The organism is Nodularia sp. LEGE 04288, assembly GCF_963896525.1.
GTDB lineage: Bacteria > Cyanobacteriota > Cyanobacteriia > Cyanobacteriales > Nostocaceae > Nodularia.
Map to the genome: position 1 here is coordinate 1 of NZ_CAWQOY010000105.1, position 115,343 is coordinate 115,343.

General features: G+C 41.9%; 73 protein-coding genes and 3 pseudogenes (1 of these 76 running past the window's edge). 43 read left to right on the top strand and 33 right to left on the bottom strand.

Annotated elements, in window-relative coordinates:
* Window positions 1-537 precede the first annotated feature (537 nt).
* Both AACX33_RS11070 and AACX33_RS11075 read left to right on the top strand, forming a co-directional pair.
* Window positions 538-762: a hypothetical protein gene (locus AACX33_RS11070; protein WP_194000670.1), complete on the top strand. Its 225-nt coding sequence runs from the start codon at window positions 538-540 to the stop codon at window positions 760-762.
* 64 nt (window positions 763-826) lie between these two features.
* On the top strand, window positions 827-1,747 hold the full coding sequence (locus AACX33_RS11075; RefSeq protein WP_194000673.1) for a histone deacetylase family protein: 921 nt from the start codon (window positions 827-829) through the stop codon (window positions 1,745-1,747).
* A 165-nt stretch (window positions 1,748-1,912) separates the two neighbouring features.
* On the opposite strand, the gene AACX33_RS11080 is transcribed toward AACX33_RS11075, so the two are convergent.
* Window positions 1,913-3,388, bottom strand: coding sequence for a catalase (locus AACX33_RS11080; protein WP_194000675.1), 1,476 nt, complete (start codon window positions 3,386-3,388; stop codon window positions 1,913-1,915).
* 762 nt (window positions 3,389-4,150) lie between these two features.
* On the opposite strand from AACX33_RS11080, the gene AACX33_RS11085 reads away from it, so the two are divergent.
* Window positions 4,151-4,288 carry a hypothetical protein gene (locus AACX33_RS11085; protein WP_194000676.1) on the top strand — a complete coding sequence of 46 codons (138 nt, stop codon included), beginning with the start codon at window positions 4,151-4,153 and terminating at the stop codon, window positions 4,286-4,288.
* Between the two features lie 308 nt (window positions 4,289-4,596).
* On the opposite strand, the gene recR is transcribed toward AACX33_RS11085, so the two are convergent.
* The 4 genes from recR to AACX33_RS11105 all read right to left on the bottom strand — a co-directional run bounded on the left by recR (window position 4,597) and on the right by AACX33_RS11105 (window position 7,611).
* Complete coding sequence (gene recR / locus AACX33_RS11090; protein WP_228049004.1) at window positions 4,597-5,154, bottom strand: recombination mediator RecR; 558 nt, start codon at window positions 5,152-5,154, stop codon at window positions 4,597-4,599.
* Between the two features lie 113 nt (window positions 5,155-5,267).
* Window positions 5,268-5,846, bottom strand: coding sequence for a S6 family peptidase (locus tag AACX33_RS11095; RefSeq protein ID WP_227788674.1), 579 nt, complete (start codon window positions 5,844-5,846; stop codon window positions 5,268-5,270).
* Between the two features lie 156 nt (window positions 5,847-6,002).
* Complete coding sequence (gene psbA, locus AACX33_RS11100) at window positions 6,003-7,085, bottom strand: photosystem II q(b) protein (RefSeq protein WP_089090755.1); 1,083 nt, start codon at window positions 7,083-7,085, stop codon at window positions 6,003-6,005.
* A 175-nt stretch (window positions 7,086-7,260) separates the two neighbouring features.
* Entirely contained in the window at window positions 7,261-7,611 is a 351-nt protein-coding gene (locus AACX33_RS11105) for a histidine triad nucleotide-binding protein (protein WP_194000678.1), read from the bottom strand.
* A 315-nt stretch (window positions 7,612-7,926) separates the two neighbouring features.
* Here AACX33_RS11105 and AACX33_RS11110 point away from each other — a divergent pair, with 315 nt between their 5' ends.
* The 4 genes from AACX33_RS11110 to AACX33_RS11125 all read left to right on the top strand — a co-directional run bounded on the left by AACX33_RS11110 (window position 7,927) and on the right by AACX33_RS11125 (window position 14,848).
* Window positions 7,927-8,520 carry a DUF3611 family protein gene (locus tag AACX33_RS11110; RefSeq protein ID WP_194000680.1) on the top strand — a complete coding sequence of 198 codons (594 nt, stop codon included), beginning with the start codon at window positions 7,927-7,929 and terminating at the stop codon, window positions 8,518-8,520.
* A 48-nt stretch (window positions 8,521-8,568) separates the two neighbouring features.
* Window positions 8,569-12,339: a CAAX protease gene (locus tag AACX33_RS11115; RefSeq protein WP_194000682.1), complete on the top strand. Its 3,771-nt coding sequence runs from the start codon at window positions 8,569-8,571 to the stop codon at window positions 12,337-12,339.
* 58 nt (window positions 12,340-12,397) lie between these two features.
* A complete protein-coding gene (locus AACX33_RS11120; RefSeq protein WP_194000684.1) occupies window positions 12,398-13,330 on the top strand; it encodes a YihY/virulence factor BrkB family protein in 933 nt (310 codons plus the stop codon).
* 228 nt (window positions 13,331-13,558) lie between these two features.
* Window positions 13,559-14,848, top strand: a complete 1,290-nt coding sequence (locus AACX33_RS11125) for a cation:proton antiporter (protein ID WP_194000686.1) — start codon at window positions 13,559-13,561, stop codon at window positions 14,846-14,848.
* A gap of 157 nt (window positions 14,849-15,005) precedes the next feature.
* Here the strand turns inward: AACX33_RS11125 and AACX33_RS11130 are convergent, their stop codons facing one another.
* Entirely contained in the window at window positions 15,006-15,569 is a 564-nt protein-coding gene (locus AACX33_RS11130) for a Uma2 family endonuclease (RefSeq protein WP_194000688.1), read from the bottom strand.
* Window positions 15,570-15,648: 79 nt separating this feature from the next.
* Window positions 15,649-15,783, bottom strand: a complete 135-nt coding sequence (locus AACX33_RS11135) for a hypothetical protein (protein ID WP_265338613.1) — start codon at window positions 15,781-15,783, stop codon at window positions 15,649-15,651.
* Between the two features lie 58 nt (window positions 15,784-15,841).
* Between AACX33_RS11135 and AACX33_RS11140 the strand changes: the two genes are divergently transcribed.
* Window positions 15,842-17,371 (top strand): YifB family Mg chelatase-like AAA ATPase, encoded by a 1,530-nt coding sequence (locus AACX33_RS11140; protein WP_194000690.1) that lies wholly within the window; start codon window positions 15,842-15,844, stop codon window positions 17,369-17,371.
* A 63-nt stretch (window positions 17,372-17,434) separates the two neighbouring features.
* Here the strand turns inward: AACX33_RS11140 and AACX33_RS11145 are convergent, their stop codons facing one another.
* The 9 genes from AACX33_RS11145 to AACX33_RS11185 form a co-directional block, all read right to left on the bottom strand.
* On the bottom strand, window positions 17,435-20,296 hold the full coding sequence (locus AACX33_RS11145; protein ID WP_194000692.1) for a two-partner secretion domain-containing protein: 2,862 nt from the start codon (window positions 20,294-20,296) through the stop codon (window positions 17,435-17,437).
* A 95-nt stretch (window positions 20,297-20,391) separates the two neighbouring features.
* Window positions 20,392-22,881: a two-partner secretion domain-containing protein gene (locus AACX33_RS11150; RefSeq protein ID WP_194000694.1), complete on the bottom strand. Its 2,490-nt coding sequence runs from the start codon at window positions 22,879-22,881 to the stop codon at window positions 20,392-20,394.
* 80 nt (window positions 22,882-22,961) lie between these two features.
* A complete protein-coding gene (locus tag AACX33_RS11155) occupies window positions 22,962-26,006 on the bottom strand; it encodes a two-partner secretion domain-containing protein (protein ID WP_194000696.1) in 3,045 nt (1,014 codons plus the stop codon).
* Between the two features lie 81 nt (window positions 26,007-26,087).
* Window positions 26,088-28,826: a beta strand repeat-containing protein gene (locus tag AACX33_RS11160; RefSeq protein WP_194000698.1), complete on the bottom strand. Its 2,739-nt coding sequence runs from the start codon at window positions 28,824-28,826 to the stop codon at window positions 26,088-26,090.
* Window positions 28,827-28,900: 74 nt separating this feature from the next.
* Window positions 28,901-31,528: a two-partner secretion domain-containing protein gene (locus AACX33_RS11165; protein WP_194000700.1), complete on the bottom strand. Its 2,628-nt coding sequence runs from the start codon at window positions 31,526-31,528 to the stop codon at window positions 28,901-28,903.
* A gap of 178 nt (window positions 31,529-31,706) precedes the next feature.
* Window positions 31,707-34,163, bottom strand: coding sequence for a two-partner secretion domain-containing protein (locus tag AACX33_RS11170; protein ID WP_194000702.1), 2,457 nt, complete (start codon window positions 34,161-34,163; stop codon window positions 31,707-31,709).
* A gap of 80 nt (window positions 34,164-34,243) precedes the next feature.
* Window positions 34,244-36,580 (bottom strand): two-partner secretion domain-containing protein, encoded by a 2,337-nt coding sequence (locus AACX33_RS11175; RefSeq protein ID WP_194000704.1) that lies wholly within the window; start codon window positions 36,578-36,580, stop codon window positions 34,244-34,246.
* Window positions 36,581-36,753: 173 nt separating this feature from the next.
* On the bottom strand, window positions 36,754-39,210 hold the full coding sequence (locus AACX33_RS11180) for a two-partner secretion domain-containing protein (protein ID WP_194000706.1): 2,457 nt from the start codon (window positions 39,208-39,210) through the stop codon (window positions 36,754-36,756).
* A gap of 49 nt (window positions 39,211-39,259) precedes the next feature.
* On the bottom strand, window positions 39,260-40,966 hold the full coding sequence (locus AACX33_RS11185; RefSeq protein WP_227788684.1) for a ShlB/FhaC/HecB family hemolysin secretion/activation protein: 1,707 nt from the start codon (window positions 40,964-40,966) through the stop codon (window positions 39,260-39,262).
* A 728-nt stretch (window positions 40,967-41,694) separates the two neighbouring features.
* Here AACX33_RS11185 and AACX33_RS11190 point away from each other — a divergent pair.
* The 5 genes and pseudogenes from AACX33_RS11190 to AACX33_RS11210 all read left to right on the top strand — a co-directional run.
* Window positions 41,695-44,241: a CHAT domain-containing protein gene (locus AACX33_RS11190; RefSeq protein WP_194000708.1), complete on the top strand. Its 2,547-nt coding sequence runs from the start codon at window positions 41,695-41,697 to the stop codon at window positions 44,239-44,241.
* A gap of 188 nt (window positions 44,242-44,429) precedes the next feature.
* The gene (locus AACX33_RS11195) at window positions 44,430-45,350 is read left to right on the top strand and encodes a DUF928 domain-containing protein (protein ID WP_194000709.1); all 921 of its coding nucleotides are present in this window, start codon (window positions 44,430-44,432) and stop codon (window positions 45,348-45,350) included.
* A 98-nt stretch (window positions 45,351-45,448) separates the two neighbouring features.
* Window positions 45,449-48,226 (top strand): CHASE2 domain-containing protein, encoded by a 2,778-nt coding sequence (locus tag AACX33_RS11200; protein WP_194000711.1) that lies wholly within the window; start codon window positions 45,449-45,451, stop codon window positions 48,224-48,226.
* The gene (locus AACX33_RS11205) at window positions 48,223-49,527 is read left to right on the top strand and encodes a hybrid sensor histidine kinase/response regulator (RefSeq protein WP_194000713.1); all 1,305 of its coding nucleotides are present in this window, start codon (window positions 48,223-48,225) and stop codon (window positions 49,525-49,527) included. The genes AACX33_RS11200 and AACX33_RS11205 overlap by 4 nt, the downstream gene beginning before the upstream one ends.
* A gap of 193 nt (window positions 49,528-49,720) precedes the next feature.
* Window positions 49,721-50,018, top strand: a pseudogene (locus AACX33_RS11210) (YifB family Mg chelatase-like AAA ATPase); the annotation flags it as partial.
* Window positions 50,019-50,060: 42 nt separating this feature from the next.
* Here the strand turns inward: AACX33_RS11210 and AACX33_RS11215 are convergent.
* On the bottom strand, window positions 50,061-50,855 hold the full coding sequence (locus tag AACX33_RS11215) for a hypothetical protein (protein ID WP_227788675.1): 795 nt from the start codon (window positions 50,853-50,855) through the stop codon (window positions 50,061-50,063).
* A 609-nt stretch (window positions 50,856-51,464) separates the two neighbouring features.
* Here AACX33_RS11215 and AACX33_RS11220 point away from each other — a divergent pair.
* The 3 genes from AACX33_RS11220 to purB all read left to right on the top strand — a co-directional run bounded on the left by AACX33_RS11220 (window position 51,465) and on the right by purB (window position 56,401).
* Complete coding sequence (locus AACX33_RS11220) at window positions 51,465-53,750, top strand: patatin-like phospholipase family protein (protein WP_194000715.1); 2,286 nt, start codon at window positions 51,465-51,467, stop codon at window positions 53,748-53,750.
* A 257-nt stretch (window positions 53,751-54,007) separates the two neighbouring features.
* A complete protein-coding gene (locus tag AACX33_RS11225) occupies window positions 54,008-55,030 on the top strand; it encodes a YihY/virulence factor BrkB family protein (protein ID WP_194000717.1) in 1,023 nt (340 codons plus the stop codon).
* Between the two features lie 75 nt (window positions 55,031-55,105).
* Entirely contained in the window at window positions 55,106-56,401 is a 1,296-nt protein-coding gene (gene purB, locus AACX33_RS11230) for an adenylosuccinate lyase (protein ID WP_194000719.1), read from the top strand.
* Window positions 56,402-56,814: 413 nt separating this feature from the next.
* Here the strand turns inward: purB and hemH are convergent, their stop codons facing one another.
* Window positions 56,815-57,981 (bottom strand): ferrochelatase, encoded by a 1,167-nt coding sequence (gene hemH / locus AACX33_RS11235; RefSeq protein ID WP_194000721.1) that lies wholly within the window; start codon window positions 57,979-57,981, stop codon window positions 56,815-56,817.
* 116 nt (window positions 57,982-58,097) lie between these two features.
* Here hemH and AACX33_RS11240 point away from each other — a divergent pair, with 116 nt between their 5' ends.
* Window positions 58,098-58,220 carry a hypothetical protein gene (locus AACX33_RS11240; protein WP_265338614.1) on the top strand — a complete coding sequence of 41 codons (123 nt, stop codon included), beginning with the start codon at window positions 58,098-58,100 and terminating at the stop codon, window positions 58,218-58,220.
* Between the two features lie 69 nt (window positions 58,221-58,289).
* Here the strand turns inward: AACX33_RS11240 and AACX33_RS11245 are convergent, their stop codons facing one another.
* Complete coding sequence (locus AACX33_RS11245) at window positions 58,290-59,180, bottom strand: alpha/beta fold hydrolase (protein ID WP_194000723.1); 891 nt, start codon at window positions 59,178-59,180, stop codon at window positions 58,290-58,292.
* 3 nt (window positions 59,181-59,183) lie between these two features.
* Window positions 59,184-59,678 (bottom strand): HugZ family pyridoxamine 5'-phosphate oxidase, encoded by a 495-nt coding sequence (locus tag AACX33_RS11250; RefSeq protein WP_194000725.1) that lies wholly within the window; start codon window positions 59,676-59,678, stop codon window positions 59,184-59,186.
* 248 nt (window positions 59,679-59,926) lie between these two features.
* Between AACX33_RS11250 and AACX33_RS11255 the strand changes: the two genes are divergently transcribed.
* Window positions 59,927-61,411 (top strand): CIA30 family protein, encoded by a 1,485-nt coding sequence (locus tag AACX33_RS11255; RefSeq protein ID WP_194000727.1) that lies wholly within the window; start codon window positions 59,927-59,929, stop codon window positions 61,409-61,411.
* Between the two features lie 94 nt (window positions 61,412-61,505).
* Window positions 61,506-61,853, top strand: a complete 348-nt coding sequence (locus tag AACX33_RS11260) for a hypothetical protein (RefSeq protein ID WP_194000749.1) — start codon at window positions 61,506-61,508, stop codon at window positions 61,851-61,853.
* A gap of 67 nt (window positions 61,854-61,920) precedes the next feature.
* On the opposite strand, the gene AACX33_RS11265 is transcribed toward AACX33_RS11260, so the two are convergent.
* The gene (locus tag AACX33_RS11265; RefSeq protein ID WP_194000729.1) at window positions 61,921-62,799 is read right to left on the bottom strand and encodes an alpha/beta fold hydrolase; all 879 of its coding nucleotides are present in this window, start codon (window positions 62,797-62,799) and stop codon (window positions 61,921-61,923) included.
* A 112-nt stretch (window positions 62,800-62,911) separates the two neighbouring features.
* Window positions 62,912-64,120: an RNA-guided endonuclease InsQ/TnpB family protein gene (locus tag AACX33_RS11270; protein WP_227788676.1), complete on the bottom strand. Its 1,209-nt coding sequence runs from the start codon at window positions 64,118-64,120 to the stop codon at window positions 62,912-62,914.
* Between the two features lie 593 nt (window positions 64,121-64,713).
* Here AACX33_RS11270 and AACX33_RS11275 point away from each other — a divergent pair.
* Window positions 64,714-65,118 carry a hypothetical protein gene (locus AACX33_RS11275; protein ID WP_194003109.1) on the top strand — a complete coding sequence of 135 codons (405 nt, stop codon included), beginning with the start codon at window positions 64,714-64,716 and terminating at the stop codon, window positions 65,116-65,118.
* Window positions 65,119-65,179: 61 nt separating this feature from the next.
* On the opposite strand, the gene AACX33_RS11280 is transcribed toward AACX33_RS11275, so the two are convergent.
* The 10 genes from AACX33_RS11280 to AACX33_RS11330 all read right to left on the bottom strand — a co-directional run bounded on the left by AACX33_RS11280 (window position 65,180) and on the right by AACX33_RS11330 (window position 89,357).
* Complete coding sequence (locus AACX33_RS11280; RefSeq protein WP_194003107.1) at window positions 65,180-66,412, bottom strand: SGNH/GDSL hydrolase family protein; 1,233 nt, start codon at window positions 66,410-66,412, stop codon at window positions 65,180-65,182.
* A 395-nt stretch (window positions 66,413-66,807) separates the two neighbouring features.
* Window positions 66,808-68,598 carry an ABC1 kinase family protein gene (locus AACX33_RS11290; protein ID WP_194003105.1) on the bottom strand — a complete coding sequence of 597 codons (1,791 nt, stop codon included), beginning with the start codon at window positions 68,596-68,598 and terminating at the stop codon, window positions 66,808-66,810.
* 258 nt (window positions 68,599-68,856) lie between these two features.
* Window positions 68,857-72,363 (bottom strand): LamG-like jellyroll fold domain-containing protein, encoded by a 3,507-nt coding sequence (locus AACX33_RS11295; RefSeq protein ID WP_194003103.1) that lies wholly within the window; start codon window positions 72,361-72,363, stop codon window positions 68,857-68,859.
* A 361-nt stretch (window positions 72,364-72,724) separates the two neighbouring features.
* Entirely contained in the window at window positions 72,725-74,041 is a 1,317-nt protein-coding gene (locus AACX33_RS11300) for a lipase family protein (RefSeq protein WP_194003101.1), read from the bottom strand.
* A 69-nt stretch (window positions 74,042-74,110) separates the two neighbouring features.
* Window positions 74,111-81,064 carry a condensation domain-containing protein gene (locus AACX33_RS11305; RefSeq protein ID WP_194003099.1) on the bottom strand — a complete coding sequence of 2,318 codons (6,954 nt, stop codon included), beginning with the start codon at window positions 81,062-81,064 and terminating at the stop codon, window positions 74,111-74,113.
* The gene (locus AACX33_RS11310; RefSeq protein WP_194003097.1) at window positions 81,061-83,910 is read right to left on the bottom strand and encodes a type I polyketide synthase; all 2,850 of its coding nucleotides are present in this window, start codon (window positions 83,908-83,910) and stop codon (window positions 81,061-81,063) included. Before AACX33_RS11310 ends, AACX33_RS11305 begins: the two co-directional genes overlap by 4 nt.
* 3 nt (window positions 83,911-83,913) lie before the next feature.
* Window positions 83,914-85,218, bottom strand: coding sequence for a hypothetical protein (locus AACX33_RS11315; RefSeq protein ID WP_194003095.1), 1,305 nt, complete (start codon window positions 85,216-85,218; stop codon window positions 83,914-83,916).
* A gap of 191 nt (window positions 85,219-85,409) precedes the next feature.
* Window positions 85,410-85,694 (bottom strand): acyl carrier protein, encoded by a 285-nt coding sequence (locus AACX33_RS11320; protein ID WP_194003093.1) that lies wholly within the window; start codon window positions 85,692-85,694, stop codon window positions 85,410-85,412.
* Between the two features lie 140 nt (window positions 85,695-85,834).
* Window positions 85,835-87,442 carry an acyl-CoA dehydrogenase family protein gene (locus AACX33_RS11325; RefSeq protein WP_194003091.1) on the bottom strand — a complete coding sequence of 536 codons (1,608 nt, stop codon included), beginning with the start codon at window positions 87,440-87,442 and terminating at the stop codon, window positions 85,835-85,837.
* Window positions 87,429-89,357, bottom strand: a complete 1,929-nt coding sequence (locus AACX33_RS11330) for a fatty acyl-AMP ligase (protein WP_194003089.1) — start codon at window positions 89,355-89,357, stop codon at window positions 87,429-87,431. Before AACX33_RS11330 ends, AACX33_RS11325 begins: the two co-directional genes overlap by 14 nt.
* A gap of 531 nt (window positions 89,358-89,888) precedes the next feature.
* On the opposite strand from AACX33_RS11330, the gene AACX33_RS11335 reads away from it, so the two are divergent.
* The 16 genes and pseudogenes from AACX33_RS11335 (at window position 89,889) to AACX33_RS11410 (ending at window position 106,460) form a co-directional block, all read left to right on the top strand.
* Window positions 89,889-90,110 carry a hypothetical protein gene (locus tag AACX33_RS11335; protein ID WP_194003087.1) on the top strand — a complete coding sequence of 74 codons (222 nt, stop codon included), beginning with the start codon at window positions 89,889-89,891 and terminating at the stop codon, window positions 90,108-90,110.
* Window positions 90,111-90,172: 62 nt separating this feature from the next.
* Entirely contained in the window at window positions 90,173-91,306 is a 1,134-nt protein-coding gene (locus AACX33_RS11340; RefSeq protein WP_194003085.1) for a DUF3419 family protein, read from the top strand.
* 44 nt (window positions 91,307-91,350) lie between these two features.
* Window positions 91,351-92,328: a Rieske 2Fe-2S domain-containing protein gene (locus tag AACX33_RS11345; protein ID WP_194003083.1), complete on the top strand. Its 978-nt coding sequence runs from the start codon at window positions 91,351-91,353 to the stop codon at window positions 92,326-92,328.
* Window positions 92,329-92,382: 54 nt separating this feature from the next.
* A complete protein-coding gene (locus AACX33_RS11350; RefSeq protein WP_194003081.1) occupies window positions 92,383-93,504 on the top strand; it encodes an acyl-CoA dehydrogenase family protein in 1,122 nt (373 codons plus the stop codon).
* A 113-nt stretch (window positions 93,505-93,617) separates the two neighbouring features.
* A complete protein-coding gene (locus AACX33_RS11355) occupies window positions 93,618-95,711 on the top strand; it encodes an AMP-binding protein (protein ID WP_194003079.1) in 2,094 nt (697 codons plus the stop codon).
* Between the two features lie 112 nt (window positions 95,712-95,823).
* Complete coding sequence (locus AACX33_RS11360; RefSeq protein ID WP_194003077.1) at window positions 95,824-96,867, top strand: 3-oxoacyl-[acyl-carrier-protein] synthase III C-terminal domain-containing protein; 1,044 nt, start codon at window positions 95,824-95,826, stop codon at window positions 96,865-96,867.
* 93 nt (window positions 96,868-96,960) lie between these two features.
* Window positions 96,961-99,579, top strand: a complete 2,619-nt coding sequence (locus AACX33_RS11365) for an aminotransferase class III-fold pyridoxal phosphate-dependent enzyme (protein ID WP_194003075.1) — start codon at window positions 96,961-96,963, stop codon at window positions 99,577-99,579.
* A gap of 98 nt (window positions 99,580-99,677) precedes the next feature.
* The gene (locus AACX33_RS11370; RefSeq protein ID WP_194003073.1) at window positions 99,678-101,138 is read left to right on the top strand and encodes an NAD(P)-binding domain-containing protein; all 1,461 of its coding nucleotides are present in this window, start codon (window positions 99,678-99,680) and stop codon (window positions 101,136-101,138) included.
* 153 nt (window positions 101,139-101,291) lie between these two features.
* Window positions 101,292-101,990, top strand: a complete 699-nt coding sequence (locus AACX33_RS11375; RefSeq protein WP_194003071.1) for a methyltransferase family protein — start codon at window positions 101,292-101,294, stop codon at window positions 101,988-101,990.
* A gap of 136 nt (window positions 101,991-102,126) precedes the next feature.
* Window positions 102,127-102,681, top strand: coding sequence for a 1,2-dihydroxy-3-keto-5-methylthiopentene dioxygenase (locus tag AACX33_RS11380; RefSeq protein ID WP_194003069.1), 555 nt, complete (start codon window positions 102,127-102,129; stop codon window positions 102,679-102,681).
* A gap of 59 nt (window positions 102,682-102,740) precedes the next feature.
* Window positions 102,741-102,959 (top strand): annotated as a pseudogene (locus tag AACX33_RS11385) (2-hydroxy-3-keto-5-methylthiopentenyl-1-phosphate phosphatase); the annotation flags it as partial.
* A gap of 4 nt (window positions 102,960-102,963) precedes the next feature.
* The gene (gene mtnB, locus AACX33_RS11390) at window positions 102,964-103,602 is read left to right on the top strand and encodes a methylthioribulose 1-phosphate dehydratase (RefSeq protein WP_194003067.1); all 639 of its coding nucleotides are present in this window, start codon (window positions 102,964-102,966) and stop codon (window positions 103,600-103,602) included.
* A 270-nt stretch (window positions 103,603-103,872) separates the two neighbouring features.
* Window positions 103,873-104,172 carry a putative quinol monooxygenase gene (locus AACX33_RS11395; protein ID WP_194003065.1) on the top strand — a complete coding sequence of 100 codons (300 nt, stop codon included), beginning with the start codon at window positions 103,873-103,875 and terminating at the stop codon, window positions 104,170-104,172.
* A 132-nt stretch (window positions 104,173-104,304) separates the two neighbouring features.
* Window positions 104,305-104,535, top strand: coding sequence for a hypothetical protein (locus AACX33_RS11400; RefSeq protein WP_194003063.1), 231 nt, complete (start codon window positions 104,305-104,307; stop codon window positions 104,533-104,535).
* Between the two features lie 290 nt (window positions 104,536-104,825).
* Entirely contained in the window at window positions 104,826-105,560 is a 735-nt protein-coding gene (locus AACX33_RS11405) for a Coq4 family protein (protein WP_194003061.1), read from the top strand.
* Between the two features lie 423 nt (window positions 105,561-105,983).
* The gene (locus tag AACX33_RS11410; protein WP_194003059.1) at window positions 105,984-106,460 is read left to right on the top strand and encodes a DUF3237 domain-containing protein; all 477 of its coding nucleotides are present in this window, start codon (window positions 105,984-105,986) and stop codon (window positions 106,458-106,460) included.
* A gap of 120 nt (window positions 106,461-106,580) precedes the next feature.
* Here AACX33_RS11410 and AACX33_RS26500 read toward each other — a convergent pair.
* A pseudogene (locus AACX33_RS26500) lies at window positions 106,581-106,673 on the bottom strand (penicillin acylase family protein); the annotation flags it as partial.
* A 190-nt stretch (window positions 106,674-106,863) separates the two neighbouring features.
* Here AACX33_RS26500 and AACX33_RS11415 point away from each other — a divergent pair.
* The 7 genes from AACX33_RS11415 to AACX33_RS11445 all read left to right on the top strand — a co-directional run.
* The gene (locus tag AACX33_RS11415; RefSeq protein WP_194003057.1) at window positions 106,864-107,811 is read left to right on the top strand and encodes an ATP-binding cassette domain-containing protein; all 948 of its coding nucleotides are present in this window, start codon (window positions 106,864-106,866) and stop codon (window positions 107,809-107,811) included.
* Between the two features lie 22 nt (window positions 107,812-107,833).
* A complete protein-coding gene (locus AACX33_RS11420; protein ID WP_194003055.1) occupies window positions 107,834-108,658 on the top strand; it encodes an ABC transporter permease in 825 nt (274 codons plus the stop codon).
* Window positions 108,655-109,479, top strand: coding sequence for an ABC transporter permease (locus AACX33_RS11425; protein ID WP_194003053.1), 825 nt, complete (start codon window positions 108,655-108,657; stop codon window positions 109,477-109,479). Before AACX33_RS11420 ends, AACX33_RS11425 begins: the two co-directional genes overlap by 4 nt.
* A gap of 77 nt (window positions 109,480-109,556) precedes the next feature.
* The gene (locus tag AACX33_RS11430; protein WP_194003051.1) at window positions 109,557-110,612 is read left to right on the top strand and encodes a helix-turn-helix transcriptional regulator; all 1,056 of its coding nucleotides are present in this window, start codon (window positions 109,557-109,559) and stop codon (window positions 110,610-110,612) included.
* Window positions 110,613-110,792: 180 nt separating this feature from the next.
* On the top strand, window positions 110,793-113,429 hold the full coding sequence (locus AACX33_RS11435) for a TonB-dependent siderophore receptor (RefSeq protein ID WP_194003049.1): 2,637 nt from the start codon (window positions 110,793-110,795) through the stop codon (window positions 113,427-113,429).
* A gap of 26 nt (window positions 113,430-113,455) precedes the next feature.
* Window positions 113,456-114,520 (top strand): ABC transporter substrate-binding protein, encoded by a 1,065-nt coding sequence (locus tag AACX33_RS11440; protein ID WP_227788678.1) that lies wholly within the window; start codon window positions 113,456-113,458, stop codon window positions 114,518-114,520.
* Between the two features lie 45 nt (window positions 114,521-114,565).
* On the top strand, window positions 114,566-115,343 hold the 5' portion of the coding sequence (locus AACX33_RS11445) for a sucrase ferredoxin (protein ID WP_194003047.1). 215 nt of this gene lie beyond the right edge of the window; 778 of the gene's 993 nt are visible here — the first part of the coding sequence; the start codon lies at window positions 114,566-114,568; its stop codon lies beyond the right edge, outside the window.

Consider the following 115,343-nt stretch of genomic DNA (forward strand, 5'->3'; position numbering starts at 1 on the left):
ACAGACACGTAGGGTGTGTTAGCGGTAGCGTAACGCACCAAAGCCTTAATAATGGTGCGTTACGGACTTCATCCTAACGCACCCTACAATACTTAATTTTTTCATAAATCAAACCGGATTCCTATATCAATTTGTCTGGCTACCCTCCGCTGCGCTCACACGCACAGGGCGAAACTCTAGCACTAAATACGTGTTAGCACATACCGCAAGTGGAACCAGCATGGTAGGTATTCAGAAAAAGAAAGGTACTTTTGGCATTTCATACTCTGATCCAGTAATTCTTAAACAAAACTTGTCTATGGAGCTAAGTAGCTAGGCATAGCTTCATAAAAAAGCAGTTTATTTCTCCTAAACTAATACATTTTTTAGTCTTATATCTAGAGGGTGTTTACAAATTAGCATTTTAGTGCAACTCACCATATCTACTTATTAAACGCTGCCTAAAAATGGCAATTTTAAGTCCCAAGATAGTGTTCGCCTCGCTACAAGATATCTTAAGCTGAAGACCAGCAGTTACAGGAAATTTCCATAAATCCCATGAATCAGGCAAAAGTTCCCAACCCAGAGGAAAAAACTCATCCAGAAGATGCTGCATCTCAATTAAGTCCAGAGGTGCTGGACATGATCAAACATCCTCCCAAAATGGATGATGTCATCCGAGGACAATCGCCAGCTGAACGTAGGGGTAATCCAGCTTTAGTGCCAGAAATGCTTGAGCAACCAATTGATGAAACACTTGAGGATGATCAAGGTAGGTCATAAGTCTTGATCTTTAGCAGTAAGGATAAAATGATGTCAGTATTTTACTGCTGATATTTTTTTCTTTATGCTATCAGTCATTTATTCTCACGAGTTTCTAGATCACAAAACTGGAAGATACCATCCAGAATGCCCAGAACGCTTAACAGTCATCGTTAATGCCCTGAAGTCAGCCGCTTTTGCCGAAAAAATTACTTGGCGATCGCCTACCGCAGCATCAGAAAAGCGATCGCTCATGTCTACACTATTAAAAGCGCACACTCCAACCTATATCAATAAAGTTAAAGAAATTGCGGCAACTGGTGGCGGTTATTTAGACGGTGATACACCAATTTCCCCCCGCAGTTATGATGTAGCGTTGTTAGCCGTAAGTGCTTGGATGGATGGAGTTGATACTGTAATCGCCACAAAAAACCCGGCTTTTGTTTTAGCACGTCCACCAGGACACCATGCTGAAAGTAATACGGGGATGGGATTTTGCTTATTTTCCAATGCAGCGATCGCCGCTTTATATGCCCTAGAACAACCAGGAATTAGGCGTGTCGCCATTCTAGATTGGGATGTACATCATGGCAATGGTACACAGGCGATCGTTGAAACTCATCCCCAAATTGCCTACTGTTCTTTACATCAATATCCGTCTTATCCCGGAACTGGGAAATCGACTGAACCTGGATTTTATGACAATGTTTTAAACCTACCTGCACCTCCTGGTAGTGATATCACTGCATATCAGCCACTACTAGAGAACAAAGCCATACCGTTTTTAGCTAACTTTCAGGCAGATTTGCTGATTGTCAGCGCTGGTTATGATGGTAATCGGGCAGATCCTTTAGCTAGTACAAATTTACAACCAGAAAATTATGCTTTATTTACAGACGCTTGTCTGGGAGTAACTCGTAAAATTATTTTTGGCTTAGAAGGTGGTTATGATTTTCCATCACTTTCCCAATCTGTCGTAGCCACAATTGAACGCTGCTTAATTTGAAAGGGACAATTCATGAATTGTCCCTAATATTCCAATACAGTTCAGTTAATCAATTTTTCCTACTCTTTCTTCTCTCTCTGTGTCCTCTGCGCCTCTGCGGTTCGTTAAAACCCACATTCTGCACCCTTAACTGAACCGTATTGCCTAATATTCTGGAAAAATCTGTTAATTCGATTTTGGCAACATCGATGGATCAATGGAAATCCCCAAACCTTCTGCCACACGCTGACCGTAATTCATATCTGCCCGGAAAAAATGGCAGAGTTGGCGCATCTGAATATCGCTGCGTGCCTGACTTAAACTGCCGACAATGTTTTGGATGAGACGTTCTTGTTGGTCAGGTTTGAGCAGCCGATAAAGTTCTCCCGCTTGGGTGTAGTCGTCGTTTCCTATACGGTGGTCATAACGATCAGCTTTAACATGGCCTAAATTCAAAGCTGGCTCTGCATAAACACAATTTTCTTTCGGTGTATCCTCATAGCTGTTGGGTTCGTAGTTAGGTGTATTGCCGCCATTGTTACCCAATGCCATCGCACCATCACGCTGGTAGTGCATCACCGGACATTTCGGTTGATTAACAGGCAATTGCTGGTAGTTCGCACCGATCCGATAGCGTTGAGCATCGGGATAGGATATGATCCGAGCTTGCAAGACTTTATCTGGAGAAAAACTGATCCCAGGAACGATATTAGAAGGAGAAAAAGCTGCTTGCTCAACTTCAGCAAAGTAGTTTTGCGGGTTCCGGTTGAGTTCCAGAATACCGACATCAATCAAGGGATATTGGGAATGTTTCCAAACCTTGGTCAAGTCAAAGGGATTATCTTCATGGCTTGCGGCTTGTTCCTCGGTCATTACCTGAATACAGACTCGCCACTTCGGATAGTCGCCATTAGCGATCGCTTCAAATAAGTCACGGGTTGCATGGTCGGAGTCTTCGCCCTTAATCCGACTGGCCTCTTCTGCTGTGAAATTTTCAATGCCCTGAATGGTTTTGAACTGAAACTTACACCATACTCTTTCTCCTTGAGCATTAATCAGGCTGAATGTATGGCTACCATAGCCGTTCATGTGTCGGTAGGTTTTGGGAGTACCGCGATCGCTAAATAGAATTGTCACCTGATGCAGAGACTCTGGGCTAAGTGACCAGAAATTCCACATAGCATTGGCATCTTTGCAATTAGTTTGCGGATTGCGCTTTTGCGTGTGGACGAAATCAGGAAACTTCAGCGGATCGCGGATAAAGAAGACTGGTGTATTATTGCCTGCCAAATCCCAGTTACCTTCTTCCGTATAAAATTTGATAGCAAAGCCTCTAGGATCACGTTCAGCATCAGCTGAACCTTTTTCGCCACCTACTGTCGAAAACCGCAGCAGAACCTGAGTTTCCTGACCAATTTCGCCAAAAACTTTAGCTTTACTGTAACGAGTGATGTCTTGTGTAACGGTGAACGTGCCAAATGCTGCTGCTCCTTTTGCATGAACAACACGCTCAGGAATACGTTCTCGGTTGAAGTGAGCCAGTTTCTCCATCAAGTGAAAATCTTGCATCAGCACAGGGCCACGCTCACCTGCGGTCAAAGAATTCTGGTTGTCTCCCACCGGAATGCCATCAGCCGTTGTCAATGTTTTGGGGTCTGCCATAGTAGGTGATTTTTCTATTGATTTACTGGGATATTGCCATATTTGTTGAGTAGGTCAACTTTGAACTGATCAACAGGCTTTTAAGTAAAGTCATTATGACTTTACTTTTTTTAGCGTAATCGAAATTACTAGGAGATAGCAATTAACTATAATATTTGCTTCATTTTTGAAAATGAACTAGGGGGTATTATTACTGATATCTTCTACCTAGCAGGAGAAACCGGAATACGTCAATTAGGAATCCCCCGTCCTTTCCTCTTCTTTAACACTTCCTTGCCTAAAGTCCGAAAAGTTAAACTACGTTGCTGTCTCTTAGAGGTGGTCATAATTTTTTATAAATAATTCAACTTCATCAAAAGTTTATGTAAACTTAAAAACAAATAAATAAAGTTTTGTTCAGTAAATCTCTCAAAATATTTTCTTTCACTGACAGCAATATTAGACCTATCAATCAACGTTTCGTAAATATTTATAAATTTGATAGTTCCATCATATTTAGTTTTTTGATGTATTTTAATTACTTGCTTAAATAAAGTATTTACTTAAAAAATGCTAGTTATAATTATTACAATTAATCTTTTTCGGTATTGTCTTTGACAAAAAGTTGCGGAAATTCATCTAATCTTCAAAAAAAAACTGCGAGTGGTTTCGTGAATTAGCTAAAGTTTTGTTAAGATACTAATAGAAACTTTTCCAAGAGAACTACTAAGTCATCTGGAAAAACAAAAACTACTAGCACCACAGAGTTGAAAAGGTGAAGCAATGACCACCTATATGTTTTTTGAAGATGCCCTCCAAATGTTTACCAATATGTATTTGCTATCAGCAGTCATGCTAATAGCTGCTTCTGGTATTGGTTTAGCAGTCATAGAAACGATTGAAAAAACAGGAGAACGCTAAATTAGACCCTGGTGGAATGCTTCGTGTCAATAGATATTGGATAAAAGTGTTTGCCTTGAAAAAATTCTGGTCAAACTCAACCCCGCAAATTGCATCGCCCTACAGGATTACCTGAAATCAACGCCTCCATAGGTAAATAACTGTAAACCGACTGAAACCCAGTTGCTTCATTTGCCCTCAGCAATCAACACTGTCGTCACCGATGTGACTACGGCTATATATAGAATTTATCTTAGTAGCGATCGCCTGGAAAGATGTCACCTAGTAAGAACGCAAGGCCTGTTACTGAGCTAACTTTCTCATAAAAATTAATCTAACTCTCTGCGACCTTCCAAAGCTCTTGCCAGCGTCACTTCATCGGCATATTCCAAATCGCCACCCACCGGTAGGCCAAAAGCGATACGTGTCACCTTGGTAAATGGTTTAAGTAGCTGACCGATATACAGAGTTGTTGTCTCCCCTTCGATAGTCGGACTAATCGCCATAATGACTTCTTGGGTTTTTTGTTGACTCACCCGCCGCACCAAAGCTTGGATAGTTAGCTGTTCTGGGCCAATACCATCCATCGGGGAAATCACCCCACCCAAGACGTGATACTTGCCTTTATATTCGCGGGTTTTTTCCAACGCAATCAAATCACGAGAATCCGCTACCACACAGATAGAGGTATTGTCACGGTTAGGATGACGACAAATTTCACAAACAGGATCAGCAGATAGGTGAAAGCAAACAGAACACAAGCCTATCTGCTTTTTTGCATCAATTAAGGCTTGTGCTAAAGCTTCTACTTCTGATTCTGAGCGTTTAAGAATGTGCAAAGCCAGTCTCTGGGCGGACTTGGGACCAACTCCCGGTAGGCGTTGCAACTGCTCAATTAATCGTGCTAAAGGACGTGCGTAAACCGTAGTCTTATCTCCCGAATGTTTTCACCATTCCTATGATGACATTTTTCGCGTACTTTCATCCGGTTGAGATCACCCTATAACCGGGAGCATTGATCCTCTTTATTACCTCTGACAATGTTTCCTCCTCCAGTCGGAACAGGACGGTTTTCTTTACATTGCAAATTACCATCAATTTTATTGTTATTGATCGTAAGTCCTCCGGTGTTCTTAAAAGCCTGCAAGTTACCACCGATTGTGTTACCACTGGCAACTAGTTGATTTTTATTTGTATCAAATTGTAAATCTTGTTTGATTTGTGTATTGCTAATACCTGCCGCCCCTGATTGTTTGATTTGGATACTACCGCCAATGACTGAATTGGAATTAACAACTACATTTTTGGCATTCTCAGCCTGAATATTACCGATTACGTTGACCTTGCTAGCTCTCAGGGTTGCATTAGATTCTACCTTCACAGTACCCTTAACTTTCGTAGCAGACAAAGTACACGTAGCACCATCAGGTACTCGCACGTTATCAACTGTAACAGCCCCTAATGTACCCCGACAGGTAACCTCATCAGCCAAAGCCACCAAGGAATAAGACATTATTCCCGCAGCACTCAAAACAGTGGCACTCAAAACAGCTTGTGAGAAAAAACGGCTCTTGTTCACAGGGTAACCTCTTCAAAAATTTAATGAAATACCAGAATTTTTGGGAAAAAGACATCTAAAAATGCCGGTCTATGATCGTCTGTAAAAACTTATACTAGCATACAAAAAACGCCCCCCATTTCTGAGAGGCGTTTCTTATTCAGCTAAACTTGATGATTAACCGTTGATTGCAGGTGCAGTTAAAGCAACTGGAGCAACATCAGCAGCAGCCAAGTCTAGGGGGAAGTTGTGAGCGTTACGCTCGTGCATTACTTCCATACCCAAGTTAGCGCGGTTGATTACGTCAGCCCAGGTAGCGATAACGCGACCTTGAGAATCAATTACTGATTGGTTGAAGTTGAAACCGTTCAAGTTGAAAGCCATTGTGCTGATACCCAAAGCGGTAAACCAGATACCGATTACAGGCCATGCAGCTAGGAAGAAGTGAAGTGAACGGCTGTTGTTGAAGGACGCGTATTGGAAGATTAACCGACCGAAGTAGCCGTGGGCTGCAACGATGTTGTAGGTTTCTTCTTCTTGTCCGAACTTGTAACCGTAGTTTTGTGATTCGGTTTCGGTTGTTTCACGTACCAAGGAGGAAGTTACCAAGGAACCGTGCATTGCGGAGAACAAAGAACCACCGAAGACACCAGCTACACCCAACATATGGAAGGGGTGCATCAAGATGTTGTGTTCTGCTTGGAACACAATCATGAAGTTGAAGGTTCCGGAGATACCCAAAGGCATACCGTCGGAGAATGAACCTTGACCAATTGGGTAGATCAAGAATACTGCGGTAGCAGAAGCCAAAGGCGCAGAGTAAGCTACACAGATCCAAGGACGCATACCCAAGCGGTAAGATAGTTCCCACTGACGACCAAGGTAGCAAGCGCAACCGATCAAGAAGTGGAAAATTACCAATTGGTAAGGACCGCCGTTGTACAACCACTCATCTAAGGAAGCTGCTTCCCAGATTGGGTAGAAGTGCAAGCCGATAGCGTTGGAGGAAGGAACAACTGCACCTGAGATGATGTTGTTTCCGTAAATCAAGGAACCAGCTACGGGTTCACGGATACCGTCGATGTCTACGGGAGGTGCTGCAACAAAGGCGATGATGAAGCAGGTGGTAGCGGCTAGTAGGGTTGGGATCATTAGAACGCCGAACCAACCGATGTAAATGCGGTTGTCGGTGCTGGTGATCCACTCGCAGAAGCGATCCCATACGTTAGCGCTTTGGCGCTGTTGTAAGGTTGTGGTCATTTTTTTATGATTGCTTTTTTTGGATGAATTAAGTAAGTAGGTAAACTTGCTTACTTGAATACTACCTTAGAGGATAAGTTTTGTTTTGTAAAGGGATTTTAATAAATTTTTACTTATACAAATTATTGGTTTTACTTATGAATCGCATCTCAAGACACGATTCATTCAGGTTTGATCAACCAGGAGGCCAGTCCATCTGCCGTCCTCCCAGGATATGCAAATGTAAATGGTAGACACTTTGACCGCCATCAGCACCATTGTTGATCACAACACGATAACCGTTGTTTAATCCAGCTTCTGCGGCTACGCGTTGAGCAGTTAATAATAGATGTCCTAAAAGAGCTTGATCTTGAGATTCAGCATCAGCTAATTTGACAATGGGTTTTTTGGGAATGACGAGGATATGAACTGGGGCTTGTGGGTTAACGTCTTTGAATGCTAGGGCTAATTCATCCTCATAAACAATGTCTACCGGAATTTCCCGGCGAATAATTTTGCTGAAAATTGTCTCTGTGGTTTCACTCATGCCGATTTACCTAAACATCTGTTACAGATTTTAGGCGATCGCCTCCGGCACTGGCGAAGCCAATCGCCTGGCGTTATTTTTTAATGATCCTATTGAGTTAACCAAATTAAGCTCTGGTTAAAATTTTGTGACATTTTGATAAAATGTGCCGCCGACTCACTTACTTGCTTTATAAGAGAGTTATTTGGATGTGTCCATTGTTGTGCTTGTTCCTACCGCCAGGTTTGTAGTTTATCCAAATCAATGATTTATGGAATTGCATCAGATTTTGGAGTATCGGCTATCTGATGCCCTCTTTTCCCGCAATCTATATTTATGTTTAATTTCCTCAATCCTGAAGCGGCTAGTCCAACTCCCCGGCAGATTGCCCATTCTTTGCGCTGGCTGGGTTGGATTGGCTTCTGGTTGCAAGCTCTACTGGGTTTCATTCCCATCCTAGTGGTAGTTGCATCTGTTCTGTTTAGTCCTGGACGGCAGAGGAGTGGACTTTCCTTTGGTCTGGGGTTGGCGATCGCCTGTTTGGTAATTCTGCTGTTCAGTATTTACTGGTGTTTCCGCTACACACAATTGGCAAACAAATTAGAAAGTCCGAATCTGCGTCCCGCCAAGTCTCAGGTGAGCCAAAATCTCAAGCTGGGGCTGCTAGCCAATATCGGCATAATGGCGATCGCAGTATTAATTGCCTTGTCCCAAGTAGGTACATTGACATTTAAAATGTTGATGATGCCTCAAGGTTCCACCATGATTACTCCGAATCAAACGGCGACAATGGTGACTCAGGGAGCAATCATCACTCCATCCAATATGATTGCCATTCAAGCAATGGTGAATGCGATCGCTGCCGGATTAGTGGGAGCCATTGTCGCATTGCTGTTGCTCTATCAGGTTGGGCAACATCGCCATCCCTAAGATGGAGGCTGATTTGAATAGTTCTATTGCCTACCGAGAACAGAGTCGATGACATCTACTGTAATGGATCGCGTTTGGGAAATTCTAGGCTGGGTCTTTGTCCTCAACGGCGAAGCATTCCGCAAAGTTACCACCTTACCAAGAGGCTTAATACTAGCAATTGCCGTGGTCTTGCTGGCGCAATTATCACTGGCCATTGGTCAAAGCATCATTTTATTTCTTAACCGTGTCCAACCAATTCGCTTCATCTGGAGTCTATTAGTCAGCACGATTTTATCGCTGTTTGAGTTTCTATTCCTGGTATTTAGCACCTGGCTGATTTGTTTGCTTCCCTGGTCAATTCATATCCCGTTTACCACTCTATTAACAGTTCTAGGGCTGGGCTATGCGCCATTGCTGTTCAGCTTTCTCGGAGCATTACCTTACCTGGGTTTACCACTTTTAAGAATCTTGTCAATCTGGAACTTGTTAGCAATGGTAGTGGGCTTTGATGCTGTTGCTAACATCGGTGCAGGATTTTCCTTTGGCTATGTGGCATTTGGCTGGTTTGTCAAAGAAATGTTAGAAAAAACTATCGGTCAGCCCATTGCCCAGTTGGGTAAAATTATTGCAGATCGCGTGGCTGGGGTAAACCTGTCGGCAAATCGTGAAGAACTGGCGGCAACAAGGGGGTCTGCCTTGGGAACAGTTCCTTTCCCATTGGTGGGGACTTTTCAAACTACTCTCCCAAAAAAGCAACATTTGATTCAAACGAGCGGTCATCGCTCCCATTCTCAAACTCTTCAAGCAGTTACTCTTTCACCCACACCCTCGGCGACAGTCACTCTCACTCCACGTACTCATGGGACAGGTAGCTTTGTTCATCTAACTCACCAAGCCAATAGCATTGCCCAACCCATTCACCTGCTGTTGAGTTTATTGGGTTTATTTGTGCTGTTTTTCATAGTTGGTATTCTGCTGCGACCCATTCGCAGTGGTGTATTTGGTTGGTATGAAGCACTACCTACATTCTCACGATTAATATTTGATCTGGGATGGATTGGCGTAATTGCCTTGGTTTTTTCAGGATTGTTGGCTCCCTTTGAAACTTTAGGGTGGTGGGCAGGATGGTTTGGTGAACAAGTAGACAAGACCCAAATAACTTCTACTCTTGCTGACTCTCAGCAGCCAAGCCAGTTTTCTCGCTATCTCATCTATCTAGATGGCGTTGGACAATCAGGTGAAGAATATACCCCCGATGTCGAAGATTTCCTGACAGTGTTAACAGCTTCATTGCCCCAGGATATCAAACTGGTACGGGGATTGATGATGTATTCCGTCTTGAATAAGCCCCTGCATGAAGACCGTCCCTTGGCATTTCTCTGGAAACTAGCAGACAAGTTGCGTTGGGATAATCCTACGGCACTGCTGGGTATTTTAGTCAACCTGCGGAATGTTTTAATTGTGGCCGTGTCTGCTGATCAGCGCTATGGCCCCATCTACAACCGAGGTATTGCTCAGGTGCTGTACAACGGCTTAGTTGCACAAGACTATCAGTTGGGGAGCGCCACACCAATTACTCTGCTTGGCTACAGCGGCGGTGGACAAATGGCTGTGGCTTCTGCACCTTACTTGAGACAAGCACTGAGAGCGCCCATTGATGTGGTATCCCTGGGTGGTGTGATGAGTGCTAACAACAATTTTCTCCAGATAGAACATCTCTATCATTTGATTGGTGATCAGGATGTGGTGCAGAGATTAGGTCTGATCATGTTTCCCGGACGCTGGAAAATCCTGCCTTTGTCTTACTGGAACCGGGCAGAACGCAAGGGTAAAATTTCAATTCTGTCAGTGGGATCTGTGGGGCATCAGGTTCCAGGTGGGTACATGGACCCGGAAGAATTTTTGCCAAATGGACGCAGTAATCTGCAACAAACTGTGGAAACCATCTTGCGAATTTTGACGGGAAACCTACTGCAAGCAGGACAAAACTTTCCTGTGAAGCTGAGTAATTACGCACACTATAAACAGGCTGCTTTTAATGATCCAGCCTATTACCCCCTGAATCAGACAGTTAATTTGCACGAGTATCAGGCGATCGCACCTTGGATGGGTCGTTTGATTTTACCCCATCGGGAAGCTCGGCAAATTATCAAAGGTGTGTTGTTTGAAGTGCATCATACTCCTGCCAACTATGAGCATTTAGTCGGAAAAATTGTGAAACTGCGTTGGGTCGATACTCCATTTGTCAAATATTTGAAGCAAGCCGCAACTCACGATGTTCACTTTAGTGCCGATGCCGATTACTCCAGCAAATACGACGGACTCATTCATCCTGAACGTCTCAACCATTGGCAACAAGTTGATCCTCTAGAATCGCTGGCAGGTTCTCATCCCACAGATGACATAGTTGTGTCGCTGAATGAACCTGTGGAAGTGGAGGAAAGCGGCAGTGAAAGCCTGGAAACGTGGACATCTTCTGATGCTGCCACCACTTTATCTTATTTCCCCATTTCCCTTCGGATTCACAGCCAGCCAGTGCAAATTACTGGGCGCTTTTATGCACTGGTGAAGTTTGTCCAGCCTATTCCTTACACCGACCAATTCCGTGTGGTTCACTTTAACTCTCAGACTCGTGAGTTTAATGGATCAGAAGAGGTTATACGGTTGCCAGAAGTAGTCATGGCAGCAACTCAAGACAGTTCCCCGTCAACTACCCGTGATTTGGAAAAGTCTGCATTGAATGAGACAGGCTGGTATATCTATGGCGCGAAGGATACTCAGGGTCGATTCGTAGTGCAGTCTTTGCAACCACGGGACTTATTTCGCTTGCAACCAGGTGAAGTGGTGTTCGGCAAAAAACCATCCTACCGTTACATCCGCAACCGCTCTTGGGCAGATATTAAGGCGCAGAAAGGGCGAATCTCTTCTGTATTATGCACAGCGCAGAAACACAGTTCATCTCCAGCAATCCACAATGCCATCAATGATTGGCAAGAAGGCGATCGCGCGCTGTTGATTCACGTTTATGGCGGCATTGGCGGTAAAAAAGCCGAACCTGGTGCCTCTACGCCCATATACTTTGGACACTTTGCCTTGGGTTTAGCGCAAGTGATTCGTGAACCGTTGAGTGATGAACTACGCTTTGATCTACGCTATCATCAGGTCTACACTCATAATACCGATGGGCTAATTGCCGGCACACTTCATTGGTCGCGCTATATGGGCGATCGCCAATTTGGTTGGCTCGGTAATCGCCCAGTCTGTGACCTTCTGATCAAACACGATGCTTTGAGTGGTTACTATAACTTGGCATCAGGGCAGCTCTCGCCATTGGATTCGGTCATGTTGCAACTAGAAGTGATGACAGCTCGTTATCGCATCGGAGACGGCACCGGAGGCACTTACGTTGGACTTGTCAATAACTGCACACAGGATTCCAATCAGGCTTTATTCACTAGTTTGAACCAGATGCAGCGACAGGTGCGCGCCAATGTAGATTATCTGCATCGATGGAGTGAACACCATCCCGAACAGGAACAACGATTCAAAGAACTTCTTCAGCTTGGCAAAAAACTCAAACTGGAGTTGCAACCCATAGGTGGTTCCCAATCAAATTGGGAACAAAACGACTACGACCTGGGCAGCACTCTGGAAGATGAACCGATCCGCAATTTGATCATGGGTTTGGGCAGTTGGCGGACAATTTTACCCCGTCTTGCTAGTGATACCTTAGTCAAAATCTTCCTGGATCACGGTGCAACTGTTTGGGTATTGCGAACTAATCAAATTGGCGGATATGACCCTGACATTGAACCAATCGCCCCGATCACACTGTGAGCAGGCTTGCCCTGAGCGCAGTCGAAGGGGAGCAGGGAGCAGGGGAGAGTAAGAAAAAATGATTCGATTTATTCGAGATACAATTCTGCCTTCAAAGGCGACTCAACTCCTGCTCCAGACAGGGCAGAAGTGGAACCAAGACAATTGTTCTGGGATGGCGGCGGCTCTATCCTACCATGCCCTTTTTTCACTGTTTCCCATACTATTAGTCATTTTGAGCATTATTGGTTCGCTGATTGAACCTAATACTGAAGCGTTCCAAAACATGACAGCAGTGATAGAGCGATATCTGCCTCCAGAAGTTCACGATCTGGTGAAAGGAACTATCATATCCCTCAATCAAAGTAGTGCTGGAGCCGGAATTGTGGGATTTGGCTTGCTCTTATTTACCGCCAGTACAGTTTTTTCGGTTCTGAGTAGTTCAGTCAATAGAATTTGGCGATCGCCTAATCCAGCTCACACATCAATTAGAAAAACGGTGCTTTCCTTTGTTGTGGAAAAAATCTGGGCTTTTCTGTTAGTCCTTGGCACAGGTTTATTGCTGCTGAGTTCATTAATCTCAAATATTGTGATCAAAACTATCCTAGGGCTAGTGGCAAACTTTCGTCAGACCTTCTCTTTCATCCAAGTTGACGAACTACAATTAGCCAAAGGTCTTCAGGGAGGCTCATCTTTTTTAATTCTGGCTGTAACTGCCTGCATTTTGTTCAAGATTTTGCCGTCTGTTTATGTCCGTTGGGTTGATGTCTGGTTAGGTGCTGTAATTACCGCCTTGCTGCTGGCAGGATTGCAACAATTAGTTAGTAACAGTGTGATTACCATCGGCAGCCATTTCCTTTCCTATGGCGTGATTGGTAGCGTCATGATTCTGTTAACTTGGATTTATTTAGCGTGCTGCATTTTCCTCTTTGGCTGTGAGTTTTCCTACGTTTATGCTCATCTTTTTGGTAGTCGTAGCGCCGTGAAACAATTAAATACCCAAAATTATTAAAGAACTCAGTTTGTCTGTGTGGTTTCACTCATGCCAATTTAGCAGCTAGAGATTTTAGGCGATCATCGCTCTTACCATATTCAGACGCATTGATGAGCCTAGATCCTAATCTAGCGGAGTAGAAATCCCAGAAAAACTTCTTCACAAAATCTATCTATAGATATTTCATATAAATAGGCTATCTCCATTAAGATGCTCAGAATATGTTTGACTTTTACACATATTTATATGATCAACATTTACATTCTTGAACTACTGATTATTGGTCTACTGTTACTAGTAGTTACACTAGGGTCAGGTTGGATTAAGCGCTTACCACTTTCTTTTGCACTAATATATCTATTAATGGGTATATTTTTAGGTTCTGAAGGCATAGGAATTATCCAACTAAGAGAAAATAATGTATTTAATGCCAAAATACTCGAAAGACTCACAGAATTTGTCGTGATTGTTTCTGTATTTAGCTGTGGGTTAAAAATTATCCATCCTCGACGCTGGAAAATATGGAATATTACAGCACGGTTGATTGGGTTATTAATGCCGATTTCTATCTTTGCCTTGGCAATAGTCGGGAGGTTCATTTTAGGAATGAATTGGGGAGAAGCAATCTTATTAGGAGCAATTCTTGCACCCACTGACCCAGTATTAGCTTCAGAAGTACAACTAACAGATATTAAGGATAGAGATGAGTTACGCTTTGGTTTAACCTCTGAAGGAGGGTTAAATGATGCTTTAGCTTTTCCTTTTGTTTATTTTGGCATTTATGCCATAAAAGATAATAATTGGAACAACTGGTTAAAGGATTGGTTAATAGTTGATGTGATTTGGGCGATTACATCTGGTATTGTGATGGGTTTTTTGGTAGCTAAACTAATCGTTTGGTTTGATCAAAAGATTCAAAAAAATCGTTCTGCTGATGTTATCATGGAAGATTTTATTGCTATTAGTGCGATTCTAATTACCTATTCTTTAACAGAAATTATCAATGGCTATGGATTTTTGGCAGTATTTGTGGCTGGTTTGATCACCCAAGACAGTTACAGAAATCCTCACAAGCCAATGGGACAATTAGAATTTATTGAACGACTAGAAAAATTATTGGAGATCGGGATAATTTTATTATTGGGAACAATATTATTATGGCAACCAATGGTTCATTATGCCTTTTCTTCTTTCATAGTCATCATTTTATTATTTTTAGTAATTCGACCTGTAGGAGCTTGGATCAGTACAATTGGTCAACGTCCCTTAAACTCCCCACGTCGTAATTTTCATCCTGCAACCCGTTGGTTATTTGGCTGGTTTGGTATTCGTGGCGTAGGCTCTTTATATTATCTTGCCTATGCGTTTAGTCATGGCTTAAAAGGAGAGGTTGGTGAACAGATATCTTGGATAGTATACACTACTGTTGTCGTTTCTGTAATTTTACATGGCATTTCTGCTACACCCTTAATGAACTGGTATGAACATCAGGTGGCGACAAAAAAATCTCTTGCTCGCACTACTATGAGCGATTAGAAGATAATTCTAGAAATTAGACATCTCTAGCATCAGCAGTTAAGGCGATCGCTAGCATCTGTGCAAGATCCCCTGAATTTTCCGATGGCTGAAAATCGTCTCTGTGGTTTCACCCATGCCAATTTCAGCGATCGCCTAGTGTTTTTTTTCGATGATGCTATTCTGTTAACCAACTAAAAAGTTTACCCACAGTCAGGTTGAATGATTCTGCAAAGGGTGGAACAGGTAAGCGATCGCTTGCTAATTCAAACACTGCAAGGGTGCGATTAGCAAAATAGGCAAATACCACTTCTTCTTCTGGATCAATCAACCAGCCCATCTGAGTCCCGTGATTGAGACAGTGAAGAATATTACGGACGACTTTGGTTTGACTCTGGTCTGGGGAAAGGATTTCAATTGTCCAGTCTGGTGCGATTGCAAAGGTGTTGGAGACTTTACCATTATCGTCGCGGGGGATGCGTTCCCATCTAAAAACTGCGATATCAGGAACAATGGATCTACCCCCAAAGGTACAGCGTAATTCTGAATAAGCACGGGCGATATGCTGGGGTTTCAGCGTTAGATTGATATCAGCACCAAGATCCACTTGAAGCGTGCTATGTTTTCCTTGGGGCATAGGTTTTTGAATAATCTGACCATCTATAAATTCGCTAGCCGGTTTGGTTTCCGGTTGTTGGAGAAATTCTTCTAGGGTTAAGGATTTTGTGGGGGTTTGAACCATAATTCACCTGCATCTCTAGGAACTATTATTTTAGCCATAGCATGAATTTTTCGGCGTTGCAGAATGGAAATATGGATTTTTATCGCGCAAAGGCGCATTCGTTGAAAACGTTCCCGTAGGGTAGGCGCAAAGGTACAAAGAAAAAGCAAGGTAATTTTGGCATTTCACCTTCAAATTGAGCAATGCTGAAAATTGTCTCTGTGGTTTCACTCATGCAATTTACCTACTGATCTGCTAAAGCTTTTAAAGCTTTACTTATATATATAGAAGAAATGCTTGCTAGAGTTTGGAGTGCATCTATTGTAGGCATCGATGCCGTGAAGGTCGGTGTTGAAGTCGATATTTCAGGGGGTTTACCAGGAATTGTGGTGTTGGGTCTTCCTGATTCGGCGGTGCAAGAATCTAAGGAGAGGGTAAAAGCGACGCTGAAAAATGCTGGTTTTGCTTTCCCTATGCGGAAAATTGTGATTAACTTGACTCCGGCTGATTTACGCAAGGAAGGGCCATGTTTCGATTTACCGATTAGTGTGGGGATTTTGGCGGCTTCTGAACAAGTGAGCGCTGATTTGTTGGGAGATTACCTTTTCTTGGGGGAGGTTTCCTTAGATGGTAGTTTACGTCCTGTGGCTGGGGTTTTACCTATTGCAGCTACAGCCGAGAAAATGGGGATTGCAGGTTTAGTTGTTCCAGTAGATAATGCTCAAGAAGCTTCGGTAGTTGAAGGATTGGCGGTTTACGGTTGCAAAAATATCGCTGAAGTGGTGGATTTGTTGAATAATCCAGGGCGTTACAAACCTGTACAGCCAGATAATTCACAACCGTTACCTAAAACGGCTTATCCTGGTGCAGACTTAAAAGATGTCAAAGGTCAAGCTCATGCTCGTCGGGCTTTGGAAATTGCAGCAGCTGGCGGTCATAATCTTATTTTTGTCGGACCTCCTGGAAGTGGGAAAACGATGTTAGCTCGACGTTTACCGGGAATTTTACCTCCTTTGGAGTTTGCGGAATCTTTAGAAGTGACTCGGATTCACTCGGTGGCTGGGTTGTTGAAAAATCGCGGTTCCTTAGTACGCGATCGCCCTTTTCGCAGTCCTCACCATTCAGCATCAGGTCCTTCTCTAGTTGGTGGTGGTAGCTTTCCCCGTCCTGGAGAGATATCTTTATCACATTTTGGGATCTTATTTCTGGATGAGTTGACAGAATTCAAAAGAGATGTATTAGAATTTCTCCGCCAACCTTTAGAAGATGGTTATGTGACCATTTCCCGCACCAGACAATCTGTAATGTTTCCGGCGCAGTTTACTTTAGTCGCCAGTACAAATCCCTGTCCTTGCGGTTACTATGGCGATACTATTCAACAGTGTACCTGTTCACCCAGACAACGGGAAAATTATTGGGCAAAGCTTTCGGGGCCTTTGATGGATCGCATTGATTTACAAGTTGCAGTTAATCGTTTAAAGCCAGAGGAAATTACCCAACAACCCACGGGAGAAGCTTCAACTTCGGTTTTAGAGAGAGTTACAAAGGCACGCGATCGCGCTGTTAAACGTTTTCAAGGAGAACCAAATCTGCGTTGCAATGCCCAAATGCAAAGTCATCATCTCCAGAAATGGTGCAAGTTAGATGATACTAGCCGCAATTTATTGGAAGCAGCAATTAGAAAATTAGGGTTATCTGCTAGGGCGAGCGATCGCATTCTCAAAGTTGGGCGGACTATTGCAGATTTAGCTGGGGAAGATGAATTAAAAGCCAATCATATAGCCGAAGCAATTCAATACCGCACAATCGATAGGATGCAATAATCTAGCACCCTATTTAAGTGATTGATCGTAGATGAGATGATATCGCGGTAAAATAAAGTCATGCTAACCTTTGGGCGTTGCTGCACAGGTCAAGGGTAGTTGTGTCTGAGTAGAAGCTTTATTTGCAACTAACTCAATTTTTCCTTCCGGATTCATGCGCCAAGATGTAGCTTGCTTCAGCACTTCTGACCCTGAAGGTATTTGTGCGGTCACGGAGCTATTTTGCCGATATGTAGAGAGATCACGAATATCAGACCAAGTGCGATCGCTCCAAACTTGTTGATTGGGATTTTGCGGTACTCCACCTCTACCAGTGGCGACAAAACTACTGCCTTGATTATCAGTACAACCTGTAGCAATTTGCTGGGATGAGTCGTTAATATTGTCTGGTAATTCTACTAAACCTGAATTGGGGTCAATACCAAAATTATTAATATTTACCGTACCTTTGACACCAAATTGAGAACTAGCAGTGATATCACTTTCTGGGGTGAGTTGGTCGCGGAATTTTAGTCCAAATAAACCCTGAGTACTAATTTGAATATTGCCACCATCACCATTCAAAGCGTTGGCAATAATATCGCTGTTTTCTAACCCAACAATCACCGGAGCATTGATGTTAATGTTGCCACCATCACCATTACGACCTGCTTCGACATTAATTTGACTGCCATTACGACTAAAAAATGTATTTGTTGATACTAGATTGATGTTACCGCCTTTTCCAGATGCCGTAGTTGCAGCAATTGCCCCAGCATTTAAAGAAACTCGATTGGCTTGGATGTTTAATTCACCTGCATCACCTATACCTTGATGAGTGACGGTAATAAAACCTCGATTACGGAGGGTTAATTGCTGAGTATTTATGTGGATAACACCTGTGTTACCTGTGGGAGAGTCTGGAAGCTTAAACAAATTACGAGTGATTGCATCCACAAGAGAGGCATTAGCAACGATCGCTGCAAAATTATTTTCACCATCTATCAGAATGTCATTGGCTTGGATTCTTAAAGTCCCAGCATCACCAGTTCCCACAGTCGAGTTACTGATGATCCCACCATCAAGAACGAGCAATTGATTGGTTGTGATTGTGACCTCTCCAGGTTTGGCACTGCTATAGTTGATGCTATTTAAAACACTACTGCTGCCATTTATAGGATTGATACCGCTAATGATGAAGCGATCGCTTACATTTAAAGTAACAGAGCCATTGCTTCCCAGATTAGTGAACTGGTTGGGGTCTCCAAGTCCACCAATCACTGGTACAGTAAGCACTCCCAAGGTAGCACCATCTTGGATAGATAATATGGGTGTCGTTATTAACACATTGCCAGTATTACCAAAGCCAGTGCTGAGACTGCCAATAAAGCTGTTTTGAGAGGAAGAAATGGGTGATACTCCGACTAAATTGCTAGATTCCCCCACAACTAACGTAATATCGCCAGCGTTGCCAATTCCCGTACCAGGGACACCTGCCAAGCGAGAAGTAATTGTGCTAATTGTTCCCCCATCAATGAGATTTAATTTACCTGAAGAAACCCTGATATTTCCACCATTACCAATCCCAAATGTGAGAGCATTAATACCACTGGGCTGAGAGCCAATGGAATTCAATCTTAAGGCATCAATCTCATCTGCAACATCAAGCGAAACATTTCCACCTTGTCCAGTGGCTCCAGGAAATACGGTTGTTCTGACTGAAGCACCATCTTCCAGGATGAGTTTTCGCGCTACCACGGAAACATCTCCCCCATTTCCCGCTCTATAGACTTGACTGGCGATCCGGCTATTAACATTAGTAGAGAAGAAGAAAGGAGTTTGCAGAGCAACGACACCACTAGCCGCAATGGTATCTGCTACCACTTCCACCTTACCTGCGGCTCCTGCACCTAAACTGAGGGTTTCAATGGCTGCACCATCTTGTAAAGTCAAATCACCAGCTTGAATTTTTACTGCTCCCCCGTTTCCAGTTGCGCCAGGAGTCACCTGATTGACAATCCAGGCACTGGGAGCTTGAGCCGAAGGATTTACACCACCCAAAAAGAGCGATCGCTCTGCATTCACAGTAATATTACCACCCTGCCCAGTTCCTACTGTGGCGGCGGCAATTTGGGATTGATCTAAGGTAATATCTCGCCCTACGACCTGAATTCCACCAAAAGGATTGCCTAGAGGATCGGGATTCCACAGAGAAGAACTCTGCGTAAATTTGATATCTCGAAAATTTTCAACTTGTGCATAACCTAATTGCCATCCTGCGGGTGTTGGTGTCAAATTCACAGTCCCACTACCCACTGCACCGACTTCAATTCGACCCGCCAAACCAGTAATCACACCACCCGTAAATGTAATATCTCCTCCCACTAAGGCGATAGTTTTTCCGGGACTGGCAACTATTCCCAAGTTGCTACTAGGCACAATGCTATCATTGCCATACCCCTGCACCTGAATTTGACTTGTAGAATTACCCAATTGCAAACCAACGGGTACGCTCATCGTCAATAATGGTGAATCATTCCCATTGACTGCACTAAATTCTGTTCCATCAGCAAACTTAATACTATTTGCTGTCGTCCCCACAAAGGAACCACCAATATCTAATTTGGCATCTCTACCAAACATGATGCCGTTGGGATTCATCAAAAACAAATCCACCGGATTATTACTGTTGAGGGTTTGAATTAATCCATCAATATGGGAAATATTTTCACCCGTCACCCGACTAAAGATAGTAGTAATATTGGGCGTATTTGTTAAATTAAAAATCGCTGACCCACCTGTGGGTACAGAGAAATTACTAAAGCTATGAAATAAGTTATTACCTTTTTCGATACCATTAATAATTGTGAAATTATTACCATTATGGTTGACAATAGTGTTGTTAGTATCATCTGATATTACTTGAGCGAGCGCGGCTCGCATCATAATTGATGTTAAAAAACCATTTATTAATATGAATAGAAAAACTACGGATTTCATCAGCAAGCAACTTCCTTTATTTGAATTAAATTTATCATGACCTAAGTTGGTTTATTCGTAACAACAGCACAAGTTGATGGTTGCGGTAACTGAACCGGAGATGAAGCTGCAATTAATTCAACTTCGCCGTGGACATTACGATGCCAACTAGTCGCTTGGACGAGAGTTGCTGAAGATTCTGGGATTTGGGCAGTGTTATTGCCTGTTGTCTGGAACGCAGAAATATTACGGACATCCGACCAAGTGCGATCGCTCCAAACTTGTTGATTGGGATTTTGGGGTATACCACCTCTACCAATGGCGACAAAACTACTACCTTCGTTAACCGTACAACCTGTAGCAATTTGTTGGGATGGATCGCTGACGTTGGCAGGTAGTTCGACTAAACCGGAATTGGGGTCAACGCCTACAGTATTGATTTGCACTGTACCATTAACATTGAATTCGGAACTGGCAGTGATGTCATTGGTGAGGTTGGTTCTGGGGGTGAGGGTATTGCGAAACGCTAGACCAATAATGCCTTGAGTGGTGATATTAATGTTACCGCCACGACCTTGGACAGCATTGGCGATGATGTCGCTGTTTTCTAACCCAATTATTACTGGTGCGTTAATCAACAGGTTGCCACCATTACCGTTGCCCGCAGCAGTGGCGGAAATCAGGCTATCATGACGCATCAGCAGATAATCTTGTAAGTTTAATCTGACATCGCCCCCGTTCCCAGAGGCGGTTGATGCGGTGATAGCACCTTGGTTGTCAAGGAAAATAGAGTTGGCATTAAGGAGCAAATCTCCTGCTCTACCTGGCCCATCATTTCTGACAGTCACAAATGCCCCATCTGTGATGCGTAATGATGGTGTGCTAATAGTGAGGGAAGCAGCGTTCCCCGTGGGAATGGCCGGAAGTCCAAAGGCAGCTTGAGTAGCTGGGTCGAGAATCTCCGCAGTTGAAACGATGCGGCTAGGTGTGATTGAACCAGCCCCTCTACCCTGAATATCTACAGACTTAGAAGCATTAATTATGACATTGCCTGCTGAACCCGTAGCAACGGTGGTAGACCCTAGAAATCCACCGTCTCGAATCACTAATCTGGATGTGTTGACAAAGGTGTTATTGGCATTTCCAGAACTGAGAGTCGCTGAACTCAAGAGACTTGGTGACAATATAATTGAGTTGTTACCAGCAATTTCAATTAAGTCTGCCGCATTAACTCGTACCGTTCCAGCTTGTCCTGAGCCTATGGTTCCAGAAGACAATGCACCACCATTCAGAAGCCGCAGATTACCACTTGAGACTGTAACATTGCCAGCATTTGCAGAGTTAAGTGTAATTGTTCTGAACGAGGACAACCTGACTGGATTGCTAGGGACAAAGCCACTGATATTAATCGAACCTGCGACATTGGCTGTAAGATTGCCACCGGATGCTTGGGTAAACGTCCGAGTAGAGATTATTGCGCCATTTTGCATGGATAGCTCCCCAACAGAGATGCTAATATCACCCCCTTGACCGGCTCCTAAATTGTCACTTTCAAGCGAACTTGCAATGCTTCCATCGGTGGAATTTCCTGTGAGGTTAAGGGACTCAGATGCCTTGACTGTAATCCCCCCTGACGTTTGTGCGCCAAGGTTCTGGATCAAAATAGCTGAACCCTCACTCAAGTTGATATTTCGCCCTTGTAATTGAATCGAGCCGTTGCTACCGTTGGTATCTAGCAGCGATTGCTCTGCCAGATAGATATCATTGAATTCTTGTACCTTTGAGTAATCCCCCACCCACCCCTGCATTGTGGAATTGAGTCCGACTTGCCCATCCCTAATACTGCCCACTTCCAAATGCCCACCTCCATTAACGGCTGCAATGCCACCGGAAAACTTTACCTCACCGCCAATGAGTGCCAGCGTATTGCCTGCACTGACTTGTAACCCAATGGGATTTTTGCTGCGATCTGTGGGGGTAAAAATTCCGCCGCTCAGGCGGTGTCCACTCCCTTGCACGGTAATATCTCCCGGATTTTGCCCCATTTGTAACCCAATTGGCACACTCATTGTTAACAACGGCTGTGTTGTTGGATTTAAGGCACTAAATTCTGTCCCATCGGCAAACTTAATACTGTTCGCCGTCGTCCCCACAAACGAGCCGCCAATATTCAACGAAGCATTTTGCCCAAACATAATCCCGTTGGGATTCATCAAAAACAAACTCACAGGATTATTACTGTTGAGAGTTTGAATTAACCCATCAATGTTAGAAACATTCCCACCTGTAACCCGACTAAATATAGTTGTTGCATTTGGTGTGTTTGTTAAATCGAAAGTTGCCGAACCACCTGTAGGGATGGAAAAATTACTAAAGCTATGAAATAAATTATTACCTTGATTGATACCATTAAGAATATCAAAATTATTGCCGTTGGAGTTGACAATGGTGTTAGTTGTCGCGTCAGATGTCACCTGAGCCATTGCAGGTAGCAAAATTCCACCTACTAAGATCCCACAGGCTACACCCCAGCACACAGAAGTTACTTTCATTACCCTATCTCCATGACCAACATATACTGAGGATGCCCACAATATTTTTTTACTAACACTTCCAATGAACTATATGAAACTTAATTTTGAGTCACCGCAGCACAGGTTAATGGTTGCTGCACTTGAGCAGAAGATTTATCGGTAATTAATTGAACTTGTCCTTGGGTGTTACGTCGCCAAGATGTAGCTTGGACAAGTGATTCTGGAGATTTTGGTATTGGGGCTTTTAAAGCCTGTGTTTGCTGGTATGTAGAAAGATCACGAATATCAGACCAAGTGCGATCGCTCCAAACTTGTTGATTGGGATTTTGGGGTATACCACCTCTACCAGTGGCGACAAAACTACTACCTTGATTATCAGTACAACCTGTAGTAATTTGTTGGGATGGATCAGTAACATTTTTAGGTAATTCCACTAAACCGGAATTGGGGTCAATGCCAAAATTATTAATATCAACCGTACCGCTAACACCAAATTGAGAACTCGCAGTGATATCACTTTTTTCTGTGATTTGGGGACGAAACTGAAGTCCGAAGATACCCTCAGTTGTGATTTGGATATTACCGCCTTTACCTTTGAATGCACTCGCCGCGATATCACTATTTTCCCAGCCCAGAATGATCGGCGCATCAATTGTGATGTTGCCTCCATTCGCGTCTTCCTTAGCGTTGGCTGTAATTTGGCTGCCTTGAAGCATCAAGAGCAGGTCGGAGAGAATGAGAATATTGCCTTGGCTGCCTGCAACCGCTTCTGCTTGCAAACTGCTCTGCTTGAGTTGCAACTGGTTGGTCTGAATATCTAAGTTTCCCGCAGTCCCTTGCCCACTACTACTCACAGACAATTGAGCATTACCGTTAATTGAAACCGAATCAGTGGACTTAATGGTGATATTCCCGCCATTACCGTTTGCTGTCGCCAGGCTAAACGCACCACTGGGAAAATTTGGGTTTGGATCATTGTTGAGGAGAGGCGATCGCCCAACCCCCGCAAATGTCACAGCATCAGAGGTAATCTCAATATTGCCTGCATTACCTTGGCCAGTGGAACTAGAACTAATGTAAGCGCCGTTGCTAACAATTAACACAGGCGTTTGAATTTGGACATTGCCACCATTACCAGTGGCGTTAACTCCCTGAACTTCGCTGCGAATAAAACTGGGTACACGACCCTCTGAAATATTGCGTTGTCCAGAGATAAAGAAGGCGGGATCGGTCTTTTCTACGTTATCTAATAATACAAATTCGCTGGTTTGAATAGTTACATCGCCGGCATCTCCAGAATTTAAAGTATTGGTATCCAGACGCGCACCATTCAAGAGCGAAAATGTTCGACTCGTCAGTGTGATCTGACCGCCAGCATTGGCGCTGCGAGTGGAAGTATTTATCGTTGTGGGAAATCCTTCGGCGGGTAGTACGCCGTCTAAGGTGATCGAGTCGGCTTGAATATTGATATTTCCTGCTTTACCAAAAGTGCTGGCGCGGGTATTAATCAGGGTATTGTTGTTGGCATAGAGCGCACTTCCCACCCGAATATCAATATTGCCGCCCACTCCTTTGCCATTTCCATCTACGAGGGCGCGAATTCTAGCACCACTGAGAGAAATAGAGTCACGTACATTGAGGGTGATGTTGCCACCGTTACCTTCACCCAATACAGATGAGAAAATGTTGGGGACTTTAGTGAAGTCAATAAATTCTGCGGTAAGAGAGCCTGCTTTCAAACTAACTCCAGCACTATTGCCGATCGCACCGCTTTCCACATTGGAGAAAATATTGACACGTCCATACAAGGAAATTAAATCGTCTGTCTGAACGTCAATATAACCGGCATTTCCCATTCCAAAGGTGTTAGTTGATAACAGGCTCACATCTTTCATCGTCAACGACCCAGCCGTGATTTGAATGTTGTTAGCGTTACCGATCGCGCCCCGATCCACCACTGCCGAAAATCCTGAACGAGTCCCTCCTTCTTTCCCTGCGATCAAAATCAGATCGGCAGCTTGTACCGTAATTTTTCCCGCATTACCTTGGCCTCTGGTATCGGTGAAGACCGTGCCGTATTGACTCAGCGATCGCGTCACAATGTTAACGCTACCACTATTCCCAACACCCTGATTCCGGCTATTGCGGGTCTCAATAGTCGCGCTGTCTTGGACGAGAAGATGACCGTTACTTTGCAAACTGATGTCCCCACCGTTGCCATTGGTGTTGTTGCTACCAGACCTCTCTCCGACAGAAGCATTGATAGATTGAATGGTGAGGTCGCCACCAGAGGATAAGGAGACATTACCAGCGTTGCCGATGGCGGCAGTAGTAGCTGTATTAATGGTGTCATTTACGGTTATTGCTCGACCAGCTTGAATATTAACCAGTCCACCGCTATCGATTGAGCTATTCGTGTTGATTGCGCCAACGTTGACATTGCCTTGGGCGGTGATGTCCACACTGCGAGCAGCGATCGCTTGTAACTGAGCATCTCCAGTGGTGGCTTGAATCTGCACTGCACCATTGGGAGATGTAAGCATAGCGGTACTCAGGACTGCATTAGAGGCTAAGGTTAAACCCTGATTTGCAGAAAGATCAGCACGGTTAGTGATGGTGGCTGCACCTTGCCCGAATTGTAAGCCAATGGGGATACTCATCGTCAGTAGCGGTGGAATTGTAGAATCGGTTGTCCCAAACTGAATACCATCGGCAAACTTAATACTATTCGCTGTCGTCCCCACAAACGAGCCACTAATATTCAAGCTGGCATTTTGCCCAAACACAATTCCATTGGGATTCATCAAAAACAAACTGACTGGGTTACTACCATGAAGTGTGCGAATTAACCCATCAATATGAGAAATATTTTCACCTGTAACGCGACTAAATATAGTTGTTGTATTTGGTGTGTTTGTTAAATCGAAAGTTGCCGAACCACCTGTAGGTATGGAAAAATTACTAAAGCTGTGAAATAAATTATTACCTTGATTGATACCATTAAGAATATCAAAATTATTGCCGTTGGAGTTGACAATGGTGTTAGTTGTCGCGTCAGATGTCACCTGAGCCATTGCAGGTAGCAAATTTCCACCTACTAAAATACCATAGGCTACACCCCAGCACACAGAAGTTACTTTCATTACCCTATCTCTATGACCAACATATACTGAGGATGCCCACAATATTTTTTTTACTAACACCTCCAATGAACTGTATGAAACTTAATTTTGAGTCACCGCAGCACAGGTTAATGGTTGTTGCACTTGAGCAGAAGATTTATTGGCCATTAATTCAACTTGTCCTTGGGTGTTACGTCGCCAAGATGTAGCTTGGACAAGTGATTCTGGAGATTTTGGTATTGGGGCTTTTAAAGCCTGTGTTTGCTGGTATGTAGAAAGATCACGGATATCAGACCAAGTGCGATCGCTCCAAACTTGTTGATTGGGATTTTGGGGTATACCACCTCTACCTATGGCGACAAATCTACTGCCTTCACTACCCATACAACCTGTAACAATTTGTTGGGATGGGTCACTGACATTGGCAGGGAGTTCGACTAAACCGGAATTGGGGTCAACGCCTACAGTATTGATTTGCACAGTACCATTAATGCCAAATTCCGAACTGGCGGTAATGTCGCTTTCCGGTGTGAGTTGTTCTCGAAACTGTAAGCCAAACAAACCTTGAGTGGTGATTTGAATGTTACCACCGCTGCCCACGACAGCATTAGCGGAAATGTCACTGTTTTCTTTGGGGACAGCAACAATCAAATCAGCATTGATATTAATGTTTCCCCCTGTAGAAGCACCATCAGCATTGGTAATAATTTTACTGCCATTGCGGAGGAGGAGAAAATCACTAGCTAGGAGTCGGATATTGCCACGACCCCCGCCATTCAGTTCTGCTTTGAGACTGGCTGCATTGTCAAGGAAGATATGATGAGCAACAATATTTAAGTTACCTGCATTACCTGTACCAGAATTGCTGACGCTAATTTCTGCCTGATCGCGGACACGCAAACTATCAGCAATGATATTAACTGACTGAGCAGTAAAAGCATTATCTGAGGCGGCTGTGATGGTACTGGGTAGCTGACGACCATCAAATAAAGATGGCGAAATGCCTTGCACGTCTATATCGTTAACTTGTAAATTCACACTGCCAGCTGCACCTTGCCCCAAACTAGATGAAGTGATTTGTCCGCCGTTAAACACACGCAAGCGATCGCCTCGAATATTAATATTTCCACCTGAACCAACCGCATTTTCACTGACGGCAACGGTGATTCCGCTGACTGTTTGGCTAATAATATCAATCACTGGGTCGCTGACTTGTATATCTTGGGCGTGAATATCTATATTGCCAGCTGTGCCAGCACCTGATAAAGCACTAGATACAGTCCCACCTTCCCATAACTGCAAACCTCCAGTGTTGATAGTAATATTTCCGCCTGAACCATCTGCAAAAGGTTGAATGGCACTAATCACAGCACTAACCATTCCCCCTGGTGTCACTCCTTGAATTTCCAGACTTTCAGCAGCTTGAATAGAAATATCCCCAGATGTACCAGTGGTCATCAACTCAAAACCAGGAAAACTGGAACCAACGAGATCGGTACTAATGCGCCCTCCATTCAGTAAACGAACTCGATCGGCTTCAATAGTGATGCTGCCGCTATTATTTCTTTCACCACCAGTGACCAAGGTAGTAATCGCACTCGGCTGAAAATTAGCCATACCAGTAAAAGAATCGGCAAATGGATTGTAACCACTCACTTCTATATCTTTGGCACGAACTGTAATATTGCCGGTACTAGCATCGGTGATGGGTGTAGGTGTGAAAGTCAAGAAGTCAAAAGCAAAGCCATAGTTGATGGACTGTAACCAAGCGCCATTGGCAATTCGTAGCCTTTCAGTCTCAATGGTAATGTCTCCCGCCTTTGCGCCAGTGCCAAATACACTGGTGAAGATTCCCGGAGTGGAGTAATTTTCTGGGCTAGATACACCCAACAAATCGACAAATTCTGTAGTTTTGACAGTAATATCTTGTCCTGTTCCCCAGGCTGTGGTAGCAGAAGAAATTCCCGAACCCTCCTGAATAGTCAAACCTCGTCCCTGGATGTTAATTGCTCCCCCATTAATGCCAGAAGTATCGATGAGTGAGGATTGTCTGAGGGAAATCATGCCCCAGTCAGCAGTTACCGGACTAATAAATTGCCATCCGTCTAGATGATGCAATCCCACTTCCGCATTTTTTAATGCCCATAATTCCACTCTGCCGTCTGGATTGGTAAGGCTAGTTTGATTGATATTAATTTCACTCCCCACTAATGCTAAAGTTTGCGCTTGGAAGGTTTGCGAGGGGCGGAGAAAGAAGTTAGATGCTGGTGTTCCTTGAGTGCGAATTGCTCCCGCATTGGCTCCGAGTTGCAATCCCACAGGCGTACTCATGGTTAATAGTGGGGGTGTTGTCGTGTCGCTGGCATTAAATTTGAATCCATCAGCAAAGACTACACTCTCAGCAGTTGTACCAACAAAAGAACCACTGACATTCACGCTGGCATTTTCCCCAAAGACGATTCCTGTGGGATTGATTAAAAACAAGCTGACAGGGTTATTGTGATTGATCGTCTGTATCATCCCATCAATATGAGATACATTCCCAGCCGTCACGCGATTAAATATAGTAGAAATATTAGATGTATTTATTAAATCAAAAGTGGCTGAACCACCACTAGGGACAGAAAAATTACTGAAACTGTGAAATAAATTCTTGCCTGAAGCACTACCATTGGTAATTGTGAAGTGATTCCCATTTTGAGAGACAGTACTATTGAGACTGGCATCTGAGTTAATTTGAGCATTGGCAAAGTCGATGCCGAGGAAAATTCCTAATGGCAGTAGTATGACACTTGCTAAGATTCGATTGCCTACATCCCAGCCCACCGCAAGCAGTTTCATTACACAATTTCCTTTGATAGTAGTTTTCTTAAAATAGTCACCAGAGATGATCACCAGGACAGGTACAATCGACTTTAAGATTTATGATTCGGCATGGCAGAACAGGTCAAAGGCGATTGTACTTTTATAGAAGAGTGGGTTGCAATTAACTCCACTTGGCCTTGATGATTACGATGCCAGTCTGTAGCCTGGACGAGAGTTGCTGAAGATTGCGGGATTTGAGCCTTGGTGTTGCCTGTTGTCCGGTATGTAGAAAGATCACGGACATCCGACCAAGTGCGATCGCTCCAAACTTGTTGACTGGGATTTTGGGGTATACCACCTCTACCAATGGCGACAAAGCTACTACCTTGATTATCAGCACAACCTGTAGCAATTTGTTGGGATGGGTCGCTGACATTGGCAGGTAATTCGACTAAACCAGAGTTAGGGTCAACGCCTACAGTATTGATTTGCACAGTACCACTAATGCCAAATTGAGAACTGGCGGTAATATCACTTTCCGGGGTGAGTTGGTCGCGGAATGTGATTCCAAATAAACCCTGAGTTTGAATATCAATATTACCACCAGCCCCTTTAATCGCATTGGCAGTAATATCGCTATTTTCTAAACCAAGAATAATTGGGGCATAAATGTTGATATTGCCGCCTGTGGCTGTATCAGTGGCATTGGTGTTAATTTTACTCCCATAACGCATCAATAAAACATCAGTATTGAGAGTAATATTACCACGATCGCCTGCGGAGACTTCCGAAAGTAGACTACTTCCTTCCTTCAGTTTGATCAGGTTAGCATTAACAATCAAGTTACCTGCATTACCACCACCTGTATTACTGACGGAAATTTGCCCATGATCAAGAACATTGAGCCGATTCGCCACTAGATTAACTGAACCAGCATCAGAGGTGGTAGTAGAAGCTGCCGTAATGGTACTTGGGAGAATGCGACCATCAGTTAAGGGTTGGGAATTACCCTCTACAGTAATATTATTGACTTGCAAGTTGACATTACCTGCCGCACCAATGCCATCTGTGGAGGAGGTAATTTGTCCACCGTTGAAGACGCGCAAACTATCTGCTGTCAGGCTAATATTGCCTCCCTGGCCTGTGGAATTCTGCCCTATTGCTACAGTAATACCACTAGGGGCATTGCTAAAAGGATCAACTATGGGATCACTGACTTCTATATTAGTAGCTTGAATCGTGATATTCCCAGCTGTGCCTTTACCCGCAAGCGCAGCGATTGGGCTTCCTGCGATCGCACTGGAGATAGTTCCACCCCCTGCCAAAGCGATTTGTCCGGCGTTAATGGTAATATTTCCCGCCTTGCCTGTCGTGGATGTAGGGAAGAATGAATTGCCCAATAAATCGGTGCTAATACGCCCCCCATCCAATAGCCGTATCCGTTCAGCCTCCACCGTAATTGCACCAGTGTCATTCTGTTGTCCTCCCACAACTAGCGTTGTAATTGCCGCTGAGACAAAAGTACCTGTAAACGGACTGGGAAATGGTGCATCACCACCGATTTCTATATCTGTGGCACGAATCGTGATGTTGCCAGTTGTGGCATTGTTGATCGGCGCGAAGGTAACAAAGTTAGCACCAAAGTTGAAGGTGTTGATCCATGCACTATTAGCAAGGCGCAATCGTGGAGTTTCAACCGTGATATTCCCAGCAGTTGCGCCACTGCCAGTCACACTAGTCAACAAGCCAGGAGGGTTATAATTCGCGGGATGAGAAACACCCAGTAAATCTATAAATTCTGTGGTTTTGACAGTAATACCCTGTCCTTGCCCATTTGCACCAGTGGACGATTCTATATGTGAGCCATCTTGCAAGGTTAACCCACGCCCCTGAATATTGATTGCACCCCCATTAGCCCCACTGGTATTGATATAGGAAGACTGACTCAGGGTAATGTTGCCCCAGGTTGGCGATAGAGATGAACTCGCTAGTTGCCAGTTCCCAGATGTGGGTATATTCACCGTGCCATTTTGCATCGCCCACAATTCCACACGGCTATCCGGTGCAGAGATGTTGGCACTATTAATATCCACTTGTCCCCCAATCAGTGCCAGGGTTTGATTCGGTCCGATTGATAATGTCGGTGTCGGAAAGAAGACATTGTTGGCAGGTGGACCTTGGACTTCGATGAGTGCGGCGGGCTGTGCCAAAACTCCCCCATGACTTCCCATCTGCAAACCCACAGGTACACTCATGGTCAACAACGGTGTTTCAGTTGGATTTATAGCACTAAATTCTATTCCATCGGCAAATTTAATACTATTCGCTGTCGTCCCCACAAAGGAGCCACTAATATTTAAGCTGGCATTTTGCCCAAATACAATTCCATTGGGATTCATCAAAAACAAATTGACTGGGTTACTACCATGAAGTGTGCGAATTAACCCATCAATATGAGAAATATTTTCACCTGTAACGCGACTAAATATAGTTGTCGTATTTGGTGTGTTTGTTAAATCGAAAGTTGCTGAACCACCTGTAGGTATGGAAAAATTACTAAAGCTGTGAAATAAATTATTACCTTGATTGATACCATTAAGAATATCAAAATTATTGCCGTTGGAGTTGACAATGGTGTTAGTTGTACCATCAGATGTTACCTGAGCCATTGCAGGTAGCAAATTTCCACCTACTAAAATACCACAGGCTACACCCCAGCACCCAGAAGTTACTTTCATTACCCTATCTCCATGACAAACATATACTGAGAATGCCCACAATATTTTCTTAGGACTTACGCAATAGCTCTCTCAAACCCTCTTAACTTCGTGTCCTTTGTGTCCTTTGTGGTTCGTTTCTTCATAATTTTGCGTAAGTCCTGTTTCTTACTAACACTTTCAATGAACTGTATGAAACTTAATTGTGAGTCACAGTAGCACAGGTTAATGGTTGTTGCACTTCAGCAGAAGATTGATCGGTAATTAATTCAACTTGTCCTTGGGTATTACGTCGCCAAGATGTAGCTTGGACAAGTGATTCAGGCGATTTTGGTATTTGGGCTTTTAAAGCTGGTGTTTGCTGGAATGTAGAAAGATCACGGATATCAGACCAAGTGCGATCGCTCCAAATTTGTTGATTGGGATTTTGGGGTATACCACCTCTACCAATGGCGACAAAGCTACTGCCTTCACTACCAGTACAACTTGTAGCAATTTGTTGGGATGGGTCTATGACATTGGTGGGTAATTCGACTAAACCCAAATTAGGATCAACACCAATATTATTCACCTGTACTGTACCACTCACACCAAACTGTGAACTAGCAGTAATGTCATTTTCTGGAGTGGTTTGGGGACGGAATTTTAAACCCAAAACCCCCTGAGTTGTAATGTCAATATTTCCACCTTTACCTTGAAAGGCATTGGCAATAATATCACTGTTTTCTAAGCCGAGAATAATGGGGGAATTAATCGTGATATTACCACCATTACCTGTGTTACCTGCGGTTGCGGTAACATTACTACCATGACGCATAACTAAAGTATTAGCTTGCAGATTAATACTGCCACCTTCCCCCGATTTAGTAGTTGCGGCAATACTACCGCCGTGAGCAAGGAAAATGGTATCTGCCTTGATTTCCAGGTTGCCAGCATTGCCAACTCCTTTGTGTTCAACGCCAACAACCCCTCCATCTGTAATCTCCAGACGGCGAGTATTGACGACTAACTTACCCGAAGAGCCTGTGGGGAAAGACTGTACCCCAAACTGTTGTTGTATGGCAGGTGATAATATGTCTGCAATAGCTACAATTTTACTGGGCAAACCAGATGCAGCACCCACCCCCCTGACTGCAATTAATTCAGAAACATTGAGTACAACATTACCGGAATTACCACTTCCGGCGGTAGAAGACCCTAAAATCCCACCATCATACACACTCAGTCTAGGCGTATTGATAGTTAATCGCCCTGCGTTTCCTTCCTTCCATGCACTCGTTACTACATTACTGCCACTCAGATTGAATGGGTTTTCTCCACTCACTTCAATTGATTGAGATGCGTTAATAGTGCTATTGCCACCTGCTCCTATCCCACGACTGAAGGTGATGATCCCGCCACCCTCTCGAATCCTTAAAGTCCCTGTGGATATTTGAATATCACCAGCTTTTCCAGAACCAAAAGTGTTGGCATTCAACAAACTTAAAGAAATGGGACTAAGTGGCGAAAATCCCCCCATTTCCAGGGAATTATCGGCGATAATCGAAATACTTCCCCCTGTCCCTGCACCAAAGTTTCTTAAGGAAAAAAGTCCCCCCTGTAAAACCTGTACTTGTGGTGCAGATACAATTAGACTCCCCCCTGTGCCAAGACCTGTATTTTCGGTACGTATAAAGGATTGGGTCAAGCTGATATTTCCTATTCCCTGTGTCTCTAGTAATTTGCTGGCATTAATGACTATATCCCCACTATTTTCATTGTCCTGATTGATCGATAAGACACCAGAACCACCTGTCAAGCTAATATTTTGACCCTGAAAGTGAATCGAGCCTGCTGGATTACCACTAACATTAACTAAAGCTTGTTTGGACAACTGGATATTGCCAAACTGATGGATATTTCCATAATCAAATTTCCAGATGGAAGGATCTAGATTAATCATGCCAGCACTGGCACTACCAAGTTCAATTTGTCCAGAAGATGCCTGCAATATACCACCATCTAAAGTGATGTTTCCTCCTACCAATGCCAGAATCTTACTAGAAGAAACACTTAATCCCGTGGTAGTTGTACCTAATCTTGTGGGACTACCAGAAATTAACCGATGCCCAGTATTATTAATAGTAATTGCACCAGGATTACTGCCCATCTGCAAACCCACAAGTACACTCATAGTCAGCAAGGGAGTATTGGCAGGATTGACTGCACTAAATTCCGTACCATCGGCAAACTTAATACTGTTTGCAGTTGTCGCTACAAATGAGCCGCCAATATTCAAACTGGCATTTTGCCCAAATACAATTCCGTTGGGATTCATCAAAAACAAACTTACTGGATTATTACTATTCAGGGTATGAATCAACCCATCAATATGAGAAACATTTCCACCTGTAACCCGACTAAATATAGTTGTTGTATTTGGTGTGTTTGTTAAATCGAAAGTTACCGAACCACCTGTAGGTATGGAAAAATTACTAAAGCTGTGAAATAAATTATTACCTTGATTGATACCATTAAGAATATCAAAATTATTGCCGTTGGAGTTGACAATGGTGTTAGTTGTCGCGTCAGATGTTACCTGAGCCATTGCAGGTAGCAAATTTCCACCGACTAAGATCCCACAGGCTACACCCCAGCACACAGAAGTTACTTTCATTACCCTATCTCCATGACCAACATATACTGAGGATGCCCACAATATTTTTTTACTAACACTTCCAATGAACTAGATGAAACTTAATTTTGAGTCACCGCAGCACAGGTTAATGGTTGTTGCACTTGAGCCGAAGATTTATTGGCAATTAATTCAACTTGTCCTTGGGTGTTATGTCGCCAAGATGTAGCTTGGACAAGTGATTCGGGAGATTTTGGTATTGGGGCTTTTAAAGCTTGTGTTTGCTGGTATGTAGAAAGATCACGAATATCAGACCAAGTGCGATCGCTCCAAATTTGTTGATTAGGATTTTGGGGTACACCACCTCTACCAGTGGCGACAAAACTACTGCCTTCACTACCACTACAACCTGTAGCAATTTTTTGGGATGGGTCGCTGACATTGGCAGGTAGTTCGACTAAACCGGAATTGGGGTCAACACCTACAGTATTGATTTGCACAGTGCCACTAATTCCAAATTGAGAACTGGCGGTAATGTCATTTTCCGGTGTGAGTTGTTCTCGAAACTGTAAGCCAAACAAACCTTGAGTAGTGATTTGGATGTTACCACCGCTTCCCCGGACTGCATTACCGATAATATCACTGTTTTCTAAACCCACAATTACGGGAGCGTTGAGTGTAATATTGCCCCCATTACCTGCTAATTGAGCTTCTACAGAAATTTGGCTGCGATCGCGCATGAATAATAATTGTTCAGCATTGAGCAGCAGATTACCACCGTTTCCAGATTGTGTAGCTGCGGAAATTGTCCCGCGATTTGTCAGCACAATTGAGTCAGTATCAACCTCTAAATTACCGGCATTACCTGTACCTTCATTTTTCACCCCAATGTCAGCTCGATCCAGGACGCGCAATTGAGGTGTCATCAAAATTACTCCTCCGGCATTACCACTGGGAAATTCAGGTAGTTCGTAAACTGCACGGGTGATAGGATCGAGGCGTAGGGCGTTAGATCCGATATTGCTACTCAGCATCCCATTTTGTGATGTACCACTGACTTCAATCAACTCTGAAGCTACAATCCGGACATTCCCCGCATTGGCCGTAGAGCCAGTTGAGGAGGTGACTAAACTGCCATCTCGCACTGTTAATCTACCTGTGGTGATGCTCAAATCGCCAGCATTGCCAATACCTACCGTGGATGATGTGATGGTGGTGGGGAGAAATGTAACTTGATTAATTCCGGCAACATCTATAGAGTCCGAGGCCTGAATCTGAACATCGCCACCATTGCCAATTCCCAGACTAATTGACAGAATACTAGCACCATCAGTCATTGTGAGTTTTTGGGTAGAAATAGTCACATTTCCCGCTTGTCCCGCAGCAGATGAACTAGAAATTGATGAGGCTAATGAAGGATTGGCAAGCTTAAATCCCCTAGCTGAGATAGATTCAACCGCATTGACTACAATATTTCCACCTTTCCCTGTACTGGTGTTTCGAGTGGTGATTCGTCCTCCATCTTGTAAATTGAGTTTCCCGGCTGCATTAATCGTAATTTGATCGAAGGAGAAAACACCTTGATTGACAGTGGAAACGTTTGAAGCTTGCAAGTTGATATCTTTACCTTGCATTTGTATCGTACTATTTCCCAAACCAAAGCCTAATACTTGTGCATTTTCAGTCAAATTGATGTGATTGAATTCTTCAACCTGAGAATAATCAAATGTCCATCCTTGGGGTGCTGGTGTGAGATTAACTTCTCCTGAATTGACGCTACCAAGTTCAATCAAGCCATTGACGGTTCTGAGAACACCACCGGTGATATTAATATTATTTCCCAGTAAAGCCAGGGTTTTACCTGCATCTACTTCTAAGCCTATGGGAGTTTGATGAATACCATTATTGGAGTTTTGCAGGGCGATTGCACCTGAATTTTGCCCAAACTGTAAGCCCACTGGTACACTCATTGTTAATAAGGGAGATGATACCGACTGGGTAGCATTAAACTGGAACCCATCAGCAAATTTGATGCTCTGGGCAGTCGTACCTACAAATGATCCGCTAATATTTAGGCTGGCATTAGGGCCAAAGACAATACCGCTGGGATTCATCAGAAATAGACTCACAGGATTGCTGTTATTTATAGTCCTGATTAAGCCATCAATCTGAGAAATATTTCCACCAGTAACTCGACTAAAAATGTTGGAAATATCGGGAGTATTGACTAAATCAAAGGTAGCTGAATTGCCAGTAGGAAGGGAAAACTGCCCGAAACCGTGAAATAAATTACTACCTGCCGCACTACCATTAATGACGGTGAAGTTATTGCCATTTTGAATCACAGTAGTATTGAGACTGCCATCTGAAGTGATTTGAGCATAGGCACAGTTTTTAGTCAGCAAGATGATGCCTAATGGCAACAGCACATAACCCAAACAAACAGGGAGTAATTTCATAATTCAGTTGGCTTTTATTCTGACATTAGTGTTCCCTTAATGACACTTTTATGAACATCAGGCAACACCAATAAATAAATTCCCCAAAAATTGTAGGGTGGGTTAGCGCAGCGTAACCCACCATTATCCTTCTACAAATTAATTGGGCATTTTATTCCTTGGAAGTCCCTAAATTAACGCTGAGTAATGGCAGAGCAGGATAATGATTGCTGAGTATAGGTAGGGGATGGGGTTGCAACTAACTCAATTTTGCCTTGTTGGTTAAGATGCCAAGATGTAGCTTTAACAAGGGTATCTGATGATTGAGGTGTTTGTACTACTACTGGTCTATTTTCCTGAAATGTAGAGATATCACGTAGATCATACCAAGTGCGATCGCTCCAAACCTGCTGTACAGGATTTTGCAATACACCACCTCTTCCGGTAAAGACAAAACTACTGCCTTGATTTGCAGCACAGCCTGTGACAATTTGTTGCGAGGGATCAATCACATTTGCTGGTAGTTCAACTAAGCCAGAATTAGGATCAACCCCAATAGTATTGACTTGAACAGTACCACTAACGCCAAATTGAGAACTGGCAGTAATGTCACTTGCGGGTGTAAGTTGTTGTTGAAACTTTAATCCCAACAAACCTTGAGTGGTGATTTGAATGTTACCACCGCTACCCTCAAAGGCGTTAGCAATAATATCACTGTTGGCTAAACCTATAACTATGGGAGATTTGATGGTAATATCACCACCATTGCCACTACCACCTGCTTCTGCACTAATGAAACTATCATTACGCATTAGTAATATATCCTGTAGCTGGAGGTCGATGTTGCCTCCTTCTCCCGCTTTTGTGGATGCCGAAATGTTGCCTTTTTTGTCGAGTTTGAGGGTATTGGCACGAATTTGCAGATTTCCCGCCGTCCCAGCGCCAAGGTTCTCCACAAAAACTGCTGCACCATCAGTAATATTAATAATTGACGTACTAATAGTAGTATTACCGGAATTAGCTTGGGAAATTTGACTAAAGAAGCCAAAAGGACGAACAGCGCTACCAATATAGCTGGGATTTTCGTCATCTTTGCTCCCACTGACATCAATTCGTTCCGATGCATTGATGGTTATTGAACCTGCATTTCCTAAAACTATGCTAGAAGCAGAAACTCTACCGCCAGCTTCAACAGATAACTTACGAGTATCAATGTTCAAATTTCCTGCATTACCAACACTGAATGTGGCAGTAGATAAAAGACTAAAATAATTGCCAGGTGGAGTTCCGGCACTCGTTACCTGAATTGTATCTGCCTGTACATTTATATTACCGCCATTGCCGAAAGCATAAGGTCTTGCTGCTATATTGCCTCCAGCAGAAATAGATAAGTTTTGAGTGGAAATGGCAATATTTCCCCCCTTTCCATCCGCATAGGAAGAAGCTAATATTTGGCTGACGGCACGAAAAGCAGAAGGATCGCCAGATGCAAAACCGTTAACTCGTGTTTCATCAGTGTTGACTACAATGTTACCACCCGATCCTGTACTAAAAGTACGGTTAAAAATATACCCACCCAGATCAATATTCAATCGTGGGGTAGTAATCACAATATTTCCCGCTGCACCAGAGGATACAGTTTCATTAACTAAACTGCTAGAACTATCAAAATCAGGAGATTTACCAATGATATCGAAAAGCTCTGTCGTATTAATGACGATATCACCAGCAGTTTGGTTACTACGATTTTGGATTAATATCAAAGAACCATCTCGGATGCTGAGCTGTTTCCCCTGAATTTTAATGCTTCCTCCTCTTGCTTCACTGAAATCGCGTGTTGATACTAAACCTCGTTGAGTAATCTGAATATTGCCAAAACTTGCAGCATCGGGATACACAAGGGCAAATCCTTGAGGGCTAGAATTGAGAAGGACGTTTCCGCTAGTGATGCTACCTAGTTCTATTTGTCCTCCTGGTGCGGAGAGTAAACCTCCATCCAAGTCAACATTCCCACCCACTAATGCTAGAGTTTTTTCCGGTTGTAATTGTAATCCTCTGGTAGCGATATTTAGCCCGGAAACTTGTATTGAGTCGCTTAATCGGGCATTATGTCCTGCGCCTTGAACGGTAATAGGCCTGGGATTACTACCAAATTGCAAGCCAACAGGGACATTGATGTTTAATAAGGGAGCTGCTGTGGTATCGATCGCACTAAATTCTACCCCATCAGCAAACTGAATACTATTGGCAGTTGTACCAACAAACGAGCCGCCAATATTCAATTGAGCGTTTGGCCCGAACAGGATACCCCCAGGATTCAACAGGAAAAGATTGGCGCTACCTTTGGCGCTGATCATACCGTCGATATTCGAGATAGTATCACCCGTGACACGGGCGAAGATATTTTGCACATCAATGGCATTGTTGAATAAGGCAGAACCACCTGTAGGTATAGAGAATTGACTGAAGCTATGAAAGAGGTTATTTCCTTGCTGGGTACCGTTGAGGATAGTAAAGTTATTATTACTTGGAGATACTGTAGTGTTGAGAGTACCGTCTGGTGTTATCTGGGCGTTGCTATTACTACACCAGAAGAGTGCAACACCCAAAACTATGCCACTGCTCAATATGCTGGTCAAGGTTGTTTTCATTTTTGAGTTTGCTTGTGAAATTGTCTAAATCATGACGAAGATGGCTGTATCAAAACGGCGAATATCGAATTGAGAAGTACAAGCCTTGTTCTTGGAGCGATCGCCTGTCACCTTCTACGGATATTACGGGAATCCCCCAATCTAACCTAGCTGAGAAGTTATTACCTTGTTGCCACAATAAACCTAAGCCAGTCCCAATCAAAGTGCTTGTGGATGGATTTTCGCCTTGGGTATTCCAGCCTTTACCGATATCAATGAATGGTGTTACTTGTAGTACGCCTCCAATCTTGGCAGCACGTAAAACTGGCAGACGTAATTCTGCTGAAAGCAGCACACCATTATCTGTTAATAATGTATCCTGGCGATAGCCCCGGACACTTACTTGTCCACCTAAACCCAATTGTTCTAAAGGGACTAAGGAAGTTGCTGCTAGTTGAAAATCACCTCTAGCTAAAAATAATGTTTCCGGTGCTAACTTTCGCACCCATTGAGTTTGTCCCCGCCAAGCAAAAAAGCGGCTATCTGGGGCATCTTGATTGATATTGGCATCAAACCAATCTACACCTAAGCTAAATTGCGATCGCGCCGCGAAAACTTGCTGATTATTGCGTTGGGTATATTCCTGAGTCAAGCGTAAAGCCGAAATTTTGGTGTTTCCGTCTGCATCTGCACCGGGTGATAAAGCAAATCCACCAATATCATCCAGACCTAATTTAGTTTGGCTGGCTTGACGAGAAAAGGATAGCCCCACTGCTACTTCTTGGGTAGGTTTTTGGATGAGTGGTTGGCGATAGCCGATTTCATAAGACTTGATATTTGACTGAATATCTAAGACACTGAATGGTTCTTCAATGACGTTATTCCATCCTCTGTTTAAGCCAAACCAGATAGTACCATTTTGAGCATTAATTGGTAGGGCGTAATCTAAATGAATTGTGTTACTGCCTTCAGTGTTGGCGTAGGCTACATTCAGGGTGTCGCCTAAACCTAATAAATTAGCTTCTCGTAGTTCTACACCCCGGCGAAAACTACCCACACTAGGCGATCGCCCATTATCTAAAGTTGTGGTGAGGGAGAATGTATCGGCTTCTTCAACTTCAACTCGTAAGATATTGGTTCCCGGCGCTACACCCATTTGCAACTCAGCTGATAAATTTTGAATCCGCGGATCGAGGCGGAGTAGTTGTAGCTTTTCCAGTAACTTCGGTAAATTCAGGGGTTTACCAGCACCAAGTAAAATGCGATCGCGGATGTATTGATTACGTAACCGGCGATTGCCCACAATTTGAATTTCTGTCAAACTACCTTCTACTACCTGAATTGTGATTACCCCAGCTTCTACTGTCTGTGGTGGAATTAAAGCACCAGTAGTTACATAACCGTTATCAGTGTAGAGTTTGGCGATCGCATCTTGAATTTGCAACAGTTCTGCAAAGGATATCTCTCGTTTTACAAAGGAATCTGTAATCGCAGCAAAGTCTTCTGGAGAGAAAACTGTACTACCCACAACTGCGATGCGTTCCACTAGAAATTTAGCATCAGGATCACTTTCTAGTAGAGTTGAATCCGGTATTTGTGGGGGAGGAAGTAATTGCTCTTCGTTGGCTGGTTGTGGTAGTACATCCGATGGTAAGGGAGTTACAGGAATATCTTCTATGCGGCCAGGCGGTAAATTTTGTGGATTAGAAGTTTGAGCGATCGCCTGATGATAGTTGCATAAACTTACTACTATAAAAAAACCGCATTTCAGATACAGGTTGAATATTGACTGAACAACTACCGAGCTTATGGCTTTTTCATTAACAACTAGCTTCACCAACACTCTTCTCCTTAATTGACTTACTTAGCAAACAGTAATTTTTCCGCATTGGTGCTAATACTTACTTTATCGTCTAGGTAAGTCGGCACAAATCAACCTAACTATGTAACAGAATGTAAAATCACCAAGGTTCTGGGGATTGCTACGTTCCACGTTGTTACACATGGCTAACGCCACGCTCCGCGTCAAGCGTAGCTTAATGCCTCCGGCACGCTGGCGCGAACGCTTTAGCGATACGCAATGACATACATTGAAATTTTCGCTACGACTTACTTACATCGTCTTCAGAAACATCACATTGATAAGTCTGTTTTGTTAACGATGTATTGTTGGGTTTTTAACTTTATAAATACGGCAAACTTAATTGTCTGCATATTTTTTAACTATCATCAATAGAGATAATACTGATTTATGGTTTTTGAGAGGGTAACCACTGAATATAAAAAACAACATACTAGTACCGCAAGGCGGAAGTCAAAAGTCAAAAGTCAAAAGTCAAAAAGCTCATAATATGGGCTTTTCATGGATTTTGAATGGTCTGTTTATTTTCGCCGACTTGTACTAGCTGATAAATTACATAATCATTTGGGTACTATATAATATAAGTGATTATACAAACATTTGTGTTGTAAATAATCGTTATTAAAACCTTCTATATAGTCATTATGGCTTTCCGAATCAAACTAAATTCTTGGGTATATGTCAGTATCAGTATTTTTACTCTGTGTTTAGCATTTATCATTACACCTGTAAAAGCATCATCACCAGTCCCACCTGCTGTTGTCTCTGTTTCTCAGACTACTAATCAGTTAGAACAAGGACGAAACCTTTACCAAGCAGGACGTTTTGCCGAGGCTGTGACAACTTGGCAAACCGCGGCACAACAGTATCGTATCCAAGGCGATCGCAACAATGAAGCCCTGAGTTTAAGTTATCTTTCCATAGCCCAACAAGAACTCAATCAATGGCCAGCAGCGAGACAATCTCTTGAGCAAAGCATGAAAATTGTGTCCACGGCTCAACCTGCTGCTGATGCAATTATCTGGGCGCAAATACTGAATACCAAAGCTAATTTAGAACTACTTACTGGTCAAGCAGAAACTGCCCTGGAAAATTGGCAACAAGCTCAAAAATACTATGAGCAAGCCGGCGATACAACAGGAAGTTTAGGTAGTCAAATCAATCAGGCGCAAGCTTTACAAAGGTTGGGATTTTATCGCCGCTCAAAACAGCAGTTGAAAATGCTGACTCAAAAGCTGGGTGATTTACCTGATTCGGAAGTTAAAGTCAGTGGATTGCGATCGCTGGGTTTGGCTTTACACGCCATTGGTGATCAACAAAGTGAGCCAGTTCTAGCACAAAGTCTCGCCATAGCCCAGAAAATTGACGCTAAAACTCAGTTAAGTTCTATTCTTTCCAGTCTAGGGAAAGTTGCCTCTGATTTTCAAGATCCGAAAGCAGCATTAAATTATTTTGAAGACGCACAAACCGCAGCCACTAACCCGAATGAAGCGCTACAAGCGCGTTTAGCTCAGTTCAAATTATTGGTGGATTACGACGAAATTGAATATGCCATTCCCCTAGCGCCTCAACTACAACAACAGTTGTTAGAATTACCACCTAGCCATAGTTCCCTGTATGCGGCAATTAATTTTGTCGCTACCTTGAATCGGTTGACAAATCCTGAGCAAGTTATACCCAGACAAGATGTAGCACAACTGATGGCAGCTACGGTCAAATCTGCACAACAAATTCAAGATCAAGCCGCTCAAGCTTATGCTCTTTATCAGTGGGGACAACTCTACCGCCGGACAAACCAGTGGTCAGAGGCCAGAGAATTAACTCAACAATCTCTGAATATTGCCCGTCAACTCCAATCTGAAGATATTATTGCTCAATCGGCATGGCAAGTAGGACAGTTATATAAACAGCAAGGTAAACGTCCTGAAGCAATTGCAGCTTATACAGAAGCGGTGCAATCATTAAAAGCACTAAGAGGGGATATGGTAGCCGTCAATCCCGATGTGCAGTTTTCTTTCCGCGAAAGTGTAGAGCCTGTGTATCGGGAATTGGTGAGTTTACTTTTAGATGAACAACCAACTCAAACCGCATTGGTGCAAGCACGAGAATTAATTGAATCATTGCAAATTGCGGAATTGGATAACTTTTTCCGCGAAGCTTGTTTAGACCAAGCGCAGCAAATTGATCAAGTTGACCCCACAGCTACAGTGATTTATCCGATTATTCTGAGCGATCGCTTGGCAGTGATTCTTTCTCAAACTGGACAACCTCTGCGTTATTATTTCACACCCAAACCACAAGCAGAAATTGAGCAAACTATTGATAATTTTCTCATAGCGCTCAACCCTGTTTCCGATACTCAAGATCGGGTGCGATTGTCCCAACAAATTTACGATTGGCTAATTCGTCCAGCAGAACAAGATCAAGCATTTCAAAATACTCAAACATTGGTGTTTGTTTTAGATGGGAAATTACGCAATATACCCATAGCTGCTTTATTTGATGGCCAGCAATATCTGATTGAAAAATATGCTGTCGCCCTTTCACCAGGTTTACAACTAATGGCCGCCCAATCACTCAAGCAAAAAAAAATTCAGGCGATCATTGGTGGTATTAGTCAATCCCGCGGTGGTTTTAGTGCTTTACCAGATGTGGAATCAGAAGTAAAGCAAATTTCCCAGACAGTACCATCTTCGCTGTTATTGAATCAGCAATTCACAAGTCAAGCCCTCGCTGATCGCCTCAAATCCAGTCATGCTGACGTGATTCATTTGGCAACCCACGGACAGTTTAGCTCTCGTCTTGAAGATACCTTCTTACTGACATGGGATGGACAAGTAAATGTCAAAGAGTTGTCTGAACTCCTGAAAAATCGCAGTGGTGATTCATCCAAAGTCATCGAATTATTAGTCCTAAGTGCTTGTGATACAGCAAGTGGAGATGATCGCGCTGTCCTGGGACTAGCAGGGTTGGCTGTCAAATCCGGAGCGCGTTCCACTATTGCCACTCTCTGGCCTGTGAAAGATAGAGCAGCCAAAATGCTGATGACGCTTTTCTATGAACAACTACGACAGTCCCATATAACTAAAGCCGAAGCCCTGCGGCAATCCCAAATCAACTTAATTCGGCAAACTGATTTTGATCATCCTTTCTTTTGGTCGGCTTTTGTTCTGGTTGGGAATTGGCTTTAAATAAAAAGTAAATACACCCACTTATGCTTGCAAAAATAACGCATAATTTTACATTAAATCAGACATGACTTGGTTATAATGCGAATCAGGTATATACACATTTTGATGTTTTTAAGAGCAATGCAATCGCTTATTGCCCAAACAGAATAAATGTATTTACGATCACCTAACTGTCAAAAATCAAAACCATGAAATGTCGATATTTAGCTAGTATATTGAGCATCATTGCTCTGCTGGCTGGCAGTCCTTGTCATAGTGCCTACGCTATTACATTTACTCCACCCATCAAGAATGGCGCTCCTCGACAAGCCAGTGGCGGAGCTTCCAGAGGTAATTTATTTACACCTAAAGCCGATAGAGGCGCTCCCCGACAAGCCAGTGGCGGGGCTTCCAGAGGTAATTTATTTACACCTAAAGCCGATAGAGGCGCTCCCCGACAAGCCAGTGGCGGAGCTTCCAGAGGTAGTTTATTTACACCTAACACCGATAGAGGCGCTCCCCGACAAGCCAGTGGCGGATCTTCTCGCGTTGGGACTTATCATTTAAATCCTTCCAGCGTAGGAGCCGCAAGCCCAGCAGCCTTAATGGCGCTTTTACCCCAAAGCTTTTACGGGACAACAGTATCTGAACGTCCTACCATTCTGGTATATCTTCCTGCTACTCAGGCAGAACAAGCCGTATTCAGCCTCAAGGATGAAGCTGGCAAAACACTGCATGAAATGAGTATCTCTGTTGCCGGGAAAACAGGAGTGATGTCAATTCCCTTACCAGCAAATGCCCCTGCTTTAGCAGTTGGTAAAAACTACCAATGGTTTTTAGCCCTAAAAGTGAATGGCACACTCGGCCCTAGTACACCTTATGTTGACGGTTGGATTCAGCGCATCCAGCCTACTGGTGAACTGGCAACAATCATGCAGCAGAAAGACGCATTACAGCGAGCGACTGCTTTTGGTAAAAACGGTGTGTGGTATGACTGTGTGGCCACATTGGCAACATTACACACTACCGAACCCAACAATGCCACTATCGCCAAGCAATGGGAGGAACTTCTTGCTTCAGTTAGTTTGAAGGAGATTGTGACAGCTCCGTTATTCACATCTGCTAAGTAGAAATCAGAACAGGGGACGCAGGGAAAACAGGGAAACAAACATTTCCCAATTCCCCGTCCCCTATGCTAACCAATATTATTTAAGCGTGTGGCGCAAATATGTGGCGCAAATTCCAATCTTTTATCCAAAGTACCCGTAGCGTTTTAATCATTACTCCCACGGTGGCTTTAACTGTGATTGTTGGGCAATCTTTGGGATTTTTTAATTTACTGGAATGGAAAATTCGTGATCAATGGGTACGTCAGCAATCATCTAGTGCGATCGCAGATGAAATTGTCATTGTCACCATAGATGAACGTGATATTCAATCGGTGGGGAAATGGCCAATTCCAGATGAGTCTCTAGCGCAATTATTAGCAAAAATTCGTTCACAACAACCCCGCGCCATCGGTTTGGATCTTTATCGGGATTTACCAGAGGGTGATGGTCATGAAAAACTTGTAGAAATTTTTCGCACTACTCCGAATTTAATTGGAGTGGAGAAAATTACCGGTGAACGTGTCAATCCGTCACCAGAACTGAAAAAACAAGGACAAGTCGGATTAGCTGATTTGGTCTTGGATGGCGATCGCTTTGTGCGTCGCGCTTTGTTGACAGCCATCGATGAAAAAGAAGAAGGCAATATTAAAGCTGGATTGGCTACTCTTGTGGCACTGAAGTATCTAGAAGCGGAAAACATTTCCTTAGAATCCGTTGATCCAGAGCAGCAAAAATTTCGCTTGGGTAAGCAAATACACATACCACTGGAAAATCTCGAAGCAGGTTATAGAGATGCTGATTTAGGCGGCTATCAAATTCTACTCAACTGGCATGGTTCCGAAACGGCATTTCGCACAGTTTCCATGCGTGATGTCTTAGCCGGAAAAATTGCCCCAGACTTAATGCGCGATCGCATGGTGTTTATTGGCTCATCTGCGGCTAGTACCAATGACTTTTTTAGCACTCCTTTTAGTTCTTCTTTGATTTCTGCCCAAAAACCAACATTTGGTATAGTCATTCATGCCAATATTGCTCACCAACTCATCCGCGGGGCCAAAACAGGTCAAGGCAATTTGCGTGGTGTTTCTGGTAGCACGACGTTACTCTGGATTGTTTTTTTCTCTGTGCTAGGTTCTGGGGGTAGTTGGTGGTTAGCTAGTATGCATACCAAACTCAAGATCCCAGGGGGAAAAATTCTCTGGGCTACTGTAGGCATTACTGGGGCAATTATAGGGGGTAGCTACGGCATATTTTTGCGTGGTGTGTTGATTCCCGTTACACCCACCTTAGCCGCTTTTATTACCAGCGTCATTGCCACAACCAACGCTTATAAACAGCAGAAATTAGAAGAAGCAAATCGACAATTAGCAATAGCCAATAGTCAACTTTTAGATTATTCCAAAACTCTAGAACTCAAAGTCCAAGAACGTACCCAGGAACTACTAGAAGCCAAGCAAGCTGCCGATGCTGCAAATCAAGCCAAGAGCGAATTTCTGGCCAATATGAGCCATGAACTCCGCACACCACTTAATGGCATTTTGGGTTTTGCTCAAGTATTAGAAGCCTCGCCTAATTTAACCGAGAAAAACCGGCAAGGAGTAAATATCATCTACGAATGTGGGACACATCTGTTGATGTTAATTAATGACATTCTGGATTTGTCAAAAATTGAAGCTCGTAAATTAGACTTAGTTCCCACTCATGTACATCTGCTGACATTTTTACACGGTGTGACTGAGATTTGTAGTATGCGTGCCGAACAGAAAAAAATTCCATTTAATATTTTAATCGGCGATCGCCTCCCAGTTGCCATTGAAATAGATGAAAAGCGGCTACGGCAAGTGTTGATTAACTTACTAGGCAATGCGATTAAATTTACAGAAGCAGGTAGCGTCACTTTTAAAATAGATGTCATTGACCAAGAACATCCAGACAACACCCATCAGACACTTCGTTTCCAGATTGAAGATACTGGAATTGGTATGTCAGCAGACCAATTCGAGAAAATCTTTTTAGCCTTTGAGCAAGTAGGTAATATCAAGCATAAATCTGAAGGTACTGGTTTGGGATTAGCCATTAGTCAAAGAATTGCGGAATTGATGGGTAGTAAAATTCAGGTGCAGAGTCGCTTAGGTGAAGGAAGTCTGTTTTGGCTGGATTTAACAGTTCCCATCCCAGTTGACCATGATTGGCAGACAAATCCGATGGCTACGACAAGCTACACCTACCCTTTAAATTCAAATAAAGTAGTTGGTATTCGCGGAACAGCACCACAAATTTTGATTGTGGATGATGATGCTAATCACCGTTCTATGTTAAACAGTCTTCTGCAAAAAGTGGGTTGTCAAATCTGGGAAGCAAGGGACGGTAAACAGGGACTAAAAATAGTAAATGAACACCATCCAGATGTGATTTTACTGGATTTAGCTATGCCTAACATGGATGGTTTTGAACTGATGGTTCATTTACAAACAAATCCCCAAACTTCTTCTATTCCCATTATTGTTTCTAGTGCTAGCGTGTTTGAAGAAAATCGCCAACGCAGTTTACAATCGGGCGCAACGGCATTTTTGCCCAAACCTTTGCAAATCAATGAACTATTCAATGCACTGGTATCATTGCTCAAAGTTGAATGGATTTATGAACAATCCACGCCTAAACAACCGTCACCTGAGACTGAATTGGTTTTGCCATCACAGGATATTTTGCAGCAACTGTACCATCTGGCAATGATGGGAGATATTCCGGCAATTGAGGTAATTCTCCAAGAGCTAATTCAGCAAAATAGTCAACTCACACACTTCGTCAATGAATTGAGACAACTTACTGCCAACTTTCAAACAGCAAAAATCCGTAAATTTCTGAAATCATTTGTCATCACGGAGTTACGTCAATGATCACCGATGCTCTTGCACAGTCAAAATATATTCTATTAGTGGATGATAATGCCAATAATCTGAAAGTGCTATCAGAGGCAATTCAAGGATTTGGTTGGAAAGCTCTCATGGCCACAGATGGAGAATCGGCAATTGAACAAACAGAATACGCCCATCCTGATTTAATTCTCCTTGATGTGATGATGCCAGGTATAGATGGATTTGAAACCTGCCGCAGACTGAAAGCTAATCCCCAGACTCAGAATATACCAATAATTTTTATGACGGCTTTATCTGATGCCACAGATAAGGTCAAAGGACTGGAAATAGGTGCAGTCGATTATATTACTAAACCCTTTCAACAAGAAGAAGTCATTGCCCGATTAAAGTTACATCTGAAAATTTCTCATCTCACCCGCACCCTAGAATTTAGAGTAGAAGAACGCACGCTAGAATTATCGCAATCTCTACAGCAACTACAACAAACTCAATTACAACTTATTCAAAGTGAAAAAATGTCCACTCTGGGACAACTAGTTGCCGGTATTGGGCATGAGATTAATAATCCCATTGGGTTTATTAGTATAAATTGTTCTCATATTGAAAACTATGTGCAGGATCTCCTGAATTTGATCAATCTCCAACAAAAAAAGCTACCACAACCAGATCCAGAAATTGAAGAATTTGTGGAAGAAATCGACTTAGAGTATATGATCGAGGATTTACCAAAAATTTTAGGATCAATGTACCAAGGTATTAGTCGGCTGAAGGACATTAGCTTGTCCTTGAGAACCTTTGCTCGTTCTGATATTACGTCTCCGGTGGAGTTTCAGGTTCACGAAGGCATAGATAGTACTTTAATGCTATTAAAACATCGATTGAAAGATCAAGGCGATCGCCCAGAAATTGAAATTATTAAACACTATGGCGATTTACCTACGATTACTTGTTATCCTGGACAACTGAACCAGGTATTTATGAATATGATCGCCAATGCTATTGATGCCTTTGGTGAACTGCACGCAAACCAAACAAAGGAGAATATAGCTAGTTCTTACCCTTATACAATCACCATCACTACATCAGTCGATCATCAACAAAAATCCGTGATTATTTGCATCGAAGATAATGCTCTTGGTATACCGCCTGAAGTGCAAGCTAAAATTTTTGAGCCATCTTTTACAACCAAACCTGTAGGTAAAGGAACAGGACTAGGATTAGCTATTAGTTACCAAATTATTGTTGATAAACATAATGGAAATATTAACTGCAATTCCACAACTGGAAAGGGAACAAAATTTATCGTAACTCTGCCATTTTAGCATTCAAATTTATATAAAGTCAGTAGACCAAAAAGTTTTGCGCTTGCTTAAGAGGGTGTTTGAAAAGTGTTAGGGAGTCAAAAGATATAAATTCTGCCTCCAGAATACGGCAAAAACACCTTGAGGAAGATGTCGCTAACTCGAAAACCAGTATCAAATATAGCAGGAGGGCAGAAATTTACTAAATCAGGAGACTGTTTTAGAGAGAGTTACAATGGCACGCGATCGCGCCATTACCCGTTTTCAAGGAGAAATAAATCTGCGTTGCAATGCTCAAATGCAAAGCCATCATCTTCAGAAATGGTGCAAGTTAGATGACTAGCCGCAGTTTATTGGCAGCAGCAATTAGAAAATTAGGCTTATCTGCAAGGGCGAGCGATCGCATTCTCAAAGTCGGGCGGACTATTGCAGATTTAGCTGGGGAAGAGGAATTAAAAGCCAATCATATAGCTGAAGTGATTCAATACCGCACAATCGATAGGATGCAATAGTATAGGACAGTGCTTAAGTCATTTATCCGAGATAATATAATCTCAGGTTAAATTATTATCTGTAGGTAAAAACTCATTCATCAGCACGTTTAAATCAACTTGGCGAATTTGAGCTAACTGAATCAATGCTTCTGCGCGTTCAGCTTCTTGTTGTTCAACGCTGTTGATGTATGTCAGTAGTTCTTGATTCTCTGTTTCTGTAATTTCTCCATTCTCTTTTTGCTGACGCAGGTCAGAGAATCTATTTTGTTCTTCCAGAGATAAGCAACGTTGAATAATTTGCAATAAAGCAGCTTCACTATTTGGAGTTTCTGGGGTTTCGGATAGAGGTAAAGATTCATAAGCAAGGGATTCTAAAAATTCCAGTGCTTTTACTAAAGACTCTCGTGGTAATTGTTGCAGTAGTGCGATCGCTCTTTGGCGAATGTCTGTAGGTTCAGTCATCTGAAACTTAACCTCATTGATATCTAGGTCAAATTTTAGCCCAAGTTCTTCGCCCTCCTGTCTGTCTAAAGTCTTATCTTTGCAGGTTTCTGGCTGCTGTGACAGTGAGCTAGTTATGAGCAGTGGAGTCGTGGGGATCACATAATCATCCGGCTCTAATAACAGGTTGAATGCCTGAAAGCATCGAGTCAGAGACTGCGTATCAACCTTGCCGTTACGCCTAAAAATCTTACACAGGGTATGAGTGTCTAAACCTATGTGATCACTGAGATGAGCAAGTGTAAATCGCTTATTTTTGTTTTCATTAAATTCTGCTTGTTGTCTTGCATCCTGAAGTTTATACAATCCTTTCAGCGTAAGGAAAACACCACGTCTGCGTTGTTTTGTAGGCATGAAGAACACGTTGTATTTGATTTACACAAACCCCAAGCAAACAAGAGAATTAGTCAGCCTATAGGCAGCGTCATACTCTCAGTGGTTTGATTTCACCAAATGTTAGTAAAGTGGCGTTAGCGAGAGTATATGGACATCAGATCGAGATTTACAAGAGTATAGCGATTGATTAATGTGCTTATTGATACTATATTTTCTAGATAGCGAATTTTAACAATTTAAAACAATTTTGCGGTTTAATTGGCTGAAAACCTAAACCTTTGGAGGGATTGCTACTGATGGTTTAGAGCGATCGCTTGTCAAAATTCTTAAGTTCCCTGTGCTTAAGTTGGCAAAGTTCCATTGCTTCTCATCCTTTTGCCAAGTAAATTGCGAATACCTATTAAACTTTTTAGACTGTTTAATCTCATGATTATCCAAATTTCAAAGAGTTTGTGGTGCGATCGCTACAGCGCTTCCGGCTATTAGGCAATACAGTTTTTCTCCTTGTCCCTCCCCTATCATAGCTGCCGGAAGTGGTGTAATGAGTTTCGTTGAGGAAATGAAACCCAACACTATCTATTTTTTCTTATTTCTCGCTTTACATCGCACATTTCGCAAGTCTAAGTCATGATTAAACAAAAAATCAAGCCTGAAAGAATTGACATCGCTATTAAAATCGCCAAAATCGCCATTAAAATCGCCATTAAAATCGCCAAAAACATCGTCACTATTGTGATCGCTGTAGTGATTTGGCGGCTCATACCCGATCCGGTCTGGAGATATCTTTTCTTTCTGCGAGCGCCTATTTTCTGGGGCTTGCTACTGTTCTTTTTACCTCTAGTAGCTACATTATTACTACCAAACATACTGAAAAATTTATTTGTTCTTCGTGGTTTGGGGCAACTAATCTCTGTAATTGTCAGTGCAAATATGGCAGTACTAGGAGTCATTTTAAATGCCTCTATGATCCTTAAAAATGCACCAGAGCGTTTTCAGGGTGATTTATTACCTTGTCTCGCAATTTCTGATAAATGCCTCTATTTGGTGGCTATCGCTTTGAGTTTATGGATTTGGGGCAACTGCTATTGCCTTTCAAAAGAGGAAATTACAAAAAATAAGCCCAACCAAAAAGAGGTAATTACAGAAAATCAACTCAAACTAGCAGTAATTATCGCCCCAGTATTGAGTTTAGTCCTGTTGTTTGTAGTGATTCAGACAAAAGAATGGATATTCAATAAATTTGCGAGCAATGAGTTACTCATTGATTTCGTTAATTGTATTACCAACAACAAACCTAATGGCTATATTGGCACAGAAAAACAGCAATTACTTGAAGGTCATCTGGGTAGCTTTGCCTTTTTTATAGTCGCCTTAATTCTCTATGTATTCATTGGTTTAATATTTCAGCCACAAGCTAAACCCGATCAGAAAGAAGCGCCTGCCTTAATGTATGTGATGCTAATCATCATGATGATAGCACCCTTGTCAGGAAGCCTAACCTTCTATTTCGATTACTATCGCTTTCCTATCTTTCTGCCATTTGTTGTTTTTGTTGCTTTGATGTATTCGCTATTTAGGGTCAATCACTTTTTTGAATTGAAGGATGATAATGGAGAAAAGCCTAGTCTAGACGATTTGAAAAAGGCAATAGATAAACGTCTCGAACATCAGGGAAATGATGAAAAGACTTTAGTAGTTGTCTGTGCGAGTGGGGGTGGAATTCAAGCCGCAGGCTGGACAGTTCAAGTGTTGACGGGATTACAAGAAGAGCTAGGTGACTCGTTTACCAAGGCAATTGGTATTATTAGCTCTGTCTCTGGTGGTTCAGTCGGAACGATGTATTATCTTGATAGATTTAATTCTGAGGGGACTCTTGAGCCTGATCAGGCTGATAAGTCTAGTATCTTTAGAAGTGCTACTCAAGATAGTTTAGATGCGGTAGGTTGGGGATTAGCTTATCCTGATTTATGGCGTATCATTGGGCTTCCTTCGCTCGCTCCCAAAATGTGTGATCGCGGAACAGCACTAGAGACAGATTGGCAAGGAGAGTTAGAATATCCCAAGAAAAAAACAACTTTAGCTGATTGGCGTGAACAAATTTTCAAGGGTCAAATTCCTATTCCTATCTTTAATGCCACTCTAGTTGAAGATGGTCGTCGCTTTCTAATTTCACCGATGACCTTTTGTGAATGTAATAACAAAAACTACACAGTGGACTTCAACAACCTTTATCCTAAATCGGACATGAATATTGTCACAGCCGCAAGACTTTCAGCAAGTTTTTCCTATATATCGCCAATTTCTCGTAATTCTGTTGACCAAAAACCTAATTACCATATTGCGGATGGTGGCTATTTCGATAATTCTGGTATGGTAACAATGGTGGAATGGCTCAATGAATGGCTAGAGCCTAATAAGGGACTTAAGATTAAACGAGTCCTTTTGTTACAGATTAATGCCTTTCCTGAAGAACCTATTAGTGAACCCATAAACGGTGATGGAGGCTGGCTTCAGGCGATAATAGGTCCATTCCTAACCTTGTTTAGCGTTCGCAATACTACTCAGCTATCTAGAACTTATACTGAGGTAGAACTTCTCAAAGAAAAATTTAAAAACGAAGTAGTTATCGAACATTTCCCTATCTCTTTTCCTTGTGCTAAGGAATTTGAGGAATTTAAGAAATCTCATTCTGCTGATGAAGTTAAGAAAAAGAGAAAACCTCTTGCTTTATTTAATAAGAACAAGGAAAATAAACCAGATATTGCTTTATTTAATAAGAAGGGGGAATATAAACCACCTCTGTCTTGGAAACTAACAAAAAAAGAGAAAAGCGCAATTAAAGACGGATGGAAAATTCTCCAGAATAGTCAAAGAAAAAAGTTAAAAAAACTATGGGAAGATTGGGGATTTTAAGTCACGAATTCAAGGCAAATTCATCCCATTTTAGCAGTGTTAATTTTTTATAAAGACTTTCAACCCTTCATTCCTCAAATCATCACCTGAATCCTTGTAGAAACCTTTGTGGGAAAATCTCTACATTCTTTCCCAGAGATATAAATTCTGTCTCACGAATAGGGCAAAAATACCTTTAGGAAGATGTAGCCAACTCGAAAACCAGTATCAAATATAGCAGGAGGGTAGCAACTTCCTAGTATAAGGAGACTGATTTCATGAAATTACAGGCGATTTGGACGCTATTTCCAGAAACTTTTAAACAATGGAGTGAAGATAAAGCCTCACGGTTAGCCGCAGCATTAGCTTATTACACGATATTTTCTATTGCACCTTTGCTAATTATTGTAATTGCGATCGCCGGAGCAGTATTTGGAGAAGAAGCCGCCAGAGGTGAAATTGTTCGCCAAATTGGGGATTTGGTGGGCAGAGATGGCGCACAATTTATAGAAACAGCCATTAAAAATGCTAGCAGACCACAAGCCGGTGCGATCGCCTCTATTCTTAGTGTTGTAATTTTACTCATAGGTGCTACTGGTGTATTTGCGGAGTTACAAGATTCCCTTAACACCATTTGGGATGTCAAAGCTAAACCTGGACGTGGCATCATGACCATCATTCGCCAACGCTTCTTATCATTCACCATGATTTTAGGCATTGGGTTTTTACTTCTCGTTTCCTTAGTCATTAGTGCCGGATTATCAGCACTGACAACTTACTTTAGCAACGCCTTACCAGAAATTGATTCCATCTGGCAGATGCTCAATTTTATGCTTTCTTTTGCCATTACTACAGTTATTTTTGCACTAATTTTTAAAGTTTTACCAGATGTCAGAATTACTTGGAGTGATGTTTTAATTGGTGCATTGCTTACCTCTCTCTTATTTTCCATCGGTAAGTTTTTGTTAGGACAGTATATCGGTAGGAGTACTTTGGGTTCAACCTATGGTGCAGCTGGTTCACTGGTGGTAATCATCGCTTGGGTTTACTATGCTGCCCAAATTCTGTTTTTTGGTGCAGAGTTTACCCAGGTTTATGCTAGAAGATACGGTACTGATATCACCCCAACTAAAAATGCTATCCCACGCACTGCTAAAACTCCTGTTCAGGGAGGAGTAATAAATAATAGTACGCGAAATGCTCAAAGAAAAAAACAAGCCTCTCGCTTAATTAATCGTGTTCTCCGCTATTTTAGGCATCCCAAGCGCTTAAAACGCCGCCGCAGAAATCGCCGCTATTGAATTTATTGCCTAACTGATAGTTATGGTTGGGTTAATTAAACTGTAGAATATGACAGTTGTATTCTGCCGCGAACGTTGATTGAGCGTTATACTCTGCCCGAAATGGGCAACCTGTGGACTGAAACTTACAAATTAAAAACCTGGCTTCAGGTGGAAATTGCAGTTTGTGAAGCCCAAGCTGAACTGGGTTATATCCCTTCTCAGGCAGTTGAAGAAATTAAAGCTAAGGCGAATTTTGACCCGAAGCGAGTGTTGGAAATTGAAGCTGAAGTCCGTCATGATGTCATTGCCTTTTTAACCAATGTCAATGAATATGTGGGAGATGCTGGGCGTTATATTCATCTGGGTTTAACTAGCTCGGATGTACTAGATACCGCTTTAGGACTACAATTAGTTGCTAGTCTGGATCTCATATCCCAACACCTGGAAGAGTTGATTCAGGTAATTCGCCTCAAGGCGCGAGAACATCGTTATACAGTCATGACTGGCCGTTCACACGGTATTCACGCTGAACCGATGACTTTTGGATTTAAGTTAGCTGGATGGTTGGCTGAGGTGTTGCGCCATCAAGAAAGGCTGAAAATTCTCCGGGAAACCATCGCCGTGGGGAAAATTTCCGGTGCTGTGGGAACCTATGCCAATATTGAACCACGAGTGGAAGCGATCGCTTGTGAAAAACTGGGACTCAAACCTGATACGGCCTCGACTCAAGTAATTTCGCGCGATCGCCATGCCGACTATGTGCAACAATTAGCCTTGGTCGCTGCATCCATTGAACGCTTTGCTGTAGAAATTCGGAATCTCCAAAGAACAGACGTTTTAGAAGTTGAAGAATTTTTCTCCAAAGGTCAAAAAGGCTCATCAGCCATGCCCCACAAGCGCAACCCCATCCGTTCGGAACGGTTGACGGGAATGGCTAGGCTAGTGAGAAGTCATGCTGGTGCAGCCCTGGAAAACGTGGCTTTGTGGCATGAACGGGATATTTCCCATAGTTCTGTAGAACGGGTAATTTTGCCAGATGCTTGCATTTTGACTCACTTTATGCTGGTAGAAATTACCGGATTGGTGAAAAACTTGCTGGTGTATCCAGAAAACATGGCGCGGAACCTCAACTGTTATGGCGGTGTAGTGTTTAGCCAAAAAGTTCTCCTGGCTTTAATAGACAAGGGAATGAACCGAGAAGAAGCTTATGCCATTGTCCAAGAAAGCGCTCATACTGCTTGGAACAAGCCAGAAGGAGACTTCCACGCGTTAATTACTCAAAACCCGCGTGTAACTGAAAATCTGTCCCCAGCAGAAATTGAAACGTGTTTTGACCCACAGCAACATCTCCGCCATTTAGATCAGGTTTACCAACGACTAGGTATTTAGGCAGGGAGAAGAGGCAGAGGAGCAGGGAGCAGGGAGAAGAGGCAGAGGAGCAGGGAGCAGGGAGCAGGGGAGAAGACGTTGGGCTTGTACCAAAATTTTTCTTCCTCATCTCCCCTTTAGCCCTACGGTGTACACAGAAGTCGGTAAATTCTCGTTTGTGTCATAAGACCCCACCTTTAGCCGCTCCCCGCAAGCGAGGCTACGGTGTACACACAAGTCTTGTCTGTCTGCGTTTTAGCCTGTTTTGCCCTCTAAATCCCCCAAGTTTGGGGGACTTTGAAAATTCTTGTTCCCCCTGCTCCCTGCTCCCCCGCTTCCTACTACCCAGCTATATCTTCTCAAAGGATGATATAAAATAGGGGCGCAAAGTCTTGCGTCCCCACCAATTTGAGAATTGCTATTGTATTGTGAATTTACTGCAAAATGCCAATCATGTGCAGAAAACCATGACCAGTAACTAGCTCAATCATTAAAGCAATAAAGCCCAGCATCGCAATCCGACCATTCCAGACTTCGGCGCTAGTAGTCATACCCCATTCCCAGTTCTCTTGGGGGTACATTTTCACCATTTTTTTCATTTGTGCAGCTTGGGAAAGCTTGAAACTAGGGTTATTTAGTGCATCAATTACTAGGTCTGCCAATGCTTTAATAAATACTGGATGAGTATTAGGAGCAGATGCGCGACGGAAGTTATGAATTCCTGACTCTTCGGCTATTTCTCGATATTCAATATCAATTTCTTGTAGAGTCTCGATATGTTCTGAGACAAAACTGATAGGGACAACAACTAAATCTTTGATCCCTTGTGCGCCGAGTTGTTCGAGGGCATCTTCAGTATAAGGCTGGAGCCATTCTACTGGGCCGACACGACTTTGGTAAGCCAAGGTGTAAAGATTGGGTCGATTGAGAGTCTGCATAATTAAAGCAGTACATTCTTCAATTTCTTGCTCATAGGGGTCTCCTGCTTCTTCAACGTAGCTTTTGGGAACTCCGTGAGCGCTGAAAAAGATATGAGCTTCGTCGGGATTGGGACATTGATCGAGTTGTTGAACTATGAGTTCCGCCATGGCCTGTAAATAGCCTGGTTCTTTGTACCAAGAGGGAATCACAGTATAGTCAATGGGCTGAAGTTCTGGCTTTTCTTGCCAAAGTTTTTCTAACAGCCGAAAGCTAGAACCACTAGTACTAATGGAAAATTGTGGGTACAGTGGTAAAATTACCAGGTGTTCGATATGATCAGCCGCAATTTGTGCGATCGCCTCTTCTGTGTAAGGATGCCAATAACGCATTCCCACATAGATATTCACTTCTTGTCCCAAATCACCCAACTGTTGTTTCAGGGCTTGCCCTTGTTCCTCAGTGATTCGCCTTAGTGGAGAACCGCCGCCAATTTGCTTATAATTGGCTTGAGATGTTTTAGTTCGCCGTGAAGCAATCAACCAAGCTAGAGGTTTTTGCAGCCAGCTAAACGGTAGGCGAATAATTTCTGGGTCGGAAAATAGGTTATACAAAAAAGGCCCGACATCCTCTAGCTTATCAGGGCCACCGAGATTGAGTAATAAAACGCCTACACGACTCATAGCACTTATTTTCCCCCAATCTTTTCAGGTTTTTTACTAATGTTAACAATATATCTTTATTAAATATAAAGCTTTATAGTCAGCAAAGACGCAATGTCAACAATCTTAAGAGATTGATGTTACCTATATCAATGTTTGTCTGCTGCGTAGCAGCTTTGAGTCCAGGTGGTGAAGCTCGTTTTCGGCAATTGCCTTTACAAAGCTTAAAAGTTGATTCAGATTCTCAAATTTTAGACTGATGTTGTGGCAATGGTCAAAAGAAAAACATTTTACCATACAATGTAGCATATTAGTATGAATATTTACAACTAAGCTTTTAAATAGGGTTGCAATAGACCAATTACAACTTCTGGGGTTTCGAGATGGGGTAATATTCCTGTATCTGCGATCGCATAAAAATCTTGAATTGCGCCCGGATTCAGATTGGCTAAACGTCGCCCCAGCTTGATGCTGGTAAATTGTGCCTTCTCTCCCCAAAAGAATACCGTGGGAATTTTCAGCTGTTGGATGTACAAACTCAAATCAAAATACAAGTCTCCCCGCAAAAATGCCAAGGCGGAAAACTTAGCATCAGACTGTTGTGCAGACGTTAAATAAGCTGCTACCATTTCTTGAGAAACTCGTTCTGGTTGAGCAAACAGAAAGTTTTGCAAAAAATTTCTCACAGCAAATTCATTTTCAGCACCCAGAGTATAAATTAAATTCTCCAATAGCGGCGAATTAATAATTGGCAATGGTATTCTGCGTCCAGCCCCCTGACCAAAGTCATCAAACCCAGAGGGACAGACTAAAAACAAGTTGTGAAATAAATCAGGATGGGTAATAGCCAGACGAATAGCAAAAGCGGCTGTCAAAGAAGAAGCCACCACCGTTACTGGTTGGCGACAAGTTTGGCTGATAAACTCCTGTATAGTCGTGAGATAATCCCTAATTTGATAATCTCTGACTGGATGGGCAGATTCTCCCCAACCAATTAAATCTGGTGCTAAAATTCGGTGTGTAGGGGCAAAAGCTGGGTAAACTTTCGACCATTCATAAGCAGAAGCCCCACCGCCAAAGTTGTGTAAGAACAATAAGGGCGGTAAATTTTCCGTCTCAGCATTTAACCAAGGTGCAGTGGTTTGGGTATAGTAAACCATCGCCCCTAGAGATGTATGAATAACTTTATGCCCAAAGCCAAGAGGTTGAAACTGAAGCATATATTATTTATTGCCCTTAATATGAACTAGTTTATCGAGTTGGTCACCACTAATTTGATAAGCTGTCCCGAAACCAATCACAAAACGACCAGCGCTAGGAGTTAAGCGAAAAATCCGAAAGTCTGGTAAACCGCGAAAAACTTGAATAAGTTCGCCAAAACGTTCTTGAAATTGGGTAACAATTTGATTCCAAGTCTCAGTTTCACGCTCTATCAAGGTCGCGGTACAATCAAAACTCAAGCGACGACGGGCAAAAATTTGGTCACTTTTCGATTCATCCTCAATAAATAAGACACTCACATGAGGATTGACATGAAGATTTTGGGTATGGGTTGCTAAACCACTCACGTAGATATAGATATTTTTAGCATCATCCATCACGAAAGGAGTGTAACTAGCATTGGGTACACCTGCTGAATTAACCGTGCTAATGATTACACTTTCAACTGCTTGGGGAAAAGTTTCATACTCAGCTTGAGCTTGCTCAATTTGGCTCATAAGTAAATTTCTGTTTTCATAGCAATATTTTCTTAAGTATCCTAACGCGCTTGAGCAAGAAGATGGAACATTGCAGAAATAACTAACCACAGAGGCGCAGAGTACACAGAGTCGGAAAAAAAGAAGATAGTATCAGTGTAATTTCCATCTCACCCCTGCTCCCTGCTCCCTGCCCCCCTGCCTCTTAATTGCTGCCAATGGTTCCGTTATCATATATGTAACAGAAAAAAAATTATGAGGACGCGATTGTGGCTGACAAAAATCGTTCTCAATGGGACTTAGGCAGATTTATCGACACCTTAACTTATTTCGAGGTGTTTCCTTTGCTGAACTGGGTACAGCAGTTAATTCAAGGTCGTCCCAACGATAATCAAAATCTACCCAATGGAGGAAGAAATGTGGGTGTAATACTGGTGGCTGGTGCGACGGGTGGAGTGGGAAAACGAGTTGTGCAGCGACTGCTGGAACGGGGGGAAAAAGTTCGCGCCCTTGTACGAGATATAGAGAAAGCACGGTCAATTCTCGGCGATGATATTGATTTAGTCGCTGGGGATATCACTAAACCAGAAACTTTGAATTCTATGGTGATGGCTAATATCCAAGCTGTAGTTTGTTGTACCTCCGTCCGTGTACAACCAGTAGAAGGCGACACACCAGATAGAGCGAAGTATAAGCAGGGTGTGAAATTTTATCTGCCGGAAATTGTCGGGGATACTCCCGAAAATGTGGAATATCAAGGTGTGAAAAACTTGGTAGAAGCTGCGGCTAAATATCTACCTCCAGCTAATGAAAAACTGATATTTGATTTCACTAATCCTTCGGCGGAATTAAGAAATGTTTGGGGTGCAGTGGATGATGTGGTTATGGGTGGTGTGAGTGCCAGTAATATGCAATTATTAGAAAATACCGCTGTATTTGCTGGGAATGTCTCCACGGCTAACTCTGGCGGATTTGCTTCGGTGAGAACGAAGAATTTTGAACCTCCCTTTAATTTATCTGATTACGAAGGTGTCGAACTTCGGGTTAAAGGTGACGGTCAGCGTTATAAACTATTTTTACGGACAGATCCAAAATGGGATGGTGTTGGTTATAGTCATTCTTTTGACACTGTAGATAATACTTGGATAACTGTTCGCGTTCCTTTTAAAGATTTGGTTCCTGTATTTCGCGCCAAAGTTTTGCCAGATGCGCCGCCAATTTATGCTGGGAAAATTTCCTCATTCCAACTGATGTTGAGTAAGTTTGAATATGATGGGGCTTTAAATCCCAAGTTTTCACCTGGTAATTTTGCGCTCCAAATAGAATCCATCAAGGCTTATGGTGGGGAGGCTGTTCCGCAGTTTGTCCTTGTTAGTTCAGCCGGAGTAACTCGTCCGGGAAGACCAGGGATTAATTTAGATGAGGAACCCCCAGCCGTGAGATTAAATGACCAATTGGGAGGAATCTTAACTTGGAAGTTGAAAGGGGAAGAGAGTTTAAGAGCCAGTGGGATTCCTTATACAATTATTAGACCTTGTGCTTTAACTGAGGAAACAGGTGGCAAGGAATTAATCTTTGAACAAGGTGATAATATTAGGGGCAAGATTAGCCGCGATGATGTAGCTGAAATTTGTGTGCGATCGCTACAACAATCAGATGCTCATAATATCACCTTAGAAGTCAAAGCAGGTGAAAATAATGCTAATTATATCAATTGGCAGCAGCTATTTTCTAACTTACAGCCAGATGAATAAATCAAAGTAGCAAAAGGGGGACATGGAGACAGGGAGAATACCAAAAACAGATGATCATTTCCCACCTCCTACCTCCACCGCAGGAGTCAATCAAATGTTTCGCAGATTAATTTTAGCCGGAGTTTTGGTAATTATCGTTTGGATGGGCTTATTATCTAACCCAGCCTCATCACAGCAAATCGAGTCTCGCTTTAACAATCTACAAGCAGATTTCAATCGTGTTGAGTCGCGCTTAAGGCGAGTAGAGTCTCAGTTGAGTCAAATGGGTAAATCTCCATCACCAAGAACATCGCTGACCTCACCACAGCGAACGGATGCTGAACGTAATTTATCGCCGCTAGAGCAAAGATTTGAGCGCTTGGCTACGTTAATTGTGGAATTAAAGCAACAAGTTAATAAATTGGAAAAACGGGTTTCTCAAATAGAATCACCTGGTTCATAGGGTTTCTTTGATTGTGTGGTAACTTTCTATGAAACCATTCTCTGTAAACCTGATCGCTCCTTTTCCCTTAACCTCTCACCGATGCAGCAACAGTAACAGCAAAATTTGTAATCAACTGCGCTAGCAGTTCAGGTTGATCTTCAGGTACAAAAGCACGCGATTTTGCCACACGCTCTAGTTGAGCATTAGGGAAGGATTTTTTGAGGCGTTCAGCAAAGTGATCAGAAAAGAATGGATCGTTTTCACCCCAAACAATCAAAACTGGCTGCTTAAAATTGGGAAAGGAACGGGCTGCTTCAAGAGTGTAACGATTGGAAATACCACGCACAGCTTTAGTTAGATCATGACGCACGCCAGAAAAACGAATTAGCGGTGTAAAGTATGCAGACTCTTCTTCTGACTCCAAGGGTTTGTGTGCAAGTAGCCCAAACAAGATATGTCGAGCTAAACGCCAGCGCATTAACTGTGCATATGCAAATATAAAGCCTGGTATGTGAGCAGCATATTGAATGGGACGAAACAACAGCGGTAAAAAGTTTTCAAAAGCATCACAGTTAGTAAGTACAAGTCCTGATATTTTTTCGGGGTACTGGTTAATGACTAATTGGCATATAGCACCGCCTGTATCGTTACCAACTAAGGTGACATCATCTAAACCAAGGGCTGTAACAAAATCTGCTACTAAGCGAGCAAGACCAGGTGGAGTTAAGTCAGTGTCGGGGTTCATTGGTTGGACATGAGAGCCGAGAGGTAAGTCTGGGACAATGCAGCGAAACTCGCCTTCGAGTAGAGATACAACATCACGCCAGAGTCGTCCGTTAACCAGAAGCCCGTGTAGAAAGATTAATATTGGTCCCTGTCCGCGATCGCTGTAGTGAAGTATTCCTTGGGGTAGCTCGACAGTTTTATATTCTTGGGTGTGATTTTCTTGAGCGTCAAAACTCATGTTATTCTCCTGTAAGTGAAAAAATATCAAGCTTGCTTTTTCATCTTAGACTTAGAGTTTGGAGCTAATTCTTGACATCCTCACCGGACTGAAGCCACGGTGATTCCAAGAATCACTTCTTGGGTTTCCTCTTTCCGCGACTCGACTTACTTGGAGGGATTTCTCCACCCAAGCAGAGGTCGATGTCTCCAGAGGCGTTAGTTCCGACGTGACCCGCCGTACTCAATCCGAGTTCTAAAATGTTCCGCGCCGCGTTCCAATCCCGGTTTTGGGTATGCCCACAATGAGAACAAACATGGGTTCTGGTACTAAGAGATTTTTTAACAATCTCACCACAATTAGAGCAATTCTGACTAGTGTAATGGGGCAAAACTGCAACAGTCACTACACCAAAAACCTTACCGAAATACTCAACCCATTGCCGGAACAACGACCACGACACATCACTAATAGATTTAGCCAAGCGATGATTCTTGACCATATTCCGCACCTGCAAATCTTCATACGCCACGAGGTCGTTAGACTTCACTACGCACCTTGCTGTTTTCACGGCAAAATCTTGACGCTGACGACTTACTTTGAGGTGTTTACGAGCAAGTTTATTTCTAAACTTGATTCTATTGTTAGAACCCTTTTTAGTTTTAGACAAACGACGTTGCAGCCGTTTCAAAGACTTCTCGGACTTACGCAGGTGTCTAGGGTTTGCAACTGTTTCCCCGTTACTATCGGTGTAGAAGTGGTTCAAACCAACATCAATACCAATAGTTTTACCCGTTGGCTCTCGTCTTTCTACTCGCTCTTGGTCAATGCAAAACTGGGCATAGTAACCATCAGCACGACGCACCACCCGCACTCGCTTAAATTGTTTCAATTGGTAAAAATGCAGGTCACGAGTTCCCCAGAGCTTGAAAGTTCCCACTTTAAATCCATCGCTAAAAGTGATGTATCTCCGGTCATCAGAAAGCTTCCATCCACTAGTTTTGTACTCAACAGAACCATGCGTTTGCTCTTTCTTGAATCGTGGATAACCTTTCTTCCCTGGTTGAGATTTCTTGCAGTTATCAAAAAATCTAGCAATCGCAGACCACGCTCTTTCCGCCGAAGCTTGACGAGCCATCGAGTTCAACTTGGCTACCCAAGGAAACTTGGTATTAGCGGCAAGGATAGCGCAGAATTTACTCAGGTCGTATCGCCCAATACCCTTATTGTCCATCCAGTATCTCAAGCAAGCATTGCGAACAAACCGCGCAGTTCTAATCGCTTCGTCAAGCGACTGATACTGTTCGTTTGTACCCTCAAGTTTTGCCTCAAATACCAGCATGGTTACGTCAGTTGCACTAACGTAATCGTACCACAATTATGAGCAACAATCATGAAAAAGCCGTCGTAGAATGACGGGGCTTTAGACCCAATTCTTTGGTAAATAAAGTCTAAAGAGAACTAAATCTGACTTGACTTGGACACTCAACCGTGGCGTAGGCGTAGCCCGTCGCAGACATCATCAACCTCAAAAATTCCCTCTATACTTATTCCATCATTGATAAAGGAAAGCTTGCACACCTTTGAGAAGTTCTGGAGTCACAGATAGACTCATATCAGCATCGATAATGGAGGAAGGTTTCGACATCAAAAAACTCTAGATAATCAAATTTACATGATGAATTATAGCAGGAGTACAACTAGTCTTGACAGGCTCAAAAAAAATCTAGACTATATCATTGACTTGTTTGTTTATGATTATGGTTTCCATCCCTATAACTCCAAACATATACTTACTGTTCATTCTGGGAAATATCCCTAAAAATATACTTATTTTCCTACCTCCAAAAAATTGTCCATATCCTTGTAGATGCTTGTAGCTGTATGTTTCTCTGGTGCTAAAATAGCTGCAATGATGATAACCATAAAATACAAATGTCAATCACATCTCTGATACCAACAATTACACTGTTTCTTTTCCTGCTATTTGCGTTGTACGTCACCTTTAGAGACAATAATGTCCATATAAAAAATCTATGGATTTTTCCTGCCTTCCTGTCGGTTTTGTTCTTAACATTCTCGGTTTACGCAGTAGCTTCTGGAGGTTTGTTGGGATTTTGGACTGAGCATATCAGAAATTTTTGGGGTAATCAGATTTGGTTAGATTTGCTTCTGAGTATAGGTATTGGATGGAGCTTTGTTGTACCTCAGGCCAAGGCACTTGGAATGCGTCCACTGCCTTGGCTATTTCTAGTTGTTACTACGGGTAGTATCGGTTTTATGGCAATGATTGCGAGATTGCTTTACCTACAAGAAAAAGCTGAAACGGTAGAAAATTGACAACCGATCTAACCTATGAAACTGGGCGGCACCGGGACTCTGGTAGAGGGCTGAGATATTCTCACACCCTCATGCCTAGAGCGTCGGTCAAGTATTTATTATTGACCTTCATGACACGCTTGCTAGATTTACCACGAGTAATTAGAATGAACCCTAAACCAATAATTATTCCGGCTAGCTGATTAGGTTCAGCTACAGAGGTCGGGACAGGCGTATTTACGACTTGCAATTCTTGAGCTAGAGGTGTCTGGCCTAAGTCAAATCTGTTCCCAACCAGAAAATTTCTTGCTCCTAAAGCATACAAGCTCTTAATGGCAGCACTAATATCACTGACAGGCAAAGTCGGGTCTTTTGTCAAGTCTGGGAATGGGGCAAAGGGATTAGTCGGGTCTTGTGGAATGAAAGCTCCGAAAAAGTTATTAGCTCCCGCCCAAACTATGTAAAGAGCATCTGGATCTGCTTCTCCACCCTCTCCCACGACCAGGTCAAACGCTTCTATCTGATCCTGGAGTCCCGGTAGATCAATTGGAAAAGGCGGAGTTTGGACATTACCTAAATTATCTATGCCACTGGTTGCTCCGCCTACGGCAAAGTTGATCCCTTCATCGGGGATAGAGGTGAGAAAAGTTCCTGTACTCACATTTTCGTAAAAAGGAACAGGCTCTTCTAGAAACATTTGGTTTGCAAGGTACTGCCACCAAACCAGACCATTGGTAAATGCACCTGATGCATATAACGGTTCCCCGGCAAGAGGTCCTTGAATGGCAACTGGAAATGGGAAAGTGCCGTTAGAAAAACCGGAGATATTTCCCACATCGCTGAAACTATCCCCAAACACAATAAGTTTAGTAGTTTCACTCAGAACTTCTGGGCTTAAGGTTGCGATCGCAATATCTGCAATTCGGCTATGGACTGTGGTGGTGATATGAATCTCGTCGTAGTAAAGGAAATTTTCTGGATCAGAGCAAATGCTGGTGGGTGCAATAGCATGGGCTAAGAGAGGTCCTTGGACGCAGGACTGATTAGTTTCTGTTAGCTCCTTGAGCAGGACATCAGCGAAAAGAGTATTCGCATCCATGAGTGAAATATTGCTCCCTGATAGTGTCCCATTCAACGCGCTAATTTCTTGATCGAGTAAGGCATTAAACTCTGTAGTTATCTGAGTGAGTTCTTCTGGGATTGTTAGGGCAACTGTGGGTCGGAGTTGACTGAACGTGCCAATGGAGAAAGAAAGAGTACCTAGAGTCGCTAACCAAACCAAAGTTTTTGGGGCTTGAAATGTAAATGAATGCATCGCTTTTACGCTTTCCTTTCAACAAATAATGGAGGCAAATCAAATTTGGTCTTATGCTGATATCAATTTACATTAAAACTGGGTCAATTCCATGGAAAATTGCTATAAACTAGTGGCTGAGTTAATAATATTAGTTCCTAAATAAGCGTAGGTTTTATCAACAAGGAGAAAGGGCGATGAAGCTGATTTTCTCTGTATCCTAGCCTTTTTGTCCCCCCGCAAGGTTCCAATCATCATCATACTGCTCTCGATTGTCCATTCTTGACTCATCAAAATAGACAATTTTCTCCACTGGTAGGGTGGATAATTGCGTTAGGAATGCTTATCGTTTGGCTTCACCCCGTTCACGGTAGCCATAGGCCTTTTTTTTCGCGTCAAACCAATTTTTTTTCTCTTTAAATTTGGATGAAACGCATGAATATCCGCCTTCCTAATTGATTGGCTATTTCCTGTCCTAAACGCTGGGCTTCTGTCCGGAAAAACAGTTTAGAAAATTCAGCGATAGAGACAAAGTTTAAAGGGACAACGAGTAAAAATTTACCTATAAATTGCTGGATCTTGTGCCAAATTTCATTTAGTCTGGTCACTGAAGCGAAAGGAGTGTTTATTACTCTCGTCCACATCATGATCTCATCGAAACTTTCTTTTGAGAGCTTTTCTAGATTGGTAACAACTTCATTAACTAGAACATTACGTAATGAATTTCCTTGAGAAGAGTATAAAAACTCTAACATTCGATCTAATGTCAGGGAAAGGTTAAAATCATCACTTTGAGAAATACCATTTAATAAATCTGACACTAGCTCCCATTGGATAGTCTTGTTGTTCAAACAGAAATTTTTGAGAGCATCCCATAAAACAGGCGAGCGATTGGTTAATACCCATTGTGCAATATAGGGATACCCGAATTTGTAAGCCTGAAAATCGGGATTAAATTTGAGAGCTATTCCTTCAATGGTGGCAAAGCATCTAAAAACTAACACGTAGAATTTAGGAATTTGCCAGGAATATTCGTAAATTAAACTTAATAGCTTCTCAAACATTTGCTTGAAGCCCAATTCAGCGATACTAGTTTCCCGAATATTGCCAAACATCTCAGTCAGTTTGGGAATTAAGGGAACTACATCAGTTCCTGGGGGTAAAAATTCTAATAAAATCAGGTCTTGAGCAAGGGCTGGAAAATCACCAGTCACCAAATGTAAAAAGAAGATAATCAACAAGTCACGCGTCTCTGGTACAACTTCGCTCATCATGCCAAAGTCCAGGTAAGCTAATTTCCCATCTGGGGTTACTAGTACATTACCTGGGTGAGGATCGGCATGAAAAAACCCACCTTTGAGCAGTTGTTGTAAAGCAAATTTAAATTCTAGAGAAATTAAATCAGCAGGGTCTAATCCTTGGGCGAGAATCACGTCAGTTGAGGTGATTTTTACGCCATTAACCCACTCCATTGTCAGGACTCGACTCGTGGTGTACGCTGAATAGATGCGTGGCACATAAATTTGCGGCAAATTACCGTAGAGTTGGGCAAATTTCTGGGCATTTAAACCTTCTTGAACATAGTCCATCTCTTTAAAGATACTATTAGCAAGTTCATCGGTCAAAGCTCTAATATTGGTGTGGATGAATGAAACATTTTTTTGTACCCAAGTTGATAATTGCTGTAGTAAATAAATATCTAGAACCAGGATATCGATGATTCCAGGTCGTTGCACCTTGACAGCGACGATTTCACCTGTCTTGAGTTTTCCCTTGTAAACTTGTCCTAAAGAAGCAGCAGCTACAGGTTCGGGATTCAGTTCAGCATAGATTTGGTCATAGGGACATCCGAGTTCTTCTTCTATTACCTTATAAGCTTGATCATTAGAGAAGGGAGGTAATTGGTCTTGCAGATGAGTGAGTTCGTCTACATAAATGGGTGGTATGAGATCGGGACGACAAGAAAGCACTTGTCCCAATTTGATGAATGTTGGACCTAACTGAATCAGCTTCTGCACTAACATTTTGGCTCGTAGCTGCTGATTCCGTTGCAAGCGCCGAGTTAGCCAGTCCCATACTAGGAAAATGGCGAACAATAAAAACGAATTTAAAATAGTCAAGCGACGTGACCAAAGTTTCCCAGGCGGCTGGCGATGGTTGGCAATAGCGGCAAGATTATCTGGTAACGGTAGTGTACTATGTTTCATTTTTAATTATAAAATTCATAAGTGTGAAACAGTATAAGCTAAAAAACAACAAATAATACCAGCAAAATATACAGATTTGATAGTTAAAGAAATGCCGCTCTGGTACCGGAGACTGCTAGATTCGCAGAATAAGGGAGGAATTAGCGCAAATTTTTGATCCAATCCCTCATCACCACTCCCTTTTACTTGTTTACTTGATGATAGTTATATCTGCACTATTGACGCTGCTGGTATTTTTATCACCTTTTAAGTCGCTGATTATTCATCGGAATTGACATCGCTTCTATGTTCATCACGCAGCAGTTCGAGCAGAAAAGGACGTACAATATCCTTAACGGGACGAGCCAACTGCTCCCAAAATTGTTTCTGCTCCTGCAATAATTGAATGTAAGTTTCAGGGCTGTGGGGAAACGGCACGGTAAACGGGATGCTTCCAAATCCGCCAAAGGATATGGACGAACTTTGACCACCTAATCCCGTGACTGAAATAGGTTTACCACCGTTAAAAAACTTACCAAGGAAAACATTGCCGATCTTTAATCCTTCAGGAGCGATCGCAGAGATCGGGAAGGGAGCATCTAGGGGGATATTGGGAATAGCATCCAACGTATTTTCAATGCGATAGCAAAGTTCTTCTCCTATTTGCTGGTTGTAGAAATCTACAAAATCTTGATTACCAATTTTACAAGCGGCGATCGCATAAACTTTGATTAGCAATCCCCCAGATGCAGCAGGACCGAACCAGCGTCGCAGAGCCAGACCCCCCAGTTGACAGAGGGAGCCACCCAAACTGTGACCTGTTACCCATACCTCTATCTGTTCATTTAATGGTGTTAGCTTAGATAAAAGCTCCTCTTCCAGAAAAGTTAAAACTTCCGCCAGTTCTTCATCGTCATCAATTTCACCGTCGGCAAATACTTGCTGAACTAAGTATTGAGCTTGTTCATCAAACTCTGCTCCTAGTCGGATTGCTCCCGCATCAGCCAAAGCAGTAAGACAGGCAAATTTCCGTAGGGGAGGTAACTGATAGAGCTTCCGGAAATCAGAGGGTTTTAATTCACCCCGCAGAGTCTTAAAGAAGAATTGAATTTCATCAGCAATGGACTCAAAGGCTATATTAAACCCTCGCACGACTTTTGCCCGTTGGATAGCCATTCCGCCATAATCAACTAGTTTCCAATCGACATCAGAAACTACACCATCCAGGTCAATGGAACCGTTATCCATACCGGCTGTGCCTCGAAAGGAAACTGCATACTGATGAGCAACTCCTGATTGAGTATTTTTGAGAATTAGTCCCCGATTATTCGTGTCGTCATTACGGATGGTGTGAACTAACTCCCATCCCTGATTTTTATAGAGAGCCTTGTAAATTGTCTTTAGCTCTACATCGTCAACGCTGCCATCATCATACTGGAACACATCATATGCGTACTTAGAAAGAGTTGTCATCAGGATAGCTTCATCAAAACTAAAGCCTTTACGCAACTTTAAAACTGCTTCAGTGGGTTGTTGATTTTCAGGAATAGCTAAGGATTTAGGGCGTTGTACTGCTTCAGCCGGTTGTTGATTTTCAGGAATAGCTAAGGATTTAGGGCGTTGTACTGCTTCAGCCGGTCGTTGATTTTCAGGAATAGCTAAGGATTCAGGAGGTTGTACTACTTCAGCCGGTTGTTGATTTTCAGGAATATCAATTTCACCAGATATTTCTGCTTGAATTGGCAGTTTTTCTTGCTGCCAAATAGCACCATTAATTGTGCCGTGATTAGCATTGCTAGTTTTATCGTTACTATCTCCATTTAAAGGATAATAACCTACCAATCCTGGCTCATTTCCCGTCAAACGGGAGTTCATATTTTGCTGAATTTCTTCTGGAGTGCGAGCAATATTCCAGATGCGAAACTCCGTCAAAGAACCTTTCCAATAGTGACTACCATAGACAGAAGAAGCAATAACAAATTTTTGAATTCCGCTTAGAGTTTTTGTATTTCCCTCACCTTGATGCCAGATTTCGCCGTTACGATAAATAAACATTTTCCCGGTGGAAGCATCTTTGACAAAAGCCCAATGTGTCCAGGAATTATATTCTTCTAGTTTAACTCCTTTGTCGATGCGATTATACCCATTTTCATTACCTGCATCCCAAAAAATCCAAGAATTTCCCCAAGGTAAATGAACATTTAAAACGCGAGAATTCTGAGAATTATAAGCTTCAAAAACACTGGTGGATTCTGTGACACTATTTTCTCCTTTAGCCCAAAATTCGATGGTGATTGCTTTATCGATTGTGGGAAAACCTTTAGACAGGGTAAGGCTATCATCTATGCCATCAAATGACAACACAGAATTATTTGTGGTATTTGAATCCATAATTTTATTGCTGGTAGGATTATGACTATCTGTAATTACATTGCTACTCTCAATTTCACCAGAGATTGTCGCTTGAATTGGCAGTTTTTCTTGTTTCCAAGTAGCACCATTAATCGTGCCATTATTGCCTTTAGCTGTCTTGTCAGTAGCGACATTACCCGAACCTTCATTCAGAGGATAATAAGCCGCTAATCCCGTTTCTTGACCTGTTAGACGGGAAGACATGGTTTTTTCAATCATTTCTTGCGTTCTCGCAAAATTCCAAACACGCGCTTCAGCAATTTCGCCTTTAAAGAAATAGCTGTTCCTATGGATACCTATGTCAAGAGTGCGATCACCGGGATCGAAGGGAGGAATATTACTCGCTTGGCTGACTAATTGACCATCCTGATACAAACACATGATCTGCGTTTGGCTATCATAGGTGAGAGCTATATGCAGCCAAGTGTTTTTCAGGCATGGTTGGGGAGTTTGTACCATATACCATTGCCCATTATGTCCAGCAGCGATCGCATTGGGTGCAAACAGCGCGTGCTGATTTCCAGAGAGAATATTGCTTTCTGGTTTGGCTGGTTCGGGAAGTTTAATCCAGGCTTCTTTGGTATAGGAAGCTGTTAAAATTCCATCAGGCAATTTAACATAATCATCTATACCATCAAAGAATAAGACAGAATTCTTTGTGTTCATTTCACCAGATATTGCCAATTCAATTGGTAGTTCTTCTTGTTGCCAAACAGCACCATTAATTGTGCCATTATTAGTATTGCTGGTTTTATCATTATCATCGCCATTCAAGGGATAATAACCCACTAATCCTGGCTCTTTTCCCGTGAGACGGGAGTTCATATTTTGCTGAATTTCTTCTGGAGTGCGCGCAATATTCCAGATGCGAAGATCAGCAATTTGACCCGCAAAAAAACGTCGAGTCCCCCCTCCTTTACTGATAGAAGTACCCGCCGCTACATATAGAGGAGAATAATTTTGCGTAGATTGAATTGTTGTATCTTGGGTTTGACTTTGTTCAATACCATCAATATACAAGAACAACTGGGAGTCTTGTTTAACAAAAGCTACATGATGAAATTTTTCGTCATTAACCAATATTTTCGAGGAAACAGAGGGATTTTTTCCATCATAGCGAGAGCCATAGACTGTTCCCTTGGTAGAACTATAACGAATAGAATAAGGAAAAGCACTTCCTTGCCACTTTTCAATAATATTGACATCAAAAATCGTATTAGATCCAGGTTCAATTGTGCCAATTTTCAACCAGAGTTCGATACAGAAATTTTGATTTTGATCAAAGTTAATAGCATCTTGGTTAGGAATAACTAGGTAATCATCTTGTCCATCAAACGCTAACACGGATTGGTTGGAAATCAGATTATTTGACATAAAGCTTATTACCTAAATGCTTGCTGAATAAGTCTAGAAACTGAATCTAGGTGTCACAGAGATTGAGAAATCAAAGGTTGGTTGATTAGTCCTCAAATTTATACAGTTATTTCTGGTGAAAAAAGGAAGGTTTTTAGACATCTGTGGTCAATGATCTTGCACTTGTTTGCACAGAAAATTCGGTAAACCTCGGAGACTAGAATAATTCCCAATACATGGGAGGAATTAGAGCAATTTTTTTGTTCCAATCCCTCATTCCTAGTACAGCACGGCGTAAATAAGACAACCATCAGCAATCAATGAAAAGCCTATAGAGTCAGCTTTTTGACTTTTGACTTCCGCCCTGCGGTACTAGTACCTTTTACTTGATGATAGTTATATCTTCGTTATTTTTGACGCTGCTGGTCTTTTTATTACCATTTAAATCGCTGATTTCTTGACGATTTACATCTGTTTTCTGTTCATCATGTAGCAGGTCAAGCAGAAAAGGACGTAAAACATCCTTAGCGGGACGAGCCAAATCTTGCCAATATTGTTGCTGCTCCTGCAATAATTGAATATAAGTTTCAGGGCTGTGGGGAAACGGTACGGTAAACGGGATGCTTCCAAATCCGCCAAAGGATATGGACGAACTTTGACCACCTAATCCCGTGACTGAAATAGGTTTACCACCGTTAAAAAACTTACCAAGAAAAACATTGCCGATCTTTAATCCTTCAGGAGCGATCGCAGAAATCGGGAAGGGAGCATCTAGGGGGATATTGGGAATAGCATCCAACGTATTTTCAATGCGATAGCTAAGTTCTTCTCCTATTTGCTGGTTGTAGAAATTTACAAATTCTTGATTACCAATTTTACAAGCGGCGATCGCATAAACTTTGATTAGCAATCCCCCAGATGCAGCAGGACCGAACCAGCGTCGCAAAGCCAGACCCCCCAGTTGACAGAGGGAGCCACCCAAACTGTGACCTGTTACCCATACCTCGATCTGTTCATTTAATGGTGTTAGCTTAGATAACAGCTCCTCTTCCAGAAAAGTCAAAACTTCCGCCAGTTCTTCATCGTCATCAATTTCACCGTCGGCAAATACTTGCTGAACTAAGTATTGAGCTTGTTCATCAAACTCTGCTCCTAGTCGGATTGCTCCCGCATCAGCCAAAGCAGTAAGACAGGCAAATTTCCGTAGGGGAGGTAACTGATAGAGCTTCCGGAAATCAGAGGGTTTTAATTCACCCCGCAGAGTCTTAAAGAAGAATTGAATTTCATCAGCAATGGACTCAAAGGCTATATTAAACCCTCGCACGACTTTTGCCCGTTGGATAGCCAAAGCGCCATAATCAACTAGTTTCCAATCGACATCAGAAACTACACCATCCAGGTCAATGGAACCGTTATCCATACCGGCTGTGCCTCGAAAGGAAACTGCATACTGATGAGCAACTCCTGATTGAGTATTTTTGAGAATTAGTCCCCGATTATTCGTGTCGTCATTACGGATGGTGTGAACTAACTCCCATCCCTGATTTTTATAGAGAGCCTTGTAAATTGTCTTTAGCTCTACATCGTCAACGCTGCCATCATCATACTGGAACACATCATATGCGTACTTAGAAAGAGTTGTCATCAGGATAGCTTCATCAAAACTAAAGCCTTTACGCAACTTCAACGATATAGTCATAGTCATGTCTCCATTTCATCAATTTAAATGAGATTCGGGTATAAAATAGAACTGCAATAGTCAACTTTACTAGGGAACACAATCAAGGTATCGGCTCAGGATTTCTGCGATCGCCGACGCATGGGGATGTCGTAGTAAGGTAAGATGATTGCCGGATACAGTATGTACATCGACACCACCTTTTACTAATTCACCCCAACCCCAAGTTTCATCTTGGTCAAGCTGGACATCACTTGTTTTCACAAGAATAGCTTTGCCATCATAAGATGGTGCTTTATATCGGTATAAAGCGTCACCATTCGCTATCCCTATCTGCCATAGACGAAGTATGACACGAACTTGCTCAAATCTTTTTATGATCTGGGGATTTTTGGTAGCAGAACGATGACCAAAAAATGACAGCATCCCTTTGATTAAACCTTTAGTCTGATCAGCACTTTTGGATTGCTGCAAAGATGATGGTTTAGTTGCCCTGACCTGAGTAATGTAATCGTAGATCAACGGCCACATATCCGGCACACTTACTATTAAACCAGCTATTCTCCAGAGATCCTCGGCTTTGTAGCCTGTTTTCAAATCAGGAGGAGAATCAAAGAGTACCAATAAATCCACTTCCTGATTTGCTTCTTTGAGACGAACAGCCATTTCATAAACAATGTAGGCTCCTAGTGACCAGCCAGCTAGTAAGTAGGGTCCTTGAGGTTGAACTGAACGGATGACTTCAATGTAATAAGCAGCCATGTCTTCAACTCGGTTCAAAGGCTGTTTCTCTCCCTGCAATCCTGGTGCTTGTATTCCATAGACAGGGTGATCAGAACCAAGCTGATAGACTACAGGGTAATAGGGAAAGACTATACCAGCCATCGGGTGAATCCAGAAAAAAGGCTGCTTGCTGCCACCTGGTTTGATGGGAACTAGGCAGGGATAAGAAGTGAGAGCCTCTTCAATATCCTGATTACCATTTGCCAGTTCTCCTGATGATTGATCCGGCTTTTCAATAATTTGGGCTAATTCTGCAATGGTGGAAGACTGGAACAGAACCCACAGTTGCAGATCACTCCCAAAAGTCTCCTGTATCTGAGATACAATTTGCGCTGCTAGTACCGAATGACCACCTAGTGTAAAGAAGTTATCATGGATACCTATTTTTTCCAGATCCAGTACTTGTTTAAAGATTTCAGCTAACTGACGTTCAACTTGATTGCGAGGTTCTGTTTGTTCAGAAACTTTCAATCCGGTGTAGGTGTGAGTTAACTGTTTCATATCAACTTCCCCTGAATCTGTCAAAGGCATTTCATCCAGTTGGACAAAATGGCAGTGAGTGGGAGTACCGAAGCGATCGGCTAGGCCGTGCTGAAGGCGATCGCTTACTTGCAATTGCTCAACGGATAATTCGCGAGTCTTGGCTGTAAATAAAGCAGTTAATTGCTGTAAACTGTGGCAATCTAACGTAAATCGCTGAATATGTGACTTGCCAGCATCCAATCCGATTAAAACATGGTTAGAGCGATGTGCTAAAGCTATCAACAAGGAATCCATACCTTGAGAGGGCGAAATAGCACAATATCCCTTGGCTTGACTGAGGTCTTTCATGGGATAGCCACGACTCATACCGGTTTCATCCCACATACTCCAACTCAAGCAATAGCTTTGCCAGGAACTATGTTGTCTTTGATAAGTACTAAAGGCTTCTTGGAAACTGTTAGCTGCTGCATAAGCGCCCACACCTGTACCTCCAAAGAAACTATTGACTGAGGAGAAGTGGATGAAGAAACCAGGATTCTGATTTTGCAGTAGGTGATGGAGTACCCAACTTCCCATTACCTTCTGTTGCAACCCAGCGATTAAGCTTTCTTTCGTTTCAGACGCGATTAGGTGTTCTGGCAAACCTCCCGCTAAATGAATCACTCCATCAAATTGAGTTTTCCACTGGGATGATACCAAATTAAGGGTCTGTTTCATGTCATCCAGATTACAAATATCAACAGCTTGATAGAGAACTGAGCCGGGAAGTTGTCTTAGCTGTTGATAAGCTTGAATCTTGGCTGAGAGTTTATCTTCACCTTCTTGATAATTCTCCCAGGTGCTTTCATCTGGTAAAGGTGTCCGACCAATTAACAGCAAACGAGCTTGGTAATGTTCTAATAAATACCTCGCAATCTTAACGCCAATACCTCCCAGTCCACCAGTGATTAAATAGACTCCACCCTTTGTAAAAGGAAGTTCTTGCTGTTCTTCTTCGGCAAAATCTGTCTTTTGCAAACGAGAAACTAAACGTTGTCCATCTCTGTAAGCGATTTCCGGCTCTGAACTCAAAGCAGAAAATTCTGCTAGTAAATGAGTTCTATTAATTTCAACCGCAGCAATGGGTAGATCAATATGGCGACAGTCTAACCAAGGTATTTCCTGTGGGATGGTTTTGAGGAAGCCCAAAACTGTTGCTTTTTCATAGGCGATCGCATCAGTTGGTAAAATAAATTGACTGCAACTAGCTACAAATAGCAACTGTACACAATCTTTTGTTTCATGCAGTTGCTCTATTGCTTTGACTAAAAACAGTAAGCTATAGAGTCCTTTTTGTTGACTAACCTCAAGAGTTTCCAGGTTAGAGATGCCATCATTATAGGTTTCATAATTCCAGAGATGGAAAATATGACCAATGGGATAATTGTTAGTTGCTAATGATTTTATTAAACGGTGATAATCTTTTTCATCAGCAGGATTGATTACATAATGTTTACTGCTAATTTGTACAAAACTATTTCCAGCTTCAACTTTGATGCAAGAATAATTTTGAGCTTCCAGTCTTTGACAAACTGATTGTCCTAATCCTAAATCATCAAGAAAGACTATCACCGCTTGTTTGACAGTAGAAATAGGATTAATTCGAGCCTGTTTCTGACACCAGACTTTCTGATAAAACCAATCAGGAATCGTATTTTTGCCTAGTTGAATGTCAATTTCTTGAATCAGCAAGCTAAAGTCACCAGACTCTAGTTTTTGTTTGAGTTGAGAACGCTGAATTTTGCCACTTGTAGTTTTAGGAAATTCCTGCCGTTCTACAGGAATCACATAAGTGGGACTAATTCCTAACTGAGCCGCAACTTCTCTTCTAATGGCTTGAATAACTGACAAGTTAAGTTGAGACTCTGTTTGCTCAGGCGAAAAGAAAATTGCTAATCCTTCAGTTCCTGTCAGTTGATTAGAGAATGCACAAGCACCTGCATAAGTGGGAGCTACACCTGCAATGCTATTGACAATATCTTCGATTTCATAGCAGTAATAATTAACTCCGTTAATGATGATTAATTCCTTCTCTCGTCCAGTCAAAACTAAATGACCATTCAGAATAAAACCCAAGTCTCCTGAATTAAACCAGCCGTCTCCAACAAAGGCTTCTGCATTAGCTTCGGGATTATTTAGATAACCAGGAGTAACGACTTTTCCCTTAATTTGAAAACGCCCCACTATCCCTTCTGGTAAAAGAGAATTTTCATGATCAACTATGCGAATTTGCACTCCCGGAACTGGAAGACCAAGGTCAGTAAACTCAATCACATCAACATGAGAATCTGTTGCTAGCTCTAACTGACCACCAACAGAAGATTTTTTAATCCCATAAATACCAGTTTCCTCGTTAAACTGATTTTGATAAGTCATGCAAGTACAGACTTCAGCCATACCAAAAGCTGGTTGCATAACTTGAGAAGAAATACCAAAAGATGCAACGGTCGCCAGAAATTCTCGCACAACTCTAGGAGTGACTTGTTCTCCTGCATTCATCAAGAATTTAACTGACGAGAGATCCCAATTTTTGCCGGGAGTCTTTACCAGTGCTTCACTAATTAACTTAAATCCAAAGTTTGGAGACCAACTGTGAGAAACTCGATATTGCTCAATCAAATCTAACCATTTTAAAGGGCTAGCTAAGATAACTGCTGTTTCCACTTCGATTTGTTGACAACCCAAATATGTATCTTTAAAGTGGCACGTTAATATAGGTACAACATGGTCAACTGGCAACCAATTCAGGCTAATATTTTCAGTTGCATATCCATTAATTTGTTTAGCTGCATGGATATGAGCAATGATACCTTGATGAGTTTCTTGAATACACTTAGGAACTCCTGTACTACCAGAAGTTAGCTGTAAGAAAGCTACTTCATCAGGGCGACTAGGATAAAATTCTGAGGTGGCTGAATAATTTTTTAACTCTGCTACAGAACAAATTTTTAATTCTGGTAGGTCTAGTAATGAACGCAAATTTTCCAGTGGTTCTATGAGAGAATCACTTGCTAAAATACATGGATGGTCGAGCAATTTCCATGTATTGTATAGCTTATTGACAACTCCATTTTTTTCTATGTAAGTAGGGGCTACAGCTATAGTTACAGGCTGAATTCCGCCGAGAATGCATCCCCATAAGGTGGGAAAATAATCTCGCAGAGATGCAATTTGCAGAATCACTCGCTGTCCTGGCCGCAAGCCTTGATTTTGCAAGCCGTTAAGAATACATTTCGCTTCGTCTAATAGGCTAGTGTATGTTTGAAACTCGTTTTCGCCTTTTGCCGAAATGTAAGTAATGCCTTGATTTTTGGATCGAGTTGCTGTTTGTATTAATGCTTCTGTTAAAGTCTGGGGAGCATCTTCGGGAATATTCAGCGGACCGCCATCACTAATTGCGGGTGTTGTAAATTCTGGTTTTTCTTTCGGGACAATACCTATAACAGAGGCAGTTTCAGCAATCGGTGAGGAAATTGCTGTGTTATTTGTTCCTGGTGGCAGTAGTTTTGCTAAGTGGAGTGGTGAGGGTGAAGGTGTCTGACGCGAACTCGCAATTACTACCGCTTGCTCAATTTCGGCATGGCTGTTTAATTGTTGCTGCCATTGTTCTAGAAGTTTGGTATCAATCACTTCTAAAGATGTCAAAACCTGCTCATCAATTTGCCCTGTTGCTGTCAACGGTAAATTCGATACTTGTACATAGGCAACTGGCAACATATAACCGGGCAAGTTAGCCTGCAAATGAGCATTTAAAGACTCAGTTAATAAGGATTTTGAGCCAACCATGTAAGCCACGAGTTTTCCCTCCCGTGCCAGAACATAACAATCTTCTATCCCAGAGATTGATAGTAACACCTGCTCTATTGTCTGGAAATTTATCCGGTGTCCCCCAATCCAGGCTTGCCGCTGTATTAATCCCAGTACCTCTAGAGATCCATCTCGGCGCAGGCGACCCCATCTTCCAGTTCTCAACAAACTTCCCAACAAGGGGTGTTCTAGAACCTCAGTGATAGTTTGTTCTTGCTGCTGCAAATAATTTCTATTTAAATGGGCATCACCAATATAAATTTCTCCTTCTACACCAAAAGGAAGTAATTCTCTATGATTATCTAATACATAAATTGGTGAATTATCTACCCATTCAGGATTAATAAATATATTGTTTTCAGCCTTGATAGCAGGGTCGTGACATACCATTAATATCTGCTGTCTTTCGGCTTCATTTATCAGCGGTAGTTGACTAACTTTTTGCTGGGGATTGGAAATGATTCCTGCTAATAAATTTTGGAAATGACCTGCCATCTGGGCAATAGTCTGTTCATCAAATAAATCGGTGTTGTATCTGAAAGACCCAACCAGATCCGAACTTCCTTCTGCCATCATCAAGTCAAGATCAAACTGTCCCTCCATCTGGGACATTTCGTAAGGTTTTAATTTAAATCCTTCTCGATCTACTTCACCACCTAATAACAATTGTTGGCTATACTCAAACTGCCGTAAGTTCTGCAAAACAAAGTTAAATAAAGCCTGAAATATAGGGGAACGGCTGGGATCTCGCTTTGATTGTAATCGCTCTACCAGTAAAGCAAAGGGAAAATCTTGATGCGCCAATGCTTCCGATACGCAGGAGCGAATTTGAGATAGAAACTCCTGAAAAGTGGGATTTTCTGAGAAATTCACCCGCATCACAACTGGATCGACAAAGTAGCCAACTAATGGCATAAATTCAGATTTAGTTCTACCTGAAGTGGGAACACCAACTAAAATATCTTCCTGTCCTGTGTAACGATATAGGAGAACCTGAAATGCAGCCAGCAGAACCATAGATTGAGTCGCACCTTCCCTTTGAGCAAGCTGTTTAAGTTGTTCTGTCAGCTTTGAAGATAGTGTGAATCGATGAGAAGCCCCGTTATAGGTTTGTATAGGTGGTCGTGGTCTGTCTGTGGGCAAATTTAGTACAGGTAAGTCTCCCGCCAGTTTTTTTTGCCAGTAGTTCCAAAGTTTTTCTCCTGGAACACTTGTCAACAATTCTCTTTGCCAACGCACGTAATCTATGTAGGAGTTCGTCAGAGGAGTTAAAGGTGGCTGAACCCCTGACTCTAGGGCAGGATAGATCATGATCATTTCTTCCATTAGTAATGGAAGACACCAAGCATCAATCGCAATATGGTGTACTGTTAGCAATAAAATATGTTCTTGTTCAGAGTGAGTAAATAAACGCACCCGCATTACCGACCCATTTTCAAGGTCAAAGGGTTGCTGGGATTCTTGAAAAACCCTATGATCAAGTTCATGCTCACTCCAAGTAGAAGCATTGATCTGCTGAAAGTCTGCTACCTGAGTTTGATGGGTCTGTTGAACTGGCTTGTTACCTTGTTTGGGAAAACTGCTACGCAACTGCGGATGACGTTCAATTAGAGTCTGGAAAGTCTTTTGCAAAGTCGTAACATTTACATGGGAACAGATACGACAGGTAAATGCCACATTGTAAAATCCACTCTCAGGTGCTAATTGCCACAGAAACCACATGGCTTGTTGACCATAGGAGAGGGGATAAATATTTAAAATATCTGGGAAATCATGGAGTACCTGTAAAATTTCAGTTTTGTGCTGTTGTATTTGAGTAATGACATCAGGAGTTAAGACAGACTGGGAACCACCAATACGCAGTTTTTCTCCGTCAAGTCCTAACTTAACTCCTTTAAAGGAAAGGTCTTGTAAAAATTCTACTAAACTCATAGTTCTAACTCAATCCAATCACTATCTTTGATGTTCTCTAGCTGAAATTGATCATTACTTTCTGGCTCCACTGTTTGATCAACATTGATCGGAGCTAGTTGATGGTTGAGTTGAGTTGATATAGTTACAATAGTAGCTCCTTCCATAAAGGTGGCGATAGGGATATCTAATTTAAAATCGGCTTGAATTTTATTTCGCAACTCCATGACCATTAAGGAATCCATCCCCATCGCAAAAAAGCCTTGCTCTGGACTTGGCCGTTGAGAGCCTTTGAATCCTAAAATTATTCCGACTTGCTCCTGAAGATAAGCTATTAATAGACTCAGGCGATCGCTTTCTTCCGCTGATTGTAGCTGTTGTATATTTGGTAAATATCGCTTTTGAGTCTGGACAGTATTTGTGTCAATCCAATATCGCTCTCTTTGAAATGGATAGGTTGGTAGTGCAACTTTCTGGTGGGGATAATCACGGTCAAATCCTGCCCAATGCACTTTAAATCCAGTGACATATAACTGTCCTAAACTCAAGAGCATCACCTGCCATTCGTCGAAACCAGGACGCAAAGATGGCAACCACAGACCCTCGCTATCTGGTAAACATTGATGCCCCATACCCAATAAAATCGGCTGGGAACCAATCTCTAAGAATACTTGGTATCCAAGCAGATGTAATGTCTGTATACTTTGAGCAAACTGCACCGCACCCGATAGATGATTCACCCAGTATTGTGCTGTTGCAATCTGTTCATCAGCAACTTGGCCAGTCACATTCGATACTATGGGAATTTGCGGCTGCTTATAGGTTACTTGATGAGCAATGGCTGAAAAATCCTCTGTAGCCATCAGCGGCACCATCTCGCTACCAGATGGTAACTGCTGCATTAATCGTCCCCGATGAGCAATAAGTTTGAGTCCATCTTCTAACCTGAACACCCCGGCGACAGTTGCAGCAACATATTCGCCGACATCATGCCCCATGACTGCATTTGGTTGAATACCCCAAGATTTCCAAAGTTGACACAGGGCATATTCTAAGGCAAATAAAGCGGGTTGATTATAGGCGGTTTGCTCTAATAATGATGATGCAATTTGTTCTTCGGCTTGGTCAGGATATAGTATCTCTAACAGCGAACGTTCCAGATAGGGGCGTAAAATCTCATTGCACTGCTCAATAGTTTGGCGGAATATGGGCTGAGTGTCGTAGAGTTGCCGTCCCATGTTGATGTACTGAGAGCCTTGTCCAGTAAATAGAAAGGCTATCTTCGGCTGCTTTTTACTTGCTTGATTGCTGAACAATCCAGTAGTATGGTTTCCTGTTGTCAAAGCAGCTAGTTGTGCGATTAATTGTTCTTTTGAATCAATTACAACAGCCAAGCGATGATTAAAATGCTCCCGTCCTGTATTCGCTGTATAACAAATATCTGCTAATTCTAGCTTTGGATCAGCCTCAAGGTGACTTTGATAGCGACTGATCAATGCTTGCAAAGCTGGTTCAGTTTTTGCTGATAAAGTTAATAAATCAAAAGCACGCTCCCGCAAATTTGAACTTTTAACTTGAGGAGGCGCTTCTTCTAAAATTACATGAGCATTCGTACCGCCAAAACCAAAGGCGCTAACTCCAGCCAGTCTAGGTTGTCCTTGGGCTGGCCATTTTTCGAGTTCTGTGGGAATTTGAATAGGAGTATTTTTAATTTTAATGTAAGGATTTAACTCTCTAAGATGCAGATGAGGTGGAATCTCGCCATGTTGTAGCGACAAAATTACTTTTATCAATCCGGCGATCCCTGAAGCAGCTTCCGAATGACCAATATTCGTCTTGACTGAACCAATCCAACAAGGTTGATTTACTTCCCTACTTTCCATCAGCACCGCTTTGAGAGCATTCACCTCAACGGCATCTCCCAAAGGTGTTCCCGTACCTTGAGTCTCGACATAGCTGATTTGTGATGGTTTAACCCCAGCATTTACTAAGGCTTGGCGGATAACTGCTTGTTGAGAAGGTCCATTGGGGGCTGTCAGTCCATTACTGAGTCCATTTTGGTTAACGGCTGAACCTCTAATAATCGCCTGAATATTGTCTCCATCCCTCAGTGCATCGGCAAGGCGTTTTAGGACTACAACTCCACATCCCTCTCCTCGGACGTAACCATCCGCAGCAGCATCAAAGGTTTTGCAACGACCGTCTGCTGCCATCATTTGGGCATGAGAGAAGGAGATTGTTCCTTCTGATGACAAAATTAGGTTAACTCCTCCAGCTAGACACAGATTAGACTCTCCACTCAACAAACTTTGGCAAGCGTAGTGAAGTGCTACCAGTGATGAAGAGCAAGCAGTATCTATGACTAAACTTGGTCCTCGTAGATTTAGTAGATATGACAAGCGATTAGCAATAATGCCCAAACTGGTGCCAACTGCATTGTAAGCGTTAATTTGAGCATTTTTCTTAGATAAAACTATCCCATAGTCATAAGTAGTAGCACCTAAGAAAACCCCCGTTTGACTACCACTAAGTTCTGCCGATGGTACTATTCCGGCATTTTCCAAACTTTCCCAAGCAACTTCCAAAAGCAACCTTTGCTGAGGATCTATACTGTCTGCCTCTTTGGGAGAAATTTGGAAGAAAAGAGGATCAAAGTAGTCTACTTGTTCTAAAAAGCCACCCCATAAGCTTTTTGATTTGCCAGTGGTAGGGACTACGGAATGCTCATGCAACGAGTCCCAATCAAATGGTCGTGATGATAGCTCCCTAATCGCATCTACTTTATTAGCTAAAAGTTCCCAGAAAGATGATGGACTATCAGCACCAGGAAAACGACAACCAACTCCTATAATTGCTATTTTTTCCATTTTTTAAATTGCTATAGAAAACTGATTAAAGGCTTTGATATTATTTTTGATCGCTTTCTTAATTGAACCTCCTGAAGCCATTACACGCATTTCCTTATTTACAGGCCACAAGTAGTCTAGTTGATATGCAAACTTACGTAATTCTGATAACAGTTTATTATGTACCTTCAGGTTGACATGAAATCCTTCATGCTCATAACATAGGCACTTTTCAATCCACTGAATTGCTTCCTGAGCCGACATATCAAATACAGGACTCTGCAAGAGTTTCATCAGAAAAATTATCACATCACCATCACTCAAAAAGCGGTTGGTAGATATTCCAGAAATAGCATTGAGGTTTTCGTGCTGTGCCTGTAAGATAGCTAAGTTGGCAATCCATTTTTCATATCTTGATGGCTTTGGTAAATATTTATGAAAGTCTCGACCAAGAAATAGAGAAGTGGTTGTATGAAAAGCTTCATCTAAAAAATGATAGTGAGATATAGCTGTTGGACTCGCTATAAATTCATTATTTTTATGCATTTTTTTGAAGTAGCAATGTATACCAAATTCATGGTTTTTCAATAGTAGATTAGCCATGTAGCGCACAGCATAAAAATTAGCAGCCAAGAATGGATAACTTCTCCAATTATCTGAAAAGAACTGTTTTCTTGATATATCTGATTTTCCTGAAAATCCATTAAAAAATCCGTTGGTAGGAAATGACAAATATTTATCAGAATCGGCATGAGATTGCTTTTTACCTGGGAGCATCATTGCGAGCAAGTTGGCAGCAGTGGATATATAATTGGCAGATATATCCTTTTTCTGCTCCCGTACAGTAGTCTCATCAGAAACGGGATTCACTAGAGCTTTTTTACCTAGTAAAGCTTTAGTAGTTTTATAATTTATTTGAGAAAAAGCATGAATATGTTGACGTTCTTGGTAAGTTTCATGAGCTAACAGTTCCACCAGCATTTTATGATCACTATTTGCAGCCATGAGACAATCTGCTGTGATAGTGTTGTAATGAATTAGCTCAGTTTCACTGTCAGCAACTCTCTTGTAAAACAATACCCAATGCAGGTGATTGAGTGCTAATTTTTGAGATAGAGAAGCTTGTTCATAAAGTGGTGTGCCATAAAGGATAGAGTGTTCTGGTTCACTCCAAAAAACATTACTGTTGGCACTATAGTTAAAGTTTCTATCTAGTTCTTGGATTTTTTCAGTGTAGTCTGAGTCAAGGTTATTTCCATAGTTCTTTTCCAAGAGAGGGATAACTTTATTAATTTGAGATATTGGTGAAGTATTACTGCTAGTAATCATGAGATGTTGCTACCTTTATGTTGTAATTGACGATGCTTACTTATATGGATTGTCAAGTATCTTGCTTTAACATCAAAGCTCTATAAAAACCCCCATACAAGAGAAGGGGAAATTATCTCAGAATCAACGCCTTATTTTGTAATAGAGAAGTTATTGAGTTTGTATCTTCTCAAGCATCCTCTTACAGTTTTTTAGTTTTCCTCAGCCACATATTCTGCTAACTTGGAGATTGTTGGGTAATCATACATGACTGTTGGTTCTATCTCTTTTCCTAACCAATTTCCTAAATCTCCCGTTAAAATCACTGCGGCTGATGAATCTAAACCATAACGCGCGAAAGTAGTTTCTACATCTACTTCATCGGGTTCAATTTCTAGTAAATCTGACATATAGTCAACAATCCACTCGCTAATTTTTAGTTGTGTAAATTGCTCGCTCTGTTCACTTGCTTTGTTGTCTTCAAAAAGTTGCGTCATTTTAAGAACCTCAATTTTTGGTATATATTACTGTATTCAAACCCGCATTTTCTGATTTTTAAGCTTTTTACTTTAAGTCATTATAGACTGATTTTAATTATCTAACTATATGAGGTTTTTCATCCTTATTTTATAATATTTTAGGCATTATTACAAAGATATTCATCAAGTTGATCTTGTTCTCCTGCCATAGTTTGCTCAACATTACCAATCATTTCTGTATACTGATTAATCAGATTTTCTACCTGATTAATATCCACTACAATTTCTTCGGATAGATTGTCATTCATAGCATTAGCTATTTTTGCCTGAAAATTTTGTTGACCCCACTGTTCTATAAGTTTTAATTCATTTGATGGCTGACTTTGATCAGACTTTTGTATGCAAGCAAGGACAAATCCCCATGCAGCCACGTCACCCAACTTTTGAGATAGTATTTTACTCAGTTTCTTATTACTACTCCGAGATAGGTTTTGCTTTTTCAGATAAGAGGCACAATATTCAGCCGTGTGTTGTAATTTATCGCTGATTTCTGTAGCTCCTAGAAACTCCTTCAGAGATGAACAAAGTTGCGAGGTGTGGTATAAAGCTAACAAGCCCAAGTGCATTTGTAAAGTTTCAGTAGGCCCTTCAAAGATCCGAAACAAACGAGCATCTCGGAAAATTTGGGGTGCAATATTAGATTCGATATAACCCCGTCCACCTAACAACTGAACAAGATTATCTGCTGCTTGCCACATTAATTCGGGTGCAATAATCTTTGTTACAAGATAAGCTTCTGGAGGAACAGACTTTCCTTCATCTAGCGGTGTAGTGATAGTGTTCACCAAGCACTCAACCGCGCCAATTGCTGCTGTTAAATTACTAAGACGTTGCAAAGTAATTTGTTGATGTATTAGCCGTTCCATACCAATTGAACGACGGGTTGCGTAACGAAGCATAAGTTGAGCGCAGCGCTTCATTCCCCCAATACACATAACAGCAATTCCCAATCGTCCTAGTTGCATTGCGTCCTGAGCCACTGCAAAACCAGAACCAATTTCACCTAAGACATTTTCACGATTGGCTTTTACCTGCTCAAGGTGAACGGTATTCTGAACCATACCTCGCATTCCCATAGTGGGAGCTTCAGCACCTTGCCTCAATCCTGGGGCATTTTCTGGTATGGTAAAGGCTGTGACTCCCAAAGATTCGCCTTGTTCATCTATAACGTGAGCAAAAGTATTGATCATGGTTGACCAAGATGCAGAACCGCTCCAAATTTTGGTTCCACTTAGTAACCACCCGCCATTGTCATCTGCATGAGCTTCAGCCTTGATGGCTCTGGGATTAGATCCCGCACATGGCTCTGTAATGGCAAAGGCGGCTAAATCTCTGCCTTCAGCTAAATTCTTTAAATAGGTTTCTTTGATCTCAGGTGTAGCATACTTAAGAATTGGATAGACTCCTAAAGCATTGTTGACACCGACAAATGAAGCTAAATTGAGATCAATAGCTGCAAGTTGTTCCACAATTTGAAACATATCGCGGTAGGTTAAGCCAAGACCCCCAGATGATTGAGGGACGAGCATTCCTAATAAGCCCTTTTTGCCAAAGTCTAGAACGATATGGGGAGTTATACACCGTCGCTCGTCCATGAGCCTGGAATTAATTCGTCTTTGGGCATAGTCACGTAACCAATAGATAATTTCTTCTGCACGTTGACGACTTGAACTTTCCCAGGAGTGGCTTTGACTATTGAAGTGCATTAGCTTTTTCACCCTCCTTGATATTCGCTTTTTTCAAATCAGGATTAACTTCCTGCACTTTTGTGAGGAGGGAGTTAACATCATCTGCCAACTGTGGAAATGTATCTTGGTTATGAGGACTTCTACTAGAGTTCTCCAGCACATTCAAACTGCCATCTAGAAACCCACGCCGACAAGCATGGCGCTGAATTTTCCCACTAGAGGTCTTGGGGATACTCCCAGGCTTAATTAAAACTGTGGCATACACCTGTAAGCCGTGGTGATCTATCACTGCTTCGGTGATATTGCCGACGACCTCTTTTATATCCAACCGCCTCAAAGAGGTTCGTTCCACCTCTTGAACAATAACTAATCGCTGTTGCCCTTTTTGCTCTACTGTAAAGGCTGCCCCACTATTTAATCGCAGTGCTGGATGACTGTTTTGAACCGTTAACTCAATATCCTGGGGATAATGATTTTGTCCGCGGACAATAATCACATCCTTGAGTCTTCCTGTAACAAACAACTCTTCGTCTTGCAAAAAGCCTAAGTCTCCGGTTCGGAGAAACGGGCCTGACGCTCCTAACGCTTCTCTACGAGATGCTTCGTCGCGATCGCTAACATCTTTGTCTGACAGATAAGCTTGAAAGGTTTCGGTTGTTTGCTCTGGTCGTCTCCAGTAGCCAGCAGCCACAGAAGAACCCGACACCCAAATCTCTCCCACTTTACTGGGGGGACACAGAGTTAAGGATTCGGGATCGACAATAGCGATTTTCTCATCTAACCAGGTTCGGCCACAGCCAACAATTGTTCTAGTTCCCTCGTCAGATTCAGCCGCCACTACCTGATTTTCCTCAAGGGCTGCTGCTTCTAGCTCATACAGAACGGGGGGAGATGTTTTCAAACCTCCGGACACGAATAAAGTCGTTTCAGCCATACCGTAGCAGGGATAAAATGCCTCTTTACGGAAACCACACTCGGCAAAATAGTTAGCAAAGCGCTCTAATGTTTCAGACCGGACTGGTTCGGCTCCGTTGAAAGCAACTTCCCAACTGCTCAAGTCAAGACGAGAAAGTTCTTCAGGAGTAATTTTGCGGATGCAAAGATCATAGGCAAAATTTGGCCCACCACTAGTAGTGGCTTTGTAACGAGAAATAGCTTGCAACCAACGCAAAGGCTTTTGCAGAAAAGCTACTGGTGACATGAGAATGGAAGGTATACCCAAATATAGGGGCTGCAAGACATTGCCAATCAATCCCATATCGTGAAATAAGGGCAACCAACCGACGAAAATTGTTTTCTCTGTATGTCCGAAGCCGACCTTGATCGCTCTCTGGTTGGATAGCAAATTCCCATGTGTTACCATCACTCCCTTTGGCGTTCCTGTCGAGCCAGAAGTATATTGGAGAAACGCCAGGGTATCCCTCTCTAGTCTTGGTGCTTGCCAATCTGAACTGAGATTACTGTCGATGTCATCTGTGCTTAACCAGTGCATAGTTGGCAATTCTGGATTTTCAGCCCATTGACTGACCAAGTTGGCTAACAAGTCTGAAGTAGTCAATACTACCGTTGCTTGAGCATCTGTGGCGATCGCCTGCAACCTCAAGAAGTTCATATTCTTTCTGGGTGGATATGCTGGAACTGCTACAACACCTGCATATAAACACCCCAAGAAGGCAGTAATGAAATCTAGACCTGGTGGATACAACAGTAACGCACGTTCGCCAGATACTCCTAGAGACTGAAGATGAGATGCGATCGCCCTAACTTTTTGGTCTAGTTCTCCATAAGTCAGGTTGATTTCTTCAGTTTCTCCATCGCGCAGAAATGTGTAAGCACTCTGCTGTGGTTGATTCTGCGCTCTATAGATCAGTAACTCTATTAATGTTGAAAATTTCTCTAGAGGATTTGGCGAATCGGTCAAACGAACATTCATAAGCCAGTATTTTACGGGTTAGAAAATAACGCGAGCAATCAAAATGAATCTGTTTTCAGTATTCAGTCTTTATCCTCATAAATTTTACTTTTTCTAGCTTTTTTTTATGCCTTTTTGCGGGACTTTAACCCAAACTAAACTTACCCAAAGTAGTGATACTGGCTAATCTTTTCGATTAACAGGTCTCAAATTATGTTTTTGGCAAATGAGAAGTTATTGATTATATCGAGATTAATACGTCTAACCTGCGTGATACTAACATAACCCCTCTAAAAAACCAAGTTAAGTTTTTTATCAACTTTTATACAATACAAGGCGAATAGAGAACTCCGGAGAAATTAGTATAGTTGTGATATCATGTCCCTTAGATGTGACGAACCTAAGATTACATAAGAGACGAAAGTCTTATGGTAAGCGAGTTTTCAAGTAATTGTGGGATAAACCCACGCCCCACCACGTCCAACGGAAAAGTGGATTACAGGGCGAAGTAGTACAGGTAGTTTAATGTAATAAAACCGTAAGGTACGCGAGATGCGAATAGCCAAAACCCTATTGAATATCATTGCTACTGCAAAATCAATTGATACGGGAACGGTGATGATTAGTTTGGAGACGGTGCTGGGAAAATTGCCAATCATGGTAACTCGCGGGCTACCTACCCTAAACCCCTACTACAAGCACTGTTTTGCCCTGGAAGGGTGGAGCAGTAATCCTCCCCCTCGACCTGATCAATTTGAGAAAGTCGAAACATAATACATACAAATGCTCCAAATATTGCAATAATCAACCAAACTAAAAAAGAAGATCCTATTTTTATGCCAAAATCTAATCAAGAAAAGTGGATACTATACAGTACCTGTGATGAAGATTCATTCTCGGAGTTAAGAGCTTTAGATATTACATCAAATGACAAAGTACTCGCTGTCACAGGCAGCGGATGTCGAACTCTTAGCCTTCTTGCTTGCAATCCCAAATCCTTAATATCTGTAGATTACTCACCTGGTCAAAATTATTTGCTCGAATTGAAACTAGCAGCTATTCGGGCTTTATCATATGACCAGCTACTTCAGTTTTTTGGTGTAGAAGATTGCTCTAATCGGTGGGAGATATTTTCCTCATTTGAAGATAAAATATCTCCTCAAGCATTTGCTTATTTTAGTGCCAATCGGTGGGCAATTCAAAAGGGAATTCTGCTTTCAGGACGGCATGAATTATTTTACGTTAGATTCGTTGCGCCGTTAATGCGTCTACTTTATGGTAGACAATTTGAGCAGATTGCTCACGCTTCTACCTTAGAAGAGCAGCGTGAAATTTTCAATAAACATATCTCTGGTTTTTTCTGGAATTCTCTGATTCGTACTGGCTTTTCACCCTTGTCAATCAGCCTCATTCTCAACGATCCCAACTATATCGTAGAAATGAATGTAAATGTTGGCGATTACTTAATAGAACGATTGCATCACACTTTCAACAATCACTTAGTGCGGGATAATAACTGGACTAGTTTCATGTTCTATGGTAAATATCTGGGAAGGCGTTGTCTTCCTCATTTTTTACTGGAAGAAAATTATCATGCGATACGTAAAGCCACAACAAAATTCGAGATTGTGACAGGCAATTTGATCGAATATATGAAGAAAATGCCTGAGAAATCAATTGATAAGTATTCATTGTCAGATGTCACAAGTTGTATTGACGGAGAGACGTTTAAAGCTTTAATAAACGAAGTAATTAGAACCGGAGAAAACCAAGGAAAATTATGCTATCGGAATTTTCTGAATAAGCAATTAATTCCATCTGATTTAGAAGATACTCTCCAGCGAGATAATGAGTTAGCCGACGCGCTCTATCACGATGATTTAGCATTTGCGTATAGTTTTGAGATAGCGCAAATTAACAAAATAGAAAACCAAGTTAGAGAAACTAGAACAGTAGCTGGGATTAGTTAGTACAGATCATTTGAGGTAATATTTAGAGAGTCTGGATTATGTGCTTGAATCAAAATTTCCGAATTCACCCAATTCCTAATAGCTGGTATCGTGTTTGTTTTAGTAAAGACCTGCGTCCAGGGGAAGTTAAGCCACTGCGTTACTTCAACAAGGATATCGTTCTCTTCCGCACAGAAAGTGGTGAAGCCTGTGTCTTTGATGCTCATTGTCGCCATTTGGGAGCGCATTTAGGTCACGGAGGAGAGGTAAGAGGTGAAGGTATCCAATGTCCCTACCACGGTTGGATTTGGCATAAAGAAGGATACTGCAATCATGTTCCTTACCCTCACACTGGTAATAATCCAACTGTTCAACTTGGCAAATGGCCAGTAGCTGAACTTAATGGTACAGTCTACGCTTACTACCACAGTGAAGGAAAACCTCCTACTTGGGAAATGCCCGAATTTCCTGAATTTTCTGGTGGAGAGTGGGTATCTGCAATCCAAATGTATAAACGCAACGTTGCCTGCTCTATACAAGAAATTGCCGAAAATAATTCAGATACTGCACATTTCAGCCATTTACATGGGACAAGGTTTGGTAAAGTCCTCAGCGAATCTCTGGAATTAGATGGATTGATACGTACTCATATTGCCTCTTATGAAGTTCGGATACCCCTTTTATCTAGATTGCTGGGGATCAACGAATTTCATACTACATATCAACAGTATGGATTGGGTTGCAATCGAAATCTTGTCTCTCTGAAAGCCAATGGAAAAACAGTACTAGAATGGCGACTTGTTTGTATGCATACGCCAATTGATAAAGAAAATGCCGAAGCCCTATGCGTGACAAAATTGAAGAAATTCATTAATGTTCCCTTTACCCGTTTCTTGGTAGAACTATTGACGAAAAAAGCTTGCGAAGAAGTTGATAAGGATGCAATGGTCTGGGATCACAAAATTTTTCTGGAGAATCCTCCTTTGTACAAAGAAGAACACAGTATTAATCAGTTCCGAGAATGGGTTGAACAATTTTACTAAATTCAGCTGCAACAGGAAACGATATCACTACCCCCTTGCAAGAAAAATCTAAAAATGCATTTTTTACACAAAGAACGTGCTACTCTCGAAAAGTTTCTCCCAACCCTTGATGAGCAACTTCAAAAACAATCTCTTCTGGAGATGGAAGCTACAGGAAGTCCGGCGTTACCAATTTTTCGTCAACTTGGCGGTCCAGGATTGTTGATTCCACGGGAATATGGAGGGTCTGGTGTTACACCTTTGCAACTGACTCACATTCAGCGAGCGATTGGTAGTCGTTCACCTTCTTTAGCGATCGCTGCAAATATGCATCATTGCACAGTAGCAGCTTTGCTAGAAAGCATTGCCGATGAATCCGTTGGGGAGTTTATTAGGGCGGTTGCAGAGAACAATCTCTATTTGGCTTCAGGCTTTGCTGAAGGAAAAACAGATGTAAGTATCTTGTTACCAACTATGAAGTGCCAGCGAGTGGCCGATGGTTTACTAGTTAGTGGGAGCAAAAAGCCTTGTAGCTTGTCCATATCAATGGATTTTCTGACCGCAAGTGCCATTGTTCCCGGTAAATCAGGAGATGAAGATCAGTTAGCATTAGTGATCATCGCAGCTGATTCACCAGGGATAGAGCGTAAACCTTTCTGGAATACTTGGGTTCTGCGTGGAGCCGAAAGCGATGAAATAATCTTAAACGAAGTATTTGTCCCAGAGGAATTTATTTACTATTTAGGTAAACCAGAGGACTTAGGAAACATCCTGGCTAAGGCGTTTATTTGGGTTGAGTTATTTTTATCAGCTTCCTATCTAGGTACAGCTAGCGCCCTTGTTGAGCGGGTAATAGCAGAACGTAAAGGTAACCCTAGCGATCGCGCATTGGTGGCAATTGAAGTCGAAGGAGCAATGGCAGGACTCGAAGCTGTGGCAAATTCGATTATGCTTGGTGGGAACAGCGACACTGACGTTGCACAATCTTTATTTGTCCGTTATTCAGTCCAACGTGCTATAGAACGAGTCGTCGAAACATCCGCAGAGTTACTGGGTGGTATAGCGTTTATTAGTTCTGGAGAAGTTGCTTATTTGCTAGCAGCTTCCAGAGCGCTTGCGTTCCATCCACCTTCACGTCTGAGTATGGCATCTTATTTAGATGACTACTTAGCGGGTGGGCCTTTAATGATGCCTTAATTTCACGAAACGCAATGTAAATTCGCTGGAATAGGCTTGTATTTGCGTTTTATGGTGAAAGTATAAATGCTAACTAGTGATAGTTATTCCGCCAACCTACTTAAATAATTCCCATGAATCAGGTCATTACAACGATTACAAATAGCAGTTGTATAAGCAACAACAACAACTTCTCCAATTTGGTTGATCTTTTACGCTATAGAGCTTTACATCAATCAAATCAAATTGCTTTCACGTATTTAGAAGATGAAGAAGGACTAGAGTCAACTTTAACTTATCAGCAACTAGATACTAAAGCTAGAAGTATTGCTGTATATTTGCAGAATATATCAACTCCAGGAGATAGAATTTTATTACTTTATCCACCAGGACTTGATTATATAGCAGCCTTTTTTGGATGTCTTTACGCAGAGTTAATTGCGATTCCTCTTTATTCGCCGAGAAATAACCGCAAGATGTCTCGGATTCAGTCAATTATGGAGGATTCTCAAGCACAAATCGCTTTGACAAATAATCAATCTCTTATCAATGTACAAACATTATTAAATCATGCTCCTGATTTGAAAAAACTACAATGGTTAGCAACTGACAAAATTGATGAAAATCTAGCTGACCAATGGCAGTCCAAATCAATCAGCAGTGTTTCTATTGCTTATCTTCAATACACATCTGGTTCTACTTCAACACCTAAAGGAGTAATGATTAGTCATGAAAATGCTTTATGTAACTCAGCAGAAATAGCCATTTCATGGAGAACAGGGACTGATAGTATTCTCGTATCATGGTTACCTCACTTTCATGATTTTGGACAAATATACGGAGTGATTCAACCAATATATAATGGGTTCCCATGTATATTTATGTCACCTGACTCATTTGTTCAAAAACCAATTCGATGGCTCAAAGCCATCTCCGACTACAAAGCTACTCACAGTGGCGCACCAAATTTTGCTTATGATTTATGCGCTGACAAAATCAAACCAGAACAACGGGAAAATCTAGACCTCAGTAGTTGGGAGGTGACTGTAAATGGTGCAGAACCAATAAGAAGTCAAACATTGGAAGAATTCTATCAAGCTTTTGCACCTTATGGTTTCCGTTGGAGTACTTTCTACCCTGGTTATGGACTAGCAGAAGCAACACTGAAAGTGTCATCTGCTAAAAAGGACGACTTGCCAACAATGTTAACTATTCAAGCAGATTCACTGGCAAAAAATTTAATTGTAGAAGCATCAGAAGACGAACAGTTTGTCAAGACATTAGTTGGATGTGGTAGTACTGTATTAAACGCAAAAGTTGTCATTGTCGATACTGAATCTCTCACTCAATCTCCATCTGGTCAAGTTGGTGAAATTTGGGTATCAGGTCCTAGTATTGCTCAGGGATATTGGGGACGACTTGAAGAAACTCAGCGCACATTTGAAGCTTATCTAACTGATAATGGCGAGGGACCCTTCTTGCGAACAGGTGATTTGGGTTTTGTCAAAGATGGCGAGTTATTTATCACAGGTCGAATTAAAGATTTGATAGTCATCCGAGGTAGCAATCACTATCCTCAGGATATCGAGCTAACAGTTGAAGAAAGTCACCCCAGCCTACGTTCAGGATATAGCGCTGTCTTTAGCATTGATGAGAATGAGCAAGAAAGACTTGTGATTGCTTGTGAAATTCAGCGTAGTTACCTGCGTAAGTTAGACGCTGATCAAGTAATTCAAGCCATACGCAAAGCAGTATCCAAAGAACACGAACTAGAGGTATACGCTGTATTACTGCTAAGAACAGGTAACATTCCTAAAACCTCCAGTGGCAAAATTCAACGTCAGGCTTGTCGTACTCAATTTTTAAACAACCAATTAAATGTCGTACAAGAGTGGAAAGAGCAGTTACACAAACAAATAATAAATGAAGGTAAATCTCCCATGCAAAATAACTTATCCAACATCATCAAGCTAGGTATTCAAGATTGGCTGATTTCGTGGATTGCCAAAGAGAGAAACTTAGATATAAAAGAAATAGACCCCAATGAATCTCTTACTCATTATGGTCTTAGTTCCTTAGATAGTATGAATTTACATGGAGATTTAGAGACTTGGCTTGGCTATTCAATTGTTCCTGATTGGTTGTGGGATTTTCCATCGATTGATGCATTAGCCAAACAAATTTCTCAACCTCAAAATGTTGTTTCTGTCGCTAAAGTAGCATCATAACTGGCTTCGATAAATCCTTTAACCCTGAGCAATGCTAAGGAAGTTATTCAGCAAAACTATAGCTTCCAATGAACAACCGAAAACAATTTTTGTCTTCTTTCCATAAAATCACATGAAAATTGAAGCAATCAAGGCGGCTTTGCCGACCAAAAAACTGACAAATGATGATATTTTGGCATTGATTGAGGAATATAGCAAACCAACCTTTACAGGAGATTTAAAGGCAGCTTTAAGTAAAATCAATTTTTTCCTTCGCTATTCAGGTTCAGATACCCGTCATTGGTTAGACAAAGACGAAAGGCCAATTGATTTAGTAGCTCGTGCTTTTCAAGAAGCAATTACGGAGGCAAACTGCGATAAAGATGACATAGATTTACTGGTCTATACAGGTATTGGTCGAGGATTTATAGAACCAGCAGCAGCCTACCACATTGCAGCTAGTCTGGGATTGCAAAAAGCAGAGTGTTTTGATATCCTCGATGCTTGCATGAGTTGGACTCGTACACTGAACATAGTCCACTCACTACTTCAAACGGGTCGTTACAAACGAGCTTTGATCGTTAACGCCGAATGCAATATGCGTTTCGGTGGACCAGTTTTTCCGACTGTTTTCCAACTGCCCAATGTTGAAGCTATTGAATGGTCTTTTCCGGCTTATACTTTGGGAGAAGCAGCGACAGCAACAATTCTTTCCTGCGATCCAGATCGAGAATGGGAATTTCACTTTAAATCTCGTCCAGACCTGGCAGATTTGTGCAACGTACCTTTAGATGGATACGAAGGTTATTGCACACCTTCTCAGCGTATTGGTTTAAATGGCATTAACAAATTTACCTCTTTTGGAGTTGAGTTGCACGCCAATGCATTTCCGGAGTTCATCAATATCTTTAAATGCTTAAAAGCTCCGATTGAGGAGATTCGGGCAATTTTCCCCCATGCATCGTCAAAAAGAGAATGGGACAAAGTTGCCGAAGCATTAAACCTCAAACATCTCCTTTGGCATATTTATCCAACTTATGGAAATCTCGTCTCTGCTTCTGTACCCACAGGTATAGCGTCAGCGATCGCAGCCGGACAGATTAAGCGGGGAGATCGGATTGCCGGTTGGGTTGGTAGTGCAGGTATGTCTTTTTGCGCCTATTCATTTATCTATTAATTAAGAGCTAATCAGAGGAGTATTGCTTCCCTTTACCTCCTCATCTTCTCTTTAAAATAGCAAATCATTAATTAACAAGAGGTTAAACAGTTAATGTTGTTGCAACTTTTCAGGTTTATTGGCTTAACTTTCATTTACCTCTGTGGATATTTTCTGACTACTATAGGTAAAAATAAAGAAGAGCGCATCTTAAAACAAGGGCAATGGATTTATCGGTATTTCCTCCAGATGGGACCAGTCTACATCAAAATTGGACAAATCTTAGCAACACGTTCCGATTTGATTCCAGAAAATTGGGTACAAATATTGCGAGAACTGCAAGATAATGTACCTTCTATGTCTGAAGCTGATACAAGGAAAATTATTACCAAAGATTTGCCTCTGGCATTTGAAAACGTTTTTAGTGAATTTTCCTTTCAGCCACTAGCTAGTGGTTCGATTGCTCAAGTCCATAGCGCCACCTTGTTAACTGGTCAAAAAGTCGCTGTCAAAGTTGTTAAGAAAAATGTTCGTAATCAACTGAAACAAAATCTGGATATTATCCAGTTCTTTGTTGCCATCCTTGATTTTTTAGTTACATCTGTACGAGAACTAGGTTTACCAAAGCGTCTGCAAGAATTAAGAAATTTGCTGATTATTCAAGCAGACATGAAGCAGGAGGCTCAAAAGCAGGAAGAAGTATATAACAACTTTAAAAATCACCCTTATGTTAAGGTTCCTGCGATTATTAAAGACCTTTCTACTTCTAACTTATTGTTTATGGAGTTCATGGAAGGAATCCCAGGAAAAGATGTTCATAAAGTTGAATTAAAACGCAATCTTCTTGCTCAACGTTTCCAAGATACTATTTATACTATGCTTTATATGCATGGGTTATGTCATGGAGACCCCCATCCTGGAAATATCTTTTTTACAAAAGATGGCTCGATTATCCTTCTAGACTATGGCATTACTGTTCAACTTAGCGAAGATGAAAAATGGGGGTTATCATCTTTTTACTACGCTTGTACTCGTAAGGAATGGGATGTAGCTGTAGAGCGTTTTACTCAGCACTTTGTCACAGATAAAGACTACATTAGTCAAAATTTGAGTCAGTACGCGGAAGAAATTCAAAGCGTTTTGCAATATCACTTTGATATCAGTACAACTCAATGGTCAACAGTTAGTTATTTCCAAGATGTTAGCAAGATATTGCGTAAGTATCGCGCACGGTACACAACTAATTTTACAAAAGTTGAGTTGGTATTTTTATCTTGTGAAGGCTTTGCGAGTCAAATAGATCCAAATATTGATATTTGGGAGAATGCGCGTAAGTTTACAGACCGTTATTCTCCTTATATGAATCCAGAAGTCAAAGAAACTTTCGATGCTTATTTTCAAAAAACGGCTCCTTCCTCTTTAGCAATGCGCGATCGCGCCAACAATTCCTTAGTCGCACCTACTCACATTAATCGATATTTTTTCCCCAGCACTTATCCAGTATTTGTCAAAAAGGCTGATAAAAGCAAAATTGAAGACCTTGATGGTAATGTTTTCGTAGACATATCATGCGGTTACGGTCCTCATCTCTTAGGCTACGCCCATCCTGTCATTAACCAAGCAATTTCTGAAGCTATTGCCAACGGATTTGTCAACGCAATTGGGCATGAAGCGGAATTAACACTAGCCGAAATACTTGTTGAGGCTTTACCAGGTGCTGAGAAAGCAATTCTTTCCAACTCAGGAACAGAATCCATTTTACAAGCAATGCGTCTGTGCCGGGCTTATAGAAAGAAAGATCGAGTCGCGAAGTTTGAGGGACACTATCACGGATTTTCAGACCAAGGAATGGTTAGTTCCTGGTTCCGCTTTACAGGTGAAAAGTTCGATCCTCAGCCGATTGCCGGAACTCAAGGAACTGACAGTGCGACAGTCAAAAATACTCTGGTTTTGCAATACGGTTATATTGAAGGTTTGGAGCGATTGCGCTCAGAAGCATCTGAACTAGCCTGTGTTATTTGCGAACCAATGCCTTCATTACTAGCTAGTTACGACGTTGATTTTCTCACAAAACTGAGAGCAATATGTACAGAGTTAGACATTCCTCTAATTTTTGATGAAGTTGTTTCGGGATTTCGGGTAGCTTATGGCGGCGTACAAAACCTTGCAGGAATTATCCCTGATTTGACCTGTTTAGGTAAAGTAATTGGAGGAGGACTTCCCTGTGGTGCAGTGGTTGGTAAAAAGAAACTGATTGACATTGGTAAAAGTTCTCAAGACCCCTTCTGTGACTATGAAAAGAAAGCCTTTGTTGGCGGCACGATGAGTGGAAACTCAATAACTTGTCTTGCCGGAACAGCTGCATTAACTTATCTCAAAGAACATCCGGAAATATATGTAAAACTTGACAATAACACTAATTGGCTTGGACAAAAACTCCTAGAAATTGGTCGCTCTCACGGTGTACCAATCCAAGTAAAAGCAAATCGGTCCATTTTTTCTTTGACATTTAGTCACAAATCTGCTACATACTTCCGAGAAAAGCAATCTGGTAGTAATTTTAAAGTCAATCTTGCTTTAGCATATTATATGCGTAAACACGGCATTTATATGCCCGAACTCCACACCTTAATGTTGAGCGCAGCCCACACCCAAGAAGACTTAGAACTTATTTGTACTGCCTTCAATTTAAGTTTGCAGGAAATGTTAGAAGATGGTTTCTTTACACTTTAAGTTTAGTTAGTGAATCAGAGATAAAGTCTCATGGAGAGATAAGAAGCTGATTCTCTATTCCTTATTCCCCTTTTTTCAAAAAATACTGAGATTATTTTATGAACTTACTAAAATCTTCCCCACAATCTACTCGTAAATGTAAAGTTGCTGTCATTGGTGCTGGTGCTAGTGGTATTGCTACAGCAAAATGTCTTGTTGAAGATGGTCACGAACCTACTGTTTTTGAAAGCAGCGATCAAGTTGGTGGTGTTTGGGTCTTTAAAAATACTAGCGGACGAGCTTTTAGTACGGTTCACTTTCAACATTCAAAGTATGTTAGTGTTTTCTCCGATTATCCTATGTCGATGGAGAGCAGTGAGTTTCCTCACCATACAGAAGTTCTTCAATATCTCAATGACTACGTAGACCACTTTGATATTAGGAAACATATCAAATTCAATACAGCAGTAGATAAAGTTTGCAGAAAGGATGATTATTGGGAGGTTACCGTCAGAATAGCTGAAGGTCAATCTACCTTCAAGTTTGATGCGATCGCTGTTTGTAGCGGTATTTATAATGATGCAAGATTGCCAAATTTTCCTGGCGAAGAAAAATTTCAAGGAATGATCATGCATTCCAAAGATTATAAAGAGCCTTCAATTTTTGCAGGAAAAAATGTTCTAATTGTTGGCAATGGACCAAGCGGAGTTGATATTGCAGTCACGGCATCTTATAGCTCTAATAAAGCAATTTGGAGTTACCGTAAAAATCGTTGGTTACTTCCCAGATACTGCGAAAGAATACCCTTCGATTTTATCGTTACTCGCCTGAATAAACATATCCCTTTCCGTCACCAAATTTTATCTTTGGTTCACATTAAAAAGTTTTACCCGATTATGTTAGATCACCAGGCTTGTGGTGTTAAGCCAAATGTTGGTCCTGAGAAATCTGGCCCTGTTTTTAACGAAGATGCCTTAAACCGCATCCGGCTGGGAGCAATCAAAACAAAACCAAATATTGCACATTTTGAAGAAAATAAAGTTGTATTTGAAGATGGCAGCAGCGAATTAGTAGATATCGTTGTGTATGCCACAGGCTACCAAGTTAATATTCCTTTTATGAAAGAATATTTAGGTGAAGACCATCAAAAAAACTTAAATCTTTATAAGATGGTATTTCCCCCGGAATTACCCAACTTTGGCTTTATTGGATTTGTTTACGGAAACGTAATATTTCCCACCTCTGAACTGCAAGCACGTTGGTTTTCTAAAGTCATTTCTGGTGAAGTTGATTTACCATCAAAAGCAGCAATGGAAGAGCAAATCCAAGCCCACAGAAAACATCAGGAAGAAGGCTGGCTTGACAGTGCATACCGCAGCTTGCGCGTTTCAGCTTTTGACTACATGGATGACATCGCCAAGGAAATTAACGCCCTGCCTAAAGTTTGGGAAAACTGGAAAATTTTGAAGGAGATTTTCGCCGGTCCAATGATGGCCACACAATTCAGGCTTAATGGACCTCATAAATGGGAAGGCGCTACGTCTTGGCTCAAAAAAGTACCCAAGCTAGTTCGGAAGTAAGTTAATAGTATAGGACTAATATTTGATATTTGAAATATTACTTGGTTTGGGCATTGCCTACACTACTTAAAATTTTTCAAATATCATTGATGATTCCTAATATAATAAGTTGTGTAATGGTATTAGGGACTTCTAGCGATATTCAGGAGTTGGATGATGATTTATAACCAATTTTTGAGCATATCTAAAGCTATTTTTAGCTTACTAATCTATGGTTTTTTGTTGATTGATATACCGCTTTTAGGTTGGGGTATTGATGACTTGACAGAATTTTTTGCAAATCCAGTTAGAGTTATTTTCTTATTGGTTGCAATTTTTATGAGTATCGTTTATGCCTGGTTTATGCCTAAAAATACTTTGAGTGACGGAGTTAAAGATAAACTGGTCAATCGCCAAAAAGTCATGTTATGGTTGAGCATCCTTCTTTACGTGATCATGTTTAGCTTCTTGCCATACTGCGATCATTACAACCTATGGCAAATTAAAGCTGAAAATTATTTAAGATATGTTGGGCTAGTAATTTTTACTATTGGTGTAATTTTCTCCTTTTGGGGTCCAATACACCTCGGTCAACAATATAGTTTCAATTTGACACTTCAAGAAGACCATAAATTAGTTACAGATGGACCATTTAGCTATATACGCCACCCTCGTTATCTGGGTTTGATTCTTTGGATTTTAGGAGTTTCACTCATCTACCTTTCAATTGCGGGTTTAGTAATAACTGGGGTAATGACGTTGTTGCTGGCATGGCGGATTTATGATGAAGAAAACTTACTCCAGCAAGAGTTTGGTCAACAATGGACAAATTATTGTCAGCAAACGAAGCGGATAATTCCGTTGATTTATTAGAGTGAAGAATATAAAATTATCTTGACTAATCACTTAACAGCAAAAACAACTTCAATAATCGGCGTTGCTGATTGCAATATGAATTAACTACATAGAACAATTCTTCAAGATATTAATGATTTTTTGGAGTTCAAAAATGGCAATTCTCAAACTAGAAGATGGTACTTTCCACACTGATTTAATTAACATTTCCCAGGAGTTAGCCCCCCTTAATATTCAACTTAATCGCTGGACTGTTGCAGATAACCGCGAACTCAAACGATTATTGGCACAGGATAGCCTCAACGAAGATGAAAAGGAACAAGTCCTCAAAGCTTTAGATAGTTATTTTGAGCAACTACAACAGACAGCAGGCTATAAAACTCGTGATTTAGTTGTGCTTCATCAAGGGATTCCCAATCTTGATATGTTAATGGCAAAGTTTGACCAAATTCATACACATGCAGATGATGAAGTCCGCTACGTCATTGATGGAGAAGCGATTTTTGGCTTGGTACGTCCTGATGGTAGTCAAGCAGAACTGACAGTACAACCAGAAGAATATATTAACGTCCCAGCCGGAACTGAACATTGGTTTTATCTTACTCCAGCAAAACGGGTGAAAGCAGTACGCTATTTCATTACCACAGAAGGTTGGACACCCCAATATACAGGGACACAAATTCGTATTCGCCAACCCATAGAAAGATGAAAAAAAACAGGGAATAGGGAATACTAAGCTTGGCAGGAGAACAGATGAAGCGGATAGATACAGAACTAATCGCCAAGGTGCAGGTGATGGATAAGTACCCAGCTGATGAGAAGATAGCGATCGGTGACTCTATTACCGACTTAAATATGGGATTGCAAGCAGCTGTTGTATTTGCACGCTCTCCCTTAGCAGAATATTTAGATGAACACCAAAAAGTCTATATTCGCTGGAATAATTTTTTAGAAATACGCGATCATTTAGCGAAATTGTGGAGTTAAACCTATGACCAGCCCCACAACAGCAGATCCTCGTTTGCAACTAATTGTAACTGCCCGTTATTTTTACCAACAAGGTTGGATGCTAGGAACTGCCGGTAACCTCTCAGCTCGTTTACCGGATGGTAGCTTCTGGATTACAGCCAGTGGTAAATCTAAGGGTGAGTTATTACTAAGCGATTTTGTTCGCATAGCTCCAGATGGCAAATTAGAAGCATCAGCATCTAATTTGCAGCCTTCAGCTGAAACGTCTATTCATCAGCTAATTTACCGTCTGTTTCCAGAATCACAAGTTTGTTATCATATACATTCAATTGAGGGCAATTTGGTTTCTCGCCTGGTTGCAGGGGATAGTTTACCTTTACCACCACTAGAAATGCTCAAAGGTTTGGGAGTTTGGCAAGAAAACCCCTGTTGTGTAATGCCAATTTTTACCAATCATCTGGAAGTTTCCCAGATTGCTGCTGATATTGAAAAACGTTTTGCCGTAACTCCACCGCAAATACCAGCATTACTAATTCGTGATCATGGTATTACAGTTTGGGCTGCTTCAGGAGAAGCATCTCGTAATTATATAGAGTTATTAGAGTACATCTTTCGCTACATGGTAGTCGCCAGTAGGCTAGACGTATTACCCAATAAATAATCTTCTTACGGAAATTAAGTAAAATTAGTTGACTGAATGTAACCGTGATCTCAAAATTTATTTGCTCTTCTCGTAGAGTAAGCAAAGATTTATGCGGCGATTTTTTTAAATCATGCCTTTTTTCATTTTTGTTATGAGTAAAAATAAATAATACCTGGGCTAATTCTAAACAACAAAAACTTATCTCCTCCCTTGCTTGAATAGCTAATTAATCCTTCCCTTGCTTTTTTATTCCTTTGTCAGCAAACCCTAATTAATGAGCGTTGACCAATGACTAACCAAACTATTCATGTTGTAGCTCGTGTTGTGGCTTTACCAAATAAAGTAGAAGAACTGAAAGTTTTATTATTGGGATTGCTTGAACCAACTAGAAAAGAGACAGGTGTTATTAAATATGAACTTTTACAAAATCAATCTGATCCAACTGACTTTACTTTTGTAGAAGAGTGGGAATCTGGGGAAGCATTAGATAATCATTTAGCTTCAGCCCATATGCAAGCAGCTGTAGCCCAACTAGAAGGATTAACTGCTACACCACCGGATATTCGACGTTATCACCTCTGGGAGTAATGCGATTTTGTTGAGGGGGCGACAAGCATGGTCAAAACATTAGGTGAATCTCACACAAAGAAAAGGTTTCTGTCGCTTTAATTTGGCAGTTTACTGGGAAATAAAATATCGTAGAAAGCAAGAGAAAGAGTCTTGGTATTTCATTTATGTGTTGTTTCGGGAACAGAAGCAGCGATTCATCACAGTCACACATCTTGGATTAGTATTAACTGGGATGCCGTCAGAATATCTGTTGGATACTTTGGAACCGAAGGCTTAAGCTTCACTGATCGCAAAGCCCAAAACCCTGATTTATTCATGAACTCACCTGCTTTTAAAATATTTTTGGCGATCGCATCACCATCTAGATTTTGCAAATATTGACGCTCTACCTCACAAACTACAACTAATTGTTCTTGATTATTAATATCAACCGAGAACGCAGCACTAGCACTAAATGTAAGGGACTTCTAAGGAATAAAATCCCCAATTTTTCGGGTAGGTTATGACGATAGTCCGTAACCCACCATCATCCTATCTGTAGTTTGATGAAATCAGTGAAATGACTTATTCTCAATGTATTTATTGATTTTACATTTCGTAACTTATGTTGATTTTTTCAGGTCAACTTACTTATAATTCATTGTGTAAATTTGATTATCTAAGGTTTCCCGATGTCAAATCCTCCCTCCACTGGAGTTCGCCCCGTCCATGCAATCGATGCTGACATGACGGTTACACCAGAACTTCTGAAAGCTCTGCAAGCTTTCCTTTCATTTATCGATGTCGGAGTAGGTATCCAGGAAATTTTTGATGTTGAGAATGCGTTAGCCAAGCAGGAAGTTCTTACTTCCCAGATTACCTATCTCAAGTCTCACCCTGAAATCGCGCAACTTTTTGAAGAACGATATATTGGACCAACTCCCGATCTACAAGAATTACTCCAGCTGCCTGAAGATTCGTTAGGCTTTACCTATGCCTCTAACCTGCGAGCCGTAAACTATCAGCAAGATTTTTTTCCCGAAGTCGAGGTTAAAGATGACCAGAGCTATTACGTTCAGCGGATGCGACAAACCCATGATATTTGGCATACAGTTTCAGGATATGGCCTGACTGATTTTGGGGGAATTGGGCTTGCAGGATTTCAATTTGCAAACAACCGCGATCCGCTGGCAGTAATACTGATTGCCGGAGCGATCCTGAATCTGATCAAGACGCAGAGCGATTACTTGAACCCGATTATACTTGTGATTCAGCAGGGCTATCATGCAGGGTATAAAGCAAAACCCTTTCTGGGGCAGAAGTGGGAAGAGGCTTGGGAAAAGCCGCTAGCCGAGTGGAGATCGGAGTTAAATGTTTCTCCGCTAAGATATCAAAGCTTTCAGGAGGCCGCACTCGCAGCAGTCTAAGCTGATCCGCAGACTTTTGGAAAACTTAGTGTTCAAACACTGCACCCACTCGTGTAGTGAAAAAAAACTACTCTGGGGAGAAACTAGCATCTTCGCTGCCTCCATATAATATCGGACTTACGCATTGACAGAAGTAATTAAATATGTGTATGGATTTTCAGGCATTCAAGTTTGATTTTTTCACCGTTAGCTAGCGATCGCTAGTGAGCTAAAGCTATTAGCCAATAGCCTGAAATCAGGGATTTTCGTTGCTACACATGATAGTCATTTTGTACAGTGCGTAAGTCCTATAATACTGCTTTCTAGTTTGAGTTTTATGACCAACACCTGTATATAATGGGGCTGTTGATGGCGGCTTGATACTCAGGGTAAATATTTAGGTTAAGCCCGCAACCAGAAGCAATACACACCAAGGAGATACCGATGTCCGAGCTGAAGACCGAATTCTTGTTCGAGTTAAGAATACAGATTCAACCGCCGATGGATGTCGGACAAGGCCCCGATGGCCACCGCATGATCTTTATGTCCAAGTCTGGAAATTTCGAGGGAGCGAAACTCCGAGGTGAGGTTATCCCTATGTCCGGTGGCGATTGGTCTAGAATCAGGGCTGACGGGTCCGGCGCGATCGACGTTCGTCTATGTCTCAAGACTGATGACGGAGCGACCATTCTCATGACTTATGGCGGACGGATGATCGCCAGCCCAGAAAACTTTGAGTATGCGGTGGATTATTTAAAGCCGGACGATCCCAAAGGCGCAGAGGAGCGATACTATTTCAGGACTAATCCTGTATTCGAGACAGGTGATGAGCGGTACGCATGGCTGAATAATATCATCACAATCGGCAAAGGACGCACTGGTGAAGGCGGCGTAATTTACGAAATCTATGCAGTGAATTAGGTATTGCAACGAGATTGTGGCGCGGCTATTAGGGGCGTGAGTAGCAACGTAGGTTTAAGGCTGCGCGATTTGGAGAGCGATGGCGTAGCCCGCCGCAGATATCGCTCTCGCAAATTTTCAGAAAGATTCCGCTAAAACTGGAATACCCACAAGTGTTGCTCCATAAGCATGAAAACCTGGAGCCGTGATTTGTGCTTCGTACCACAGGAATAAAACAGTTAAAGCTGAAAGAAATTAACCATTAATTTCACTGAATCTACAGAACCCACAATAGCAATTGCAGATGTAATGATTGTTTGTTATTGTAAAAGTTCATATTAATAATTACTCTCAATAATTTGTGAGTAAAAAAAGAACTCCTAGATGACTGGGAGTCTTTCCACAAGGAATATAAATAACTCCCATGACCGATATGATGGTGCAGGTCAAAAACCTGAGAAAGTATTTTGGCAAAAAAGAAGTATTGCGAGGAATTAACTTCTCCGCACCCACTGGATCAGTGCTGGGTATACTCGGACCAAACGGCGCAGGCAAAACTACAACTATTAATTGCCTCACGACTTTAATCAAACCAGATCAAGGTAGCGCTGCGATCGCAGGTTATGATGTCCTGAAGCAACCAGCGGCAGTCCGGTCATTAATTGGACTCACTGGACAATTTGCGGCTGTAGATGAACAACTCACCACTAGAGAAAATTTAGTATTTTTCGGGCGACTGTTGCGGCTATCGAAGGCTCGAACTGCACGCAGAGCAACGGAATTACTAGAGCAATTTGATTTAAAGGAAGCAGTAAATCTGCGCGTGAAGGAATTATCTGGTGGGATGCGAAGGCGGCTAGATTTGGCAGTCAGCATTATCACTGAGCCATTAGTATTATTTCTTGATGAACCTACAACTGGTCTTGACCCTCGCAGCCGTCACCAAGTATGGAATATGGTCAGAACATTACGGGAACAAGGAATGACAATTCTCCTGACCACCCAGTATCTAGAAGAAGCCGATGAGTTAGCTGACTGGATTGTAGTCATAGATCGTGGACAAGCGATCGCTCAAGGTACAGCCGACGAACTCAAAAACCGAGTTGGGGAAACCTTTTGTAAATTGCAACTTGCTTTTCCTGATGATGAGCAAAAAGTCCGGGAATCCCTAGCCGGCCTCGGTGAAATCACTGGTAAAAGTACTCTAACTCTTCCCGCCCCCCACGGCGTACAAACTTTATCTGAGGTCATCCGACGTGTGGAAGCAGTTGGTGTCACCCTCACCGACATTTCTCTACGTCGCCCCAGTCTAGATGATGTGTTTTTTGCCTTGACTGGTCACACCACAGACGAATCAGAAAAATCCTCTTGAATCTCCTTGTGAATGTAAGTAAATGAATACCGATGAGATACACGCAAGAGCCAAAAAATTAGTCACAACTCGCCAAGAGTTAGGCATTAGAAGGGCATTTGCCGATAGTTTAATTATTGGTCAACGAAATCTGATCTTGTTGAGCCGATTTCCCACAGTTGCAGTATCTGTAGTCCTGATCCCCATCATTTTTCTGAGTGGATTTCTGATCACCTTTGAGAAGTTAATGGCAACGCAAGAAATTAATTATATTCAATACTTGCTTCCCATTATTACCCTCCAAGCCATGTTTTTTACAGCAATGGGAGCAGCCGCTAACCTCTCTTACGATATGCAGTCAGGGATGTTTCAACGTTGCCGAGCAATGCCAATTTCACCGTTAGCTACCTTCGGGGGACTGTTAATTGCTTACCTCGTCCGGGCGTTGATTAGTATCACAATTCTAGTCAGCTTCGCCCATCTCTACGGTTTCCGGTTTCAGGCAGGTTTTTTATCTGCAATCGGTTTTTTAGTCTTGACGTTGCTATTTACAACCACGACTATCGCTGGTTATGCTGTCCTGGCTTTAGCATTAAAACAGCCAGATTTAGTACAGTCACTAAGTATTGTTCCTTACGCCCCATTACTTCTACTCAGCACAGGTTTTAGCCCTGCCGAAAATTTCCCCCAATGGCTCCAGCCAATAGTTCTCCATCAGCCTGTAAGCTACACCGCTGAAGCACTGCGGGTATTAGTTAGTGGCGGTGAGTTATTAAATCCACTGTTTTGGTCACTGACTTGGTTACTGGGATTACTGCTGATATTTGTGTTTGTCTCTATTCAACTTAATCAGAGGCGATCGCAATGACTAGACCTCTATCAACTGTAGCTGAATTAGTAGCAGACCATCAGGAAGGTAACTTTTTTCGCACACTCACAGAAATTACCATAATCGCTCGCCGTAACTTACTTCTCGACCTGAGAAACCCAGCTATCATCTTTGGTGCAACGGCATTTCCCGTGTTTCTCTTGCTCGTCTTCACTGCTAGCTTTACCAAGGTAGTCATGCCTAATGGTAGCTATGCAGACTATGCTCAGTTCGTTCTGCCGTTTAACATAGTTCAGGGCTTGCTTTTTAGCGTCGTTAACACTGGAAATGCATTATACAGCGACCTGCAAAGCGGCATGGATACACGATTGCGGACAATGCCCATCGCTAGGTCTGCGGTGCTAACTGGGCGCATCCTCAGTAGTGCTGGTCGTTTACTGATACAGGTAGGAATTACCACCTTAATTGGATATCTGCTGGGCTTCCGTTTTCAAACTAATTTTCTGTCTATAATCAGCTTTCTGATTCTGCCTGTGGTCTTTACTTTGTCTTTTGGATGGTTAGCAGTATTTATTGCTGTCAAGGTCAAGTCAGCAGAAGCAATTCAAGCCGCAATGATCCCCTGGATATTGCCGTTAACGTTTCTGAGTATTGGGTATGTACCAAAAGAAGGCTTTCCCGAATGGATTCAAGGTTTTGTCGAAATTAACCCGGTATCTTCAGCAGCTCAAGCACTCCGTGGTTTGTCTTCAGGTGGTTCAGTAGCCAGTCCAGTGATTGCCACCTTGTTGTGGAGCTTTGTCCTGACTGCGGTGTTCAGTACTTTAGCGATACGCGCCTATCAACACCGGGATTCTTAATCTCGTGATAGTCTTCAGCATTAGGCTAAAATTATTGATATTTCTTCTCAGTAATTTTACTTTGATAGCTAAGATTTATGACTATTAAGCTGAAGATCACAGACTACCAAGAATTTTGGGCAGAAGCGAACCAAAACAATCCACCCAAACCGGGATTAAATTCATTGGGAATTATCCAGGAAATTCCCAGACAAATAGGTACAGGCTATGTGCAGACAATCGAAGTATATCCTCATCTGTGGCTTTCAATTTTGGACAATGAATATCACGATAATGTGTTATTTCAAATTCCAGAGTGGCATCATTCATTGCATTTCTCCTTCCTTCTGGCTGGTAAAATCACCACTCAGCATGGAGGGCAGTTAGGGGGAGGATATACCTGTATCTCTGGTAGCGGTGTTCAACCCAAAATGAATCTCAATTTTACCAAATCCCGATACCTGGGTCTTGAGGTTCATATTTCCCCTGACTTGCTGGCAACTTTTTTTCCAGATGAAACAGGAGAAATTCCCCAGCTATTGCGTTTTTTAACCAAGGAGAACGACTGGCAGGCATTGCTTTACCCTGAAATTACTACTGCTATACAAGGTGTAGTACAGCAAATCATCAGCTGTCCCTACCGGGAAACAATGAAGCGAATGTACTTACAAACCAAGGTGTTGGAACTGATCAGGTTGCAGTTATTTCCCATCTTGGCGGAACAGGATCAACTGCCAGAGTCACCACGACTGAAGCCAGAGACTATCAACCGGATTCATCACGCTAAGGAAATTTTATTGGCACGTTTGGAGAGTCCACCCTCATTGTTAGAATTAGCACAAATAGTCGGAGTAAGCGATCGCACTCTCAAACGCGGATTTCCTGAACTGTTTGGCACAACTGTATTGAGTTACTTAACAGATAAACGGATGAATTTGGCACAGCAACTATTGTGTCAAGGTAACACCACTGTAGCTGAGGTTGCCAACAAAATTGGTTATTCCAACCTGGGACACTTTGCTGCTGTCTTCAAGCGCAAGTTTGGTATCCTTCCCAGCCAATGTTTAGCAAAATCAAAAACAAGCGCTACGTCTGAACCGAAAGGGAGTGTGTGGAGTATGACACCAGGCACAAAGTCCTTTTTGGGATCATGATGCCCTTTTTGAGTTGACTTAGTTGAGAGTTATTCTCTATACTCAGCTTCATTGAATTAGAAATATTTGCAGCAATCCAGTTTCTGTCTCAAAAGCTGGATTGAACGGAGATTAAAAATTCATGACTGCAAAGTAAATTAATTCATTCAACCTCTCCAAGCGGGTGTATCAGGAGTAATTATGAAACGTTGGTGGCTGTCAGGTAGTCTGCGATTGTGGTGTTTAGTCAGTATATCTGGATACTTGAGTGCTATTGGCATTCAACCTGTACAGGCGACACCACAAACAAAGGCGCAATTACAAGGTAATCAGGCAAATTTACAGAGTCATCCTCGGATGCTCCGAAAAGCCAAATTGCCCATTACCAACACTCAATTATTAGTACAGTCGCCAGCAGAACTGATCCAAGTGACAGGAGTGACAGCTAATTCCATTGACCAAGGTGTGGAGGTGATTTTACAAACTACTCAAGGAGAACAGTTACAAATCACAAATCGCAGCGTCGATAATCAGTTTATCGCTGATATTCCCAACGCTCAATTACGTTTACCCAGTGGCGATGCCTTTACATTCACTTCTGAAAACCCAGATGAGAATCTGACTGAGATCACAGTTACGAATTTTGATGCCAATACAATTCGGGTAATAGTCACAGGTAAAACAGGATTGCCCACAGTTGAGTTATTTGATAGCAACGAAGGTTTGATTTTGAGTTTTGCAACTGTATCTGCACAACCAGAGTCAGCAGAAGCACAACCAGAAAGTCAAATAGAACCCAGCCAACCATTGGCTGAAGAAGATGAATCAATTGAATTAGTCGTTACAGGTGAACAATATGAGAGTTATGTACTCCTAAATGCCTCATCTGCTACACGAACTGATACCCCCATTCGAGATGTTCCAGCTTCTATTCAGGTGGTTCCTCGACAAGTAATAGAAGATCAGCAAGTCACTCGCCTAGATGAAGCCCTCCGCAACGTCAGTGGTGTTACTTCCGATAATTTTGCTGGAATCTTCCCTAATTTTACAATTCGTGGCTTCAGAAATGCACCGATTTTACGAGATGGTTTCCGACAATATGGAAGTTTTCAAGTTCTTCCAGAAATTACAAATCTGGAAAGTATTGAAGTTCTCAAGGGACCAGCTTCTATCCTCTATGGAGATATTGATCCAGGTGGATTGATTAACGCAGTTAGCAAAAAACCCTTATCTGAACCTTTTTATGCCGCAGAGTTTCAGCTAGGAAACCGGAATTTTGTTCGCCCCCGTCTTGATATTTCGGGTCCTTTAACTCCCAGTGGCAACCTGCTTTACAGATTGAATACTTTATATACAAAAGATGATGGTTTTCGCGGTTTTGACCAAGCTAATGAGCGTTTCTTTATTGCGCCGACTATTGCTTGGAAACTTGGCGATCGCACTGATATCACTACCAGTTTAGAATACACTAACGAACGACGACCGATGGATTTTGGTTTAGTCGCTTTCGGTGATGGCGTGGTCAATGTTCCTCGCGATCGCATCACCAACGAACCAGACGATCAAAGTGAACAGAACCTTTTCAATATTGGGTACAACCTAGAACATCGTTTTAATGATAACTGGAAACTGAGGAATACTTTTCGATACATTAAACAAGATTTTGTCTCAGATTTTTATTTTCCTGTTGCGTTTAACGAAGTAACTGGCATTTTGCAACGCAGTTTCGCCAAATACGATATAGATATTCAAACTTATTCTCTACAGACGAATATACTCGGTGAGTTTACTACAGGTACAATTAATCACAAAATTTTGTTTGGAATTGATTGGAATCGTCAAAAAGACAACTTTCTTGCACAATTTAGTGTCCCTCCATTTTTTCCACTTAACATTTTTGATCCAGTTTACGGAGTTTCCTCCAGACCTAATAATGTACCTGTAGTTGCTGATTACCTCACAGAATCAAATAGGTTAGGAATCTATTTTCAAGACCAAATTTCACTATTTGATAATTTAAAATTGGTTGCAGGTTTGCGTTATGACAATGTAGAACAAACAAGAAAAGATAATCCTACAGATGTTAATCCATTGAGTTCAGAAACCACTCAAAATGATGATGCTTTTACCCCACAAATAGGCATTGTTTATCAAACCACTCCAGAACTTGGTATTTATGCCAACTATTCACAGTCCTTTACTCCCAACTCAGGTGCTACAATCAGTGGCAATCCACTCAAACCACAAACTGGTCAGGGCTATGAATTCGGTCTGAAGGCAGAACTTTTGGAAGGTAGGTTATTCGGTAATTTGGCATATTTCGATACGACTAAACAGAATGTTCCTACAGCTGACCCAGATTTTCCTAACTTTTTAATCGCCACCGGGGAACAACGCAGCCGAGGAATTGAAGTCGATGTGGCAGGAGACATTTTACCAGGATGGAATGTGATTGCTTCCTATAGCTACACTAATGCTGAAACTACTAAAGATAACAGAATAGCAATTGGCAATCGCTTATTTAATGTTCCGCAACATAGTGCCGGTTTATGGACAAACTACACTATTCAAAGTGGGAATTTGCAAGGCTTGGGGTTAGGAATTGGATTCAACTATGTTGGTGATCGAGAAGGTGACTTAGCGAATACATTTAGGTTAGGCAGTTACTTTCTCACTAATGCTGCCGTCTTTTATCGGCGAAACAACTACCGATTTGCGATTAATTTCAAAAATCTTTTCGATGTGGAATATTTTCAGTCATCTCTGGGCGGTAGAAACAACGGAATTGAACCTGGTGATCCTTTTACGGTCATCGGCTCATTTTCTGTGCAGTTTTAGTTCCAAATTTACTTTTATTGATATTAATGATGAGATTGCCTATTCAATGGACAAGTCAAACCTTTAAGCTCTTTTTCCTAGCTATACTCACGACGTTAATTATTACAGCTTGTGGGGGTGGAATCAGTCAAAATACAGTCAGCCAGCAATCTTCTTCCAGCAAATGTCAAGTTATTCAACATGAAATGGGGGAAACTGAGATTTGTGATCAACCTCAAAAAGTTGTAGTCCTTGGCCCCTATATTTTAGAACCTTTACTAGCACTTGATGTCCAGCCCAGCGGATTTGCTGACCATATCCCGTTTCATCAGGGTGATTACAACAATCCTAGTCAACAAATTCCCTATTTAGGACAGTTGGTGAATAATCAGCCTATTAATGTCGGTCTAGCTTACAATCCTTCTATGGAAGCATTATTAAGAATTAAACCAGACTTAATTTTAGGTTCTGAAACTAACAAAAAGCAGTACAAAAATCTTTCGCAAATTGCGCCAACAGTGCTGTTAAAATGGGCTGATGCTAAACCAAATCTCCTCAAAATTGCCAAAATTTTTGACCGTTCTCAAAAGGCAGAACAAGTTTTAACAGCTATGGAACAGCGATTAGCTACTGCCAAAAAAGCATTTGCACCGATTGTTGCCGCCCATCCTCAAGTTCTGTTATTGTCTTCTGGTGGTCAGTCGCTTCCGGAACAACTCCGCAGTTTTCAACCCGACCGGTTATGTCCGGCTTTGGTGGCAAATTTGGGATTTAAAGTATTACCTCCTCCAGATTTAGCTCAGTCTGCTGAAGGGGTTCCGCCGCTAGTCTCGATCGAAATTTTGCCTCAGTTTCAGGATGCAGATTCAATCATCTTGCTAGGTGCTAATTTCACAGAATTTAATCAAGTCAATGCACAGATGAATTTTGACCCTCAAATCCAAAATCTTCAGCAGAAATGGCAAGAAAATGCGATCGCCAAATCAATGCAAGCTAGCAAGGAAGGTCGCGTCTATTTTATTCCTGGTTATCTCTGTGCGGCGCTCCCAGGAACGATTGGTACAGAACTTTACTTGAATGAACTGGAAAAACAACTGCTCCCAGTGCAATAAATCAAGCTAATTCTTGTTAGTTTATATTCCACACTCAGAAATCAGATGACGACACCAAAACTTTTAACTGATTGTCAGTTTTGCTCAGTAGTTTCCAAAGAAAATGGTGAAGATCCCATTGGTACGGCTAACCCTTGTAGTGGTTGGTTGCTGATGGAATTGCCTTTACCTTGGACTGAAGAGCGCTTTCACTCAGACCCAATTCTCCAGCCCATTCATGATTTGTTTCATGAACTTTATGACCAGGGAATTCGGGTTGCACCAATGGCGATCGCTTCTGATAAAGAGTATTCTATCCCTGGGCTGTCTCGCGTTTTCTACTACCAGCGTCCAGCGTCTACTTTTGCCCAATTTGAAAAACAAGAGTTTCTTCTCCCCCCCAACCAAATTGCTCAACTAGCGAAAGCTCTGATTTTTGAGTCCGCTAATTTACCTCAGTTTGAACAGTACCGAAAAACTGCTATTCCTGTCCGCCAGTTAATGGTCTGTACCCACGGTAACATAGACATTGCTTGTGCGCGATTTGGTCAGCCCATCTATCAAATTCTCCGCCAAGAATATGCGTCTAGTTCCAGTGGTGAATTAGAAGTTTGGCGCTGTTCTCATTTCGGAGGTCATCAGTTTGCGCCGACTTTAGTAGATTTTCCCACAGGTCAGGTTTGGGGTCATCTTGAACCCGAAATACTAGAAGTCTTAGTGCAACGCAACCATCCAGTTACAGAACTGCGTTCATTTTACCGAGGCTGGAGTGGACTGAGCAAATTTGAGCAAATTGTTGAGCGTGAGATTTGGATGCAGGAAGGCTGGGATTGGCTGAAATACC

Excerpts from the sequence above, each read along its gene's own strand:
- AACX33_RS11070 (WP_194000670.1), top strand. The coding sequence starts at position 538 with ATGAATCAGGCAAAAGTTCCCAACCCAGAGGAAAAAACTCATCCAGAA.
- AACX33_RS11075 (WP_194000673.1), top strand. The coding sequence starts at position 827 with ATGCTATCAGTCATTTATTCTCACGAGTTTCTAGATCACAAAACTGGA.
- AACX33_RS11080 (WP_194000675.1), bottom strand. The coding sequence starts at position 3,388 with ATGGCAGACCCCAAAACATTGACAACGGCTGATGGCATTCCGGTGGGA.
- AACX33_RS11085 (WP_194000676.1), top strand. The coding sequence starts at position 4,151 with ATGACCACCTATATGTTTTTTGAAGATGCCCTCCAAATGTTTACCAAT.
- psbA (WP_089090755.1), bottom strand. The coding sequence starts at position 7,085 with ATGACCACAACCTTACAACAGCGCCAAAGCGCTAACGTATGGGATCGC.
- AACX33_RS11105 (WP_194000678.1), bottom strand. The coding sequence starts at position 7,611 with ATGAGTGAAACCACAGAGACAATTTTCAGCAAAATTATTCGCCGGGAA.
- AACX33_RS11110 (WP_194000680.1), top strand. The coding sequence starts at position 7,927 with ATGTTTAATTTCCTCAATCCTGAAGCGGCTAGTCCAACTCCCCGGCAG.
- AACX33_RS11115 (WP_194000682.1), top strand. The coding sequence starts at position 8,569 with ATGACATCTACTGTAATGGATCGCGTTTGGGAAATTCTAGGCTGGGTC.
- AACX33_RS11120 (WP_194000684.1), top strand. The coding sequence starts at position 12,398 with ATGATTCGATTTATTCGAGATACAATTCTGCCTTCAAAGGCGACTCAA.
- AACX33_RS11125 (WP_194000686.1), top strand. The coding sequence starts at position 13,559 with ATGATCAACATTTACATTCTTGAACTACTGATTATTGGTCTACTGTTA.
- AACX33_RS11130 (WP_194000688.1), bottom strand. The coding sequence starts at position 15,569 with ATGGTTCAAACCCCCACAAAATCCTTAACCCTAGAAGAATTTCTCCAA.
- AACX33_RS11135 (WP_265338613.1), bottom strand. The coding sequence starts at position 15,783 with ATGAGTGAAACCACAGAGACAATTTTCAGCATTGCTCAATTTGAAGGT.
- AACX33_RS11140 (WP_194000690.1), top strand. The coding sequence starts at position 15,842 with ATGCTTGCTAGAGTTTGGAGTGCATCTATTGTAGGCATCGATGCCGTG.
- AACX33_RS11145 (WP_194000692.1), bottom strand. The coding sequence starts at position 20,296 with ATGATGCGAGCCGCGCTCGCTCAAGTAATATCAGATGATACTAACAAC.
- AACX33_RS11150 (WP_194000694.1), bottom strand. The coding sequence starts at position 22,881 with ATGAAAGTAACTTCTGTGTGCTGGGGTGTAGCCTGTGGGATCTTAGTA.
- AACX33_RS11155 (WP_194000696.1), bottom strand. The coding sequence starts at position 26,006 with ATGAAAGTAACTTCTGTGTGCTGGGGTGTAGCCTATGGTATTTTAGTA.
- AACX33_RS11160 (WP_194000698.1), bottom strand. The coding sequence starts at position 28,826 with ATGAAACTGCTTGCGGTGGGCTGGGATGTAGGCAATCGAATCTTAGCA.
- AACX33_RS11165 (WP_194000700.1), bottom strand. The coding sequence starts at position 31,528 with ATGAAAGTAACTTCTGGGTGCTGGGGTGTAGCCTGTGGTATTTTAGTA.
- AACX33_RS11170 (WP_194000702.1), bottom strand. The coding sequence starts at position 34,163 with ATGAAAGTAACTTCTGTGTGCTGGGGTGTAGCCTGTGGGATCTTAGTC.
- AACX33_RS11175 (WP_194000704.1), bottom strand. The coding sequence starts at position 36,580 with ATGAAATTACTCCCTGTTTGTTTGGGTTATGTGCTGTTGCCATTAGGC.
- AACX33_RS11180 (WP_194000706.1), bottom strand. The coding sequence starts at position 39,210 with ATGAAAACAACCTTGACCAGCATATTGAGCAGTGGCATAGTTTTGGGT.
- AACX33_RS11190 (WP_194000708.1), top strand. The coding sequence starts at position 41,695 with ATGGCTTTCCGAATCAAACTAAATTCTTGGGTATATGTCAGTATCAGT.
- AACX33_RS11195 (WP_194000709.1), top strand. The coding sequence starts at position 44,430 with ATGAAATGTCGATATTTAGCTAGTATATTGAGCATCATTGCTCTGCTG.
- AACX33_RS11200 (WP_194000711.1), top strand. The coding sequence starts at position 45,449 with ATGTGGCGCAAATTCCAATCTTTTATCCAAAGTACCCGTAGCGTTTTA.
- AACX33_RS11205 (WP_194000713.1), top strand. The coding sequence starts at position 48,223 with ATGATCACCGATGCTCTTGCACAGTCAAAATATATTCTATTAGTGGAT.
- AACX33_RS11215 (WP_227788675.1), bottom strand. The coding sequence starts at position 50,855 with ATGCCTACAAAACAACGCAGACGTGGTGTTTTCCTTACGCTGAAAGGA.
- AACX33_RS11220 (WP_194000715.1), top strand. The coding sequence starts at position 51,465 with ATGATTAAACAAAAAATCAAGCCTGAAAGAATTGACATCGCTATTAAA.
- AACX33_RS11225 (WP_194000717.1), top strand. The coding sequence starts at position 54,008 with ATGAAATTACAGGCGATTTGGACGCTATTTCCAGAAACTTTTAAACAA.
- hemH (WP_194000721.1), bottom strand. The coding sequence starts at position 57,981 with ATGAGTCGTGTAGGCGTTTTATTACTCAATCTCGGTGGCCCTGATAAG.
- AACX33_RS11240 (WP_265338614.1), top strand. The coding sequence starts at position 58,098 with ATGTTACCTATATCAATGTTTGTCTGCTGCGTAGCAGCTTTGAGTCCA.
- AACX33_RS11245 (WP_194000723.1), bottom strand. The coding sequence starts at position 59,180 with ATGCTTCAGTTTCAACCTCTTGGCTTTGGGCATAAAGTTATTCATACA.
- AACX33_RS11250 (WP_194000725.1), bottom strand. The coding sequence starts at position 59,678 with ATGAGCCAAATTGAGCAAGCTCAAGCTGAGTATGAAACTTTTCCCCAA.
- AACX33_RS11260 (WP_194000749.1), top strand. The coding sequence starts at position 61,506 with ATGTTTCGCAGATTAATTTTAGCCGGAGTTTTGGTAATTATCGTTTGG.
- AACX33_RS11265 (WP_194000729.1), bottom strand. The coding sequence starts at position 62,799 with ATGAGTTTTGACGCTCAAGAAAATCACACCCAAGAATATAAAACTGTC.
- AACX33_RS11270 (WP_227788676.1), bottom strand. The coding sequence starts at position 64,120 with ATGCTGGTATTTGAGGCAAAACTTGAGGGTACAAACGAACAGTATCAG.
- AACX33_RS11275 (WP_194003109.1), top strand. The coding sequence starts at position 64,714 with ATGTCAATCACATCTCTGATACCAACAATTACACTGTTTCTTTTCCTG.
- AACX33_RS11280 (WP_194003107.1), bottom strand. The coding sequence starts at position 66,412 with ATGCATTCATTTACATTTCAAGCCCCAAAAACTTTGGTTTGGTTAGCG.
- AACX33_RS11290 (WP_194003105.1), bottom strand. The coding sequence starts at position 68,598 with ATGAAACATAGTACACTACCGTTACCAGATAATCTTGCCGCTATTGCC.
- AACX33_RS11295 (WP_194003103.1), bottom strand. The coding sequence starts at position 72,363 with ATGTCAAATAATCTGATTTCCAACCAATCCGTGTTAGCGTTTGATGGA.
- AACX33_RS11300 (WP_194003101.1), bottom strand. The coding sequence starts at position 74,041 with ATGACTATATCGTTGAAGTTGCGTAAAGGCTTTAGTTTTGATGAAGCT.
- AACX33_RS11305 (WP_194003099.1), bottom strand. The coding sequence starts at position 81,064 with ATGAGTTTAGTAGAATTTTTACAAGACCTTTCCTTTAAAGGAGTTAAG.
- AACX33_RS11310 (WP_194003097.1), bottom strand. The coding sequence starts at position 83,910 with ATGGAAAAAATAGCAATTATAGGAGTTGGTTGTCGTTTTCCTGGTGCT.
- AACX33_RS11315 (WP_194003095.1), bottom strand. The coding sequence starts at position 85,218 with ATGATTACTAGCAGTAATACTTCACCAATATCTCAAATTAATAAAGTT.
- AACX33_RS11320 (WP_194003093.1), bottom strand. The coding sequence starts at position 85,694 with ATGACGCAACTTTTTGAAGACAACAAAGCAAGTGAACAGAGCGAGCAA.
- AACX33_RS11325 (WP_194003091.1), bottom strand. The coding sequence starts at position 87,442 with ATGCACTTCAATAGTCAAAGCCACTCCTGGGAAAGTTCAAGTCGTCAA.
- AACX33_RS11330 (WP_194003089.1), bottom strand. The coding sequence starts at position 89,357 with ATGAATGTTCGTTTGACCGATTCGCCAAATCCTCTAGAGAAATTTTCA.
- AACX33_RS11335 (WP_194003087.1), top strand. The coding sequence starts at position 89,889 with ATGCGAATAGCCAAAACCCTATTGAATATCATTGCTACTGCAAAATCA.
- AACX33_RS11340 (WP_194003085.1), top strand. The coding sequence starts at position 90,173 with ATGCCAAAATCTAATCAAGAAAAGTGGATACTATACAGTACCTGTGAT.
- AACX33_RS11350 (WP_194003081.1), top strand. The coding sequence starts at position 92,383 with ATGCATTTTTTACACAAAGAACGTGCTACTCTCGAAAAGTTTCTCCCA.
- AACX33_RS11355 (WP_194003079.1), top strand. The coding sequence starts at position 93,618 with ATGAATCAGGTCATTACAACGATTACAAATAGCAGTTGTATAAGCAAC.
- AACX33_RS11360 (WP_194003077.1), top strand. The coding sequence starts at position 95,824 with ATGAAAATTGAAGCAATCAAGGCGGCTTTGCCGACCAAAAAACTGACA.
- AACX33_RS11365 (WP_194003075.1), top strand. The coding sequence starts at position 96,961 with ATGTTGTTGCAACTTTTCAGGTTTATTGGCTTAACTTTCATTTACCTC.
- AACX33_RS11370 (WP_194003073.1), top strand. The coding sequence starts at position 99,678 with ATGAACTTACTAAAATCTTCCCCACAATCTACTCGTAAATGTAAAGTT.
- AACX33_RS11375 (WP_194003071.1), top strand. The coding sequence starts at position 101,292 with ATGATGATTTATAACCAATTTTTGAGCATATCTAAAGCTATTTTTAGC.
- AACX33_RS11380 (WP_194003069.1), top strand. The coding sequence starts at position 102,127 with ATGGCAATTCTCAAACTAGAAGATGGTACTTTCCACACTGATTTAATT.
- mtnB (WP_194003067.1), top strand. The coding sequence starts at position 102,964 with ATGACCAGCCCCACAACAGCAGATCCTCGTTTGCAACTAATTGTAACT.
- AACX33_RS11395 (WP_194003065.1), top strand. The coding sequence starts at position 103,873 with ATGACTAACCAAACTATTCATGTTGTAGCTCGTGTTGTGGCTTTACCA.
- AACX33_RS11405 (WP_194003061.1), top strand. The coding sequence starts at position 104,826 with ATGTCAAATCCTCCCTCCACTGGAGTTCGCCCCGTCCATGCAATCGAT.
- AACX33_RS11410 (WP_194003059.1), top strand. The coding sequence starts at position 105,984 with ATGTCCGAGCTGAAGACCGAATTCTTGTTCGAGTTAAGAATACAGATT.
- AACX33_RS11415 (WP_194003057.1), top strand. The coding sequence starts at position 106,864 with ATGACCGATATGATGGTGCAGGTCAAAAACCTGAGAAAGTATTTTGGC.
- AACX33_RS11420 (WP_194003055.1), top strand. The coding sequence starts at position 107,834 with ATGAATACCGATGAGATACACGCAAGAGCCAAAAAATTAGTCACAACT.
- AACX33_RS11425 (WP_194003053.1), top strand. The coding sequence starts at position 108,655 with ATGACTAGACCTCTATCAACTGTAGCTGAATTAGTAGCAGACCATCAG.
- AACX33_RS11430 (WP_194003051.1), top strand. The coding sequence starts at position 109,557 with ATGACTATTAAGCTGAAGATCACAGACTACCAAGAATTTTGGGCAGAA.
- AACX33_RS11435 (WP_194003049.1), top strand. The coding sequence starts at position 110,793 with ATGAAACGTTGGTGGCTGTCAGGTAGTCTGCGATTGTGGTGTTTAGTC.
- AACX33_RS11440 (WP_227788678.1), top strand. The coding sequence starts at position 113,456 with ATGATGAGATTGCCTATTCAATGGACAAGTCAAACCTTTAAGCTCTTT.